111 protein-coding genes, 1 tRNA gene and 4 pseudogenes (1 of these 116 running past the window's edge) are annotated in these 111,581 nt (G+C 69.9%); 75 read left to right on the top strand and 41 right to left on the bottom strand.

Features of this window, described 5'->3' with window-relative positions:
- The 4 genes from ACWC5O_RS13590 to ACWC5O_RS13575 all read right to left on the bottom strand — a co-directional run.
- Positions 1 to 389, bottom strand: partial view of a hypothetical protein gene (locus tag ACWC5O_RS13590; RefSeq protein WP_450580848.1) — the 5' portion only. Its footprint begins 79 nt before the window's first position; the window shows 389 of its 468 coding nt (coding positions 1–389); it begins with the start codon at positions 387 to 389; its stop codon lies beyond the left edge, outside the window.
- Between the two features lie 74 nt (positions 390 to 463).
- Positions 464 to 1,408, bottom strand: a complete 945-nt coding sequence (locus ACWC5O_RS13585; RefSeq protein WP_450581095.1) for an ImmA/IrrE family metallo-endopeptidase — start codon at positions 1,406 to 1,408, stop codon at positions 464 to 466.
- An 844-nt stretch (positions 1,409 to 2,252) separates the two neighbouring features.
- On the bottom strand, positions 2,253 to 3,491 hold the full coding sequence (locus tag ACWC5O_RS13580; RefSeq protein ID WP_450580847.1) for a helix-turn-helix domain-containing protein: 1,239 nt from the start codon (positions 3,489 to 3,491) through the stop codon (positions 2,253 to 2,255).
- Positions 3,488 to 3,808, bottom strand: a complete 321-nt coding sequence (locus ACWC5O_RS13575) for a putative quinol monooxygenase (protein WP_450580846.1) — start codon at positions 3,806 to 3,808, stop codon at positions 3,488 to 3,490. Before ACWC5O_RS13575 ends, ACWC5O_RS13580 begins: the two co-directional genes overlap by 4 nt.
- Positions 3,809 to 3,998: 190 nt before the next feature.
- On the opposite strand from ACWC5O_RS13575, the gene ACWC5O_RS13570 reads away from it, so the two are divergent.
- From ACWC5O_RS13570 to ACWC5O_RS13510, 13 genes are all read left to right on the top strand, one after another.
- Entirely contained in the window at positions 3,999 to 4,355 is a 357-nt protein-coding gene (locus tag ACWC5O_RS13570; RefSeq protein ID WP_450580845.1) for an SCO3933 family regulatory protein, read from the top strand.
- 2 nt (positions 4,356 to 4,357) lie between these two features.
- Complete coding sequence (locus ACWC5O_RS13565; RefSeq protein ID WP_450580844.1) at positions 4,358 to 5,713, top strand: FtsK/SpoIIIE domain-containing protein; 1,356 nt, start codon at positions 4,358 to 4,360, stop codon at positions 5,711 to 5,713.
- Positions 5,714 to 5,796: 83 nt separating this feature from the next.
- Positions 5,797 to 6,003 (top strand): hypothetical protein, encoded by a 207-nt coding sequence (locus ACWC5O_RS13560; protein WP_450580843.1) that lies wholly within the window; start codon positions 5,797 to 5,799, stop codon positions 6,001 to 6,003.
- Complete coding sequence (locus tag ACWC5O_RS13555) at positions 6,000 to 6,191, top strand: hypothetical protein (protein ID WP_450580842.1); 192 nt, start codon at positions 6,000 to 6,002, stop codon at positions 6,189 to 6,191. Before ACWC5O_RS13560 ends, ACWC5O_RS13555 begins: the two co-directional genes overlap by 4 nt.
- Positions 6,192 to 6,266: 75 nt before the next feature.
- Positions 6,267 to 6,950: a DUF2637 domain-containing protein gene (locus ACWC5O_RS13550; protein WP_450580841.1), complete on the top strand. Its 684-nt coding sequence runs from the start codon at positions 6,267 to 6,269 to the stop codon at positions 6,948 to 6,950.
- Between the two features lie 18 nt (positions 6,951 to 6,968).
- Positions 6,969 to 7,160: a mobile element transfer protein gene (locus ACWC5O_RS13545; protein ID WP_030610028.1), complete on the top strand. Its 192-nt coding sequence runs from the start codon at positions 6,969 to 6,971 to the stop codon at positions 7,158 to 7,160.
- Positions 7,161 to 7,172: 12 nt separating this feature from the next.
- Positions 7,173 to 7,328: a hypothetical protein gene (locus tag ACWC5O_RS13540; protein ID WP_103838579.1), complete on the top strand. Its 156-nt coding sequence runs from the start codon at positions 7,173 to 7,175 to the stop codon at positions 7,326 to 7,328.
- A 23-nt stretch (positions 7,329 to 7,351) separates the two neighbouring features.
- Entirely contained in the window at positions 7,352 to 7,669 is a 318-nt protein-coding gene (locus ACWC5O_RS13535) for a SpdD-like protein (protein ID WP_450580840.1), read from the top strand.
- Positions 7,670 to 7,759: 90 nt separating this feature from the next.
- On the top strand, positions 7,760 to 7,939 hold the full coding sequence (locus ACWC5O_RS13530; protein ID WP_450580839.1) for a hypothetical protein: 180 nt from the start codon (positions 7,760 to 7,762) through the stop codon (positions 7,937 to 7,939).
- A 4-nt stretch (positions 7,940 to 7,943) separates the two neighbouring features.
- A complete protein-coding gene (gene repSA, locus ACWC5O_RS13525) occupies positions 7,944 to 9,341 on the top strand; it encodes a replication initiator protein RepSA (RefSeq protein ID WP_450580838.1) in 1,398 nt (465 codons plus the stop codon).
- A gap of 11 nt (positions 9,342 to 9,352) precedes the next feature.
- On the top strand, positions 9,353 to 9,526 hold the full coding sequence (locus ACWC5O_RS13520) for a helix-turn-helix transcriptional regulator (protein WP_161173248.1): 174 nt from the start codon (positions 9,353 to 9,355) through the stop codon (positions 9,524 to 9,526).
- Positions 9,523 to 10,896, top strand: coding sequence for a tyrosine-type recombinase/integrase (locus tag ACWC5O_RS13515; protein WP_450580837.1), 1,374 nt, complete (start codon positions 9,523 to 9,525; stop codon positions 10,894 to 10,896). The genes ACWC5O_RS13520 and ACWC5O_RS13515 overlap by 4 nt, the downstream gene beginning before the upstream one ends.
- A 191-nt stretch (positions 10,897 to 11,087) precedes the next feature.
- Positions 11,088 to 11,468: a DUF6083 domain-containing protein gene (locus tag ACWC5O_RS13510; protein WP_393469296.1), complete on the top strand. Its 381-nt coding sequence runs from the start codon at positions 11,088 to 11,090 to the stop codon at positions 11,466 to 11,468.
- A gap of 175 nt (positions 11,469 to 11,643) precedes the next feature.
- Here ACWC5O_RS13510 and ACWC5O_RS13505 read toward each other — a convergent pair.
- Positions 11,644 to 11,715: transfer RNA gene (locus ACWC5O_RS13505), tRNA-Arg, on the bottom strand.
- Positions 11,716 to 11,915: 200 nt separating this feature from the next.
- On the opposite strand from ACWC5O_RS13505, the gene ACWC5O_RS13500 reads away from it, so the two are divergent.
- From ACWC5O_RS13500 to ACWC5O_RS13425, 16 genes are all read left to right on the top strand, one after another.
- Positions 11,916 to 12,512: a response regulator gene (locus ACWC5O_RS13500; protein ID WP_450580836.1), complete on the top strand. Its 597-nt coding sequence runs from the start codon at positions 11,916 to 11,918 to the stop codon at positions 12,510 to 12,512.
- 307 nt (positions 12,513 to 12,819) lie between these two features.
- The gene (gene nrtL, locus ACWC5O_RS13495; protein ID WP_450580835.1) at positions 12,820 to 13,791 is read left to right on the top strand and encodes an ArgS-related anticodon-binding protein NrtL; all 972 of its coding nucleotides are present in this window, start codon (positions 12,820 to 12,822) and stop codon (positions 13,789 to 13,791) included.
- A gap of 60 nt (positions 13,792 to 13,851) precedes the next feature.
- Entirely contained in the window at positions 13,852 to 15,243 is a 1,392-nt protein-coding gene (lysA, locus tag ACWC5O_RS13490) for a diaminopimelate decarboxylase (protein ID WP_450580834.1), read from the top strand.
- A gap of 158 nt (positions 15,244 to 15,401) precedes the next feature.
- The gene (locus ACWC5O_RS13485; RefSeq protein ID WP_450580833.1) at positions 15,402 to 16,694 is read left to right on the top strand and encodes a homoserine dehydrogenase; all 1,293 of its coding nucleotides are present in this window, start codon (positions 15,402 to 15,404) and stop codon (positions 16,692 to 16,694) included.
- Between the two features lie 6 nt (positions 16,695 to 16,700).
- Complete coding sequence (gene thrC, locus ACWC5O_RS13480; protein ID WP_450580832.1) at positions 16,701 to 17,759, top strand: threonine synthase; 1,059 nt, start codon at positions 16,701 to 16,703, stop codon at positions 17,757 to 17,759.
- 282 nt (positions 17,760 to 18,041) lie between these two features.
- Complete coding sequence (thrB, locus tag ACWC5O_RS13475; protein ID WP_450580831.1) at positions 18,042 to 18,959, top strand: homoserine kinase; 918 nt, start codon at positions 18,042 to 18,044, stop codon at positions 18,957 to 18,959.
- A gap of 404 nt (positions 18,960 to 19,363) precedes the next feature.
- Complete coding sequence (gene rho, locus ACWC5O_RS13470) at positions 19,364 to 21,382, top strand: transcription termination factor Rho (protein ID WP_450580830.1); 2,019 nt, start codon at positions 19,364 to 19,366, stop codon at positions 21,380 to 21,382.
- 229 nt (positions 21,383 to 21,611) lie between these two features.
- Entirely contained in the window at positions 21,612 to 23,318 is a 1,707-nt protein-coding gene (locus ACWC5O_RS13465; protein ID WP_450581094.1) for a trypsin-like serine protease, read from the top strand.
- 197 nt (positions 23,319 to 23,515) lie between these two features.
- Positions 23,516 to 24,646, top strand: a complete 1,131-nt coding sequence (locus ACWC5O_RS13460; RefSeq protein ID WP_450580829.1) for an LCP family protein — start codon at positions 23,516 to 23,518, stop codon at positions 24,644 to 24,646.
- A gap of 146 nt (positions 24,647 to 24,792) precedes the next feature.
- Complete coding sequence (rpmE, locus tag ACWC5O_RS13455; protein ID WP_007499053.1) at positions 24,793 to 25,014, top strand: 50S ribosomal protein L31; 222 nt, start codon at positions 24,793 to 24,795, stop codon at positions 25,012 to 25,014.
- Between the two features lie 106 nt (positions 25,015 to 25,120).
- Complete coding sequence (gene prfA / locus ACWC5O_RS13450) at positions 25,121 to 26,188, top strand: peptide chain release factor 1 (RefSeq protein WP_450580828.1); 1,068 nt, start codon at positions 25,121 to 25,123, stop codon at positions 26,186 to 26,188.
- Between the two features lie 29 nt (positions 26,189 to 26,217).
- The gene (gene prmC, locus ACWC5O_RS13445; RefSeq protein WP_450580827.1) at positions 26,218 to 27,063 is read left to right on the top strand and encodes a peptide chain release factor N(5)-glutamine methyltransferase; all 846 of its coding nucleotides are present in this window, start codon (positions 26,218 to 26,220) and stop codon (positions 27,061 to 27,063) included.
- 61 nt (positions 27,064 to 27,124) lie between these two features.
- The gene (locus ACWC5O_RS13440; protein ID WP_097252410.1) at positions 27,125 to 27,772 is read left to right on the top strand and encodes an L-threonylcarbamoyladenylate synthase; all 648 of its coding nucleotides are present in this window, start codon (positions 27,125 to 27,127) and stop codon (positions 27,770 to 27,772) included.
- Positions 27,769 to 28,446 carry an arsenate reductase/protein-tyrosine-phosphatase family protein gene (locus tag ACWC5O_RS13435; RefSeq protein ID WP_450580826.1) on the top strand — a complete coding sequence of 226 codons (678 nt, stop codon included), beginning with the start codon at positions 27,769 to 27,771 and terminating at the stop codon, positions 28,444 to 28,446. The genes ACWC5O_RS13440 and ACWC5O_RS13435 overlap by 4 nt, the downstream gene beginning before the upstream one ends.
- Before the next feature lie 69 nt (positions 28,447 to 28,515).
- The gene (locus ACWC5O_RS13430) at positions 28,516 to 29,754 is read left to right on the top strand and encodes a serine hydroxymethyltransferase (RefSeq protein WP_450580825.1); all 1,239 of its coding nucleotides are present in this window, start codon (positions 28,516 to 28,518) and stop codon (positions 29,752 to 29,754) included.
- A gap of 151 nt (positions 29,755 to 29,905) precedes the next feature.
- Entirely contained in the window at positions 29,906 to 31,198 is a 1,293-nt protein-coding gene (locus ACWC5O_RS13425; RefSeq protein WP_450580824.1) for an MraY family glycosyltransferase, read from the top strand.
- 49 nt (positions 31,199 to 31,247) lie between these two features.
- Here ACWC5O_RS13425 and ACWC5O_RS13420 read toward each other — a convergent pair whose 3' ends face one another.
- Positions 31,248 to 31,472, bottom strand: coding sequence for a hypothetical protein (locus ACWC5O_RS13420; RefSeq protein ID WP_450580823.1), 225 nt, complete (start codon positions 31,470 to 31,472; stop codon positions 31,248 to 31,250).
- Between the two features lie 41 nt (positions 31,473 to 31,513).
- Between ACWC5O_RS13420 and ACWC5O_RS13415 the strand changes: the two are divergent.
- The 12 genes and pseudogenes from ACWC5O_RS13415 to ACWC5O_RS13360 form a co-directional block, all read left to right on the top strand.
- Positions 31,514 to 32,587, top strand: a pseudogene (locus tag ACWC5O_RS13415) (transketolase C-terminal domain-containing protein); the annotation flags it as partial.
- Positions 32,527 to 33,144 (top strand): annotated as a pseudogene (locus tag ACWC5O_RS13410) (flavodoxin-dependent (E)-4-hydroxy-3-methylbut-2-enyl-diphosphate synthase); the annotation flags it as partial. The pseudogenes ACWC5O_RS13415 and ACWC5O_RS13410, both read left to right, overlap by 61 nt.
- Before the next feature lie 280 nt (positions 33,145 to 33,424).
- Complete coding sequence (locus ACWC5O_RS13405) at positions 33,425 to 33,865, top strand: hypothetical protein (protein WP_450580822.1); 441 nt, start codon at positions 33,425 to 33,427, stop codon at positions 33,863 to 33,865.
- 210 nt (positions 33,866 to 34,075) lie between these two features.
- Positions 34,076 to 34,906: a F0F1 ATP synthase subunit A gene (gene atpB / locus ACWC5O_RS13400; RefSeq protein WP_450580821.1), complete on the top strand. Its 831-nt coding sequence runs from the start codon at positions 34,076 to 34,078 to the stop codon at positions 34,904 to 34,906.
- An 83-nt stretch (positions 34,907 to 34,989) separates the two neighbouring features.
- On the top strand, positions 34,990 to 35,232 hold the full coding sequence (gene atpE / locus ACWC5O_RS13395; protein ID WP_097252404.1) for an ATP synthase F0 subunit C: 243 nt from the start codon (positions 34,990 to 34,992) through the stop codon (positions 35,230 to 35,232).
- Positions 35,233 to 35,273: 41 nt separating this feature from the next.
- Complete coding sequence (locus ACWC5O_RS13390; protein WP_450580820.1) at positions 35,274 to 35,819, top strand: F0F1 ATP synthase subunit B; 546 nt, start codon at positions 35,274 to 35,276, stop codon at positions 35,817 to 35,819.
- Complete coding sequence (locus tag ACWC5O_RS13385) at positions 35,816 to 36,631, top strand: F0F1 ATP synthase subunit delta (RefSeq protein WP_450580819.1); 816 nt, start codon at positions 35,816 to 35,818, stop codon at positions 36,629 to 36,631. Before ACWC5O_RS13390 ends, ACWC5O_RS13385 begins: the two co-directional genes overlap by 4 nt.
- Positions 36,632 to 36,760: 129 nt before the next feature.
- Positions 36,761 to 38,353, top strand: coding sequence for a F0F1 ATP synthase subunit alpha (gene atpA / locus ACWC5O_RS13380; protein ID WP_386578990.1), 1,593 nt, complete (start codon positions 36,761 to 36,763; stop codon positions 38,351 to 38,353).
- A 21-nt stretch (positions 38,354 to 38,374) separates the two neighbouring features.
- On the top strand, positions 38,375 to 39,292 hold the full coding sequence (locus tag ACWC5O_RS13375; protein WP_450580818.1) for a F0F1 ATP synthase subunit gamma: 918 nt from the start codon (positions 38,375 to 38,377) through the stop codon (positions 39,290 to 39,292).
- Positions 39,292 to 40,728, top strand: a complete 1,437-nt coding sequence (gene atpD, locus ACWC5O_RS13370; protein WP_450580817.1) for a F0F1 ATP synthase subunit beta — start codon at positions 39,292 to 39,294, stop codon at positions 40,726 to 40,728. The genes ACWC5O_RS13375 and atpD overlap by 1 nt, the downstream gene beginning before the upstream one ends.
- A 129-nt stretch (positions 40,729 to 40,857) precedes the next feature.
- A complete protein-coding gene (locus ACWC5O_RS13365) occupies positions 40,858 to 41,235 on the top strand; it encodes a F0F1 ATP synthase subunit epsilon (protein ID WP_389181699.1) in 378 nt (125 codons plus the stop codon).
- Positions 41,236 to 41,373: 138 nt separating this feature from the next.
- Complete coding sequence (locus tag ACWC5O_RS13360) at positions 41,374 to 41,820, top strand: DUF2550 domain-containing protein (protein ID WP_450580816.1); 447 nt, start codon at positions 41,374 to 41,376, stop codon at positions 41,818 to 41,820.
- A gap of 5 nt (positions 41,821 to 41,825) precedes the next feature.
- Here ACWC5O_RS13360 and ACWC5O_RS13355 read toward each other — a convergent pair whose 3' ends face one another.
- The 3 genes from ACWC5O_RS13355 to ACWC5O_RS13345 form a co-directional block, all read right to left on the bottom strand.
- Entirely contained in the window at positions 41,826 to 43,655 is a 1,830-nt protein-coding gene (locus ACWC5O_RS13355; RefSeq protein ID WP_450580815.1) for a glycosyl hydrolase family 18 protein, read from the bottom strand.
- Between the two features lie 121 nt (positions 43,656 to 43,776).
- Positions 43,777 to 44,427 carry a response regulator gene (locus ACWC5O_RS13350; protein WP_450580814.1) on the bottom strand — a complete coding sequence of 217 codons (651 nt, stop codon included), beginning with the start codon at positions 44,425 to 44,427 and terminating at the stop codon, positions 43,777 to 43,779.
- Entirely contained in the window at positions 44,424 to 45,596 is a 1,173-nt protein-coding gene (locus ACWC5O_RS13345; protein ID WP_450580813.1) for a sensor histidine kinase, read from the bottom strand. The genes ACWC5O_RS13350 and ACWC5O_RS13345 overlap by 4 nt, the downstream gene beginning before the upstream one ends.
- On the opposite strand from ACWC5O_RS13345, the gene ACWC5O_RS13340 reads away from it, so the two are divergent.
- Together ACWC5O_RS13340 and ACWC5O_RS13335 are read left to right on the top strand one after the other, a co-directional pair.
- Positions 45,595 to 45,732 (top strand): hypothetical protein, encoded by a 138-nt coding sequence (locus ACWC5O_RS13340; RefSeq protein ID WP_450580812.1) that lies wholly within the window; start codon positions 45,595 to 45,597, stop codon positions 45,730 to 45,732. The genes ACWC5O_RS13345 and ACWC5O_RS13340 overlap by 2 nt on opposite strands.
- A gap of 16 nt (positions 45,733 to 45,748) precedes the next feature.
- Complete coding sequence (locus tag ACWC5O_RS13335) at positions 45,749 to 46,282, top strand: hypothetical protein (protein WP_450580811.1); 534 nt, start codon at positions 45,749 to 45,751, stop codon at positions 46,280 to 46,282.
- Here ACWC5O_RS13335 and ACWC5O_RS13330 read toward each other — a convergent pair.
- Genes ACWC5O_RS13330 through ACWC5O_RS13320 form a run of 3 tightly spaced genes read right to left on the bottom strand, consistent with a single transcriptional unit; the run spans position 46,279 to position 48,436 of the window.
- Positions 46,279 to 46,851, bottom strand: a complete 573-nt coding sequence (locus ACWC5O_RS13330) for a cob(I)yrinic acid a,c-diamide adenosyltransferase (RefSeq protein ID WP_450580810.1) — start codon at positions 46,849 to 46,851, stop codon at positions 46,279 to 46,281. The genes ACWC5O_RS13335 and ACWC5O_RS13330 overlap by 4 nt on opposite strands.
- 13 nt (positions 46,852 to 46,864) lie before the next feature.
- Positions 46,865 to 47,614: an ABC transporter permease gene (locus tag ACWC5O_RS13325; protein ID WP_450580809.1), complete on the bottom strand. Its 750-nt coding sequence runs from the start codon at positions 47,612 to 47,614 to the stop codon at positions 46,865 to 46,867.
- Positions 47,615 to 47,650: 36 nt separating this feature from the next.
- Entirely contained in the window at positions 47,651 to 48,436 is a 786-nt protein-coding gene (locus ACWC5O_RS13320) for an ABC transporter ATP-binding protein (RefSeq protein ID WP_450580808.1), read from the bottom strand.
- A gap of 79 nt (positions 48,437 to 48,515) precedes the next feature.
- Here ACWC5O_RS13320 and ACWC5O_RS13315 point away from each other — a divergent pair, with 79 nt between their 5' ends.
- From ACWC5O_RS13315 to ACWC5O_RS13300, 4 genes are all read left to right on the top strand, one after another.
- Positions 48,516 to 49,157: a TetR/AcrR family transcriptional regulator gene (locus tag ACWC5O_RS13315; RefSeq protein WP_450580807.1), complete on the top strand. Its 642-nt coding sequence runs from the start codon at positions 48,516 to 48,518 to the stop codon at positions 49,155 to 49,157.
- Between the two features lie 122 nt (positions 49,158 to 49,279).
- Positions 49,280 to 50,128, top strand: coding sequence for a 3-hydroxyacyl-CoA dehydrogenase family protein (locus tag ACWC5O_RS13310; RefSeq protein ID WP_450580806.1), 849 nt, complete (start codon positions 49,280 to 49,282; stop codon positions 50,126 to 50,128).
- Positions 50,129 to 50,298: 170 nt separating this feature from the next.
- Complete coding sequence (locus ACWC5O_RS13305; RefSeq protein ID WP_014675024.1) at positions 50,299 to 50,622, top strand: STAS domain-containing protein; 324 nt, start codon at positions 50,299 to 50,301, stop codon at positions 50,620 to 50,622.
- A 290-nt stretch (positions 50,623 to 50,912) separates the two neighbouring features.
- A complete protein-coding gene (locus ACWC5O_RS13300; RefSeq protein ID WP_450580805.1) occupies positions 50,913 to 53,492 on the top strand; it encodes an ATP-binding protein in 2,580 nt (859 codons plus the stop codon).
- A 70-nt stretch (positions 53,493 to 53,562) separates the two neighbouring features.
- On the opposite strand, the gene nucS is transcribed toward ACWC5O_RS13300, so the two are convergent.
- A complete protein-coding gene (gene nucS / locus ACWC5O_RS13295; RefSeq protein WP_450580804.1) occupies positions 53,563 to 54,234 on the bottom strand; it encodes an endonuclease NucS in 672 nt (223 codons plus the stop codon).
- A gap of 299 nt (positions 54,235 to 54,533) precedes the next feature.
- Here nucS and ACWC5O_RS13290 point away from each other — a divergent pair, with 299 nt between their 5' ends.
- Positions 54,534 to 54,926, top strand: a complete 393-nt coding sequence (locus ACWC5O_RS13290; RefSeq protein WP_031171880.1) for an SCO5389 family protein — start codon at positions 54,534 to 54,536, stop codon at positions 54,924 to 54,926.
- Between the two features lie 116 nt (positions 54,927 to 55,042).
- Here the strand turns inward: ACWC5O_RS13290 and ACWC5O_RS13285 are convergent, their stop codons facing one another.
- Positions 55,043 to 56,071: an LLM class flavin-dependent oxidoreductase gene (locus ACWC5O_RS13285; protein ID WP_450580803.1), complete on the bottom strand. Its 1,029-nt coding sequence runs from the start codon at positions 56,069 to 56,071 to the stop codon at positions 55,043 to 55,045.
- 221 nt (positions 56,072 to 56,292) lie between these two features.
- Between ACWC5O_RS13285 and ACWC5O_RS13280 the strand changes: the two genes are divergently transcribed.
- Positions 56,293 to 56,625, top strand: coding sequence for an ATP/GTP-binding protein (locus ACWC5O_RS13280; protein ID WP_450580802.1), 333 nt, complete (start codon positions 56,293 to 56,295; stop codon positions 56,623 to 56,625).
- Position 56,626: 1 nt separating this feature from the next.
- On the opposite strand, the gene ACWC5O_RS13275 is transcribed toward ACWC5O_RS13280, so the two are convergent.
- From ACWC5O_RS13275 to mce, 7 genes are all read right to left on the bottom strand, one after another.
- Entirely contained in the window at positions 56,627 to 57,520 is an 894-nt protein-coding gene (locus ACWC5O_RS13275) for an ABC transporter permease (RefSeq protein ID WP_450580801.1), read from the bottom strand.
- Positions 57,517 to 58,761 (bottom strand): ABC transporter ATP-binding protein, encoded by a 1,245-nt coding sequence (locus ACWC5O_RS13270; RefSeq protein ID WP_450580800.1) that lies wholly within the window; start codon positions 58,759 to 58,761, stop codon positions 57,517 to 57,519. Before ACWC5O_RS13270 ends, ACWC5O_RS13275 begins: the two co-directional genes overlap by 4 nt.
- 131 nt (positions 58,762 to 58,892) lie before the next feature.
- On the bottom strand, positions 58,893 to 59,666 hold the full coding sequence (locus tag ACWC5O_RS13265; RefSeq protein WP_450580799.1) for an ABC transporter permease subunit: 774 nt from the start codon (positions 59,664 to 59,666) through the stop codon (positions 58,893 to 58,895).
- Between the two features lie 5 nt (positions 59,667 to 59,671).
- On the bottom strand, positions 59,672 to 60,625 hold the full coding sequence (locus tag ACWC5O_RS13260; protein WP_450580798.1) for an ABC transporter ATP-binding protein: 954 nt from the start codon (positions 60,623 to 60,625) through the stop codon (positions 59,672 to 59,674).
- 264 nt (positions 60,626 to 60,889) lie between these two features.
- Positions 60,890 to 61,825 (bottom strand): coiled-coil domain-containing protein, encoded by a 936-nt coding sequence (locus ACWC5O_RS13255; protein ID WP_145883621.1) that lies wholly within the window; start codon positions 61,823 to 61,825, stop codon positions 60,890 to 60,892.
- A 183-nt stretch (positions 61,826 to 62,008) separates the two neighbouring features.
- Positions 62,009 to 65,857, bottom strand: coding sequence for a polarized growth protein Scy (gene scy / locus ACWC5O_RS13250; RefSeq protein WP_450580797.1), 3,849 nt, complete (start codon positions 65,855 to 65,857; stop codon positions 62,009 to 62,011).
- Between the two features lie 206 nt (positions 65,858 to 66,063).
- The gene (gene mce, locus ACWC5O_RS13245) at positions 66,064 to 66,504 is read right to left on the bottom strand and encodes a methylmalonyl-CoA epimerase (protein ID WP_145883619.1); all 441 of its coding nucleotides are present in this window, start codon (positions 66,502 to 66,504) and stop codon (positions 66,064 to 66,066) included.
- Positions 66,505 to 66,653: 149 nt separating this feature from the next.
- Here mce and ACWC5O_RS13240 point away from each other — a divergent pair, with 149 nt between their 5' ends.
- From ACWC5O_RS13240 to ACWC5O_RS13230, 3 genes are all read left to right on the top strand, one after another.
- Positions 66,654 to 67,853 (top strand): acetyl-CoA C-acetyltransferase, encoded by a 1,200-nt coding sequence (locus ACWC5O_RS13240; RefSeq protein WP_450580796.1) that lies wholly within the window; start codon positions 66,654 to 66,656, stop codon positions 67,851 to 67,853.
- A 37-nt stretch (positions 67,854 to 67,890) separates the two neighbouring features.
- Entirely contained in the window at positions 67,891 to 68,847 is a 957-nt protein-coding gene (gene meaB / locus ACWC5O_RS13235; RefSeq protein WP_386578951.1) for a methylmalonyl Co-A mutase-associated GTPase MeaB, read from the top strand.
- 171 nt (positions 68,848 to 69,018) lie between these two features.
- Positions 69,019 to 70,227, top strand: a complete 1,209-nt coding sequence (locus ACWC5O_RS13230) for an MFS transporter (RefSeq protein ID WP_450580795.1) — start codon at positions 69,019 to 69,021, stop codon at positions 70,225 to 70,227.
- 69 nt (positions 70,228 to 70,296) lie between these two features.
- On the opposite strand, the gene ACWC5O_RS13225 is transcribed toward ACWC5O_RS13230, so the two are convergent.
- The 4 genes from ACWC5O_RS13225 to ACWC5O_RS13210 all read right to left on the bottom strand — a co-directional run bounded on the left by ACWC5O_RS13225 (position 70,297) and on the right by ACWC5O_RS13210 (position 72,959).
- A complete protein-coding gene (locus tag ACWC5O_RS13225) occupies positions 70,297 to 70,773 on the bottom strand; it encodes a MarR family winged helix-turn-helix transcriptional regulator (RefSeq protein WP_094216056.1) in 477 nt (158 codons plus the stop codon).
- A gap of 92 nt (positions 70,774 to 70,865) precedes the next feature.
- On the bottom strand, positions 70,866 to 71,672 hold the full coding sequence (locus ACWC5O_RS13220; protein ID WP_450580794.1) for an AIM24 family protein: 807 nt from the start codon (positions 71,670 to 71,672) through the stop codon (positions 70,866 to 70,868).
- Positions 71,669 to 72,319, bottom strand: a complete 651-nt coding sequence (locus tag ACWC5O_RS13215; RefSeq protein WP_450580793.1) for an AIM24 family protein — start codon at positions 72,317 to 72,319, stop codon at positions 71,669 to 71,671. The genes ACWC5O_RS13220 and ACWC5O_RS13215 overlap by 4 nt, the downstream gene beginning before the upstream one ends.
- A 1-nt stretch (position 72,320) precedes the next feature.
- Positions 72,321 to 72,959 (bottom strand): AIM24 family protein, encoded by a 639-nt coding sequence (locus ACWC5O_RS13210; RefSeq protein WP_450580792.1) that lies wholly within the window; start codon positions 72,957 to 72,959, stop codon positions 72,321 to 72,323.
- 195 nt (positions 72,960 to 73,154) lie between these two features.
- On the opposite strand from ACWC5O_RS13210, the gene ACWC5O_RS13205 reads away from it, so the two are divergent.
- From ACWC5O_RS13205 to ACWC5O_RS13170, 8 genes and pseudogenes are all read left to right on the top strand, one after another.
- Positions 73,155 to 73,505 carry a DUF3817 domain-containing protein gene (locus ACWC5O_RS13205; protein WP_450580791.1) on the top strand — a complete coding sequence of 117 codons (351 nt, stop codon included), beginning with the start codon at positions 73,155 to 73,157 and terminating at the stop codon, positions 73,503 to 73,505.
- Positions 73,502 to 73,795: an MTH1187 family thiamine-binding protein gene (locus ACWC5O_RS13200; RefSeq protein WP_450580790.1), complete on the top strand. Its 294-nt coding sequence runs from the start codon at positions 73,502 to 73,504 to the stop codon at positions 73,793 to 73,795. The genes ACWC5O_RS13205 and ACWC5O_RS13200 overlap by 4 nt, the downstream gene beginning before the upstream one ends.
- A gap of 149 nt (positions 73,796 to 73,944) precedes the next feature.
- Complete coding sequence (locus ACWC5O_RS13195) at positions 73,945 to 74,703, top strand: hypothetical protein (protein WP_450580789.1); 759 nt, start codon at positions 73,945 to 73,947, stop codon at positions 74,701 to 74,703.
- Positions 74,704 to 74,762: 59 nt separating this feature from the next.
- Positions 74,763 to 74,909 (top strand): annotated as a pseudogene (locus ACWC5O_RS13190) (DUF4166 domain-containing protein); the annotation flags it as partial.
- Between the two features lie 20 nt (positions 74,910 to 74,929).
- Positions 74,930 to 75,580, top strand: a complete 651-nt coding sequence (locus ACWC5O_RS13185) for a TetR/AcrR family transcriptional regulator (protein WP_450580788.1) — start codon at positions 74,930 to 74,932, stop codon at positions 75,578 to 75,580.
- Between the two features lie 148 nt (positions 75,581 to 75,728).
- Positions 75,729 to 76,238: a MarR family winged helix-turn-helix transcriptional regulator gene (locus ACWC5O_RS13180; protein WP_450580787.1), complete on the top strand. Its 510-nt coding sequence runs from the start codon at positions 75,729 to 75,731 to the stop codon at positions 76,236 to 76,238.
- Positions 76,239 to 76,281: 43 nt separating this feature from the next.
- On the top strand, positions 76,282 to 76,620 hold the full coding sequence (locus tag ACWC5O_RS13175) for a DUF3817 domain-containing protein (RefSeq protein WP_450580786.1): 339 nt from the start codon (positions 76,282 to 76,284) through the stop codon (positions 76,618 to 76,620).
- A gap of 131 nt (positions 76,621 to 76,751) precedes the next feature.
- The gene (locus ACWC5O_RS13170; RefSeq protein WP_450580785.1) at positions 76,752 to 78,452 is read left to right on the top strand and encodes an acyl-CoA mutase large subunit family protein; all 1,701 of its coding nucleotides are present in this window, start codon (positions 76,752 to 76,754) and stop codon (positions 78,450 to 78,452) included.
- 37 nt (positions 78,453 to 78,489) lie between these two features.
- Here ACWC5O_RS13170 and ACWC5O_RS13165 read toward each other — a convergent pair whose 3' ends face one another.
- Positions 78,490 to 79,107 carry a TetR/AcrR family transcriptional regulator gene (locus tag ACWC5O_RS13165; protein WP_450580784.1) on the bottom strand — a complete coding sequence of 206 codons (618 nt, stop codon included), beginning with the start codon at positions 79,105 to 79,107 and terminating at the stop codon, positions 78,490 to 78,492.
- Between the two features lie 210 nt (positions 79,108 to 79,317).
- On the opposite strand from ACWC5O_RS13165, the gene ACWC5O_RS13160 reads away from it, so the two are divergent.
- From ACWC5O_RS13160 to ACWC5O_RS13135, 6 genes are all read left to right on the top strand, one after another.
- Entirely contained in the window at positions 79,318 to 80,289 is a 972-nt protein-coding gene (locus ACWC5O_RS13160; RefSeq protein ID WP_450580783.1) for a tetratricopeptide repeat protein, read from the top strand.
- A 623-nt stretch (positions 80,290 to 80,912) separates the two neighbouring features.
- The gene (locus tag ACWC5O_RS13155; RefSeq protein ID WP_450580782.1) at positions 80,913 to 81,548 is read left to right on the top strand and encodes a DUF6230 family protein; all 636 of its coding nucleotides are present in this window, start codon (positions 80,913 to 80,915) and stop codon (positions 81,546 to 81,548) included.
- Positions 81,549 to 81,678: 130 nt separating this feature from the next.
- A complete protein-coding gene (locus ACWC5O_RS13150) occupies positions 81,679 to 82,233 on the top strand; it encodes a DUF6114 domain-containing protein (protein WP_450580781.1) in 555 nt (184 codons plus the stop codon).
- On the top strand, positions 82,223 to 83,554 hold the full coding sequence (locus ACWC5O_RS13145; RefSeq protein WP_450580780.1) for a hypothetical protein: 1,332 nt from the start codon (positions 82,223 to 82,225) through the stop codon (positions 83,552 to 83,554). Before ACWC5O_RS13150 ends, ACWC5O_RS13145 begins: the two co-directional genes overlap by 11 nt.
- 374 nt (positions 83,555 to 83,928) lie before the next feature.
- Complete coding sequence (locus tag ACWC5O_RS13140) at positions 83,929 to 84,618, top strand: ALF repeat-containing protein (RefSeq protein ID WP_450580779.1); 690 nt, start codon at positions 83,929 to 83,931, stop codon at positions 84,616 to 84,618.
- Positions 84,615 to 85,079: a hypothetical protein gene (locus ACWC5O_RS13135; RefSeq protein WP_450580778.1), complete on the top strand. Its 465-nt coding sequence runs from the start codon at positions 84,615 to 84,617 to the stop codon at positions 85,077 to 85,079. The genes ACWC5O_RS13140 and ACWC5O_RS13135 overlap by 4 nt, the downstream gene beginning before the upstream one ends.
- Positions 85,080 to 85,177: 98 nt before the next feature.
- Here ACWC5O_RS13135 and pyk read toward each other — a convergent pair whose 3' ends face one another.
- The 3 genes from pyk to pta form a co-directional block, all read right to left on the bottom strand.
- Complete coding sequence (pyk, locus tag ACWC5O_RS13130; RefSeq protein ID WP_450580777.1) at positions 85,178 to 86,605, bottom strand: pyruvate kinase; 1,428 nt, start codon at positions 86,603 to 86,605, stop codon at positions 85,178 to 85,180.
- Positions 86,606 to 86,737: 132 nt separating this feature from the next.
- The gene (locus tag ACWC5O_RS13125; RefSeq protein ID WP_450581093.1) at positions 86,738 to 87,946 is read right to left on the bottom strand and encodes an acetate kinase; all 1,209 of its coding nucleotides are present in this window, start codon (positions 87,944 to 87,946) and stop codon (positions 86,738 to 86,740) included.
- A complete protein-coding gene (gene pta / locus ACWC5O_RS13120; RefSeq protein ID WP_450580776.1) occupies positions 87,946 to 90,036 on the bottom strand; it encodes a phosphate acetyltransferase in 2,091 nt (696 codons plus the stop codon). Before pta ends, ACWC5O_RS13125 begins: the two co-directional genes overlap by 1 nt.
- A gap of 210 nt (positions 90,037 to 90,246) precedes the next feature.
- On the opposite strand from pta, the gene ACWC5O_RS13115 reads away from it, so the two are divergent.
- Positions 90,247 to 91,272, top strand: a complete 1,026-nt coding sequence (locus ACWC5O_RS13115; RefSeq protein ID WP_450580775.1) for an ATP-dependent 6-phosphofructokinase — start codon at positions 90,247 to 90,249, stop codon at positions 91,270 to 91,272.
- Between the two features lie 15 nt (positions 91,273 to 91,287).
- Here the strand turns inward: ACWC5O_RS13115 and ACWC5O_RS13110 are convergent, their stop codons facing one another.
- Positions 91,288 to 91,995, bottom strand: coding sequence for a helix-turn-helix domain-containing protein (locus tag ACWC5O_RS13110; RefSeq protein ID WP_450580774.1), 708 nt, complete (start codon positions 91,993 to 91,995; stop codon positions 91,288 to 91,290).
- Between the two features lie 209 nt (positions 91,996 to 92,204).
- Here ACWC5O_RS13110 and ACWC5O_RS13105 point away from each other — a divergent pair.
- Positions 92,205 to 93,102: pseudogene (locus ACWC5O_RS13105) on the top strand (RNA-guided endonuclease InsQ/TnpB family protein); the annotation flags it as partial.
- A gap of 136 nt (positions 93,103 to 93,238) precedes the next feature.
- Here the strand turns inward: ACWC5O_RS13105 and ACWC5O_RS13100 are convergent.
- The 3 genes from ACWC5O_RS13100 to ACWC5O_RS13090 form a co-directional block, all read right to left on the bottom strand.
- A complete protein-coding gene (locus tag ACWC5O_RS13100; RefSeq protein WP_450580773.1) occupies positions 93,239 to 93,775 on the bottom strand; it encodes a hypothetical protein in 537 nt (178 codons plus the stop codon).
- Between the two features lie 186 nt (positions 93,776 to 93,961).
- Complete coding sequence (locus ACWC5O_RS13095) at positions 93,962 to 94,225, bottom strand: hypothetical protein (RefSeq protein ID WP_450580772.1); 264 nt, start codon at positions 94,223 to 94,225, stop codon at positions 93,962 to 93,964.
- A 535-nt stretch (positions 94,226 to 94,760) separates the two neighbouring features.
- Positions 94,761 to 95,603, bottom strand: coding sequence for a 5'-methylthioadenosine/S-adenosylhomocysteine nucleosidase (locus tag ACWC5O_RS13090; RefSeq protein WP_450580771.1), 843 nt, complete (start codon positions 95,601 to 95,603; stop codon positions 94,761 to 94,763).
- Positions 95,604 to 95,635: 32 nt separating this feature from the next.
- Between ACWC5O_RS13090 and ACWC5O_RS13085 the strand changes: the two genes are divergently transcribed.
- Complete coding sequence (locus tag ACWC5O_RS13085; protein ID WP_450580770.1) at positions 95,636 to 96,196, top strand: hypothetical protein; 561 nt, start codon at positions 95,636 to 95,638, stop codon at positions 96,194 to 96,196.
- Positions 96,197 to 96,321: 125 nt separating this feature from the next.
- On the opposite strand, the gene ACWC5O_RS13080 is transcribed toward ACWC5O_RS13085, so the two are convergent.
- Together ACWC5O_RS13080 and ACWC5O_RS13075 are read right to left on the bottom strand one after the other, a co-directional pair.
- Positions 96,322 to 97,029, bottom strand: coding sequence for a response regulator (locus ACWC5O_RS13080; RefSeq protein ID WP_450580769.1), 708 nt, complete (start codon positions 97,027 to 97,029; stop codon positions 96,322 to 96,324).
- A complete protein-coding gene (locus ACWC5O_RS13075; protein ID WP_450580768.1) occupies positions 97,026 to 98,654 on the bottom strand; it encodes an ATP-binding protein in 1,629 nt (542 codons plus the stop codon). Before ACWC5O_RS13075 ends, ACWC5O_RS13080 begins: the two co-directional genes overlap by 4 nt.
- Positions 98,655 to 98,805: 151 nt before the next feature.
- Between ACWC5O_RS13075 and ACWC5O_RS13070 the strand changes: the two genes are divergently transcribed.
- Positions 98,806 to 100,194: a cation:dicarboxylate symporter family transporter gene (locus ACWC5O_RS13070; protein ID WP_450580767.1), complete on the top strand. Its 1,389-nt coding sequence runs from the start codon at positions 98,806 to 98,808 to the stop codon at positions 100,192 to 100,194.
- Positions 100,195 to 100,531: 337 nt separating this feature from the next.
- A complete protein-coding gene (locus ACWC5O_RS13065; RefSeq protein ID WP_450580766.1) occupies positions 100,532 to 101,296 on the top strand; it encodes a DUF2127 domain-containing protein in 765 nt (254 codons plus the stop codon).
- A 29-nt stretch (positions 101,297 to 101,325) separates the two neighbouring features.
- Here ACWC5O_RS13065 and ACWC5O_RS13060 read toward each other — a convergent pair whose 3' ends face one another.
- From ACWC5O_RS13060 to ACWC5O_RS13050, 3 genes are all read right to left on the bottom strand, one after another.
- Positions 101,326 to 101,745 (bottom strand): hypothetical protein, encoded by a 420-nt coding sequence (locus ACWC5O_RS13060; RefSeq protein ID WP_450580765.1) that lies wholly within the window; start codon positions 101,743 to 101,745, stop codon positions 101,326 to 101,328.
- Positions 101,746 to 101,817: 72 nt separating this feature from the next.
- Positions 101,818 to 102,714, bottom strand: a complete 897-nt coding sequence (locus ACWC5O_RS13055) for an aldo/keto reductase (RefSeq protein WP_450580764.1) — start codon at positions 102,712 to 102,714, stop codon at positions 101,818 to 101,820.
- Position 102,715: 1 nt separating this feature from the next.
- Positions 102,716 to 103,627 (bottom strand): NAD-dependent epimerase/dehydratase family protein, encoded by a 912-nt coding sequence (locus tag ACWC5O_RS13050; RefSeq protein WP_450580763.1) that lies wholly within the window; start codon positions 103,625 to 103,627, stop codon positions 102,716 to 102,718.
- A 45-nt stretch (positions 103,628 to 103,672) separates the two neighbouring features.
- Here ACWC5O_RS13050 and ACWC5O_RS13045 point away from each other — a divergent pair, with 45 nt between their 5' ends.
- The 4 genes from ACWC5O_RS13045 to ACWC5O_RS13030 all read left to right on the top strand — a co-directional run bounded on the left by ACWC5O_RS13045 (position 103,673) and on the right by ACWC5O_RS13030 (position 107,475).
- Positions 103,673 to 104,194, top strand: coding sequence for an Lrp/AsnC family transcriptional regulator (locus ACWC5O_RS13045; protein WP_450580762.1), 522 nt, complete (start codon positions 103,673 to 103,675; stop codon positions 104,192 to 104,194).
- Positions 104,195 to 104,223: 29 nt separating this feature from the next.
- Positions 104,224 to 104,652 carry a MerR family transcriptional regulator gene (locus tag ACWC5O_RS13040; protein ID WP_450580761.1) on the top strand — a complete coding sequence of 143 codons (429 nt, stop codon included), beginning with the start codon at positions 104,224 to 104,226 and terminating at the stop codon, positions 104,650 to 104,652.
- Positions 104,653 to 104,666: 14 nt separating this feature from the next.
- Entirely contained in the window at positions 104,667 to 104,981 is a 315-nt protein-coding gene (trxA, locus tag ACWC5O_RS13035) for a thioredoxin (RefSeq protein ID WP_450780981.1), read from the top strand.
- A gap of 181 nt (positions 104,982 to 105,162) precedes the next feature.
- Positions 105,163 to 107,475 carry a HelD family protein gene (locus ACWC5O_RS13030; protein ID WP_450580759.1) on the top strand — a complete coding sequence of 771 codons (2,313 nt, stop codon included), beginning with the start codon at positions 105,163 to 105,165 and terminating at the stop codon, positions 107,473 to 107,475.
- 57 nt (positions 107,476 to 107,532) lie between these two features.
- Here the strand turns inward: ACWC5O_RS13030 and glgB are convergent, their stop codons facing one another.
- From glgB to ACWC5O_RS13015, 3 genes are all read right to left on the bottom strand, one after another.
- Complete coding sequence (gene glgB / locus ACWC5O_RS13025) at positions 107,533 to 109,953, bottom strand: 1,4-alpha-glucan branching enzyme (protein ID WP_450580758.1); 2,421 nt, start codon at positions 109,951 to 109,953, stop codon at positions 107,533 to 107,535.
- On the bottom strand, positions 109,950 to 111,374 hold the full coding sequence (locus ACWC5O_RS13020) for a maltokinase N-terminal cap-like domain-containing protein (RefSeq protein ID WP_450580757.1): 1,425 nt from the start codon (positions 111,372 to 111,374) through the stop codon (positions 109,950 to 109,952). The genes glgB and ACWC5O_RS13020 overlap by 4 nt, the downstream gene beginning before the upstream one ends.
- A 93-nt stretch (positions 111,375 to 111,467) precedes the next feature.
- On the bottom strand, positions 111,468 to 111,581 hold a 114-nt coding region (locus tag ACWC5O_RS13015), incomplete at its 5' end, for an alpha-glucosidase C-terminal domain-containing protein (RefSeq protein WP_450780979.1).

Raw genomic sequence — 111,581 nt, 5'->3', positions numbered from 1 at the left:
AGATCGCGGAATGCCCCCTTCCGACTGGGTCGGACACGTTCAACACATTCGACAAACTCGACCAGGTGCTCAGGCAGTTGCGAGGAATCGATGCTGCCGCAGCTGAACGTGCCGGCAGGACCATGGATGCTGTGGCCTCTGCGCACAAGCATGCCGGAGAGACACACAGCATTGTCTGTGCCGCGCGAATTGTAGAGCTCGGGGGTAAGACCGTGCTCCTTACGAATGACGGGGGCGCGATCACAGTCGCGGAGAGTCACGGTGTCCCCTGCAAGGATCTCGGACAGCTCCTGGCCGAGCTCGGGTGCGAAGCCGATCCGGTGGACGCTGCGGATCTGTTCAACAGCTTCAACGAGGTGACACGGACATTCGCTACTGTGCCTGCGCATCGCCAGCCGACTGACGCCAGCGCTTTCCGCTGCTTGAAGCGCGGCGATGCATGCAGACTCTGTGGTTGACCAAGTTATCCGATCACTCGCTGGTCCATATCCCACCCGGCCGCGCTCAGCTGCAAGCGAGCATCCTCGACAGAACCATCAGCGATGACGTCTGCAACAGCCTGCAAACTCACTAGTTGCTCAGCGAAAGCATCGAGGACCTGTTGGGATAGCCGTTCCGAAGGGAAGCTCTCTCCTCGGGTTGAATTCAACTCATCCCACGCGGCAGAATTTCCTGAAATGCGCATCAGTTCGCCGACCTGGGTTGTCCGGCAAAACTCTATGAGCGATGTTTCGATGTCATCTTCAGCAATCTCGCCAAGCGCAATCATCGTGGCGTCGCGACTTACTCCGTAAGTCAAAACAATGTCTGCGACTAGTGCAGCAGCTTGAGTCTTGGTGGAAATTGTTCCGTGCTGTTCTAGCCTGCCCAAAAGTGCTTCTTCTGGCAGTAGGAAGTTTCGCGCAAAGGAGTTTGCAATCCTTTCTGGGCGCAAGTCTTGCATTTTTGCGCGGTCCACGATCACCTGGCCGGGATCATTTTGCAGAACGTGACAGAGTTCGTGAGCCAAAGTGAAACGCTGTCTCGACCAAACGTCATTTGAGTTGATTACTACGACCCAAGAAACACGGTCTCCCCATTTTTCAGGGATTGAGATCCCGTGGACCTGGTCTGGTAGCTTCCTGTACTCGACAGGGACGCCGAGGCTCTCAACTAGACCTGTTAGGTCCTCTACTGGCTCAGTCTCACTGAAGTCTAGATAGGCCCTCAGACGCGCGGCAGTTCTCTCGCCGGCGTAGCGGTCATGCCAAAGTTTCGATGGGGCGAAGCTTGCCACGTCTATGACCGGTTGAGTGCAACCCCACTCGCGTGTCAGACGATCCGTAGCTAGCAATTGAGTAGCGTGAGAAACAACATCGCTAACGTCGTGAACTCCCTCAACGGTTCCAAGCCGGAGGCTTACTCCCATTGATGGTTCGTCGCCTTGAAGTAGCAAGCCGGGAGCGACTCTGAAAAAAGCGCTCAACAAAGTCGCTTCGTATGCGGAAGGAAGGCGGGAACCAGAAGTCAAAGCTGTGTATGATTCCTTGGACCCTAGTAGGTCAAGCAGGGTTTCCGGTGTTACGCCTTCACGCGCGACTAGCGTATTTAGGGTGTGCTTGAAACGCTCTTCGCGCGTGCTGGTTGCTGCCATCATCACCCCTTCCGCCGTGCCCTCAGCCGCAGCCGCCCCATCTACTACCCAGTGTGGCAGATGCCTTGTACTCGCACAGGCAGCTGCGCTGGTCTGCGGACTTGATACAGCTAAGACTAGTGCCCACCACTGACAGTGGCTCTGCCAGGGACGTGCTGTGACTGTATGGAAACTGCACGCTGGCAGCGGTATGAGCCGTCCTGACCCGTGCTGTGTGGGACGGGGCGTGATCGTGCCGCCGTATGTTGACCAGAGATGGCGTGCGCCGAGCAGCGCGGTTGGCGGAGCGGCTTTGGGCTGGAGCTGCTTTGGGGCGAGTGATCATGGCCCCTTAAGCTTCCGGCGAGTCGGGCAGTCTGTGGACCTGCCCGTTAAAGCACGACGTTGGGGCCATGATCTTAGAGGCTCGCCCCAAAGTGGCTGCCTAAAGCCGTGGAGCCGACCGCCCCAGCCACAGAGGGCGTCTCCCACTTCATGCCCGCAGCCGCCGAGCGCGCCGCCGGGCGCGGCCAGCCGGGGCGGAGACAGGAGGCAGGTCGCGCCGCAGAGGCGGCGCGCGCCCGCGCCGTGCGCGGGCCTTGATGATGTAGGGAAAGTTCCACCGCGAGGCTTTGGGCGCCTAGATGACAGCGCTCCGCTCGGCCAAGTTGCGCAGCGACTCGGGGATGCGTGGGTCTGAGAGTTGGATCAAATCGCGGATGACCTCGCGAGCCAAGTGGTGGTCGTGGATCTGCTCGGGTGCCAGGGCCTCGGCTTCCAGGAGTGCGGCTGTGGCCTCGCCGACGTGTCGCCGCTGCGCGTGTGCTCGCGCCACGTCAAGCAGGAAACGCGACTGCCGCTCAGGCGAGAGACCGGATGCGTCAACCTGCTGAGCCACCTCTAGGGCAAGCCCGGCGTCTCCCAACTCCACGGCCGTACTCACGGCGTGGATCTCCACGTTCGTCGGTCCGAACTCCGTATCGAAGTCGTTGCGGTCCCCGCCCAACCGCGCTGCGATTACTCGCGCGCGATCGATGTGTTCATGGGTCCGCGCTCGGTTGCCCTCCCTAGCGTTGATGACTGCGAGGACGAGGTTCATGGCACCGAACAGCGACAGCTCTTCCGGCGGGCACGCCGGGGCCTCCGTTCTCGGACCCATGACAGCTGCAGCAGATTGCGCTGCCTGCTCGGCCTGGTCCATGTGCTGTTGCCGCATGAAGGCGTGAGCCATTCGGAACAGACTCGCGACGACTTCCAACGGCTGCCCTGCAAGTTCGGCTGCCTGTAGCGCTCGGTCGGCTGCGATCCACGCCGCATCTGCCTGATCTTGCCGAGTGAAGCTGGCTGCGGCCACCTGGTAGGCCTTGGCGCGTAGGGCGTGGAGTTCTACACGTTCGGCCGCCGGCGCATGGCGAACTGCGGCTTCGATGCTCGGGAGAAGCTTGGCGAGATGATCACTCAGTGCTGCATAGCTCGATGCGTGCACGAGAGTCCACGCCTCTTCTACTTTCTCACGGAAGTCGGTGAGCGAAGGAGTCGGTTCGGCCGGCGGTTGCTGGAAGAGACTGCCCAACGCGGGATGACCGGTAAGGGCTACCCGTAGTCCGTCTAGGTCGTTGCTCTTCGTCTGCTCCTCTGGCTCAGCTTCCTCCGCTGGAGCGGCGGCATCCGGCCGTAGGTCGCGCACGGGCACGTTGAGCGCATCGGCGAGAGCTTGAAGGACCGACAGCCGTTCGACGGGTTGTACGCCTCTTTCGACCTGCGACACCCAGCTTTCGGAGCGACCCATCGCGGCGGCAAGGTCACTCTGTGACATGCCTTCGGCGCGGCGTAGCTCCTTGACCCTCTGTCCGACGGTCTTGCTGTCGGAAGTGGTCACTTCTCGGCTCCGTCGGGGTACTTGCCGGCGTACGGCTGGAGGCGGTCGACCTCAGTCTTCTCGACGTACTTGGAGCGCTCGGCCAGGAAGTGGCGCGTGTGAGGCTGACGCTCGTGCTCCTCGAAGGCGGCACGATCGGCGTACAGCTCGAAGAAGACCCGCTCATTGGGTGCGCCCTCGACTTCATGGCACGCATAGACGAGCGTGCCAGGTTCGTGCGCCTGGATCCCCGCGGCGGTCTCTCGGATCAGTGCGTCAAACGCTTCGCCTGCCCCGTCGCGCAGTGTGAAGCGGACAAACAGTCCATAGTTGGCCATTCCTGCCTCCTTCTCGTCGCACTCAGTGTCGCAGACTCGGAGTTCTCCTACTAGTCGCAGTTTTTCTGTTGACTCGCAGTTTTCCTGCGAGTAGCTTCGATGGTGTCGCAACAGCAAGCTGCCCCGGTCTGCGTGCCATCCGCCAAGATCACAACGCAGCCCGGGGCTCATCCCAAAGGGAGACTCCATCATGCGTCAGATTCCTGTCGACACGAACGGCGCGACCTTGATGGTCGCTCAGCCCCCGCAGACGAAGATGCGCGACAAGCGCAACGGCGTCATCGCCACCGACACCGACACCGGCCACACGCTCGTGACCGTGGACGTGCTGTTCGTGATGAACGGCAGTGCGGAGGTCATCACGGTGACCGTGGCAGAGCCGGACATCTCCGGTGAGCTGGCCATGGGTACCCCGATCGCCCTGACCGGGTTGGTCGCCCGGCCGTGGGAGAACGAGTTCAACGGCCAGAAGCGGCACGGGATCAGCTTCCGTGCGGTCGCCGTGACCTCGCTCGCCGCCGGCGCCTCGAAGCCGAAGGCAGCCTGACCATGGCCTGGTTAACGGTCGCCCTGGTGCTGGTCGTCGCCGCTGCGGGTCTCCTGCGGTGGCGGCGCCCCGCCTGGTACTGGCTCACCTTCGGCATCGCCCTGGCGACTCTCCGGGTCCTGTTCCGCTACGCGTCCGTGATGGACGCCTGCGGCCTGACGGTCCCGCCCTCGCGCTGGCGCCTTGCCCTGGCTCGGGCCACGAACCGACCGGTTCCCGGTCCCCGCGCCCCGCGCATCCTTCGCCTGCGACCCACCCGGACTGGCCTGGTGCTTCGGCTCCAGCTCCGTCCTGGTCAGGACGCCTTCGACGTGGCGGCCTCGTGTGACCGGCTGCGGCACTCGTTCGCCATGTTCGGTGTCACGTCGCGGGAACTGCGCTCCGGCGTGGTCGAGATGCGGATGACCGGCTATGACGTACTCAAACGGGTGCAGATGCCGGCCAAGACCGACGCCCGCCCGATGCGGGTCCCGGTCGCCCTACGAGAAGACGGAGCCGTGCACTACCGCGACTACCGCGCGGTTCCGCATGCGCTCACGCTCGGCGCCACCGAGTCCGGCAAGTCCGTCTATCAGCGCAACCTCGTGGCCGCTCTCGCCCCACACCGGGTCGCACTGGTCGGCATCGACTGCAAGCAGGGTGTGGAGCTGTTCCCGCTGGCCCGCCGGTTCTCCGCGCTGGCCGACAACCAGGACACCGCCGCCGAACTCCTCGACGCACTCGTGTCCCACATGCAGGACGTCTACCAGACCATCCGCGCCGAACAGCGGATCACCGCTGACGTGCCGGACGCTGAGATAGCCGCCGACATCTGGGACCTGCCGGAAGACCTCCGCCCGGTGCCCATCGTGGTTCTGGTCGACGAGGTCGCCGAACTCGCCCTGTTCGCCACCAAGGAGGAAGAGAAGCGGCGGGACCGGATCATCACCGCGCTCGCCCGGCTCGCCCAGCTCGGCCGTGCCGCCGGCATCTACCTGGAGATCTGCGGTCAGCGCTTCGGTTCCGAACTCGGCAAGGGCATCACCATGCTCCGCGCCCAGCTCACCGGCCGGACCGCCCACCGCGTCAACGACGAGTCCTCGGCGAACATGGCCTTCGGTGACATCGCCCCGGACGCCGTCCTCGCCGCGATCCAGATCCCCACCGATATGCCCGGCGTCGCCATCACGGGTGACTCGACCGGCGGCTGGGCCCGTATCCGCGCCCCGCACACCTCGCTGCGCCAGGCCGTGAACACCTGCAACCGGCACGCCGATCTGGCCCCGGACCTGCCTGCCCTGGCCCCCTTCCGGCCCCTGCTCGGTGTCCCGAATCCCGTTCACGCCCCGGCCGTCGAGTCCATCCCGGCCACGGCCTGATCCCTCCCGCTCCACGGTTGACGCGACCGCCTTCGCGTCAGGTCCCTACCCGAACCATGCCCGAAGAAGGGAGATCGCCTGCCATGTGCCCCGACTGCGAGGACTTCACCCGCACCGTGGTGATGCTCGGCGACCTGGCCCTGTACGCCGACAGGACCGGCGCTGACCAGGACTTCATCGACACCGTGGGCCCGTGCCTGGCGGCATCGCTGCCCGAGCCGCCGCCCGGCACCTTCCCGCCCGGCTACGACCCGAACGACGGCCCCGAGTACCCCGGCGAGGGGTGGTGACCGTGCCGACCGCGAAGAAGCCCGCCGCCCGCCGCAAGCCCCGGCCCAAGCCGTGCCCCGACTGCAACGGCACCGGCGAGATCACGGAAACCGTCCGGGTTGGCGCCCGTAAGGGCCGTGCCACCGACGACCGGCAGACCGGACTGTGCCTGACCTGCTGGGGATCCGGCGAAGCGACCACCGACTGAACCCCTGCCGGGGCTGGGCGGACGGACCTCGATCCCCGCCCCGCCCCGGCCCAACCCGCAAAGGGAGGTGACGACATGACCCGCTCGATCCGCCCGGACGCGGTCCTCGTACAGGCCGTGATCGCCGGCGCTCTGTCCTTCGCCCACCTTCACGACCTGGCCTCCGCCGCCGGGCAGTCCGGCTGGAAGGCATGGGCCTACCCGATCAGCGTCGACCTGCTCTTGGTCGCCGCCTGGCGTCGGCTGCGCAACAGCGGCCCGTCCCGGCTGGCCTGGTGCTGGTTCCTGATCGCCCTGTTCGCCTCGCTCGGCGCCAACGTCGCCACCGCTGGCTTCCTCGACCTGGCCAACCCGCCCGCGCTGCTCCGCCTCGGCATCGCCGGATGGCCCGCGCTCGCCTTCCTCGGCGGCACCCTGCTCGCCCACTCGACCGGCGACCCGACACCGGTAACGGCGCCTCCTGCCCCGGCCACCGAGCCGGCCCCCGAGCCCGACGCCGAACCGGAGTCCGCTCCGGAGGCGGTAGCCGCCGACGGTGACACCCGGGCGCTACCCGCCGCCGACCCGGCCCCCGCCCCCGCTTCGACTCCCGCTCCCGCCCCCGAGGTGGCGGTCCCGGCTCCGCTGGTCGCTCACGCGCGCAAGGTCGCCGCCGACCACGAGGCCCGTACCGGCTCCCCGATCGACACCGACACCCTGCGCGCCCGTCTCGGCGTCCCCGCACCCATGGCCGACGCCATCGCCGCCCAACTCGCCTGATCAGAAAGAGGTTCAGCAATGCCCATGCGCGACTTCTTCCACTCCGTGATGCAGATCGGCCCGGTGCAGATCGGTACCCATCGCGACCGCCACGGCCAGACCAAGCACGCCGCCGTTTGCACCTCCGACGACTGCGGCTGGTCCGCCGACTACTCCAGCCAGTCCGCCGCCCAGCTCGCCGCCCGCACCCACCGCTGCCGCGTCCGCTAGGAGTCCACCGCCATGCAGGTCCCGCTCTGGTTCGCGCTGCTCGTCGTCGGCTACCTCGGCGTCAAGCTCATCCGCCCGCCGGCCTGGCTCATCGCCGTGCTCCTGCTCGGCGGCTTCCTCCTCGCCGACAGCGTCCTGGCTCCCGCCATCAACGGCCTGATCAAGTAACCCCCTCGGAAGGGAGTTCCACCATGCTCCGCCCGAAGATCCCCACCATGCCCACCCCGACCGGGCACGTCACCCCGCCCGCCGTCATCGAGCCGACCGCCATCGTTCCCAGCGTCCAGACCCCGTCGGCCACCCCGACGGCCCCGGCACCGTCCCGCCCGGTGGTGCAGCTCACCCCCGGCACCGTGGTCGCCCTCGTCGGCGGCGGCACCGCAGTCGTCCTGGTTGTCGGCGCCGTCCTCGTCTCCATGCTCCTGGCGGTCGCCATCACCGGCGCCTCGGTCGCCGTCGTCGCCCTCGTCGTGCGCTCGTTGCTCGCCGCCGAGACCAAGCGGCGCTGACCGGCCCCCGGAGCGGCCTCGGTCGCCAAACTTCCGCCGCTCCGGGCGCCTCCCCTTCCCGATCCACGGACCAGAAAGGCACGGCCCATCATGCCCCAGAGCAACCCGAACATGCCGATCTGCCGCGACTGCGACGGCTTCGCCTCCGTCGCCATCGACGCCGGCTCCCGCCACACCGACGGCACCCGCGTCACCCTCCGCGTCGACTGCCCCACCTGCAAGGGCATCGGCCACACCCGCCCCGCCGCCCTCGTCCGCGCCGGGAGGTGACCGCGTGACCGACACCGCGATCTTCGCGGGCCTGGACTCGATCACCCTGGGGGACCTCCTCAGGGTGACCGGCCTCCCCGGCTTCCACCGCTGGCAAGACCAGATCAAACGCACCGGTGGCTGTGCCGACCCGATCCACCTGCGCGGCTGGGTTGTCCACAAGGACAAGGTCACCGGCGAGACTCTGCACCGCTACAGCACCGAGAGCGAGCCGGGTGGACGGCTCCGTGTGGCCTGTGGCAACCGCCGCGCTTCTCGCTGTCCCGCCTGCGCCTGGACCTACGCTGGCGACACGTACCACCTGGTCCGTGCCGGGCTCGCTGGTAACCCAGACAAGGACATCCCCGCCACCGTCCGCGACCACCCGCGGGTGTTCGCCACCTTCACCGCCCCCTCGTTCGGCCCGGTCCACAACCGGCCTGACCATGGCGTCTGCCGCTGCGGGACACGGCACGCCCCGGACGATTCGGCTCTCGGCACCCCGCTCGATCCGGCCTCGTACGACTACGCGGCTGCCGTGCTCTTCAACAACCACGCCGGGGAACTGTGGGTGCGCTTCGTCAACCGGCTCCGCCGTGAGATCGCCGCACGTGCCGGGCTCACACAGCGCGAACTCGCCGAGGTCTGTCGCGTTTCCTACGGCAAGGTCGCCGAGTTCCAGAAGCGTGGCGCCGTCCATTTCCATGCCGTGATCCGCCTTGACGGACCGGACGGATCCGACTCGCCGCCGCCGTCCTGGGCCAGCACTGACCTGCTCACTGATGCGATTCGGGCTGCTGCCGTGCACCCGTACACCACGATCACGGTGCCACCCAACGAAGAGGCTGGGTACGTCAACGGCTGGCGTCTGCGCTGGGGCCGACAGCTCGATGTCCGCCCGGTGAAGGCGTTCGGCGACGGCTCCGAGATCACCGAAGAAGCCGTGGCCTCTTACGTGGCCAAGTACGCCACCAAAGCGGCCGAGAACACCGGCACCCTCGACCGGCGCATCGGCGAACTCTCCGAACTCGACCGCCACGGCGTCCCCGACCACGCCCGCCGGCTGATCACCGCATGCCGGGACCTGGATGAGTGGTACCCCGACCGCCGGCTGTGGGCCTGGGCTCACATGCTCGGCTTCCGCGGCCACTTCTCGTCCAAGTCCCGGCGCTACTCGACCACGCTCGGAGCCCTCCGCCAGGCACGTGCCGACTTCCGCGCCGCACAGGAACGCGCCGCTCTCGGCATGGACGAACGCGAGCCGGACACCGTCCTCGTCCTCGCCGACTGGCAGTACGCCGGCCACGGCCACACCCCGGGCGAATCCGCCCTCGCCGCCACAATCCGCCGAGATCTCGAACTCAACCGTGAGACCGCCCGCGAAGCCCTCGCCGAACTGCGCCAGGAAGGAGCGTTGACGTGAAAGACGAAATGATGACCGTTCGGGAGGTCTGCACCGAACTCAAGGGCATCTCGCGCCGAACCTTCTACCGCTGGCGCGAGCTGGGCCAAGCGCCGCAAGCCTTCAAGCTGCCCAACGGAGAACTGCGCGTCTGGCGCAGCGACTTCAACGCGTGGCTGAACGCCCGAGAAAGGGCGACCGCGTGAAGTCACTCGATGCGAAGGTCTGGGGCGTTCGTAAGAGGAACACCAAGAAGCCGTCTTACGACGTCAGATGGACCGTTGCCGGGAACGTCTTCTCTGAGCAGTTCCGAACCAAGGGACTCGCAGACCACTACCGGTCCAAGCTCCTGCGTGCCGCCCATGCCGGCGAAGAGTTCGACACGGTCACTGGATTGCCCGATTCGATGATCGAGAGGGCACCCTCCGTCACCTGGTACGACTTCGCACTGAAGTACCTCGCCATGAAGTGGCCGCACGCCGCGCCGAACACGCGCGACGGAATCAACGAATCCCTGACGGCCGTGACGCTTGCCTTGCTCGATGAGCGCCCTGGTCGGCCAGCTGATGAGCTACTGCGGAAGGCGCTTCGTAGCTGGGCATTCGTGCTCCCTGGGCCAGCCGATCGAGAGTTGCCGACCGAGATCGCAAACGCTCTGCACTGGGTGGCCAAGGCGTCGCGGCCGCTTTCGGATCTTGCTGACGCCGCGGTGGCCAGGGCTGTCCTGGACTCGTTCAAGCTCAAACTCGATGGAACCGCGGCCGCGGCCGAAACCGTCCGGCGTAAGCGGCGCACACTCGTGAACGCGATGCATTACGCGGTGGATCTCGGCGAATTCAAAGAGAACCCGATCACAGTCATCCGCTGGAAGAAGCCGAAGGTCGTCAAGGAAGTCGATCCGCGCGTGGTGGCGAACCCTGAGCAAGCTCGCTCTCTGCTCGCAGCGGTCTCATACGCCGGCGGGTACAAGCGAGCGCGCGGCCGTCGGCTCGTCGGTCTGTTCGCCTGCATGTACTACGGCGCTCTGCGGCCGGCCGAAGCAGTCGGATTGACCGAGGCAGACCTGAAGCTCCCGGAAAGCGGCTGGGGAACCGCTCTGCTCAACCGGACTCGCCCCAGCGTGGGCAAGCGGTGGACCGACTCAGGAGAAACGCACGACGATCGCGGGCTCAAGAATCGGCCCGTGGAAGAGGTGCGCCTCGTACCGATCCCGCCTCAGCTGGTCGCCATCCTCCGCGAGCACCTGGCCACGTTCGGCACCGCGGCGGATGGGCGCCTGTTCACCAACGAACGTGGGGGAGTGGTCGGCTCGTCCACGTACTACCGCGTATGGCAGGAAGCGCGGATGCTCGCACTCCCGCCGGCTGTGGTTGCCTCTCCGCTCGCTGCCCGCCCGTACGACCTGCGGCATTCTGCGTTGTCGACGTGGTTGAACGCCGGAGTCGACCCGACCGAGGTTGCCGAACGTGCCGGCAACAGCGTCGAAGTCTTGCTGAGCCGCTACGCCAAGTGCATCGATGGTCGTCAGGAAATCGTCAATCGAAAGATCGAACAGCTCCTGCGTGAGTACGAGTAACTGGCCACCAGACCTTCGCCCCCAGCCTCTCGCGCTGGGGGCTTCGTCGTATCTCGGCCGCGCTTCTTTGGCCGGTGGTTGCTAGCTGCACCTGCCGCGTCCAATTCCATTTCATCAGCGCACGACTGCCCCAGGTGTCCCGTCTGGTTCGCGCTCTACGCACAGGCCGTCGAGGTGCCGACCCTCGCCCTATGGGGGCTTTAGAGAAGACGCCGCGTCGGCTCGGCAGCGGACAGTCGCGCTGCCCGTACTGCGGTTTACCGCAAGATCGGGTGGCGACGCTTGAGTATGACTGGGTGATGTTGGAACCGGACATGGCTCCACTGGCCCACACGGTGCCGGCGGAGCACCGGTGGATCGAGCTGTCTGATGGACGGGTGACCGTCTACGGGGTCTGCCCGCCGGATCAGTTCCAGCGGTGCCGTATCGAGCACCGCCTGGCCTGCCCGGCACAACCGCTGCCGGATCTGTGGCCGTGGCTGACGGCCCTGCGAGGGGAGAATGCGCGGCAGGCAGAACGGGACGAGCCGGAGCCGCCTCCGCCCCCTGAGCAATGGCCGGACGCTGGCTGACGGGCACTCGGAAAACGCCGGGGCTGAGCAGGGCGAATGCCCTAAGATCCTGTCCACAAATAGTCCACAGACCCCGTCATAGGGCCGCTCAGCGCTGCATACGCCTGCACAAACGCGAAGACCCCGGCCTCAGCGTTTCCGCTGGTGACGGGGTCTTTGGGCACCTCATACAGGGTGCCCCCGGCAGGATTCGAACCTGCGCACACGGCTCCGGAGGCCGTTGCTCTATCCCCTGAGCTACGGGGGCGTGTCGGGCGCTTGGCTTCTCGCTTGCGGCGACGGGTAGAACCCTAGCAGGTCTTGCGGGGTGATCAGGAACGGGTTTCCCGGGGTGGGTGTCCCGGTCGGGGCGGGGTGGGTTCAGGGCAGGGTGGTGCGGGTTCCTCGCAGGGGTTGGAAGTGGGGAAAACCCGGACGCGGTGGCCGGTCTGGACCTACTCTCGACTTGTGCCAGGCGCGTCGGGTCGGGTGCTTGTTGTGGACGACAACAAGGTCATCCGGCAGCTGATCAGGGTCAACCTCGAGCTGGAGGGGCTTGAGGTCGTGACCGCGGCCGATGGTGCCGAGTGTCTGGATGTGGTGCATCAGGTGCGGCCCGATGTCGTCACCCTCGATGTCGCCATGCCCCGGCTGGACGGGCTCCGGACCGCCGCTCGGCTTCGGGCCGATCCGCGCACGCATGATCTTCCCCTCGCCATCATCAGCGCCTGTACCCAGTACGAGGTCGAGACCGGCCTCGATGTCGGTGTCGACGCCTTCCTCGCCAAGCCCTTCGAACCCGCTGAACTCGTTCGCCTCGTCAAGCACCTGATCGAGCGGCGGCCCGGGGGCAGGAGCGGAGAACGAGGCGAAGGGGATGGGGAGAGCGAGGGTGAGGGTGAGGGTGAGGTCGACGGGGATGGTGAGGGTGATGGGGGGATTGGTGGAGGGGTTCCCGACGGGGTCGCGGGTGGCGTTGCCGGTGGAATAACCGGCGGCCTGACCGGCGGCCTCACTGGCGGTGTGGCCGGTGGCGTGGTCGATGGGGTCTTCTTCGGCGGATAGCTCCGGCGAAGCCCAGCGAGACAGCGAGCCTCGCCGAGACACAGCGAGGCCGGCGACGCCGGCGAGGCCCGTTGAGTCCCACCGAGTCCCGGCGCGTCCCAGCCAACCTCCCCCGAATCCCCCGTAGCTCGCCTCGCCCCCCGTAGCTCGCCTCGCCTCCCGCCCCTGCGCAAGCGCCCCCCCGCCCGTTCCCCACCCCGCCCGTTCCCCACCCCGCCCGTTCCCCACCCCGCCCGTTCCCCACCCCCACCCCACTCGGCATAAACCGGCTCGCATACCCACCCCCCACCTCCCCTACGCTTGTCCCGTGACCCCCGTCGAGCTCTCCCGCACCGTGCTGCACGCAGTGCGTCGTGCCGTCGAGCAGGGGGAGCTGCGGGTGTCCGTGCCTGAGCGGGTCGTGGTGACCGAGCCGGGGGCCGGGGGGTGTGGGGACTACGCCACCAATGTCGCGCTCCAGCTCGCTCGGTCGGCCCAGGAGACGCCGCTGCGGGTCGCCGAGATTCTGCGGCCGTATCTGGTCGGTGCGGAAGGGATCAGGGACGTCGTCGTCACCGGTCCCGGGTTTCTCAACATCAGCCTCGGTGAGGGCGCCGACCTCGCCGCGGGGGTCGTACGGGACATCCGTGAGTGTGGGGGCGGGTACGGGCACAGTGAGGCCCTGAAGGGGCAGGTCGTCGTCCTTCGGGTGCCGTACGACGTGCGCGCCGAAGTCGTCGCGGACGCGGTCGTGCGGATCGTCGGGACACAGGGCGGGCGGTGTGAGGTCGAGCACGGGGAGCCCGTGAATCTGCGGCCGGTTCCGGCGCCGGAGGATCCCGCGCCGCTCGGGGCCGACGCCGCGCAGTGGGCCCTGCTCCATCCCGCGCCGCACGACCGGCCCCGGATCACCGCCGACCATCTCGTGCAGCGGGAGAGCAATCCGCTGTTCCGGGTGCGGTACGCACATGCCCGGGTCCGGGCCGTCAGCCGTAACGCCAGGCGTCTCGGGTTCGGTGCCGAACCCGGTCCTGTCGACGCCCGTGAGATTCTCACCGCCCTCTCCGATTACCCGCGTATCCTCACCGCGGCCGCCACCCATCGCGGCCCGGACCGGCTTGCCCGGCATCTCGTCACCGTCGCTGATGCCGTCCTGCCCTTTCTGCCCACCGTGCTTCCGCGCGGCGAGGAGAAACCCTCGGCCGCCCACCGTGCCCGGCTCGCCCTCGCCGAAGCCGCCGGGACGGTGCTGGCCGGCGGCCTGTCCCTGCTCGGCATCGACGCACCCGAACACCTCTGAGGGCCTCAGAGCGACACGCATGAGCCCCGGAGCGAGACAGAGAGTCTGAGAGCCAACGTCATGAGCCGTTCCGCCCACCCTGCCGGGCCCCGCCACGCCGACGTCCTGCCTGACGGGCACTACTCCGCCCCGCCGGCCGACCTCAACGCCCTCGACCCCAAGGTGTGGGCCCAGACGGTCGGCCGGGACGAGGACGGTGTGCTCACCGTCGCCGGGATTCCCGCCACCCGGCTCGCCGAGGAGTTCGGCACCCCCGCCTACATCCTCGACGAGGCCGACTTCCGCGCCCGGGTGCGGGCCTGGCGCACCGCCTTCGGTTCGGACGCCGACGTGTTCTACGCGGGGAAGGCGTTCCTCTCGCGTACCGTCGTGCGGTGGCTGCACGAGGAGGGGCTCAACCTGGACGTGTGCTCGGGCGGGGAGCTGGCCACCGCCCTCTCCGGCGGCATGCCCGCCGAGCGCATCGCCTTCCACGGCAACAACAAGTCCGTCCGGGAGATCGAGCGGGCCGTAGAGGCCGGCGTCGGGCGGATCGTGCTCGACTCCTTCCAGGAGATCGTGCGCGTCGCCCACATCGCCCAGGCGCTCGGCAAGCGGCAGAAGGTGCAGATCCGGATCACCGTGGGTGTGGAGGCGCACACCCACGAGTTCATCGCCACCGCTCACGAGGACCAGAAGTTCGGCATTCCGCTCGCGGGCGGGCAGGCCGCCGAGGCCGTGCGGCGGGCCCTGCAGCTGGACGGGCTCGAGCTGATCGGCATTCACAGCCACATCGGCTCGCAGATCTTCGACATGTCCGGGTTCGAGGTGGCCGCCCACCGGGTGGTCGGGCTGCTGAAGGACATCCGGGACGAGCACGGGGTCGAGCTGCCCGAGATCGACCTCGGTGGCGGGCTCGGAATCGCCTACACGAGTGACGACGATCCGCGTGAGCCGCATGAGATCGCCAAGGCGCTCACCGAGATCGTCACGCGGGAGTGCGAGGCGGCCAGGCTGCGGACTCCGCGGATCTCCGTCGAGCCGGGGCGTGCCATCGTGGGCCCGACCGCGTTCACGCTGTACGAGGTCGGCACCGTCAAGCCGCTCGACGGGCTGCGGACGTACGTCTCCGTGGACGGCGGCATGTCCGACAACATCCGCACCGCGCTGTACGACGCCGAGTACAGCGTCGCCCTCGTCTCGCGCACCAGTGACGCCGAGCCCATGCTCGCCCGCGTCGTCGGCAAGCACTGCGAGAGCGGGGACATCGTGGTCAAGGACGCGTTCCTGCCCGCCGACCTGGCGCCGGGCGACCTGATCGCCGTACCCGCCACCGGTGCCTACTGCCGGTCCATGGCCAGCAACTACAACCACGTGCTCCGGCCGCCCGTCATCGCCGTGAAGGACGGGAAGGCCCGGGTCATCGTCCGGCGCGAGACGGAGGACGACCTCCTGCGTCTCGACGTCGGGTGAGAAAGAAACAGAGACAGGGGATGACGGGCCGGAGATTCTTCGGTCCTGGCGTCCCGGCAACATGAAATAGATGTCTCACGATCCGGACGAAGGGTAGAAACTGCCGTCCGGTGAGTGAGACTGGTCCAACCGTAGACGGTATGAGGAAACGAGGTCGGATGATGCGTACGCGTCCGCTGAAGGTGGCGCTGCTGGGCTGTGGAGTGGTCGGCTCAGAGGTGGCGCGCATCATGACGACGCACGCCGACGACCTCGCCGCCCGTATCGGGGCCCCCGTGGAGCTGGCGGGAGTCGCGGTACGGCGGCCCTCCAAGGTCCGTGAGGGCATTGCGCAGGAACTCGTCACCACCGACGCCACCGCCCTCGTCAAACGCGGTGACATTGATGTCGTGGTGGAGGTCATCGGCGGGATCGAGCCCGCCCGGAGCCTCATCATCACCGCCTTCGAGCACGGGGCGTCCGTCGTCTCCGCCAACAAGGCCCTGCTCGCCCAGGACGGCGCCGCGCTGCACGCAGCCGCCGAGGAGCACGGCAAGGACCTCTACTACGAGGCCGCCGTCGCCGGTGCCATCCCGCTGATCCGGCCGGTGCGCGAGTCCCTCGCCGGCGACAAGATCAACCGGGTGATGGGCATCGTCAACGGCACGACCAACTTCATCCTCGACAAGATGGACACCACGGGGGCGGGCTACCAGGAGGCCCTCGACGAGGCCACCGCCCTGGGTTACGCGGAGGCCGACCCCACCGCCGACGTCGAGGGGTTCGACGCCGCCGCCAAGGCCGCCATCCTCGCCGGCATCGCCTTCCACACCCGGGTGCGCCTGGACGACGTCTACCGTGAGGGCATGACCGAGGTCACCGCGGCCGACTTCCGCTCCGCCAAGGAGATGGGCTGCACCATCAAGCTGCTCGCCATCTGTGAGCGGTCCAAGGACGGGGCGTCCGTCACCGCGCGTGTGCACCCCGCCATGATTCCGCTGAGCCACCCGCTCGCCTCCGTGCGCGGCGCGTACAACGCCGTCTTCGTGGAGTCCGACGCGGCCGGCCAGCTCATGTTCTACGGCCCCGGCGCCGGCGGTTCCCCGACCGCCTCCGCCGTGCTCGGCGACCTCGTCGCCGTCTGCCGTAACCGGCTCAACGGCGCAACGGGGCCTGGTGAGTCGGCGTACGCGGCCCTGCCCGTCTCGCCCATGGGCGAGGTCGTCACCCGGTACCACATCAGCCTCGACGTCGCGGACAAACCGGGTGTTCTCGCCCAGGTCGCGACCGTCTTCGCCGAGCACGGGGTGTCGATCGATACGGTTCGGCAGCAGGGCAAGGACGGCGAGGCCTCCCTCGTCGTCGTCACCCACCGCGCGTCCGACGCCTCCCTCACCGGGACCGTCGAGGCGCTGCGCAAGCTCGACACCGTGCGGGGTGTCGCCAGCATCATGCGGGTTGAAGGAGAGTAACCAGCAATGACTCACCAGTGGCGCGGCATCATCGAGGAGTACCGGGACAGGCTGCCGGTCTCCGACACCACGCCGGTCGTGACGCTCCGCGAGGGCGGCACGCCACTCGTGCCCGCTCAGGTGCTCTCCGAGCGCACGGGCTGTGAGGTCCACCTCAAGGTGGAGGGGGTCAACCCCACCGGGTCCTTCAAGGACCGTGGCATGACCATGGCCATCTCCAAGGCCAAGGAGGAGGGGGCGAAGGCGGTCATCTGCGCCTCCACCGGCAACACCTCCGCCTCCGCGGCCGCCTACGCCGTCCGCGCGGGCATGGTGTGCGCCGTGCTCGTGCCGCAGGGCAAGATCGCGCTCGGCAAGATGGGCCAGGCCCTGGTGCACGGCGCGAAGATCCTCCAGGTCGACGGCAACTTCGACGACTGCCTCACGCTCGCCCGCGAGCTGAGCGACAACTACCCTGTGGCGCTGGTCAATTCGGTCAACCCGGTGCGCATCGAGGGCCAGAAGACGGCCGCCTTCGAGATCGTGGACATGCTGGGCGACGCCCCCGACATCCACGTCCTCCCGGTCGGCAACGCGGGCAACATCACCGCCTACTGGAAGGGCTACAAGGAGTACGCCGCCGACGGCATCGCCGCCAAGACCCCGCGCATGTGGGGCTTCCAGGCCTCCGGCAGTGCCCCGATCGTGCGCGGCGAGGTCGTCAAGGACCCCTCGACCATCGCCACCGCGATCCGCATCGGCAACCCCGCATCGTGGCAGTACGCCCTCGCCGCCCGGGACGAGTCGGGCGGCGCCATCGACGAGGTGACGGACCGTGAAATCCTGCGCGCCTACCGGCTGTTGGCCGCGCAGGAGGGCGTCTTCGTGGAGCCCGCCTCCGCCGCCTCCGTGGCCGGTCTGCTCAAGGCCGCCGAGCAGGGCAAGGTCGACCCGGGGCAGCGCATCGTATGCACCGTCACCGGCAACGGTCTGAAGGACCCCGACTGGGCCGTCGCCGGCGCCCCGCAGCCGGTCACCGTCCCGGTCGACGCGGCCACCGCGGCCGAGCGCCTCGGCCTGGCCTGAAACCGGCCTGAGCGGGGGTAACCCGCGTCAGGGTGCACAGGGGGCTTACGACACGCATCGTGCGCCTCCTGTGCGCCCTATGTCGCGGCAGAACCTTCCTTCGATAGGCTGTACTGAACCCGCCTACCGCATATGCCCCTGCGTGTGGGCACGGGGTCGCGCCGACACCGCGTCCCGACGGGTCTTCGTACGTCATCGAATGTCCATCGAATCCATCGGGTGACATTCGACTCCATCGGATGTCATTCGACAGTCACGCAGCTCAAGGAGAGTCTTCGAGCGATGGCCGGTCCAGCGTTCCGCGCCGCCGCCGTCCGGGTGCGCGTTCCCGCCACCAGCGCCAACCTCGGTCCAGGCTTCGACGCCCTGGGTCTCGCGCTGGGGCTGTACGACGACGTCGTCGTCCGGGTGGCCGACTCCGGGCTGCACATCGACATCGCGGGTGAGGGCAGCGAGACCCTGCCCCGGGACGAGAGTCACCTGCTCGTCCGTTCCCTGCGCACCGCCTTCGATCTGCTGGGCGGACAGCCGCGCGGCCTGGAAATCGTGTGCGCCAACCGCATTCCGCACGGCCGTGGCCTGGGCTCCTCCTCCGCCGCCATCTGCGCCGGCATCGTCGCCGCCCGCGCGGTGACCATAGGCGGCGAGGCCCGGCTCGACGACGCCGCGCTGCTGGAGCTGGCCACCGAGATCGAGGGCCACCCGGACAACGTCGCGGCCTGCCTGCTCGGCGGCTTCACCCTGTCCTGGATGGAGGCCGGCGCCGCGCGGGCGATCAGGATGGAGCCGAACGATTCCATCGTTCCGGTGGTTTTCGTGCCCGGGAAGCCGGTTCTGACCGAGACCGCGCGCGGCCTGCTCCCGCGCACCGTGCCGCATGTCGACGCCGCCACCAACGCGGGCCGTGCCGCCCTGCTCGTCGAGGCCCTCACCCGGCGCCCCGAGCTGCTGCTGCCCGCCACCGAGGACCGCCTCCACCAGGAGTACCGCGCCCCGGCCATGCCGGAGAGCGCCGCGCTGGTGGAGCGGCTGCGGGCCGACGGGATCCCGGCCGTCATCTCGGGCGCCGGGCCCACCGTCATGGCCCTGGCCGACGCCGGCACCGCCGACAAGGTGGAGGCCCTGGCCGGCGCCGACTGGGCCGCCAACCGGCTGAGCCTGGACCTCCAGGGAGCGAGCGTGCTGCCGCTTGCGACCTGACACACGGTTGCCGGATTTGGAGAGGGGGAATGTTTGTTGGATCCGGTAGTGTTAACCTCAAGTCTGCACCCGACCCCACCATGGCGAGGTGCTTCGTGTCCCCGTCCGGGACAGACCTTCTTCCGGGAGCCTCCCAAGCCACTCCGTGTTCCATGCGTCGTACCTGGGCAGTACGTCGTGTGCGGGCACTGAGCAGGCCGCAGGGCACGCTCCGGAATCGGTGCTACCACGCCACGTGACACTGGGTGCCACGGTTCGCGGAAGCGCCATCACCTGCAAATCTCTTTCCGCCGCGATGGCGGACCACCGCCCCGGCACGGTTCGCAGAGACAGGACCGTAGCCGGACAGCACAACCGGTCGCCGAGCCAGACAGGCCGACGTCCGCTCCAGGGAAGGACCCTTCGTGAGCGACACCACCGATCTGATGGGCGCACGTGTCGAGGAGACCGCTGCCGCGCCCGCCACGGACGCCTCCGCGCCTTCCACCGGTGCCGGCTCCCGGCGGCGCCGTGGTACCGGCCTCGAGGGCATGGTGCTGGCCGAGCTGCAGCAGGTCGCCTCGGGCCTCGGTATCAGGGGCACCGCGCGTATGCGCAAGAGCCAGCTGATCGAGGTCATCAAGGAGGCCCAGGCCGGTGGGGGCGCCGCTCCCAAGGCTGCGGCCTCCCCCGCCGGGGACGCCACCGAGACCAAGCCGAAGCGCCGGGCCACCTCGAAGGCCCGTACGGGCGAGGACGCCGCCGAGAAGAAGGCGGACAAGTCCCCCACGGAGGCCCCCGCCGAGAAGGCCGTGGCCCAGCAGCAGATCGAGATCCCCGGCCAGCCGGCCAGCGACGACGCCCCGACCGAGCGCCGTCGCCGTCGCGCCACCGCCGAGGCGGGTGCCCCGGCCGCGAGCAGCGCCGAGACGGTCGTCGCCGAGGCGAAGGCCGAGCCCAAGGCCGAGACGCCCGCGCAGCAGTCGCAGCAGGGCGAGGCCAAGGGTGACGCCGGTGAGGGCGAGGGCCGTGGCCGTCGCGACCGCCGTGAGCGTGGCCGGGACCGGGACCGGGACCGTCGGGGCAAGGGCGACGACCAGCAGGGCCAGGGCCAGGGCGGCCAGCGCCAGCAGCAGGGCCAGCAGCAGGGCGGCGGCGGTCGCCCGGAGCGCGGCCAGCAGCGGGCCGACGAGGACGGGGACGACTTCGAGGGTGGCCGCCGGGGACGTCGCGGCCGCTACCGCGACCGCCGTGGCCGCCGCGGCCGCGACGAGTTCGCGAACGAGCCGCAGCTCGCCGAGGACGACGTCCTGATCCCCGTCGCGGGCATCCTGGACATCCTCGACAACTACGCCTTCATCCGTACGTCGGGCTACCTGCCGGGTCCGAACGACGTGTACGTCTCCCTCGCCCAGGTCCGCAAGAACGGCCTGCGCAAGGGTGACCACGTCACCGGTGCGGTCCGTCAGCCCAAGGAGGGCGAGCGCCGCGAGAAGTTCAACGCGCTGGTCCGCCTCGACTCCGTCAACGGCATGGCGCCCGAACACGGCCGTGGCCGCCCGGAGTTCAACAAGCTGACCCCGCTGTACCCGCAGGACCGGCTCCGCCTGGAGACCGACCCGGGCGTGCTGACTACCCGCATCATCGACCTGGTGTCGCCGATCGGTAAGGGTCAGCGCGGTCTGATCGTGGCCCCGCCGAAGACCGGCAAGACCATGATCATGCAGGCGGTCGCCAACGCGATCACGCACAACAACCCCGAGTGCCACCTGATGGTCGTCCTCGTCGACGAGCGTCCGGAAGAGGTCACCGACATGCAGCGGTCGGTCAAGGGCGAGGTCATCTCCTCGACCTTCGACCGCCCGGCCGAGGACCACACCACGGTCGCCGAGCTGGCGATCGAGCGCGCCAAGCGTCTGGTGGAGCTGGGTCACGACGTCGTCGTGCTGCTCGACTCGATCACGCGTCTGGGCCGTGCGTACAACCTGGCCGCGCCCGCCTCCGGCCGCATCCTGTCCGGTGGTGTCGACTCGACGGCCCTGTACCCGCCGAAGCGCTTCTTCGGTGCGGCGCGGAACATCGAGGACGGCGGCTCGCTGACCATCCTCGCCACCGCCCTGGTGGACACCGGGTCCCGCATGGACGAGGTGATCTTCGAGGAGTTCAAGGGCACCGGCAACATGGAGCTCAAGCTCGACCGGAAGCTCGCCGACAAGCGCATCTTCCCGGCGGTGGACGTCGACGCGTCCGGTACCCGTAAGGAAGAGATCCTGCTCGGCAACGAGGAGCTCGCCGTCGTCTGGAAGCTGCGCCGGGTGCTGCACGCGCTCGACCAGCAGCAGGCGATCGAGCTGCTGCTCGACAAGATGAAGCAGACCAAGTCGAACGTCGAGTTCCTGATGCAGATTCAGAAGACGACGCCGACGCCGGGCAACGGTGACTGAGCGCCGTTGAGCCGACTGTCGTTGGTTTGAGGCCGCCCCCCGTCCAGAAGTGACGGGGGGCGGCCTTTTGGCGCTGAGAGGTATGGAGTGCACCACGCGCCCCTCCCTGCTCACCTCTCCCTGGGGGACTTCCTTGCCCACGCCCCTGTCCGGGCGGCACAGACGTCGTACACGCCTGGCCCTGCCCCTTGCCGCCGTCGGTGTCGCCGGTGCCGTGACCGCCGCGCTGATGACGGGGTCCGCCGGTGCGGCGACCTCGCTGCCCCAGCCGACTGCCCAGCCCGTCGTCAGCCAGCCCTCCCAGGCCACCCTGGAGAAGCGCATCGCGGGCGCCTCCGGTACCGACGCGTCGACCACGACCAGCAGTCCTTCCGCTGTTTCGCCGAAGATCATCGGTGGCACCGACACCACCATCTCCTCGGCGCCCTGGATGGCCCAGCTCTGGTACTACGACGACAAGGGCACCAGCGACACCAGCGACGACATCGGCTTCTTCTGCGGGGGCTCGGTCGTCTCGCCGACGAAGATCCTCACCGCCGCGCACTGCGTCCGGGACGAGAACAACAAGGCCTACGACTGGAAGGCGTACGGTGCCGTCGTCACCGGCACCGACCAGCTGGCCTCCGGTACCGACCTGCACGGCGGCCAGGCCACCGGTGTGCTGCGCCAGTGGAACGCGTCGTACAACCCGGCGACGTTCGACAACGACATCGCTGTGCTCACCCTGGCCGTCCCGGTCAGCGCGACGCCGATCCGCATGACCACGTCCGGGGACACCGCCTCCTACACCGGCGGTACCAGCGCCCAGGTCTACGGCTGGGGCCGCACCAGCTCCACCAGCGGCGACATCTCCCAGACGCTGAAGACGACCATGCTGACCATCCACTCCGACAGCACCTGCACCGGCGTCTACGGCAGCTTCTTCGTCGCGGGTCACATGGTCTGCGCGGGCACGCAGTCCGGCAGCGACACCGGTACCAAGGCCACCTGCAACGGCGACTCCGGCGGCCCGCTGACCGTGAAGGATTCGGCCGGCCACCCCCGGATCGTCGGCGTCGTCTCCTGGGGCGTGAAGGACTGCGTCGAGAACGGCTACTACAGCGTCTTCAGCAAGGTCTCCACGTACGTCGGCGCGGTCTACCCGCACATCGACGACAGCAACATGAGCTACTACGACAGCAAGGCCGACCTCTTCGTGCGCAGCTCCTCCACGAAGACCGGCTACGAGAAGGACTCCACGGGAAGCTCGTTCGGCTCCCGGATCTCCCTGGGCGACTGGAGCGGGGTGAACCTGGTCCTCCAGGCCGACCTCGACCGGGACGGATACCAGGACTTCGTCTACCGGGTCAGCTCCACCGGTGACGTGTACTGGGACCACATCGTGCTCAGCAGCGACCGCTCCCAGGGCACCTGGACCACGACGAAGATCTTCAGCGGCTGGACGACCCGCACCCGGATCATCGCGCCCGGCGACCTCACCGGCGACTACCTGCCCGACGTGCTGTCCGTCGACTCCGGCGGCACGCTCTGGCTCTACCCGGGCAAGGGCAACGGCACCTTCGGCTCGCGGGTGACCGTGGGCACGGGCTGGAACCAGTACAACATGGTGCGCGGCCACGGCGACTTCACCGGGGACGGCAAGGCCGACCTGCTCGCCCGGCAGTCCAGCACCGGCGACCTGTACCTGTACAAGGGCACCGGCAAGTCCGGCTCCGGCGCCTTCTCCGCCCGGATCAAGGTGCGCAGCGCCTGGACCGGCTACAACGCCTTCGACGCGGTGGGCGACGTGAGCGGGGACGGCAAGGCCGACTTCCTGGCCCGCACCTCCGGCGGCACGCTCTACCTGTACAAGGGCACCGGCAAGGCGACCAGCGAGATCTTTGCCACAAGGATCTCGGTCGGCACCGGTTTCCAGGCGTACGACCTGTTCGGCTGAAAACGCAGGTGAGCGGGGTTCATCCCCGTTCAGGCGGCTACACAGAGTGCCCATCGCCGTACGCGGTGGGCACTTTGCGTCGTGCAACCCTTTCCCGAGTTTCTCCGTCTGACCCGACGGGGTGACGATGGTGCGGTGACGACCGCACTCGACCCTGAAAGCAGGGGGTAACCGACCGGACGAGACCTAGGAGTGACGTGTCCGCCGAGAGCACGCCGGAACCCGGCATACCGGGGCTGGGTGAGACCGGATCCCGCCGTGGCAAGGGCAGCCGCCGCAAGACCCGCAGCGCCCGCCACAAGGCCCTGCTCGTCACGGCCTGGACGGCCGCGGGCGTGGTCGTGCTGGGCGGCACCGGCGCCGGGTACGTCTACTTCAAGCTCAACGGCAACCTCAAGAGCGTCGACATCGACCAGGCCCTCGGCGCCGACCGGCCCATGAAGATCGACAACGGCTCCGAGAACATCCTGGTCCTCGGCTCGGACTCCCGCTCCGGCACCAACAAGAAGCTGGGCGGCGGCACCGACGACGGCAGCGCCCGCTCCGACACGGCGATGATCGTCCACGTCTACAAGGGCCACGAGAAGGCCAGCGTGGTCTCCATCCCGCGCGACACCCTCATCGACCGCCCCGCGTGCACCGACACCGACGGCACCAGGCATCCGGCCGCGTCCGGCGTGATGTTCAACGAGGCGTACTCCACCGGCGGCGCGGCCTGCACCGTCAAGACCGTCGAGTCGCTCACGGGCATCCGCATGGACCACTACCTGGAGGTCGACTTCGTCGGCTTCCAGAAGCTCATCGACGACCTCGGCGGGGTCCCGGTCACCACGACCAAGCGGATCGACGACCCGCAGAGCCACCTGAAGCTCAAGGCCGGCACCCACACCCTCGACGGGGAGCAGGCCCTCGGCCTGGTCCGCACCCGGCACGGCGTCGGCGACGGCTCCGACCTGGGCCGCATCCAGCTCCAGCAGGCGTTCGTCAAGGCGCTGATGGACCAGGTCAAGCACGTCGGCGTGTTCAGCAACCCCAAGAAGCTGTACGACCTCGCCGACACCGCCACCAAGGCCGTCACCACCGACTCCGACCTCGGCTCGGTCAACGCCCTCGCGGACTTCGCGAACGGCCTGGGGGGCATCAGCTCGTCCCACACGAAGATGGTCACGATGCCCGTGCAGTACGACCCGGCCGACCTCAACCGGGTCGTGGAGGACAAGGCGAAGGCCCAGCTGGTCTGGGACGCCCTGAAGAACGACCGACCGATCCCGGCGTCGGCGACCAAGGGCACGGCCACGGGTGAGGCCAAGGGCGTGGTGACTCCCTGAGCCCGCCCACCCGCGGGGAATAGACAACGACGCCCCCCGGTTTTGGGGGATGGCGCCAGTCCTGGCAGACTGGTACGTCGGCTCCGGTTCACGCTTTCGCAGCCCGCGACAGCGACCCGGCGCCCTCCCGGAATCTAGGAGACACCTTGAAGCGCGACATCCACCCCGCGTACGTCGAGACGCAGGTCAGCTGCACCTGCGGCGCGTCGTTCACCACCCGTAGCACCATCGAGTCCGGTACCGTCCGGGCCGAGGTCTGCTCCGAGTGCCACCCGTTCTACACGGGCAAGCAGAAGATCCTCGACACCGGTGGCCGTGTGGCCCGCTTCGAGGCCCGCTTCGGCAAGGCCGCCGGCTCCAAGAAGTAGCGAGCCCCAATGCGCCGGTCCACGGTCGCGCCCCCACCGGGGTGTGCCCGGGACCGGCGTTTTTGGTCGCCCGCCACCCCTCCCCCCGCAGTACAGGAGCCGAAAGATGTTCGAGGCCGTCGAGGAACTCGTCGCCGAGCACGCCGATCTGGAGAAGAAGCTCGCCGATCCGTCGGTCCACTCCGACCAGGCGAACGCGCGCAAGCTGAACAAGCGCTACGCCGAGCTGACCCCGATCGTCGCCACGTACCGCTCCTGGAAGCAGACCGGCGACGACATGGAGACCGCGCGCGAGCTCGCCGCCGACGATCCTGACTTCGCCGCAGAGGTCAAGGAGCTGGACAAGCAGCGCGAGGAGCTGACCGAGAAGCTGCGCTTCCTGCTCATCCCGCGCGACCCGAGTGACGACAAGGACGTCATTCTGGAGATCAAGGCCGGCGCCGGCGGCGACGAGTCCGCGCTGTTCGCCGGTGATCTGCTGCGCATGTACCTGCGCTACGCCGAGCGCGTCGGCTGGAAGACCGAGGTCATCGACGCCACCGAGTCCGAGCTGGGCGGCTACAAGGACGTCCAGGTCGCCGTGAAGGCCCGTGGGCAGCTCGAGCCCGGCCAGGGCGTGTGGGCCCGGCTGAAGTACGAGGGCGGTGTGCACCGCGTGCAGCGCGTGCCGGCCACCGAGTCCCAGGGCCGTATCCACACCTCCGCCGCCGGTGTGCTCGTCACCCCCGAGGCCGAGGAGGTCGACGTCGAGATCAACCCGAACGACCTTCGGATCGACGTCTACCGGTCCTCCGGCCCCGGCGGCCAGTCCGTCAACACGACCGACTCCGCGGTGCGCATCACGCACATCCCGACCGGAGTCGTCGCCTCCTGCCAGAACGAGAAGAGCCAGCTCCAGAACAAGGAGCAGGCGCTGCGGATCCTGCGCTCCAGGCTGCTCGCCGCGGCGCAGGAGGAGGCCGAGCGGGAGGCCGCCGACGCCCGTCGCAGCCAGGTCCGCACCGTCGACCGCTCCGAGAAGATCCGCACCTACAACTTCCCGGAGAACCGCATCTCCGACCACCGTGTCGGCTTCAAGGCGTACAACCTGGACCAGGTCCTGGACGGCGACCTCGACGCGGTGATCCAGGCCTGCGTCGACGCCGACTCGGCGGCGAAGCTGGCAGCTGCATAAGGCACGTACGAGTTACCCGGAGGACTTGCGTGAACCTGCTGCTCGCGGAGGTGGCCCAGGCCGCCCAGCGGCTGGCCGACGCCGGCGTGCCCTCGCCGCGCAACGACGCGGAGGAGCTCGCCGCGTTCGTGCACGGCGTGAAGCGGGGAGCGCTGCACTCCGTGAAGGACTCCGACTTCGACGCCCGCTACTGGGAGGTCATCGCCCGGCGTGAGCAGCGCGAGCCGCTGCAGCACATCACCGGGCGGGCCTACTTCCGGTACCTGGAGCTCCAGGTCGGCCCGGGTGTCTTCGTGCCCCGGCCGGAGACCGAGTCCGTGGTGGGCTGGGCCATAGACGCCGTGCGCGCCATGGACGTCGTCGAGCCCTGCATCGTCGACCTGTGCACCGGCTCGGGCGCCATCGCGCTCGCCCTCGCCCAGGAGGTCCCGCGCTCGCGCGTGCACGCCGTGGAGCTGTCCGACGACGCCCTGGTGTGGACCCGCAAGAACATGGCCGGGTCCAGGGTCGACCTGCGCCAGGGCGACGCCCTGGACGCCTTCCGCGACCTCGACGGACAGGTCGACCTGGTCATCTCCAACCCGCCGTACATCCCGCTCACCGAGTGGGAGTACGTCGCCCCGGAGGCCCGTGACTACGACCCGGATCTGGCGTTGTTCTCCGGCGAGGACGGCCTGGACCTCATCCGGGGCCTCGAACGCACCGCGCACCGGCTGCTGCGCCCCGGTGGTGTCGTCGTGATCGAGCACGCCGACACCCAGGGCGGCCAGGTGCCGTGGATCTTCACCGAGGAGCGGGGCTGGGCCGACGCGGCCGACCACCCCGACCTCAACAACCGCCCCCGGTTCGCGACCGCCCGCAGGGCGCTGCCGTGACCACCCCGACGGCAGTGATTTCCGAAGTCCCGCATTACGTGTACGAGGAGGCCCGCTAGACATGGCACGGCGATACGACACCAACGACGCGACCGACCGCGTGACGGGTCTGCGTGAAGCCGCGTCCGCGGTCCGCCGGGGCGAGCTGGTGGTGCTCCCGACCGACACGGTGTACGGCATCGGCGCCGACGCGTTCTCCTCCGAGGCCGTCGCCGACCTGCTCGCCGCCAAGGGCCGGGGCCGCAACATGCCCACCCCTGTCCTCATCGGCTCCCCGAACACCCTGCACGGCCTGGTCACGGACTTCTCCGAGCTGGCCTGGGAACTGGTCGACGCGTTCTGGCCGGGCGCCCTCACGCTCGTCGCGCGGCACCAGCCGTCCCTGCAGTGGGACCTCGGTGACACCCGTGGCACGGTCGCCGTCCGCATGCCGCTGCACCCGGTCGCCATCGAGCTGCTCACCGAGGTCGGCCCCATGGCCGTGTCCTCCGCGAACCTCACCGGCCACCCGGCGCCGGAGGACTGCGACGCCGCCCAGAACATGCTCGGCGACTCCGTCTCCGTCTACCTCGACGGCGGCCCCACCCCGGGCAACGTGCCCTCGTCCATCGTGGACGTCACCGGCCCGGTGCCGGTGCTGCTGCGCGAGGGCGCGATCTCCCCGGACGAGCTGCGGAAGGTCGTACCCGACCTCGAGGTGGCGAATTGACGGCCCCTGAGGCGGGGCGTGGCATAGGCAACGGGGAACGTGAGGCGGAACACACGACGACGTTCGGGTTTCCGCGGGACACCTTCCGCATCCTCCACGTCAGCACAGGCAACGTATGCCGCTCGCCGATCACCGAGCGGCTGACCCGCCATTTCGTGGCGGAGCGGCTCGGCGTACTCGGCGGCGGGCTGATCGTGGAGAGCGCGGGCACCTGGGGCCATGAGGGCGCGCCCATGGAGGCCAACGCGGAGACCGTGCTGGCCGAGTTCGGCGCGGACGCCTCCGGTTTCGTCGGCAGGGAGCTGCTCGACGAGCACGTGATCATGTCCGACCTGGTGCTCACGGCCACGCGGGACCACCGGGCACAGGTGATCTCGATGGGGCACTCGGCGGGGCTGCGGACCTTCACGCTGAAGGAGTTCACGCGTCTGGTCCGGGCGATAGATCCGGCCACGCTGCCGCCGCTGGAGGACGGCGTGGTCGCGCGGGCGCGGGCGCTGGTCCGTGCGGCCGCGGCTCTACGCGGGTGGCTGCTGGCCCCCACCGCCGAGGCGGACGAGGTGTACGACCCGTACGGGGCGCCGCTGCCGTTCTTCCGGTCGATCGGGGACGAGATACATGAGGCGCTGGATCCTGTGGTGACTGCGCTGACGGGCGTAACCGCGAGGATGTGACACCGAGCATCCCCCCGGGCCCGGGCCTACATTGGACCTACGTCACCGTCGACCGCCCGGGAGCCCGCCATGTCGGTCACCCCTACCCTCGAGACCGATGTCCTGCGGCGGCAGGACCCGGAGCTGGCCGAGATCCTGCACGGGGAGCTGGTGCGGCAGTCGACGACGCTGCAGCTGATCGCCGCCGAGAACTTCACCTCGCCGGCCGTCCTCGCCGCCCTCGGCTCGGCGCTCGCCAACAAGTACGCCGAGGGCTATCCCGGCGCCCGGTACCACGGCGGCTGCGAACTGGTCGACGTCGCCGAACGCCTCGCGGTCGAGCGGGCCAAGGCGCTCTTCGGCGCCCAGCACGCCAATGTCCAGCCCCACTCCGGCTCCTCGGCCGTCCTGGCCGCCTACGCCGCCCTGCTGCGCCCCGGAGACACCGTTCTCGCCCTCGGGCTGCCCTACGGCGGCCATCTCACCCACGGCTCGCCCGCGAACTTCTCCGGCCGCTGGTTCGACTTCGTCGGGTACGGCGTCGACGCCGAGAGTGGGCTCATCGACCACGACCAGGTGCGCCACCTGGCCCGCAACCACCGGCCCAAGGCCATCGTGTGCGGCTCGATCGCCTACCCCCGCCATCTCGACTACGCCTTCTTCCGTGAGGTCGCCGACGAGGTCGGGGCGTATCTGATCGCGGACGCCGCGCACCCGATCGGCCTGGTCGCCGGGGGTGCGGCGCCCAACCCGGTGCCGTACGCCGACGTGGTGTGCGCCACCACCCACAAGGTGCTGCGCGGCCCGCGCGGCGGGATGATCCTGTGCGGCGGCGAACTGGCCGAGCGGGTCGACCGGGCGGTGTTCCCCTTCACCCAGGGCGGCGCGCAGATGCACACCATCGCCGCCAAGGCCGTCGCGTTCGGGGAGGCGGCAACACCGGCGTTCGGCGTGTACACCCATCAGGTGGTCGCCAATGCGAGGGTTCTCGCGGCTCAGCTGGCCGCCGAGGGGCTGGCGGTCACCACCGGCGGCACGGACACCCATCTGATCACCACCGACCCGGCCCCGCTCGGCGTGGACGGGCGCGCCGCGCGCGGCCGGCTGGCCGCCGCCGGGTTCGTCCTGGACTGCTGTGTGCTGCCGCACGGCGACGGCCGCGGGCTGCGCCTGGGGACGGCCGCGGTGACCACACAGGGCATGGGGGAGGCGGAGATGGCCAAGATCGCCGCGCTGCTGGCCTCGGTCCTGCGGGGCGATACGGAACCGGCCGGGGCACGGGAGGAGGTGCGCGAGCTGACCGGCAGATTCCCGCCGTATCCCGGCTGAGCGGGGGTAGGCGCACAGCCGTACACCCCGGTGTGCGCCGATGTGCACAGCCGGACGTGCAACCATCGTCGCTACCCGGAAGTCCTCATCCGTATGCGTCGCTCGCTAGGGTGGTGGGCTGTGATGGCCAGCGAGACCTGTGGGGAAGCCCGTGCGTGAATACCTGCTGACGCTCTGCATCACGGCCGCGGTGACGTATCTGCTGACAGGGCCGGTACGGAAGTTCGCGATCGTGGCCGGAGCCATGCCGGAGATCCGGGCACGTGACGTGCACCGGGAGCCCACTCCGCGCCTCGGCGGGATCGCCATGTTCTTCGGCCTGTGCGCGGGTCTGCTGGTCGCGGACCACCTCACGAACCTCAACGAGGTCTTCGCCAGATCCAACGAGCCACGGGCGCTGCTCTCCGGGGCCGCGCTGATCTGGCTCATCGGTGTCCTGGACGACAAGTTCGAGATCGACGCGCTGATCAAGCTGGGCGGCCAGATGATCGCCGCGGGCGTCATGGTCATGCAGGGTCTGACGATCCTGTGGCTGCCCATCCCGGGCGTCGGCAACGTGGCGCTGACCCAGTGGCAGGGCACGCTGCTCACGGTCGCCCTGGTCGTCATCACGATCAACGCGGTGAACTTCGTGGACGGCCTGGACGGCCTGGCCGCGGGCATGGTGTGCATCGCGGCGACGGCGTTCTTCCTGTACTCGTACCGGATCTGGTACTCGTACGGCATCGAGGCCGCCGCTCCGGCGACCCTGTTCGCGGCGATCCTGATGGGCATGTGCCTGGGCTTCCTACCGCACAACATGCACCCGGCGCGGATCTTCATGGGCGACTCGGGCTCGATGCTGATCGGGCTGGTGCTGGCCGCGGGTGCGATCTCCATCACGGGGCAGGTCGACCCGGACGCGCTGGCCCTCTTCACGGGCTCGGAGAAGGCGGCGGTGCACCAGACGGTGCCCGTCTACATCCCGCTGCTGCTCCCGCTGACGATCATCGCCGTGCCGGCGGCGGACCTGGTGCTGGCCATCGTGCGCCGCACCTGGCGCGGCCAGTCCCCGTTCGCGGCCGACCGGGGCCATCTGCACCACCGGCTGCTGGAGATCGGCCACTCGCACAGCCGGGCCGTGCTGATCATGTACTTCTGGTCGGCGTTGATCGCCTTCGGCGCGCTGGCGTACTCGGTGAACTCGGCGTCGATGTGGATCGTGCTGGGCGTGGTCTTCCTCAGTGCGGTCGGCCTGGTCCTGCTCCTGCTGCCCCGCTTCACCCCGCGTGCCCCCAGGTGGGCGGAGCGCTTCGTGCCGCCCCGGTACCGCAGGCGGCGGGCGGTGCCCGCACTCGACGCCGAGGTACCGGCGGACGGCACGGTGCGCGAGTGCCACGGCGCCACCGGGATCCGGGACCAGGCACTGGTGCCGGACCGGGGTCCCGAGGCCGACGTCCGGTAGCCCGGGCGGGGTCCGAACTGGAAGCGGCTGCGGGCGTCCAGCCTCGTCATCAGGGTGTTGGCGATCCGGCGTGCGGTGCGCGGAGAGATGCCGAGCCGCTTGGGATCGTCTCGTCGGTGTGGCCCTCGTAGAGGAACTTCAGGGCCTGGCTCTCCTGCGGTGTGAGCCCGCGCTCGTCGGGCTCGGGCAGGGCGCTCAGCGGGGTCGCGGTGGCCCAGACGCTCTCGAAGAGGGCGTACAGCGCGGTCAGGGTGCCCTCTCCGGTGATGACCACGGCTCCGTCGCTGGAACTCTCCGCGTTGGCGGAGATCGCGGGAGGCGCTGAACAACATCGCGGCGGCACCGCACCGCCCCGTCGTCATCGTGCTCAACGACAACGGCCGCAGTTACGCGCCGACCGTCGGTGGTATCGCCGAGCACCTCGCGGCCCGCCGGGCCGGCGACCGGGACCCCGGACCGCCCGGCCTGTTCGAGAACCTGGGGCTGGCCCAGCTGGGTCCCGTCGACGGTCATGACGTCGAGGCCCTGGAGGAGGCGCTTCGGTGGGCCGTCACGCTGGGCCGTCGCGCTGGGCCGGCCGGTGGTCGTGCACTGCGTGACCCAGAAGGGACGCGGACACGCGGTCGTGGCCGTCTACGCCACCTTCCTCAACCGGGGCTTCGACCAGCTGCTCTCATGGACGTCGCGCTGCACCGCGCCCCGGTCACCTTCGTCCTGTACCGGGCCGGGGCCACCGGCGACGACGGCCCGTCCCACAACGGCATGTGGGACCTGTCCCTGTTCCAGCTCGTGCCCGGACTGCGGGTGGCCGCCCCGCGCGACGCCGAGACCCTGCGCCGCGCGCTGCGGGAGGCCGTCGCGGTCGACGCCGCGCCCACCGCGCTGCGCTTCCCGAAGGGCGCGGCGGCCGACCCCGTACCCGCCCTCGACACGGTCGCCGGCCTGGACGTGCTGCACCCCTCCGGTACGGACCCCGACGTGCTGCTGGTGTCCGTCGGACCGCTCGCTCCCGTCTGCCTGGCCGCCGCGGAGCTGCTGCGCGAGCGAGGGGTGGGCGTCACCGTGGTGGACCCGCGCTGGATCCAGCCGGTCGCACCCGCCCTGATCGACCTGGGGCTCGCGCACCGGGCGGTGGTCAGCGTCGAGGACAGCGGCCGGTGCCGGGCCGCCCTGGCCCAGGCGCTCGCGGACGCCGGCGCCCGCCGCCCGGTCCAGGTCATGGGCCTGCCGCAGCGGTTACTGGCCCAGGGCCGGCGCGAGGACATCCTGGCCCGCGCCGGTCTCACGGCCGACGGGATCCTGCACAAGGCCCTGAGCGCACTGGACCGCTCCCAGAGTCCGCGCTGTGGGAGGCGTCCCTCTTCGCGGAGCACGACTTCCACGACCTGAAGATCTCCGTGAAGCACAACGACCCGCTGGTGATGATCCGCGCCTACGAACTGCTGGCCGAGGCGTGCGACTACCCCCTGCACCTCGGCGTGACCGAGGCCGGCCCCGCCTTCCAGGGCACGGTGAAGCCGGCCGTGGCCTTCGGGGCCCTGCTCCGGCAGGGCATCGGCGACACGATCAGGGTGTCGCTGTCGGCGCCGCCGGTGGAGGAGGTCAAGGTCGGCCTCCAGATCCTGCGGGCGCTCGAGCTGCGCCCGCGCAAGCTGGAGATCGTCTCCTGCCCGTCGTGCGGCCGGGCCCAGGTGGACGTCCACCGCCTGGCCGAAGGGGTGACCGCCGCGCTGGAGGGCATGGACGTCCCGCTGCGGGTCGCCGTAATGGGATGTGTGGTCAACGGCCCGGGGGAGGCCCGGGAGGCGGACCTGGGTGTGGCCTCCGGAAACGGCAAGGGACAGATCTTCGTGCGGGGCGGGGTCGTACGGACCGTGCCCGAATCGAAGATCGCGGAGACCCTGATCGAGGAGGCTCTCAAGCTGGTCGGCAAGGTAAGAATCTGACTAGAGCATTGCCAAGTCGTGGGGGAGCAAAAGGTCTCAATACCAGACAAGCCACCTCGGTTTTTGCACAGACGCGCGCTGTCACTCTCATGTGTGACAGCGCGCACACCTACCAGGTAAAGACCTCATCAAATAGTTTGTGATACGGTTCACGAGAACCCCGGATAGAGCCGAAGGACCGAAGTGCGTCGGTCCATTGGCGTGAGGTCTCGATCACTCAGCCCGGGACTACGCTCGTCCATGACGACACCCTGCCCCCTGTGAAAGCGGAGTTGCCGCCATGCCGTCCAATGACGCCCGGATCCTGGCCCAGGCCGCCGTACCCACGGCTGTCGTCGGCGCGCTCGCCGCCGTCGTCAGTGGAGTGGTCGCGGGCGGCAAGGGAGCGATCGGGGCTGTCGTCGCGACGGTGGTCGTGTGCCTCTTCATGGGGTCCGGTCTCTACGTTCTGCAGCGCATCGCCAAATCGCTTCCGCAGCTGTTCCAGGGCATGGGCCTGATGCTCTACACGGCTCAGTTGCTGTTGTTGGTCGTCTTCGTCGCCGTGTTCAAGGACACGTCGCTGTTCAATCCCCGCGTCTTCGCCGTCGTTCTCGTGGTCACCACTCTGGCGTGGATCGTCGCGCAGACCCGTGCCCACATGAAGGCCAAGATCCTCTACGTCGAACCTGATGCCTCGTCGAAGGGCGACAAGCCCGAGAAGACAGGGCACTCGCGGTGAGAGGTAGGGCCGGGATAAAGGCACGCCAGAGATGCTGCTATCGTCCGGTGCCAACTGCGGCATCGCGGGCGCGGGCATCTGAGCTGACGCCTGCTCAATCGCGAGGCGAGATGCCCCACAGCCGCCCCCACATCCGTAACACCAGTCCCGTGCCGAACCGCGGCCCCGCGTCGCGCCGACACAACGAGGTTGCCGTACCTATGCTGCACGATGAAGGAGCCCGCGGTGAGTGCTGACCCGACGCAGGTGCTCGCCTTCGAGTCCGACTGTCACATCTTCTCCGGATGTGGATTCCCGGCTCCCGGCCTGCATTCCTTTGTCTTCAAGCCGCTCTTCACTGTCGGCGGGTTCGAGTTCAACAAGCCGATGCTGCTCGCCCTGCTGGGCACGGTCGCGATCGTCGCTTTCTTCTGGGCCGCGTTCGCCAGGCCCAAGCTCGTGCCGGGCAAGGTCCAGATGATCGGTGAGGCCGGGTACGACTTCGTGCGCCGCGGCATCGTCTACGAGACGCTGGGCAAGCGCGAGGGCGAGAAGTACGTGCCCCTCATGGTGTCGCTGTTCTTCTTCATCTGGATCATGAACCTGTGGTCCGTCATCCCGCTGGCACAGTTCCCCGTGACGTCCATGATCGCCTTCCCCGCGGGTCTGGCGGCCATCGTCTACATCCTGTGGATGTTCCTGACGTTCAAGAAGCACGGGTTCGTCGGCGGCCTGAAGAACATCACCGGTTACGACAAGTCGCTCGGCGCCGTACTGCCGGTGATCGTGATCATCGACTTCTTCTCGAACGTGCTGATCCGGCCCTTCACCCACGCGGTGCGACTCTTCGCGAACATGTTCGCCGGCCACCTGCTGCTGCTGACCTTCACCATCGGCAGCTGGTACCTGCTGAACGGGATCGGCATCATCTACGCTGGCGCCTCGTTCGTGATGACCATCCTGCTCACGGCGTTCGAGCTCTTCATCCAGGCTGTTCAGGCGTACGTCTTCGTGCTCCTCGCCTGCAACTACGTTCAGGGCGCTCTCGCCGAGCACCACTGAGCCTCCTCGCCCTCCCTGTCCAACCTGACTGACCGGTGGCCAACCCCCACCGGTACGCGTAAAGAAGAGAAGGAAGAACCGGCATGTCCGCTCTCCAGACCCTCGCCGCTGACGGCCTCTCCGGCAACCTCGGTTCGGTCGGCTACGGCCTCGCTGCGATCGGCCCCGGCATCGGCGTCGGCATCATCTTCGGTAACGGCACCCAGGCCCTCGCCCGCCAGCCCGAGGCTGCCGGTCTGATCCGCGCCAACCAGATCATGGGTTTCGCCTTCTGTGAGGCCCTGGCGCTGATCGGTATCGTCATGGGCTTCCTCTTCCGTAGCTGAAGCGCGCTTCGACGCAACTCCCTTAGACGGAAGGCACTGATGTGAACGCCCTGGTAACGCTGGCGGCGACAGAGGAGCAGAATCCTCTGATCCCCGAGATCCCAGAGCTTGTCATCGGCCTGATTGCTTTCGCCATCGTCTTCATCTTCCTCGCCAAGAAGCTCCTCCCGACCATCAACAAGGTTCTGGAAGAGCGTCGCGAGGCCATCGAGGGCGGTATCGAGAAGGCCGAGGCCGCGCAGACCGAGGCCCAGAGCGTCCTCGAGCAGTACAAGGCCCAGCTCGCCGAGGCCCGGCACGAGGCCGCGCGCCTGCGCCAGGAGGCGCAGGAGCAGGGTGCCGCCCTCATCGCCGAGATGCGGGCCGAGGGCCAGCGGCAGCGCGAGGAGATCGTCACCGCCGGTCACGCCCAGATCGAGGCCGACCGCAAGGCCGCCGCGGGCGCCCTGCGCCAGGACGTCGGCAAGCTCGCCACCGAACTGGCCGGCAAGCTCGTCGGTGAGTCCCTCGAGGACCACGCCCGGCAGAGCCGTGTGATCGACCGCTTCCTCGACGAGCTCGAGGAGAAGGCCGAGGCGACTCGATGAACGGAGCGAGCCGCGAGGCCCTGGCAGCCGCACGTGAGCGTCTCGACGCGCTGACGGACTCCACGTCCGTGGACGCCGTCCAGCTCGCCGACGAGCTGGCGGCCGTCACCGCGCTGCTCGACCGCGAGCCCAGCCTGCGTCGGGTCCTCACCGACCCGGCGCAGCCCGGTGAGGCCAAGGCCGAGCTGGTCCGGCGCCTCGTCGGCGGTCAGGTCGGCGAGACCACGCTCGACGTGGTGTCCGGCATGGTCCGTTCCCGCTGGTCGCAGTCGCGTGACCTGGTGGACTCGCTGGAGGAGCTGGCGAACATCGCCGACCTCACGGCGGCGGAGAAGACGGACACGCTCGACGACGTCGAGGACGAGCTGTTCCGGTTCGGCCGGATCGTCGCCTCGAACACCGAGCTGCGTGCAGCGCTCACCGACCGCTCCGCGAGCACCTCGGCCAAGATCGAGCTGCTGCACCGGCTCCTCGGCGGCCGGGCCAAGCCCGCCACCGAGCGTCTGGTGACGCGCCTCGTGACCGCGCCGCGTGGACGTAGCCTGGAAGCGGGACTGGAGTTCCTGTCCAAGCTCGCCGCGGAGCGCCGGGACCGCATGGTCGCCGTCGTCACCTCGGCGGTGCCCCTGAGCGACGGGCAGAAGCAGCGCCTCGGCGCCGCCCTGACCAAGCTCTACGGCCGCCGGATGCACCTCAACCTGGACGTCGACCCCGAGGTCGTCGGCGGGATCCGGGTGCAGGTCGGTGACGAGGTCATCAACGGTTCCCTCGCGGACCGGCTGGAGGACGCGGCCCGCCGCATGGCGAGCTAGCAGCACCTCGGCATTCGAGAAAAGCAGTACGTACTTACGGCCCTGGTTGGGCCGTGCAGAGGATTCCTGGGGGTCGCCCCCAGACCCCCACGAAAACTTCGGGCCCAACAAGGAGAGCAGGGAACCCAGATGGCGGAGCTCACGATCCGGCCGGAGGAGATCCGGGACGCGCTGGAGAACTTTGTCCAGTCGTACAAGCCGGACGCGGCCTCGCGCGAGGAGGTCGGTACGGTCACCGTTGCCGGCGACGGCATCGCGAAGGTCGAGGGCCTGCCCTCGGCCATGGCCAACGAACTGCTGAAGTTCGAGGACGGCACCCTCGGCCTCGCCCTCAACCTCGAGGAGCGCGAGATCGGTGCCATCGTCCTCGGTGAGTTCAGCGGCATCGAGGAGGGTCAGCCGGTCACGCGTACCGGCGAGGTCCTTTCCGTCGCGGTCGGTGAGGGCTACCTCGGCCGTGTCGTCGACCCGCTCGGCAACCCGATCGACGGCCTCGGCGAGATCGAGACGTCCGGTCGCCGTGCCCTCGAGCTGCAGGCCCCCACGGTCATGCAGCGCAAGTCGGTGCACGAGCCGATGGAGACGGGCTACAAGGCCGTCGACGCCATGACCCCGATCGGCCGTGGTCAGCGTCAGCTGATCATCGGTGACCGCCAGACCGGCAAGACCGCCCTGGCCGTCGACACGATCATCAACCAGCGCGACAACTGGCGCTCGGGCGACCCGAAGAAGCAGGTCCGCTGCATCTACGTCGCCATCGGCCAGAAGGGCTCCACCATCGCCGGCGTGCGCCGCGCGCTGGAGGAGAACGGCGCCCTGGAGTACACGACCATCGTCGCCGCCCCGGCGTCCGACCCGGCCGGCTTCAAGTACCTGGCGCCGTACACCGGTTCGGCCATCGGCCAGCAGTGGATGTACGAGGGCAAGCACGTCCTCATCATCTTCGACGACCTGTCGAAGCAGGCCGACGCCTACCGCGCCGTGTCCCTGCTGCTGCGCCGCCCGCCGGGCCGTGAGGCCTACCCGGGTGACGTCTTCTACCTGCACTCCCGTCTGCTGGAGCGCTGCGCCAAGCTCTCCGACGACATGGGCGCCGGCTCGATGACCGGTCTGCCGATCGTCGAGACCAAGGCCAACGACGTCTCGGCGTTCATCCCGACCAACGTCATCTCCATCACCGACGGCCAGTGCTTCCTGGAGTCGGACCTGTTCAACGCCGGTCAGCGTCCCGCGCTGAACGTCGGTATCTCCGTCTCCCGAGTCGGTGGTTCCGCGCAGCACAAGGCGATGCGCCAGGTCTCCGGCCGTCTCCGTGTGGACCTCGCCCAGTTCCGTGAGCTGGAGGCGTTCGCCGCCTTCGGTTCCGACCTGGACGCGGCCTCCAAGGCCCAGCTGGAGCGCGGTCAGCGCATGGTCGAGCTGCTGAAGCAGGACCAGTACCAGCCGATGTCCACCGAGGACCAGGTCGTCTCCGTCTGGGCCGGCACCAACGGCCGTATGGACGACGTTCCGGTCGTCGACGTCCGCCGCTTCGAGAAGGAGCTGCTGGACTACCTGCACCGCAAGGAGTCGGGCCTGCTCACCTCGATCCGCGAGGGCGCCAAGATGTCGAACGACACGATCCAGGCGATCGACGACGCCGTCGCGGAGTTCAAGAAGCAGTTCGAGACCTCGGACGGCAAGCTGCTCGGCGAGGACGTTCCTGCCGCTGCCGCCAAGTGACGTAAGGAAGGGACCTGACTCATGGGAGCCCAGCTCCGGGTCTACAAGCGTCGCATCCGATCCGTCAGCGCGACCAAGAAGATCACGAAGGCGATGGAGATGATCGCCGCCTCGCGCGTCGTCAAGGCGCAGCGCAAGGTGGCGGCCTCCACGCCGTACGCGACCGAGCTGACGCGCGCGGTCACGGCGGTCGGTACGGGTTCGAACACCAAGCACCCGCTCACCACGGAGGCGGAGAACCCGACCCGTGCCGCGGTCCTGCTCCTCACGAGCGACCGCGGTCTGGCCGGCGCCTTCAACTCCAACGCCATCAAGGCGGCGGAGCAGCTGACCGAGCGCCTGGAGCGCGAGGGCAAGCAGGTGGACACGTACATCGTCGGCCGCCGTGGTGTCGCCCACTACAACTTCCGTGAGCGCAAGATCTCGGAGTCGTGGACGGGCTTCACCGACGAGCCGTCGTACGCGGACGCCAAGAAGGTGGCGGAGCCTCTGATCGAGGCCATCGAGAAGGACACGGCCGAGGGTGGTGTGGACGAGCTCCACATCGTCTACACCGAGTTCGTCTCGATGATGACGCAGACCGCGCTCGACGCCCGGCTGCTGCCGCTGCGTCTCGAAGAGGTGGCAGAGGAGGCCGTCCCCAAGGGCGAGATCCTCCCGCTGTACGACTTCGAGCCCTCGGCGGAGGACGTCCTCGACGCCCTGCTGCCGCGCTACGTGGAGAGCCGCATCTACAACGCGCTGCTCCAGTCGGCCGCTTCGAAGCACGCCGCCACGCGGCGCGCGATGAAGTCGGCCACCGACAACGCGGGCGAGCTGATCAACACGCTCTCCCGTCTTGCCAACGCGGCCCGCCAGGCCGAAATCACCCAGGAAATCAGCGAGATCGTCGGTGGCGCGAGCGCCCTGGCCGACGCGACCGCGGGGAGTGACCGATAATGACCACCACTGTTGAGACCGCGACGGCTACGGGCCGCGTCGCCCGGGTCATCGGCCCGGTCGTCGACGTGGAGTTCCCCGTCGACGCGATGCCGGAGATCTACAACGCCCTGCACGTCGAGGTCGCCGACCCGGCGAACGAGGGCGCGAAGAAGACGCTGACCCTGGAGGTCGCCCAGCACCTGGGTGACGGCCTGGTCCGCACCATCTCCATGCAGCCCACCGACGGTCTGGTCCGCCAGGCCCCGGTGACGGACACCGGCTCCGCCATCTCCGTCCCGGTCGGCGACTTCACCAAGGGCAAGGTGTTCAACACCCTCGGTGAGGTGCTGAACGTCGACGAGCAGTACGACGGTGAGCGCTGGCCGATCCACCGCAAGGCCCCGAACTTCGACGAGCTCGAGTCGAAGACCGAGATGTTCGAGACCGGCGTCAAGGTCATCGACCTGCTGACCCCGTACGTCAAGGGCGGCAAGATCGGTCTGTTCGGCGGCGCCGGCGTCGGCAAGACGGTGCTCATCCAGGAGATGATCTACCGTGTCGCCAACAACCACGACGGTGTCTCCGTGTTCGCCGGTGTCGGTGAGCGCACCCGTGAGGGCAACGACCTCATCGAGGAGATGACCGACTCGGGCGTCATCGACAAGACCGCGCTGGTCTTCGGTCAGATGGACGAGCCCCCGGGCACCCGTCTGCGCGTCGCGCTGGCCGGCCTCACCATGGCCGAGTACTTCCGTGACGTCCAGAAGCAGGACGTGCTGTTCTTCATCGACAACATCTTCCGCTTCACCCAGGCCGGTTCCGAGGTCTCCACGCTGCTCGGCCGTATGCCCTCCGCGGTGGGTTACCAGCCGAACCTGGCCGACGAGATGGGTCTCCTCCAGGAGCGCATCACCTCGACCCGTGGTCACTCGATCACCTCGATGCAGGCGATCTACGTCCCCGCGGACGACCTGACCGACCCGGCCCCGGCCACCACCTTCGCCCACCTCGACGCGACGACGGTTCTCTCCCGTCCGATCTCCGAGAAGGGCATCTACCCGGCCGTGGACCCGCTGGACTCCACGTCCCGGATCCTGGACCCGCGCTACATCGCTGCGGATCACTACAACGCGGCCATGCGCGTGAAGACGATCCTGCAGAAGTACAAGGACCTCCAGGACATCATCGCGATCCTCGGTATCGACGAGCTGGGCGAGGAGGACAAGCTCGTCGTCCACCGTGCCCGTCGTGTGGAGCGCTTCCTGTCCCAGAACACCCACGTCGCCAAGCAGTTCACCGGCGTGGACGGCTCGGACGTGCCGCTCGACGAGTCGATCGCCGCGTTCAACGCGATCTGCGACGGTGAGTACGACCACTTCCCCGAGCAGGCGTTCTTCATGTGCGGTGGCCTCGAGGACCTCAAGGCCAACGCCAAGGAGCTGGGCGTCTCCTGAGCCTCGTGCTCATCTGAGAGGGGCGGGGACGCACCCCTTCCGGGGTGTGTCCGGCCCCTCTCTCCACGCCTACTAGAATTGACCCCAACACCCGGCACTACCGCCGGGTGGTGACCCGAGGAGCCACCCTTGGCTGCTGAGCTGCACGTCGAGCTGGTCGCCGCCGACCGCCAGGTCTGGTCCGGCGAGGCCACCCTGGTCGTCGCGCGCACCACGTCCGGCGACATCGGCGTCATGCCCGGTCACCAGCCGCTGCTCGGTGTGCTGGAGTCGGGCCCGGTGACCATCCGTACGAGTGATGGTGGAACGGTCGTCGCCGCGGTGCACGGCGGTTTCATCTCGTTCGCCGACAACAAGCTGTCGCTGCTGGCCGAGATCGCCGAGCTGTCGGACGAGATCGATGTCCAGCGCGCGGAGCGCGAGCTCGAGCGCGCGAAGGCGGAGGACGACGCCGAGGCCGAGCGTCGTGCGGATGTCCGCCTGCGGGCGGCGACCGCGGCGCGCTGATCCAGCGCGCGGTATGACGTCACTCAGCCGCGGCCGGCCCGGAGCAATCCGGTGCCGGTCGCGGCTGAGGCAGATGTGGGTGTTTTTTCCTTTTCATTACCCAGTTTCATCGCCTAGGAGACGAGGAGGTCGGTGCCGATGGTCCTCGCTCTGACTGTGTGCGGAATCGTGATCGCGCTCGTGGTGGTGGGACTGTTCCTGTTCGGACTGCGCCGCAGACTGATCCAGCGCTCCGGCGGCACCTTCGACTGCTCGCTGCGCTGGGACGTGCCCGAGAAAACGGACACCAGCGGCAAGGGCTGGAGCTACGGCGTCGCCCGCTACAACGGCGACCGCATCGAGTGGTACCGCGTCTTCTCCTACGCACCCCGTCCGCGCCGCACCCTGGAGCGCGCCGCCATCGAGGTGGCCGGGCGCCGGCTGCCCGAGGGCGAGGAGGAGCTGGCGCTGCTCTCCGACGCGGTGGTCCTCGCCTGTACCCACCGGGGCACGCGCCTCGAACTCGCGATGAGCGAAGACGCGCTGACCGGTTTCCTCGCGTGGCTGGAGGCAGCCCCGCCCGGTCAGCGCGTCAATGTTGCCTGACGGTCTTACAGGTTGTTGCTGATGGCGCTCACCAGCTCGCCGTTGCTGGTGTCACCGCTGAACTCCCAGAAGAACGCGCCGCCGAGGCCCTGGTTCTTGGCCCACGCCATCTTCGTCGCGATGGTGGCGGGGGTGTCGTACGACCACCAGTTGCTGCCGCAGTGCGCGTACGCCGTACCCGCGACGGTGCCGGTCGCCGGGCAGGACGTCTTCAGCACCTTGTAGTCCTCGATGCCCTGCTCGTACGTGCCGGCCGCCGGGCCCGTGGCCGTGCCGCCCGGGGCGTCCTGCGTCACGCCGGTCCAGCCGCGGCCGTAGAAGCCGATGCCGATGAGCAGCTTGCTCGCGGGGACACCGATCGCCTTGTACTTGGCCATCGCGTCGGCGGTGGTGAAGCCCGCCTTCGGGATGCCGCTGTACGAGGTGAGCGGGGAGTGCGGGGCCGTCGGGCCCTGGGCGTCCCAGGCGCCGAAGAAGTCGTACGTCATCACGTTGTACCAGTCGACGTACTGGGCGGCGCCCGCGTAGTCGGCGGCCTCGATCTTGCCGCCGGAGGAACCGTCGGCGGTGACGGCCGAGGTGACCAGGTTGTTCGAGCCGAACTTGGCGCGGAGCGCGGCCATCAGGTTCTTGTAGGCCGCGGCCCCGCTGGTGTCGCAGCTCAGGCCGCAGGCGTTCGGGTACTCCCAGTCGATGTCGATGCCGTCGAAGACGTCGGCCCAGCGCGGGTCCTCGACCAGGTCGTAGCAGGACTGCGCGAACGCGGCCGGGTTCTTCGCGGCCTCACCGAAGCCGCCGGACCAGGTCCAGCCGCCGAACGACCACAGCACCTTGATGTTCGGGTACTTCGCCTTCAGCTCGCGCAGCTGGTTGAAGTTGCCGCGTAGCGGCTGGTCCCAGGTGTCCGCGGCGCCGCTGACCGACTGGTCGGCGGTGAACGCCTTGTCGTAGTCGGCGTAGGAGTCGCCGATCGCGCACTTGCCGCCGGTGACGTTGCCGAAGGCGTAGTTGATGTGCGTGATCTTCGACGCGGAACCGGACGTCACCAGGTTCTTGACGTTGTAGTTGCGGCCGTAGATGCCCCACTCGGTGAAGTAGCCGAGCTTGACCTTGTCGCCGGTGGGCGGGGGAGTGGTGCCGCCGCCGGTGGTGTGCACGGCGACCGCGCCGCTGACCGGACCGGTCTGGTCGGCGCTGTCGCGGGCCTGCACGGTGTAGGAGTAGTCGGTACCGGCGGTGAGGCCGGAGTCCGTGTACGACGTCGTCGTCACGGTGCCGACGACCTTGCCGTCGCGGAGCACGTCGTAGTTCTTGACGCCCTTGTCGTCGGTGGCCGCGCTCCAGCTGAGCTTCACCGAGGTGTCGGTGACCGAGGAGGCGGTCGGGGTGCCGGGCGCGGAGGGGGCCGCGTCGCCGGGGACCGTGGTGCCGTCACAACTGTCGCCGTTGAGCTTGCAGTTGGACGGGGAGCCGGAACCGGCGCCGTTGAAGCCGAAGGAGACGGAGGCACCGGGGGCCAGGGTGCCGTTGTACGACTTGTTCTTGGCGGTCCAGTGGGTACCGGAGTTGGTGACGTCGGCGTCCCACGCGGAGGTGACCGACGTACCGGAGGGGAAGTCCCACTCGACGGTCCACGAACTGATACTGCTGGTACCGGTGTTCTTGATGGTCCACTGACCGCCGAAGCCGGTTCCCCAGTCGCTGGTCTTGGCGTAGGTGGCGGTAGCCGACGAGGAATCTGCCGCGGCCTGGGCGGGGCTCGCGAGACCGGCCAGGCCGGCCAGGGGGAGCAACAGGGACGCGAACCCTGCCGCGGCTCTGTGTCTGAAGCGCATGCTGCGCCTCCCTCTCGGGGGTGTCAGGGGCATGACTGAGCCTTCACGCCCACGGTGCCGCGAGAATAGAAAGGTCTGGACCACAGGTCAATAGGTCTGGACCACTTGCCCGGCAGGCCCGCTAGATCCCCAACTCTTGTGCCAGTACGGCCGCTTGGACCCGGCTGCGCAGCGCCAGCTTCGCCAGCAGACGGCTGACGTGCGTCTTGACCGTGCCCTCCGCCATCTCCAGCCGCGCCGCGACCTCGGCGTTGGACAGCCCCTCGCCGATGCACGACAGCACCTCGCGCTCACGCCGGGTGAGACCGTCCAGCACGGATGGATCGGCCGTCGTCTCACGCACCGGCTTCGCCGCGAACTCGGCGATCAGCCGCCGGGTGACGGCCGGCGCGACGATCCCCTCGCCACGGGCCACCGTCCGCACGGCCTCCAGCAGAGCCCGCGCCTCGGTGTTCTTCAGCAGAAATCCGGCCGCCCCCGCCCGCAGCGCCCCGAACACGTACTCGTCGAGGTCGAAGGTGGTCAGCACCAGGACGTCCGCAGTCCCCTCCGTGACGATCTGCCGGGTCGCCGACACCCCGTCCAGAAGCGGCATCTGAACGTCCATCAGCACCACGTCCGGCCGCAGCTCCCGGGCCAGTTCGACCGCCCGCTGCCCGTCCGCCGCCTCCCCGGCCACCTCGATGTCGGGCGCGCTGCCCAGGATGAGGACCAGACCGGCGCGGACGGCGGACTGGTCCTCGGCGACGAGTACCCGGACGGCACGGTTCATGCGGGGTCTCCTTCGGTGAGCGGAAGAGCGGCGCGCACGGCCCAGCGGCCGCCCTCGGGCCCGGCCTCGAAGCTGCCGCCGAGCAGCGCGGCCCGCTCCCGCATCCCGGTGAGGCCGGAGCCTGAGCCGGGGGCGCGGGGGTGGTCTCCGGGCCGGTACGGGCTGGTCACCCGCACCTGAAGGGTGCCGTCCTCCTGCCGCAGGGCGACATGGACGCGCCCCTTCGCCGCGTGCTTCAGGGCGTTGGTCAGCGACTCCTGCACGATCCGGTAGACGGCCAGCTCGACCGGCACGGGCACGCTGTCGTGGCCGGCGTCCAGGGTCACCTCCAGACCGTTCGAGCGGGCACCGTCGACCAGGGCGCCGAGGCCGTCGAGTGTGGGCGACGCGGCGGGCTCCCGGTCACCGGAGCCGTCCCGCAGGATCCCGATCAGCCGTCGCATCTCGGCCAGACCGTCGACGCTGTTCTCCCGGATGACCGCCAGCGCGTCCATGGAGGTCTTCGGGTCGTCCAGGGAGAGCGCGGCGGTGGAGTGGATGGCGATCGCCGACAGGTGGTTGGCCACCATGTCGTGCAACTCCCGTGCGAACCGGGCCCGTTCGGCGGTGACCGCCTGGGTGCGGTCCATCTCGGCCAGCAGCGCGGTCTGTTCGGCGCGCAGCCGGGCCGCCTCGGCCGCGTCGCGGTGGTTGCGGACCACCCAGCCCGTGGAGGCGGGCGCGAACGTGACCACGCCGACGCCCACACCGATCAGCAGCCCCTGCGGGTCGCGCCAGAGGGCGGCGGGCACGACTGCGCCGAGGACCGTCAGCATCCCGGTGATCCAGGGGATCCGGCGGGCGGCGGCGGGGCTGCCGTACAGGACGGCCGCGTACACCAGGTCGGTGTACAGCACGATCGTGACGATGCTGCCGAGGGTCACCGTGTCCAGGGTCAGCGCGACGGTGCCGGCCAACAGGCCGGCGCGGGGCCGGATCCGGCGCAGCGGCTCACAGGCGGCGGTCAGCGCGAGCGGCACCAGCGGGGCCCAGGGTGCGCGCCACAGCACGAGGCTGTCCCCCGCCACACGCGGGTGGATCCCGAGCACCCACAGCAACACCCCGCCGAGCAGTCCGCCCACGGCGATGCGCAGGTCGTCGCGGTGCGGGCGGGGGAGTGCGAGGGGCATGAACACCATCCAACACGGCCCGGGGCCGCCGCGCCTGCCCCTCGGGAAGGGTCCCGAACTGCAACTTTCGATTACGGCGAGTTCGCCCGCGGCGACGATGAACGTCGGCTGGGCCGACGGCAGCCTGGAAGGGTGAGCGAAGGGGGAGAACCGTGATCGTCGGGTTGATCGTCGCCTGTGAGGTGGCCTTCTGGGTGCTGCTGGCCGCCGGGCTGGCCTTCCGCTACCTGTGGCGCATGCCCCGCACGGGCCTCGCGCTGCTGCTGTGCGAGCCGCTGCTGGAGGTGGTGCTGTTCGTGGTCACCGCCGTCGACCTCAAGAACGGCGCGGAACCCGACTGGCGGCACGGCCTCGCCGCCGTCTACATCGGCTTCACCGTCGGCCTCGGCCACTCCACGATCAGGTGGGCGGACGCCCGCGTCGCCCACCGCTTCGCCGGCGGCCCGCCGCCCGTGCAGCCCCCGAAGTACGGCACGGCCCGCGCCGTCCACGAGTGGAAGGTCGCGGGCCGCTGGATCCTGGCCGCGATCGTCGCCCTCGCCCTGCTGCAGGGCGCTGTCTGGTACGTCGGCGGCGACGGCGACACCGGCTCGCTGCGGGCGTGGCAGCTGAGGATGGTGTGGGTGATCGGGATCAACGTGGTGATCGCCGCGAGCTACACGCTGTTCCCCAAAGGGGAGCGCTAACGCTCCCCACCCGGCACCCACAGCACGTCCCCGGTCTCCTTGTTGGCGATCCGGGCCAGGATGAACAGCAGGTCGGACAGACGGTTGAGGTAGGTGGCCGTGAGCGGGTTCATGATCTCGCCGTGCACCTCCAGGGCCGCCCAGGTCGAGCGCTCGGCGCGGCGGACCACCGTGCACGCCTGGTGCAGCAGGGCCGCGCCGGGGGTGCCGCCGGGGAGGATGAAGGAGCGCAGCTTCTCCAGCCGCTCGTTGAAGCGGTCGCAGTCCGCCTCCAGCCGGTCGACGTAGAACTGCTCGACCCTGAGCGGCGGGAACTCCGGGTTCTCCGCCACCGGCGTCGACAGGTCCGCGCCCACGTCGAACAGGTCGTTCTGGACGCGGGTGAGGACCTTGACGACCTCCTCGTCCAGACCGCCCAGCGCGATCGCGGTGCCGATCACCGCGTTGGCCTCGTTGGCGTCGGCGTACGCCGAGATCCTGAGGTCGGTCTTGGCGACCCGGCTCATGTCACCGAGGGCGGTGGTGCCCTTGTCGCCGGTCCTGGTGTAGATGCGCGTCAGATTGACCATGTGACCAGCGTAGTTACGCACCCGCCGTCCGGAACACGCGTGTGCCCACTGTCACGGCGAGCCCCGCGAAGCCGACCGCGACGAGCACGCCGTACAGCATGTGCGCACTCGTGTACTGGCCGACGTACGCGTCGCGCACCGCGTCCACCAGATAGCGGAACGGGACGAAGTGCGAGAGCACGTCCAGCCAGGTGGGCGCGAGCGTCATCGGGAGCATCAGGCCGGACAGCAGCATCGACGGCATCGACAGCGCGTTGATCAGCGGACCGAACTCCTGCGGGGTGCGGACCCGCATGCCCAGCGCGTACGACAGCGAGGCCAGCGAGAGCGTGAGCAGGGCGACGAACCCGAAGCCGATGAGGATGCCCGGCAGGGGTGCGCGCAGGCCCATCACCACCGCGGCGAGCACCAGCAGCACCGCCTGGAAGACGAAGACCGTGGCGTCGCGCAGCACCCGGCCGAGGAGCAGGGCGAGCCGGCTGACGGGCGTCACACGCATCCGCTCGACCACGCCCTGGGCGTTCTCCAAGATGATCGTGAAGCCCGCGAACAGTGCCCCGAACAGCCCGAGTTGGAGGAGCAGCCCGGGCACGAGCACCTGCCAGGAGCTGCCCTTCCCGCCGAGCGGCAGTTCGGTGAGGAGCGGGCCGAAGAAGAGGAGATAGAGGAGCGGGGTCAGCACGCCGAAGAGCAGCGCGAAGCGGGAGCGCAGGGACTGGCGGAGGTAACGGCCGTAGACGAGGCCGGTGTCGTGAAGAAGCATCTCTCTGATTCCGATAGCGGTCCGACGTGAACGGTCCTATACGGCGACGGGGGTGGTGTCGGCCGGGACGGGCCCGCGGCCGGTGATGGCGAGGAAGGTGTCCTGGAGGGTGGCGTCGATCGAGCCGCCGTGCGCCAGCTTGAGCGCGCTCGGCGTGCCGTCGGCCGCGACGACGCCCCGGTCGACGACGACCAGCCGGTCGGCGAGGGCGTCGGCCTCGTCCAGGTAGTGGGTGGTCAGGAAGACCGTGGTGCCGTGCTCGTCGCGCAGCCGGCGGACCAGGTCCCACAGGTCGGCCCGGCTGCCCGGGTCGAGTCCGGTCGTCGGCTCGTCCAGGAACAGCACCTTCGGGCGGTGGGTGAGCGCCATCGCGATGTCGAGCCGGCGCCGCTGTCCGCCGGAGAGGGCGCCCGTCCTCCGGCCGAGCAGTCCGGTGAGGTCGAGCTCCCGGGCGAGTTCCGCGGTGCGCTCGACGGCCTCGGCCTTCGACAGGCGGTACATCCGGGCCTGGGTGACCAGCTCCTCCCGGACGGTGATCTGCGGGTCCACCCCGCCGGACTGGGCTACGTAGCCCGAGGCCCGGCGCACCCCGGCCGGGTCGGTCGCCAGGTCGCACCCGGCGACGGTGGCCGCGCCGCCGGTGGGCTTCAGCAGGGTGGTGAGCATCCGCAGGGTGGTCGTCTTGCCGGCGCCGTTGGGTCCGAGGAAGCCGAGGATCTCGCCTTCGCGGACGGTGAGGTCGACGCATCGCACGGCCTCCACGGGGCCGGATTTCGTCTGGAAGGTGCGGGCCAGTCCGGCCGCGCTGATGACTGCTGCCATGTCCACAGAAAAACAGAGTCCCTGAAATTTTGCAATGACTCCAAGTTTTCAGTGGACCCAGCAAAGTTAGGATGCGGACATGGCTGAGGGGCTCAGGGAGCGGAAGAAACGGCAGACCAGGCAGTACATCTCGGATGTCGCCACGGGTCTGTTCGTCGAGCGAGGCTTCGACGCGGTCACGGTCGCGGAGATCGCCGAGGCCGCGAACGTCTCCGTCAACACCGTCTACAACTACTTCCCGGCGAAGGAGGACCTCTTCTTCGACCGCTCCGCCGGCATGGTCGACCGGCTCGCCCGCTGGGTGCGGGGCCGCCCCGCCGGCGAGTCCGCGGCCGGCGCGGTCCTGCGCGAGCTGCGCGAGGAGGTCGAGGCGGTCTCGCCCCGGGTCGGTCTGATCCCCGGGTACGCGAGCTTCATGCGGGTCATCGAGGAGGCCCCCGTGCTGCGGTCCCGGCTGTGGGCCATCGCCCAGGAGGTCCAGGCCAACCTGGAACTGGCGCTGCGCGAGGAGACCGGCGCGGCCGACGACGACGAACTGCCCACCCTGATGGCGGGTCAGATCGGCTGGGTGCACAGTACGGTCATGTCGGTCATCTCGCGCGAGATGGTCAAGGGGCGCGAACCGTGCGAAGTGTCACGAGAGGCGCTCGTCCTCCTCGACGACATCGAGGACCTGTTGAGCGAAAAGGTCCTCAACTACGCCGTCCGTGGCCCGTCCTGACCCCTGCCGGTGTGATGTCCGTCAATTGAGACGTGACGCGCGTTACTTACCGGTCACACAGCGGCTCCGGAGCGCTATGGTCCGCCGAAGAGCCAGACGTCAACAGCGTTGAGGGAGTCGGAGTGGCACGGAAGCTCGCCGTCATCGGGGCCGGTCTCATGGGATCCGGCATCGCCCAGGTCGCCGCACAGGCGGGCTGGGACGTCGTCCTGCGCGACGTCACCGACGAGGCACTGAAGCGTGGCACCGACGGCATCAAGGCCTCGTACGACAAGTTCGTCGGCAAGGGCAAGCTGGAGGCGCGGGACGCCGAGGCCGCCCTCGCCCGCATCACCGCCACCACCGACCTGGACGCCGCCGCCGACGTGGACATCGTCGTGGAGGCCGTCTTCGAGAAGCTGGAGGTCAAGCACGAGATCTTCTGCGCGCTCGACAAGATCGTGCGCCCGGAGACCGTGCTCGCCTCCAACACCTCCGCCATCCCGATCACCAAGATCGCGGCGGCCACCGAGCACCCCGAGCGGGTCGTCGGTGTGCACTTCTTCTCGCCGGTGCCGATGATGCAGCTCGTCGAGCTCGTCCGCGGCTACAAGACCAGCGACGAAACCCTCGCCACCGCGCGGGAGTTCGCCGAGTCCGTCGGCAAGACCTGCATCGTCGTCAACCGCGATGTCGCCGGGTTCGTGACCACCCGGCTCATCTCCGCCCTCGTCGTCGAGGCGACCAAGCTCTACGAGTCCGGCGTCGCGACGGCCGAGGACATCGACCTCGCCTGCAAGCTGGGCTTCGGTCACGCCATGGGCCCGCTGGCCACCGCGGACCTGACCGGTGTGGACATCCTGCTGCACGCCACCAGCAACATCTACACCGAGTCCCAGGACGAGAAGTTCGCCCCGCCGGAGCTGATGCGCCGGATGGTGGACGCCGGTGACATCGGGCGCAAGAGCGGGCAGGGCTTCTACAAGTACTGACCCGTGCACGACCGGACGCACACCCCGGGAGCGTCACTCCCGGGGGTGAATTCGGTATCGGTTCGCTTACAAGCAGCAACCGCTCTGCCACCCAGGCAGTCAGACGTTGCACAGCACCAGCACCAACACCGTCACGGAGTACGCCACACCGCACTCAACGGGGAGCGCATATGCACATCAGGGGCGACCACGCCGAGCTGGTCGTCGGGGGCCGCCTCGACGTCCGCAGCGCGGCGGACGCCCGTACGGCCCTGCACTCGGCCGTCGACACCGGAGTCGGCGACCTGGTGCTCGACCTGTCCGAACTGGACTCCTGGGACGCCACCGGACTCGGGGTGATCATGGGTGCCCACCGGCGGGCCGGCCGCTGCGGGCGCCGTCTGGTGCTGCGCGGCGTCCCGCCGCAGATGCAGCGCCTGCTGGTGGCCACCCGGCTGCACCGCATCCTCGCCATCGAGGGCGGCATCGGGGTGGAGTCGCTGCCCCGCGTGTGACGCGCCCAGGGTGAACACCCCGATCGGGTGTGAACCGGGCGACGGGGGAGACCCGGACGCAGCTGCCGAAGCACGGCCGTCGAGGGCAATCCTCACCGGACTGTGATGCTTCGGACCGCGCGGCACCCCGCCCTGTCGTAGATACTGTGCGAAGGTTTAGGGTTCGGTCGCCCGCTGCCTCGCAACCCTCGATCGAGCGGGCCCGGACCAGAAGCGACAGCGCTGTGTGCAGCAAGGCCGGGAGGGGCCGATACGTCAGGGCACACGACGCTTTATGGGGGCTTGAACCTATGGACCCGATCACTCCGGGACCCGGGGAGCACGGCCAGGCTCCGAGCCGCCGCCCGCCCCGGGAATCCCTCACCTCCGACTTCGGCCAGAGCACGCCCGCGCTCGCCCGTACGGCGCAGCTGGTCTCCGGCGACTTCCTGCTGACGGTCAATCCGGTCGACGGCAGCGAGATAGAACCGTGCCCGCCGCACGAGCGGCCGGGCCGGCCGCGCAAGCGCACCGCCGCCGAGCGCGCCGAGACCGAGCGCGCCGCCCGGCCGCCCGTGCCGCCGGGTCCGGCGCAGCCCACGCTCGCCCTCCTCGAGCGCCAGGACGACCGCGAACGCCTGGTCCGCCTCCTGGCCCGCGGCCGCTCCGTGCGCCTCACCGGCCCCGCCGGCTCCGGCCGCACCGCCCTGCTCGACCTGGTCGCCGAGGACTGCCTGGACCTCGCCCCCGACGGCGTGATCCACCTCACCGGCTTCCACCGCACGGCCACCGACCTCCTGTACGACCTCTTCCACGCCGTCTACGACGCCCCCCTGTACCGGCCCGAACGGGGCCTGTTGCTCGAACTGGTCGCCGAGATCGGTGCGGTCGTGGTCGTGGACGACCTGGAGTTCGGCGGCGCCGCCCTGGACGAACTGCTCGCCGCCACCCCCGAGTGCGCCTTCCTGCTCGGCGCCACCCCGGACGTCCCCGCGCCCACCGCCGACTCCGACGTCGAGGAGGTCTTCCTCGCCGGCCTGGACCGCGCGGCCGGCGTGGAGATCCTGGAGCGCGCCGTCGGCCGGGTCCTCGCCGAGGAGGAGGCCAACTGGGCCGGCGACCTGTGGTTCGAGTCCGAGGGCCTGCCGCTGCGGTTCGTCCAGGCCGGCGCCCTGCTCCGGCAGCGCGACCAACTGCGCGCCAGCACCGGCGCGGTGGACGAGTACGGCGTCTTCGAGGACGTACGCATCCCCGTCGAGGCACCCCTGGACGCGGTGGAGACGGATGACGTCCCGCTGCCGTCCCTCGGCGAGGCCGCCGCGCCCGCGCCGCTGCTCGCCTCCCGGCTCAGCGCCTCCGCCCGCGCCACCCTCCGCTTCGCCGTCGCCCTCGGCGGCGAGGTGCCGCACCAGGCGCACCTGCCCGCGCTGGTCGGCGACACCCACGCGGACGCCGCGCTCGGTGAACTCGCGAGCTGCGGACTTGTCTCCCCGGTCGGCTCCCGCTACCGCCTCGCGGCCGGTGTGCCGGCCCAGCTGGAGGCCGCCGGCTACGCCGCCGACGCCCCCGCCCAGGCCCTCGCCGCCGCCGAGCACTACGCCTGGTGGGCCGGGCACCCCTCGGTCACGCCCGAGCGGGTGTCCGCCGAGGCCGACGCGCTCCTCGCCGCGCTCGCGGTCGTGGTGCCGGACACCGTGCCTCCGGTCGAGGGCGAGGAGAGCGTCGCGGTACGGCTCGCCCGTACGGCCGCGCCCGCCTTCGCCGCCGGGCTGCACTGGAGCGCCTGGGAACGGGCGCTGCGGTCCGGTGCCGAGGCCTCCCGGCTCTCCGGTGAGGTGTCCGAACAAGCCTGGTTCCACCACGAGTTGGGCATCCTCGCGCTCTGCGGCGGACAGCTCGACCGGGCCCGCGCCGAGCTGGAGTCCTCGGGCGGCCTGCGTGCGGCGCTCGCCGACAAGCGGGGCACCGTCGCCGGGCGCCGGGCCCTGGCCCTGGTCGCCGACCTCGCCGGCGACGTGCCCGGGCCGATGGCGGGCGAGGAGATACCGGACGCCCGCCACGAGGAGTCGGCGTCGCCTCCCGGCGGGGTCCCGGCGCCCTACCCGCCGCCGTACGGCCGCGCCGACGACGCCCTGGTCACCCACCAGCCCCCGGCCCTCAAGCCGCTGGGCGGCATCCGCCGGCTGGCCCGCCGCAACATGGTCGCGGCCGGCTCCGGCGCCCTGCTCGCCGCCGTCCTCGGCACGGTCGTCACGCTCGGCATGACGTCCCACGAGAGCGCGGACAAGAACCCGGCCGGTCAGGTCGGCGTCAATCCGTCCGCGAGCCAGGGACTGGACGACGGCGGCCTGGGTGCGGACCCGAAGAAGGACAGCGGCTCGACGGGCCACGCCGGCACGCCCGCCGGCACCCCGACGGACCCGGGCTCCGACGGCACGTACGGCACCTCGGACGGCCCGTCGTCGCCGTCGGCCACGCCGCGGCCCTCGGGCAGCGCCAAGCCGACCGGCGGCAAGACCTCGGGCACGCCGTCCAAGACGCCCAAGCCGTCGGGCTCGTCCAGCTCGCCGGGCGGCGGCACGACCGGCGGCAGCACCAGCGGCGGCACGACCACCGGTGGCACGACGACCGGTGGCACCGACAGCGGCGGCACCACCTCCGGTGGCACGACGACCGGTGGCACCGACAGCGGCGGCACCACTTCCGGTGGCACGACGACCGGTGGCACCGACACCGGCGGCACGACCACCGGTGGCACCGACAGCGGCGGCACGACCACCGGTGGCACGACGACCGGCACGACCGGAAGCACGACGACCGGTTCGTCGTCCCCCACCTCCAGCGACTCGGCGAGCGCCCCGGTGGGCAGCGGTCCGGCCGTCGTGATGTGACGTCCGGCAGGCACAGCGCAAGGGCGGGTCCGTCACGGACCCGCCCTTGCGCACGTACCCGGAGAGCCGTTCAGAACAGCCGGAGCTTGTCGTCCTCGATGCCCCGCAGGGCGTCGTAGTCAAGGACCTGGCAGTTGATGCCGCGGTCCGTGGCGAGGACCCGGGCCTGGAGCTTGATCTCCTGGGCCGCGAAGACGCCGCGGACCGGGGCGAGATGCGGGTCGCGGTTCAACAGCTCCAGGTAGCGCGTGAGTTGCTCGACGCCGTCGATCTCACCGCGGCGCTTGATCTCCACCGCGACCGTCTGCCCGTCCGCGTCCCGGCACAGGATGTCCACCGGGCCGATCGCGGTCATGTACTCGCGCCGGATGAGGGTGTAGCCCTCGCCCAGCGTCTCGATGCGGTCGGCGAGCAGCTCCTGCAGGTGCGCTTCCACGCCGTCCTTGATCAGACCGGGGTCCACACCGAGTTCGTGCGAGGAGTCGTGGAGGATCTCCTCCATCGTGATGATCAGTTTCTCGCCCGCCTTGTTGACGACGGTCCACACGCCCTCGTCCTCGCCCGTGCCCTCCTTCAGGGTGCAGGGCGGCGACATCCAGTTGAGGGGCTTGTAGGCCCGGTCGTCCGCGTGGATGGAGACGCTGCCGTCCGCCTTGACCAGGATCAGGCGGGGCGCCGAGGGCAGGTGGGCGGTGAGCCGGCCGGCGTAGTCGACCGAGCATCGGGCAATGACGAGACGCATGGTCGGCAACGCTACTCGACACCCACGGGTGGACGCGATTCGCCCTCCCCACCGCCCGCCTCCACCGTCAACCGGGACCCGGTGGGTCACCCCATTCATCCGGGAAACTCTTGTTCATCCCTGGCCGATTGTGTGCCTAAAGGGGCCGTTCCATATACGCATTCTGCTGGTGTGGTCACCTACCGTTGCCTACCGTAGTAAACGGGAGGTCGCGATCTGTGTACTGAGCGTGTTCGAAATCGCGAACTTCCTTATCTGTCAGGCAACCCCTGCTCGTCGGGGGTGCGAGAGGAGAACCCATGTCGCTCGACGTCTCACCGGCCCTACTCGAACAGGCCGAGCGAGGCGAGGTCGACGAAGCAGCATTCGTCGACTGCGTCCGGACCTCCCTGCCCTATGCGTGGGAGATGATCAGCTCCCTGGTGGCCCAGCTGAAGGTGGACGGCGGACCCTTCGCCGACAACCAGACGCCCCCGCCGGACGAGCAGGCACGCGGTCAGCTGCTGCGTGCGCTCGCGAGTGACGCCATACGCGGTGCGCTGCAGCGGCACTTCGGTGTGCGGCTGGCCTTCCAGAACTGCCATCGGGTGGCGGTGTTCCCCCTGGACGCCTCGGCGGACGAGACATTGGCCCGCTTCACCTCGGTGCGCAACCAGTTGCTGAACCAGTCGCCGGAGCTTCGGGACTGCTGACGCGCGGCTCCCGTGCTCCCGGCTCGGTGAGCCGCTTGCTTGCCGCTCCATCCGCGGGGAGGTGCGTTCGTACTGGGGCGGCAAGCGCTCTACGGCAGAAGGGAGTCGGCGGCCGGTCAGCGCAGCTGGGGCAGCACCTCGGCGCCCAGTCGCCGCAGGTTCTCCTCCGTCGCCGCGAGGTCGCCCGACCCCTCGACGAGCAGGGCGAACCGGGAGATCCCGGTGCGCTCCGAGGTGGCCGCGAGCCGGTCGGCGGCCAGCCGCGGGGTGCCCACCGGGTGCAGCCCGCAGAGCAGTTCGGTGTACGCGAGCGGATCGCGCATCGCACGCATCCGGCCATCGACCGTGACATGGGCGTCGAGGCCCTGTTTGAGCCACCCCGGCATCGCCTTCAGGAGTGCCTCCGCCGCGTCCGTGCGCCGGTCGGCGATCTGGCAGACGCCGGCCGAGACATGGGCGGCACCCGCGATCTCCTCGGCCGGCCGTCCCGCGGCCCGCGCGAACTGCCGCCACAGGGCGACCATCTCGGCCTTTTCCTCGTCCCCGATGTGCATGCCGAGCAGCATCGGCAGCCCGCGCTCGGCGGCCAGCCGCACGCTCGCCGGCGAGGTGCAGGCGACGACGACTTCGGGGCCGGGGGTCTCCGTCAGTGCTTCCGACGGGCGCGGTACGACGGGCACCTCACGGAAGGAGAACCGTTTACCCGAAGCCGACACCGACGGTTCGCGCAGCCAGCGCACCAGCAGATCGAGTGATTCCGGGAACCCGTGCTCGTACGCGTCGAGGCCCGTGCCGAACACCTCCAGGTCCACCCACGGCCCGCCGCGCCCCACGCCCAGCGTGAACCGTCCGCCGCTTGTCATATGCAGCAGCGCGGCCTGTTCGCCGAGTGCGACCGGGTGCGCGGTGGGCAGCACACTGACCGCCGTGCCGACCCGGATACGCTGGGTGCGGCCGAGCAGCAGCGCGGCCAGGGTGATCGCTGACGGGCATGTGCCGTACGGCACGAAGTGGTGCTCGGCCAGCCACACCGTGTCCAGCCCGGCCTCCTCGGAGACCTCCGCCGAGCGGACCGCCCGGTAAAGGGCCTCCCCCGGCCCCTGGCCCGGGAACTGGGCCGCCAGCACAAAACTTCCTACGTGCATCGCTCTTCCTGCTTCCTCGGCTCCGACCGGAGCTCCCCCAACCGGCATAACCGTCTGACACGTGCCTAGGACACGGCCTGGCGGGGAGATTTGCGGATTGTCTGCAGAATGGGCCGCCCTGGAGGGGGACTTGTACGGGTTGGCGCGCTACGGGTACCCCGGTCGGGGCCGCGTAGGCTGGATGCAGCCCGTGCTTCCTGTATAGCCCCGAGAGGTGTCCCGTGTCCCCGCGTCGCAACCGACCGAAGGCAGCCGGATCGTCCGGGCGCAGCGCCGAGGACGACTCGGCCGGCCGGTACGGCGGCTGGCAGTCCACGGAGAGCTGGCAGGGCGAGGAGTGGAGCGTGCGCCATGTCGCCGGGGCGAGCGCCGAGGGCAAGACCTACCGCTGCCCCGGCTGCGACCAGATGATCTCCTCCGGTGTCCCGCACGTGGTGGCCTGGCCGGAGCACGCGGGCGTCGACGACCGCCGCCACTGGCACAAGGCGTGCTGGAACGCGAAGGACCGCCGCACCATCCGGGTGCAGCGGTCCCGTAACGCGCCGAGGTTCTGAGCTACACGTCCCGGCTCTGCAGCAGCGCGTAGGCGCCGGCGTAGGCCGCGGCCGTCACGCCCAGGATGATCCACAGCGGGTCCCAGCCCGTCGGGCCGGACTGGCTCAGGGTGTTGTTGTAGAAGACGCCCATCTGGCTCGGGATCGAGTACTCGAGCAGTGCCTTCTGCACCTTCTCCAGCGACGACGCGTTCATGAACAGCGCGATCACCAGCGGGGCGAGCACCGCGCCGATCATGATCGTGATGGCGCCCGCGGAGTGCCGGATGATCGAGCCGACGAGCAGCGAGACCAGCCCGAGCAGAGCGATGTAGAGGCTGATGCCGACCGTGGCCTTCAGCCACTCCCCGGTGGACGGGGTGCTGGCGCCGTGGCCCTCCAGCATGGACGTGTGCACCATCGCCACGAACGACACGGTGACCAGCGTCACCACGAAGGCGATCGCGAAGAACACGATCGACTTGGCGGCCAGCACCCGGCCCCGGCTCGGGCACGCGGTCATCGTCGTACGGATCATGCCCGTTCCGTACTCGGAGGCCGTGGTCAGCACGCCGAGCGTGATGATGCACATCATGCCGATCAGCAGGCCGAAGAAGCCCAGGGTCAGCGGGCTCTGGCCGGACAGGTCGCCGGAGCCCCGCACCGCGATACCGGCCAGCAGGCCGATGCCGACCACGAGCAGGATGAAGACACCGAGCGTCCACATCGTCGAACGCACCGACTTGATCTTCGTCCACTCGGACGCCAGCGCGTGCCCGAGGTGCGTGCGCACCACCGGGATCGGCGAGTTGTAACCGGGGTACGGACCGCCGGGCGCCGATGGGGGTCCCCCCGGCCGAGCGGAGCCGAGAGCGGGGGAGGGTGCCTGCGGCATCGGGGGCTGGTGCGTGCTCATCGGGCGTCCTCGGACTTGGTCAGGTCGGCGGCCGGGGCCGCAGGAGCGGGCTGGGACGGTGCTGCGGCCGGGGCCGGGGGAGCGGCCGTCGGAGGCTGCCCCTGCGGGGCCGCGTACGGGTTGGGCGCACCCGCGCCCGCAGCGTCGTACGCGCCGGCGGGCGCACCGCCGTACGGCCCCGAGGGCGCCGTCGGCATCGCGAACGGCTGCCCGCCCTGCTGGGGCGGCGGCGGGGCGTACCAGCCCGGCTGGCCCTGGCCCGGCACCGGCATGGGCGGCTGGGCGCCGGGCGGCAGGGGCTGCTGCAGGCCCGCCTTCTGGTCGATGGTCGAGCGGTAGTCGACGGCGCCCTGCGTCATCCGCATGTACGCCTCCTCCAGCGAGGCCTGGTGCGGCGACAGCTCCCACAGCCGTACGTCCGCCTCGTGCGCGAGGTCGCTGATCCGGGGCAGCGGCAGCCCGGTCACGCGCAGCGCGCCGTCCTGCTCCGGGAGCACGTGGCCGCCCGCCTCGGTGAGCGCGGAGGACAGCTTCTCGCGCAGCTGCGGCTCGGTGTCCGGGGTGCGCACCCGCGCGAAGTCCGCGGAGTTGGCCGAGATGAAGTCCGTCACGCTCATGTCGGCGAGCAGCTGTCCGCGCCCGATCACGATGAGGTGGTCGGCGGTCAGCGCCATCTCGCTCATCAGGTGCGAGGAGACGAAGACCGTACGGCCCTCGGCCGCGAGGGCCTTCATCAGGTTGCGCACCCAGAGGATGCCCTCGGGGTCGAGGCCGTTGACCGGCTCGTCGAAGAGCAGCACCTGGGGGTCGCCGAGCAGCGCGGCCGCGATGCCGAGGCGCTGGCCCATGCCGAGCGAGAAGCCCTTGGAACGTTTCCTCGCCACCTCCTGGAGGCCGACGACCCCGAGCACCTCGTCCACCCGCCGGGCCGGGATGCCCGACAGCTGGGCGAGGCTCAGCAGGTGGTTGCGGGCGGCCCGGCCGCCGTGCACCGCCTTGGCGTCGAGCAGCGCGCCCACCTGGCGGGGGGCGTTGGGCAGCTTGCGGTACGGATAACCGCCGATGGTCACCGCGCCGGACGTGGGGTTGTCCAGCCCGAGGATCATCCGCATGGTCGTCGACTTGCCCGAGCCGTTGGGCCCGAGGAAGCCGGTCACGGCTCCCGGTCGCACCTGGAAGGAAAGGTTGTACACGGCGGTCTTGTCGCCGTAGCGCTTGGTAAGGCCTACAGCCTCGATCATGCTCCGCACCCATCGAAAGGTTCAGGACAGCGGGGCACACGCCCCCGTAAGGGTTAGGAGGATATCCGGGCGCTGACGGTTCCACCCAAGAGTAAGTAAAGACAAGCCATCACGGAGCGTGGACCGAAGGCCTACTGGGCGTCCCGGCGTTTCAGCAGGACGTAACCGCCCGCGACCGCCGCGATCACCCACAGCGCCATGATGCCCAGCCCGCCCCAGGGGCCGTAGGGCGTGTCGTCGCCGACTCTCGGCACCACCTGCATGATCCGGCTGCCGGCCTGGTCGGGCAGGAAGCGGCCGACCTTCTTCGTGGCGTCGACGTTGCCGAGGATGTTGGAGATCAGGAAGAAGAACGGCATCAGGATGCCGAGCGAGAGCATCGGGGAGCGCAGCATCGTGGCGACGCCCATGGAGAACATCGCGATGAGGGTCATGTAGAGCCCGCTGCCGATCACCGCGCGCAGCACGCCGGGGTCGCCGATCCGGGTGCCGAGGTCGCCGAGCATCGCCTGTCCGAGGAAGAAGGCGGCGAAGCCGGTGACCATGCCCACGGCCAGGGCGAGCGCGCCGGCCACGGCGATCTTGCTGAACAGGAAGGTGCCGCGCTGCGGCACGGCGGCCAGCGAGACGCGGATCATGCCGGTGCTGTACTCGTTGGAGACGACGAGCACCCCGAACACGATCAGGGCCAGCTGGCCGAGCGTCATGCCCGCGAAGCTGATGACCGTCGGGTCGAAGGAGAGCCGCTCCCGCAGCGGCATGTTCTCGTACTGGCTCTTCGACAGCGCGGAGATGAGCGTCCCCAGAGCGAGCGTGACCACCACGGCGAGGGACAGTGTCCACACCGTGGAGGCGACGGACCGGATCTTGGTCCATTCCGACCGGATGACCTGATGGGCTGCCATGGGCCTCAGACCCCCTTCCAGCCGGCGCCCCAGTCCTGCGGGACGGAATCGGGCGCGGCGTGCGCGTGGTACTCCACCGACTCCGCCGTCAGCTGCATGAACGCCTCCTCCAGCGAGGCCTGCCGCGGGCTCAGTTCGTGCAGCACGATCCCGTACCGCGTGGCCAGCTCCCCGATCCGCTCGGCCTTGCCGCCCGCCACCTCCAGCGCGTCGCCGCCCGCCTCCACGACGGTGATGCCGTCCTCGTGCAGCACGTCCAGGAGCCGTTCACGCTGCGGGGAGCGGATCCGTACATAACTGCGCGCGTTCTGCCGGATGAAGTCCGCCATGGAGGTGTCGGCGAGCAGCCGCCCCTGCCCGATGACCACCAGATGATCGGCGGTCAGCGCCATCTCGCTCATCAGATGACTGGAGACGAACACGGTCCGCCCCTGTGTGGCCAGCGACTTCATCAGGTTCCGGATCCAGTGGATGCCCTCGGGGTCGAGCCCGTTGACCGGCTCGTCGAACATCAGGATCCGCGGATCACCGAGCAGCGCGGCCGCGATCCCGAGCCGCTGGCCCATGCCGTACGAGAACCCCTTGGCCTTCTTCCGGGCCACGGCGGTGAGCCCGACGATGTCGAGCACTTCGGCCACCCGCCGCCTCGGGATCCCGTTGCTCTGTGCGAGGCACAGCAGATGGTTGAACGCGGTGCGCCCCCCGTGCACGGCCTTCGCGTCCAGCAGGGCCCCGATGTACGTCAGCGGGTCCTTCAGCTGGGCGTAGTGCAGTCCGTCGATCCGGACGTCCCCGGCGGTCGGCCGGTCCAGCCCGAGGATCATGCGCATGGTCGTGGACTTGCCGGCGCCGTTGGGCCCGAGAAACCCGGTGACGATGCCGGGCCTGACCGTGAAGGTGAGGCCGTCGACCGCCACCTTCTCGCCGTACCGCTTGGTCAGCCCCGTCAGCTCGATCATGCGGCCACGCTAAGACGGGTGTTGGGCGGCTGCCACTCGGGCGGTCGGAGGGAGTCCGTGCGCCCCTGCCGGCGGGAGCGGCGGCGACTCGACGCCCTGCCCGGAAGGCACCACACCCACTCTCATCCTCGCGTTCCTGCTGACCTTCGTCGGTGTCGGCGTCCTGGCCCGCGCGATCCAGTCCTGGGACTGCGCCAGGACATGCGCAAGGGGCGGCGGGACCGAGTCCCACCGCCCCTCACGGCGTCGTACGACTACCCGTGCCTACCGGGACTGCTGCGCCGGAACGCCCCGGGAGATCGGCTCGTCCTCGGCGGGGGAGCCGGCCGCGGCCACCGCGGCACCGGTCAGCGTGGCGAGCATCTCGCGGACGTTCGTCAGCTGGGCGTTGATGCTGTCGCGGCGGTTGGTGAGAGCGGCCAGCTCGCGCTCGGATTCCGAGCGGATGCGGTCGGCCTTGGCGTTGGCGTCGGCCACGATGTCCTCGGCCTGACGCTGGGCCGTCTCCACCGTCTGGCGGGCGCGGCGCTCGGCGTCCGTGCGCAGCTTCTCCGCCTCCAGACGGAGCTGCTCGGCGCGGTGCTCGATCTCGGCGAGGCGCTTCTCGGCCTTCTGCTGGCGGGAGGCCAGGTCGCGCTCGGACTGCTCGCGGCGCTTGGCGAGGTTCGTCTCGAAGTCGGCGGCGGCCTGCGCGGCCTTGGCGCGGGTCTCCTCGAAGAGGGCGTCCGCCTCCTCGCGCTTGGACTGCGCGTCCTTCTGCGCCTCGGAGCGCAGCTGGGCGGCGTCGCTCTTGGCCTTCTCGACGATCCGGACGCCCTCGTCCTCGGCCTTGGCCTTGCGCTCCGCAGCGAACGATTCTGCGTCGTTGCGCACCTGCTGGGCCGCCGACTCGGCCAGCTCGCGGTGCTGCTCGGCCGCGCGCCGGGCCTCTTCGCGCAGATCCTTGGCCTCTTCCTCGGCGAGGCGCAGGATCTTCTCGACACGCGCACCGAGACCGGCGTACGACGGCTCGGCGTCGGTCACCTGGGCCTGGGCGTTCTGCGTCTCGAGGTGGAGCTCCTCGATGCGCTTTTCCAGAGCGGTGATGCGGGCGAGAGCGCTGTCACGGTCGGAGACGAGCTTGGAGATGCGTTCGTCCACCTGAGCGCGGTCGTACCCACGCCGCACAAGCTCGAAGCCGTAGGGGGAAGTGTCGCTCATGGGGTTCCTGTCGAAAGAGACCGGTGAGGTGATAGGGGGAATCCTAGGGGCCGAAGCGGTGTGTCATCGAGCGGATACGTGTTTGATCTGGAGAATGACACCTCTTTTGAGTGGCTGACCGCGGGACGGCTTGCCAAAGACCGGGACAAAGCCCCCAGAAGACACCGGAATCCGTGCCGCCCGCTAGCCGTCCGACGACTTGCCACCCGATCGGGGGGCGCCCACGGTGGCGCCCGCCTTGACTCCACCGTCCTTGCCCGCCGACGGCGCCTCAAAGGACTCCAACGCCTCCAGCACGTCCTGGACACGGGAGATCTCGGCGTTGATGTCCTCGCGCCGGCGCACCAGGATCTCCAGTTCGCGCTTTCCTTCCTCGACCGTGCGCCGGGCCTCGCGGATCGCCTCGGCCTTCAGCGCCTCGGCCTCCTTGATCAGGGACGCCTTCTTCTGCTCGGCCTCCTTGAGCAGGCCCTCCGCCTTCCTGACGGCGGCGATCCGGACCTTGCCCGCCTCGGAGTTGGCCTCCGACACCAGCTCCTTGGCCTTCGCCTGGGCCTTGGCCAGCTGCTCCTCGGCCGCCTTGATCAGCGCGTCGCAACGGTCGCCGGTGGACTTCATCGTCTCGGCGGCCTCGCGGCGGGCCCGCTCGTGCAGCTCCTCGATCTCGGTGGTGATGCGGTCGCGCAGCTCCGCCGCGCGCTCCCTTATGGCGGTCGCGTCCCGGCGGGCGCCGACCAGCAGCTCGTCCGCGTCGGTACGGGACTTCTCGACCAGCGAGTTGCCCTCGACGGTCGCCTCGGAGACGAGCCGCTCGGCCTCGCTGCGGGCCGCGCCCACCATCGTGTCGGCCTGCGACTCCGCGTCCGCGGTGGTCTTCAGCGCCTGCTGCTGGGCCTCGGTGAGCAGCTTGTCCGCCTCGGCCGCGGTCTCCGTGATGAGTGTGTCGACCTGCTCGGCCGCCTCCGAGCGCCGCTTGTTGGCGTCCTTGCGGGCCTCGTCGAGGGTCCGCTCGGCCTCCTCGCGCGCGGAGTTGACCAGCCGCTCGGCCGCCGCCTCCGCGTCCGCCCGCAGCCGCTCCGCCTCGCCCCGCAGCCGCTCCGCGTGCTGCTGGGCCGAGCCGACCGTCTCGGCGGCCTCGGCCCGCAGCCGCTCCGCGTCGTCGGTGGCGTCCGCCATGAGCTGCTCGGCGCCCGCGACGGCCTCGGCACGGACCCGGTCCGCCTCGGCGACCGTCTCCGCCTGGAGCCGCTCCGCCTCGCTGCGCGCCTCGGTGATGAGCGTGTCCGCCTGCGTCGCCGCGTCCGAGCGGATGCGGTTGGCGTCCTCGCGGGCGTCCGCCCGGGTGCGCGCCGCGGCCTGGTCGGCCTCGGCGAGCGCGTCCGACGCCTCCGTGCGCACCCGCTGGGCGTGCGCGGCCGCGTCCGAGCGCAGCCGCTCGGACTCCGCGAGCGCGTCGGTGACCGTACGCTCGGCGAGCGCCTTGGCGGCCGCCGCCTCCTCGTTCGCCTCGCGCCGCACCCGCGACGCGTCCTCGCTCGCCCGCTCCCGCTCGGCGTAGGCGTCGGCGCGGACCCGGTCCGCCTCCTCCTCGGCCTCCCTGCGGGTACGGTCCGCCGCGTGCTCGGCGGCCGAACGCAGCCCGGTGATCTCCTCCTGCGCCTGCTCGTGCAGCCCGGCGACGGAGTCCCGTACCTGCTGCGCGTGCTGCTCGGCGGCGGACACCATCTCGGTGGCGCGCCGGTCGGCCTCCTCGACCAGCCGGGTCGCCTCGGTCTGCGCGTCCTCCACGCGCCTGCGCGCCGAGGCCAGCAGCTCCTCGCTCTGCTCCCGGGCCCGCTCGCGCTCCTGGTCGGCCTCGGACCGCGCGGCACCGAGCAGTTCCTCGGCCTCGCGGCGGCGCCGGGCGGCCTCCTCCTGCGCGGCGGCCAGCGTCTCGGACGCCTCCGTGCCGAGCCGCTCGGCGGCGGCCTGCGCCTCCGCACGGACCCGGTCGGCGGTGTCCTGGGCCTCCGCCTTCAGCCGCTCGGCCTCGGCCGCGGCCTCCGAACGCAGACGTACGGCGATGGCCTCGCCCTCGGCGCGCGAGGCGGACGCGTCGGACGCGGCCTCCGTGCGCAGCCGTTCGGCCTCGGCCTCGGCCTGCTGCTGGAGCGTACGGATCCGCTCGGCGGACTCGGCGCGCAGCCGCTCGGTCTCCTCGGCGGCCTCCCGGCGGATCCGGGCCGCCTCCTCGCGGGCGTCGGCGAGCGCCTGCTCGGCCGCCGCCAGCCGCTCCTGGGTCTCCGTCTGCAGCCGGGTCAGTTCCTCCGCGGCCTCGGCGCGACGGGCCTCGGCCGCGCGCTCGGTCTCCGCGCGCAGCTCACGCGCGGCCTGCTCGGCGTCCGACCGGACCGCCTCGGCCTGCTCACCGGCCTCCTCGCGGAGCCGCTCGGCCTCCTTGCGGGTGCGGTCCAGGGTCTCCTCGGCCTGCCGGCGCAGCGCGGTGGCCCGCTCGATCGCCTCGGTGCGGACCTTCTCGCTGTCCGTGGTCGCCTTCTGCCGCAGCTCGTCGGCGTCCGCCTTGGCCTTGGCCAGCAGCTCCTCGGCGGACTTGGCCGCCTCCTCGATCTGCACCACGGCCTCGCGGCGGGCCTCGGCGCGGATGGACTCGCCCTCGGCGACCGCGTCGGCGCGCAGCTGCTCGGCCTCACCGCGCAGCCGGCGGGCCTCCTCCTGCAGCTCGACCGTCTTGGCGCGGTACTCCTTGGTGTCGTCCTTCGCCGCGCCCTTGAGCTGCTCGGCGATGTCGTGCGCCTCGGCGCGCAGCCGGTCCGCCTCGGCCTCGGCCTCCGTGCGGATCCGCTCGGCCTCCTCGGCGGCGGCCTTGGTGGTGTTCTTGGCCTCCTCCGACGCCTTGTTGAGGACGTCCTCGGCGGTCTTGGCGGCCTTGGACAGCTGGGTCGCGCTCTCCTCGGCGGTGATCGTACGGGCCTTCTCGGAGGCCTCCGCGACGATCTTCTCGGCCTCGGCACGGGCGTCCGCGACCAGCTGCTCGGCGTCCGCCTTGGTGGTCTCGGCCTCCTTGGTGGCCTCGCTGACCAGCCGGGCGACCTGCTCCTTGGCCGTACGCGTACGCGTCTCGTTGGCGGCCTCGGCGCTCGACAGGGTCTTGGCGGCGGCCTGCTCGGCCTCCGTGACCAGCTTCTCGGCCTCGGCCTGCGCCTTGCGCAGCGCCTCCTCGGCCTGCGCCATGCGCTCCTCGGCGGCCCGGCTCAGCTCGGAGGCCTGCCGACGGGCTGCGTCCGACTCGCTGGCGGTGGAGTTGCGCAGCTGCTCGGCGTGGTCGGCGGCCTCCTGGGCCTGCGTGGAGGCCGCGTTCAGCAGCCGCTCGGCGTCCGCGCGGGCGCGGCGCAGGATCTGCTCGGCCTCCGCACGCGCCGCCTCGGCGTCGTTCTGCAGCCGCTGCCGGGCCTCACCCGTCAGCCGTTCGGCCTCGGCGCGGGCGGCGGCCATGGCCTGCTCGGCCTCGGCGCGGGACTCGTCGAGGAGCCGGCGGGCCTGCGACTCGCTGCGGGCGCGCAGCTGCTCGGCCCACGCCACGTTCTCGTTGACGTGCGACTCGACGGTCTGCCGGCGCTCGGCCAGTTCCTGGTCCAGCTGCTGCCGGCGGGTGACCGCCTCCTGGTGCAGCTCGGCCTGGAGCCGGGCGGCCTGCTCCGCGTGCTCCTGCAGGATGCGCTGGGTCTGCGCCCGGGCCTGGCTCAGCTCCCGCTCGGCGTCCTGGCGCAGCTGGTCGGCCTGGATCTGGGCATTACGGAGCAACTGCTCGGCCTGATAACCGATGTCACCGCCGTCGTAGGCGGGCCGGGTCATCAGGGTGCGTCGCGCCTCGTGCAGCTTGGCGCGCAGCACCTCGACCTGGTAGCCGAGGTCCTCGGCGTGCTGGATCGCCTTTTCCCGCTCGGTCTTCAGCCGCTTCATCTCGGCCTCGAACCGAGAGAGGTGGTCGACGTCAGCCGCCGGCTCTCGCTCCTGGCTCTCGTAGCCCCGCACTGCGCGGTCCCATCCGTCCCCTGGTCAGCTTCTCCAACGAGCTCCGTCCATCCGCCGAACGGGGCCCCCGGGGAATGGTGTCAGATCAACGGCGGAGCACGGGCTGCTGCCCCGACGCTCGTCCCCCGAAAACCCGGACCCCGGCATGCGGTCGTCCCGGTTGAGAGACGACCGCCCCCAACCCTACCGGCCCTTATGTACGGGGGTCAGTGCTCGGGCGACTCAACAGGGGCCGAAGTGACCAGTTCTGTCAGGACACCGTGGCAGTCCTTGGGGTGCAGGAAGGTGATCCGCGACCCCATGGAGCCGCGTCGTGGCTCGTCGTACAGAACGCGTACGCCCTTGCCGCGGATCTCCTCGGAGTCCCCGTCCACATCCGCCGTACCGAAAGCGATGTGGTGGACGCCCTCCCCGTTCTTCGCCAGCCACTTGCCGACCGCGGAGTCCTCGCGGGTCGGCTCCAGCAGCTGGAGGTAGGAGGCGCCGCCGTCGGACGTCTCGTTGATCTTGAGCATGGCCTCCCGCACGCCCTGCTCCTCGTTGACCTCGGTGTGGAACACCTCGAAGCCGTAGGTGGCCTTGTAGAACTCGACGGTCGCGTCGAGGTCGTGACAGGCGATCCCGATGTGGTCGATTCGCGTCAGCATGGATTCAGTGCAGCGCTACGGAGGTGGTTACGCAACGTGCGCGCGATCACACCGACGGGCCGATGACGGCACGGAGTGCCACTCAGTACATTCGAAGTAAACCCTCGTTCACTCCTCGGCTCCTTGTAGCTGGAAGGGGATCGCAGCTCATGTCTTCTGGAACGACCAGCTCGGTGATCGTCGCGGGCGCGCGTACGCCCATGGGGCGACTGCTGGGCTCGCTGAAGTCCTTCTCCGGAGCCGACCTCGGCGGCTTCGCGATCAAGGCCGCCCTCGACCGTGCGGGGATCGGCGGCGACCAGGTGCAGTACGTGATCATGGGCCAGGTGCTCCAGGCCGGGGCGGGGCAGATCCCGGCCCGCCAGGCCGCGGTCAAGGCCGGCATCCCGATGAGCGTCCCGGCGCTCACCGTCAACAAGGTGTGCCTCTCCGGCCTGGACGCGATCGCCCTCGCCGACCAGCTGATCCGCGCCGGCGAGTTCGACATCGTGGTCGCCGGCGGCCAGGAGTCCATGACCAACGCCCCCCACCTGCTGCCGAAGTCCCGCGAGGGCTTCAAGTACGGCGCGGTGGAGATGCTCGACGCGATGGCCTACGACGGCCTGACCGACTCCTTCGAGGGCGTCGCCATGGGCGAGTCGACGGAGAAGCACAACACGCGTCTCGGCATCCGGCGTCCCGAGCAGGACGAGATCGCCGCCCTGTCCCACCAGCGGGCCGCCGCCGCGCAGAAGAACGGCGTCTTCGAGGCCGAGATCACCCCGGTCGAGATCCCGCAGCGCAAGGGCGAGCCGGTCGTCTTCAGCAAGGACGAGGGCATCCGCGGCGACACGACCGTGGAGTCCCTGGGCAAGCTGCGCCCGGCCTTCGCCAAGGACGGCACGATCACCGCCGGCACCTCCTCGCAGATCTCGGACGGTGCGGCGGCCGTGGTCGTGATGAGCAAGGCCAAGGCCGAGGAGCTGGGCCTGGAGTGGCTCGCCGAGATCGGCGCCCACGGCAACGTGGCCGGGCCGGACAACTCGCTGCAGTCCCAGCCCTCCAACGCCATCCAGCACGCCCTGAAGAAGGAGGGCCTGGAGGTCTCCGACCTGGACCTCGTCGAGATCAACGAGGCGTTCGCCGCGGTCGCCGTGCAGTCAATGAAGGACCTCGGCGTATCCACGGAAAAGGTGAACGTCAACGGTGGCGCCATCGCGCTGGGCCACCCGATCGGTATGTCCGGCGCCCGTCTCGTGCTCCACTTGGCGCTGGAGCTCAAGCGCCGGGGCGGCGGCGTCGGCGCGGCCGCGCTGTGCGGTGGCGGCGGCCAGGGTGACGCACTGATCGTGCGGGTACCGAAGGCCTGAGTTTCAGTTACGTCTGTGAAGTGATCGGAGCTGTTTGATGCAGGACGTCTCCTCTCTGGTGGCCCAGGCCAGGGAAGGCCGGCCGCGGGCCGTGGCCCGGCTCATCTCCCTGGTGGAGGGGGCGTCCCCGCAGCTCAGGGAGGTCATGGCGGCGCTGGCCCCGCTGACCGGAAACGCCTACGTGGTCGGTCTGACGGGCTCGCCCGGCGTCGGCAAGTCCACCTCCACCTCCGCCCTCGTCACGGCGTACCGCAAGCAGGGCAAGCGGGTCGGCGTCCTGGCCGTCGACCCGTCGTCCCCGTTCTCCGGCGGCGCCCTGCTCGGCGACCGGGTGCGCATGTCGGACCATGCCTCCGACCCCGGCGTCTACATCCGCTCCATGGCCACGCGCGGCCACCTCGGCGGCCTCGCCTGGGCCGCGCCCCAGGCGATCCGTGTCCTGGACGCGGCGGGCTGCGACGTGATCCTGGTCGAGACGGTCGGCGTCGGCCAGTCGGAGGTGGAGATCGCCTCCCAGGCCGACACCTCCGTCGTCCTGCTGGCCCCCGGCATGGGCGACGGCATCCAGGCGGCCAAGGCCGGCATCCTCGAGATCGGCGACGTCTACGTCGTCAACAAGGCGGACCGGGACGGCGCCGACGCCACCGCCCGCGAGCTGAACCACATGCTGGGCCTGGGCGAGGCCCGCGGCCCCGGCGACTGGCGCCCGCCCATCGTCAAGACGGTCGCGGCCCGCGCCGAGGGCGTCGACGAGGTGGTCGAGGCCCTGGAGAAGCACCGCGCCTGGATGGAGGAGCACGGCGTCCTCGACGAGCGCCGCAAGGCCCGTGCGGCCCGCGAGGTGGAGACGATCGCGGTCACGGCCCTGCGTGAACGCATCGGCGACCTCCACGGCGACCGCCGCCTGAGCACCCTCGCGGAACGCATCGTGGCGGGCGAACTGGACCCGTACCGCGCGGCGGACGAACTGGTGACGGGGCTGACCGAGGGCTGAGCGGGCTCGGCGCCCTGGGCAATTCGCGGCCCGCGCTGCTAACTTGACCCGCATGTTCCTCTCCTTGGCGTAGAGCGCGCACCCGCGCTCGCGTACCGGCCGACGTATCACCGTCGGCCGGCGCGGTGCTCCGGTGTCCCCTCCTTCTGCCATCACGTGAGGAACCCACGCGTGTCCGCGCCCACCTCGTCGCGCCCTGCCCTGCCCGCGCGGCCCTCGTACGCCGCCGTCCTGCGTGTCCCGCACGCGCGCCGCACCTTCGGCGCCGCCCTCGTGGCACGCCTGTCCTACGGCACGGTCTCCCTGGCCGTCCTGCTCTCCGTCACCCGCGCCACCGGGTCCTACGCCGTCTCCGGTGCCGTGATGTGCCTGTTCGGCGGCGCGGCGGTCTTCCTGATGCCCCTGCGGGCGTCCCTGGTCGACCGGCACGGCCCGCGCCGCGCCCTGCTCCCGATGGCCACCCTCTACGGCACCTTCCTGTGCGCTCTGGCGGCCCTCACCTGGCGGCCCGGCGCACCGGCGCCCCTCATCGCCGCGGCCGCCGCCCTCGCGGGTGCCTGCGCGCCGCCACTGGGCCCCACCATGCGCGCCCTGTGGGCCGAACTGGTCACCGACCGAGGCCTGTTGCCGCGTGCCTACAGTCTCGACGGCGTCGCCGAGGAGCTGCTGTTCGTCTCCGGTCCGGCGCTGGTCGGCGTGCTGGTGGGATGCGCACCGCCGGCCTCCGGCATCCTGCTGAGTGCCCTGCTGAACACCGCCGGTACCTGCGCCTTCGTCACGTCCCCGGCGATGACCGGACCGCGTCCCGCACCCCGCGGGAAGGGCCCCGGCGGCGTCCGCGGCCTGCTGCCCCCGGTCGCCGTGGCCACCGGCGTCGGAGTGGCCCTCAGCGGCATCGAACTGCTGGTGCTGGCCTTCGCCGCCGCCCGGTCGTACGACACCGCCCTCGTGCCCTGGGTGCTGGGCGCGCTCTCGGCGGGCAGCGCGGTGGGCGGGCTGGTCAACGGGGCGGTGCGGTGGCGTACGCCCGCCCGGGTACGGCTGTGCCGCTTCGCCGCGGGTTTCGGCCTGACGATCGCCGCAGCGGGCCTCGCACCGAATCTGTGGACCCTCACGGCGGCCGTGGCCTGCGCCGGCGCGTTCGTCGCTCCGGCCCTGACGACGGCCTATCTCCTGGCCGACGAGACCGCGACGGAGGGCGCTCGCACCCGGGCCGGGGCATGGGTGAACACCGGAGTGAACGCGGGGAGCTCGGGGGGAGCGCTGGTGACAGGGGTGCTGATCGGCCGAATGCCGCTGGGCCTGTGCTTCCTGCTGGCCGGTGGCGTGGCTGTCATGGCGGCGGTCGTGGCGGTGCCCTGGCGGCGCCGGGCCGCATGACCCGGCCTGTCCGGGGCGGCAGCCCCCAGGGCTCGGGTCACCCCGATTCCCTGGAGGCTTCGGCCGACCTCAGGGGCGCCCCCGCTGCCCCCTCAGATGCTCAGCGATCGGCTTCAACCCCTTGTCCAGCTCTATCAACGCCTCCGGCGACAGCAGATCGATGAAGTGCTTCCGCACCGACGCCACGTGATGCGGCGCGACCTTCTTCATCGTCTCCATGCCGTGCTCCGTCAGCACGGCGTACAACCCCCGCCGGTCGGACTCACAGTTCTCGCGCCGCACCAGGTTCGCGTTCTCCATCCGCGTGATCTGGTGCGAGAGCCGGCTCTTGGACTGCAGCGTCGCGGAGGCCAGGTCGCTCATCCGCATCCGCACGTCGTCCGACTCGGACAGGTTCACGAGGATCTCATAGTCGTTCATAGTCAGGCCGAACGGCTGCAGATCCTTCTCGAGCTGGTACGTCAACAGCCTGTTGACCTCCAGGTGGGTGCGCCAGGCGCACTGCTCCGCATCGGTCAGCCAGCGCGTGGCCGTCTCGGTCTCCATGAATGAAGTCTACCTAAGAAGTTGAATGACGAACTACTTCGGGTGGTGTGACTGTGCGCACGCGTTCGACGTCACACTCCGCAGACTACCGCTCACAGCCCGAAGCGACGCTGGAGGTCCCCCAGCTGTCCGGGAAGGCGCGGTACGCCCGTCGATTGCGGACCGTGTCCGGACGGTGTCACTCCGCCACCGCCGGGCACCCCCGGTTCGGGCGGAACCGCCCCCGTGGTCTGCTCGGCCATAAGGGTCTCGCTCGACTGCAGCAGGACCGTCCCGGCTCCCGCGAACTCGAACTGATGCTCCTCGCCGGAGGCCCCGCCCAGGCCCGTCATCGCACGTAGACCGCCCATCAGGCCCGTCAGGTACCCGTGGTCGTAGTGATGACAGGGTGACGGGCAGTCGGCCCACCCGACCAGCGCCTGGGGGTCCACCCGGAGCGGAGGTTCCATGAACACCACCGGACCGTTAGATGCGGCCACGAACTTTCCGGTTCCGATAAGGGTCAGAAAACCCGGCACGATCGACTGTTTGAGCGCGAGACTTGGCTGAAAAGCGAGCAAGTTGCCAGCGCGAATGGTCAAGTTCCCGTCGTCCAGGTCGTACGAGTTGACGTCGAAGGCCCGGTCGGCCAGCAGCATCTTGCCCGAGCCCTGCGCCACGACCCAGTCGCTCGCGTGCAGTGGCGAATGAAACGACGTGCGGACAAGTCGGTCGAGTCGGCCGTGCCCGATGCCGTTGAACTCGATCGCCCCGTAGTAGGCGATCATCTTTCCCTTCTGCAGGAACCACTGCCCGCTCTTGAGCTCGACGCAGAAGGTGTACTTGTTCACGTTGTCGTCGACGGGCAGCGTCATCGGGTCGTACACCACCGGGCCGCCGGGGGGTCCGTACGCGCTCACAGCTTCTCCTCCGAGGCCTGGACGTACACCGTGCCGCTGCCGCTCAGCTCCAGCTGGAACGCCTCGCCGGAGCCGCGGCCCACCATGTCGCGCCAGCCGAGCGCGGTGGACAGCTTGTTGCGCACGTCGCCGTGGTGGGCGACGTAGGCCTGCGGGTCCACATGGACCGGGCGCTGGGGTGTGATCGGGATCTCGAAGACGCCGCCGTGTGCCATCACGGCCACCGACCCGTGTCCCTGGAGGGTGGTGGTGAACAGGCCCTGCCCGGTGACCTGGCCCCGGACCAGGCCCATGACCCCGCCCTGCGAGCCCATGAACATCGTGCCCTGCTGCAGCGTGCCCTCGAAGGCGAGCAGCCGGTCGGCCTCGACGTACAGGGTGTCGCCGGAGAGGTTGATGACGTGCACGTGGTGGCCGCCGTGCCCGAAGAAGACGGTGCCGCTGCCCTCGACGGTCATCAGCGGGGTCGCCTCGCCGGCCACCCGCCGCCCGAGCATCGACATCAGCCCGCCCTGGCCGCCCTGGAGGTTGGGCGTGAAGGACACGTCCCCCTTGTAGGCGAGCATCGCCCCGCGCTGACTGAACAGCCGATGGCCGGGCAGCACGGTCGCCTCGACCATCTTGGAGTTGATCTCCTGGAAGCTCATCTCACAGGTCCCCCGCGATCGTGTTCCGCTCGCTCGGCTGCACATAGACCAGCCCGTCGCCCTCGAAGCGGATCTGGAAGGCCTCGCCGCCGCCCTCCCCGAAGAGCGTGCGGAACGTCACACCGGACTGGAAGGACTGCCGTACGTTCCCCTGGTGGGCGATGTAGGCGCCCGGGTCGACGATCAGCGGGTACTGCGGGCTGACCCGGAGCACCACCGCCGGGCCGTCGGAGATGATCGCCGCCTGGCCGTGCCCCTCGACGGTCGTCGTGAACAGCCCGTTGCCCTGTGAGGCGCCGCGCAGCCCGGTGAACGTCGTGCCCGTCCTGAGCCCGGCGTCGGTCGCGAGCAGGTTGCTCGACTCGACGTAGAGCTTGTCCCCCTGGAGGCCGACCAGGCTGATCTCCGAGGCCCGGTCCGCGAACCAGCACGTCCCGTGGCCCCTCACCTCCATCACCGTCATCTGTTCGCCGGTGAGCCGCCGGGTCACCATCCCGCGCAGCCCCTCACCGCCACCGCTCAGCTTCTTGAAGGCCATCTGCCCGTCGTACGCGACCATCGAGCCGTTCTTCGCCTTCACGGCGTCCCCGGTCATGTCGACGGCGAGCACCTTGCTCCCTTGGAGTCGGAACGTCGCCACGCTGCGAAAGTAGCGGCGCCGCGGGTGGGCCGAACAGGGCCCGTGGGTGGAGAGCGACCCTGAGCGCACCCCTAGGGGCGCCGTTTGCCACAATGGGCGGACGCTTGTGCTTCCGTTCACAAAGCGGATCGCCAAGCCGATCAGCCGATCACCAAGCGAACGCGCCCTCAGCGACACTCCCACCGAAGGTGACCCGTGGACCTCAAGACAGCATCCGCCATCCGCCGCCTCCGTCTGATCTCCGTGCCGGAGGGCGTCTCCTGGATCATTCTCGCGACCTGCACGGTCATCAAGTACACGGTCGCCTCGGGCTTCGACGTCGCACCGGTGCTGGGCCCGATCCACGGCGTGCTGTTCGTCCTCTACGTGCTCTTCTGGGCGGACGCCTGGAACCGCGCCAAGTGGGCCAAGGGCAAGGCCGCCCTCTATTTCGCGTACTCGATCATCCCGGGCGGCGGCTTCATCATCGAGCGCGCGCTGCGCCGCGAGGCCGAGGACGCCGTCATCGCGGCCCGCGCCCGCAAGGAAGGGGTCGTGAACGTATGATCGTCGCCTTCTCCGTGACACCGCTGGGCGTCGGCGAGGACGTGGGGGAGTACGTCGCCGAGGCCGTCCGTGTCGTCCGCGAGTCGGGTCTGCCCAACCGCACCGACGCCATGTTCACCTCCGTCGAGGGGGCCTGGGACGAGGTCATGGACGTGATCAAGCGTGCCGTGGCCGCCGTCGAGGAGCGGGCCCCGCGCGTGTCGCTCGTCCTCAAGGCCGACATCCGGCCCGGCGTGAGCGACGGGCTCACCTCGAAGGTCGAGACCGTCGAGCGGCACCTGGCGTCGTAACGCCGGCCGGCTCGCGTGACAAAACCCCGGCCCTCAAGGGGCGGGGTTTTGTCAACCGCTTTCTTTGAGCGGTCGCTCAAAGAGGGGTACTTTCCCACGCAGACAGTTTGAGCAGTCGCTCAAACGCCACTCTGACGTGGGGGAACACCATGGGTCTCTACATAGAGACGCATATCCGCACCGACCTGGACGATCTCTGGGCGCGCACCCAGGACCCCGCTCAGCACCAGCGCTGGGACCTGCGGATCGCCGAGATCGACTACCTCCCGCGCACGGAGGGCGAACCGCGGCGCTTCCGGTACGCCGCGCGTGTGCTGCCGTTCCTCACGGTGTCCGGCACCGGAGTCGCCGCGGGCGAGAAGGAGCGCCCCGACGGCACCCGCACCTCCGCCCTGCGCTTCGCCTCCCCACACCCCCTGTCCCTGCCCGCCGAGGGCAGCGGCTACTGGCGCTACGTGCCCGACGCACAAGGCGTCCGCTTCCTCACCGGCTACGACTACCGCCCCCGCTGGGGCGCCTTCGGCGTGCTCGCCGACCGGCTGGTGTGCCGGCGGCTGATGGGCTGGGCAACCGCCTGGTCCTTCGACCGGCTGCGGCTGTGGCTGGAGCGGGGCATCACCCCCGAGCGGGCCCTGGTCAACTGGCTGACCGAGCTGGCCGTGCGCGCGCTGGTGCTCACGGTGTGCCTGACCGGTCTGGGGCTGGAGTCCGGCATCCGCTTCTTCGGCCCGTTCGCGGCCACCATGGCCTTCCTGTGCCCGCTGCTGCTGATGGTCGCGCTCTCGCTCGCCCTCCTGAAGGCGCCGCTCGCCTGCACCCCGGCCGCCCGCCGCTGCCTGCGCGCCCCGATCACCCAGGCACGCACCCCCCGCCTCCTGCGCACCCTGACCCTGGAGAAGCGCGGGTGATCCCGGCGCACCGCTCCTCGACGGGCCCGGCGAGCGGGGAGACCCGCACCTGCCGGGACATCCCCTACGTGATCGAGAATGTGCCGTACGCCGACACCTTCGGCCGTGAGACGGTGACCTTCGTGCGCACCTTCGACCTGCCCGGCCGCTCCCGCGGCTTCGACGCCCGGACAGTGCTCAGCCCCAAGGGCGACCGCAGCCTCGACGTGCGGGAGGAGACGCGCGCATGAGCCCGGAGACGGTGAAGGCCCAGGAGACGAAGACCCGACTCCTGGAGGGCGCGCTGCGCACGCTCACCGAGCAGGGCATCGCCAAGACGTCGGCCCGTACGGTGGCCTCGGCGGCCGGCGTCAACCAGGCGCTGGTCTTCTACCACTTCGGCTCGGTCGACGAGCTGCTCGCCGCCGCCTGCCGCTACGGCGCCGAGAAGTCCGTGGCGCGCCATCGCGCCCGGCTCGCCTCCGTGGCCTGCCTCTCCGAGCTGCTCGCCGTAGGCCGGGAGATACACGAGCAGGAACGGGCCTGCGGCCATGTCGCCCTCCTCGGCCAGCTCCTGGCGGGCGCCCAGACCCACGCCGCCCTCGGCCCGGCCACGGCCGCCGGCCTCGACCTGTGGATCGCCGAGATCGAGCAGGTGCTGCGCCGGGTGCTCGTCTCGACCCCGTTAGGCGGGTTCGCCGACCCGTCGGGCCTGGCCCGCGCCGTCGCCGCCTCCTTCGTCGGCATCGAGCTGTACGAGGGCGTGGACGAGACCGGCGCGCACGCGGCCCTGGAGGCACTCGAACAGCTGGGCGCGCTGGTCGCGGCCCTGGAGGAGCTGGGCCCGGTCGCCCAGCGCGCGGTCCGCCACCACCTGCGCCGCACCGGCCGCCGCTGACCGATGGAAGATTTCCGGCACTCTCCGTGAGAAAACATGACGTTTCGTCGCCGGATCGTCGCGACGGACATCGCCGGAGTGCCGGCCGGGAGACCGAAGACCGAGACAGGGCTGACCGGCATATGACCGGCCGGTAGGGTCTGATGACGTGCCGAAGCCTCTCAGCCTCCCCTTCGACCCCATCGCCCGTGCCGACGAGCTCTGGAAGCAGCGCTGGGGAAATGTGCCCTCGATGGCCGCGATCACCTCGATCATGCGGGCCCAGCAGATCCTGCTGGCCGAGGTCGACGCGGTGGTCAAGCCGTACGGACTGACCTTCGCGCGCTACGAGGCGCTGGTGCTGCTCACCTTCTCCAAGGCCGGCGAGCTGCCGATGTCCAAGATCGGCGAGCGGCTGATGGTGCACCCCACGTCCGTGACGAACACCGTGGACCGGCTGGTGAGGTCCGGCCTGGTGGCCAAGCGCCCCAACCCCAACGACGGCCGCGGCACGCTCGCCGTCATCACCGACAGGGGCCGAGAGGTGGTCGACGCGGCCACCCGGGACCTGATGGCGATGGACTTCGGCCTCGGGGTGTACGACGCCGAGGAGTGCGCGGAGATCTTCGCGATGCTGCGGCCGCTGCGGATCGCGGCACACGACTTCGAAGAGGAGTGACCCGGGGCAAGATCTCCCGGAACGGACGGTTACGCTCGACCGCATGAAGAAGAGCGTGCTGACCCGCTACCGCGTCCTGGCCTACGTCACCGGTGTGCTGCTGGTCCTGCTGTGCCTGAGCATGATCGCCAAGTACGGGATGGACGTCGACGGTGCCGCCGACTTCACCCGGGTCGTCGCCATCGCGCACGGCTGGCTGTACGTCGTCTACCTGGTCTTCGCCTTCGACCTGGGCTCCAAGGCGAAGTGGCCGGTCGGCAAGCAGCTGTGGGTGCTGCTGGCGGGGACGATCCCGACGGCCGCCTTCTTCGTCGAGCGGAAGATCAGCCGCGAGCTGGAGGTCAAGGCCGCCGAGCCGTCCCCGGCCGTCGCCAAGGCGTAGCTTCCACCGCGATCACATCGCGGTTCCGCTGCGGTTCCACCGCCGTACGACCCCGTACGGCGGGCAATCACATCAGCCGCTGGAGCGGCGGGCATCGACATTTACTAGGACGTCCAAGTAAATTCGATGCTATGGACGCTCACGCCATCGAGGAGGGCCGCCGACGCTGGCAGGCCCGATACGACGCCGCGCGCAAGCGCGACGCAGACTTCACCACGCTCTCCGGCGATCCCGTGGAGCCGGTGTACGGACCCCGGCCGGGGGACACGTACGAGGGATTCGATCGGATCGGCTGGCCCGGGGAGTACCCCTTCACGCGCGGGCTCCATCCGACCGGCTACCGCGGGCGCACCTGGACGATCCGCCAGTTCGCCGGCTTCGGCAACGCCGAGCAGACCAACGAGCGCTACAAGATGATCCTCGCCGCCGGTGGCGGGGGTCTGTCCGTGGCCTTCGACATGCCGACCCTGATGGGGCGCGACTCCGACGACCCGCGCTCGCTGGGCGAGGTCGGGCACTGCGGGGTGGCGATCGACTCGGCCGCCGACATGGAGGTCCTGTTCAAGGACATCCCGCTCGGTGACGTCACGACGTCGATGACGATCAGCGGGCCCGCCGTACCCGTCTTCTGCATGTACCTGGTCGCCGCCGAACGGCAGGGTGTGGATCCGGGGGTGCTCAACGGGACCCTCCAGACCGACATCTTCAAGGAGTACATCGCGCAGAAGGAGTGGCTCTTCCAGCCGGAGCCCCATCTGCGCCTCATCGGCGACCTCATGGAGTACTGCGCCGCCGGCATCCCCGCCTACAAGCCGCTGTCCGTCTCCGGCTACCACATCCGCGAGGCCGGGGCCACGGCCGCACAGGAGCTGGCGTACACGCTCGCCGACGGGTTCGGGTACGTGGAGCTGGGGCTCTCGCGCGGGCTCGACGTGGACGTGTTCGCACCGGGGCTCTCCTTCTTCTTCGACGCCCACGTCGACTTCTTCGAGGAGATCGCCAAGTTCCGTGCGGCCCGGCGCATCTGGGCCCGCTGGATGCGGGACGTGTACGGGGCGAAGAGCGAGAAGGCGCAGTGGCTGCGGTTCCACACGCAGACCGCTGGTGTGTCGCTGACCGCGCAGCAGCCGTACAACAACGTGGTGCGTACGGCCGTGGAGGCGCTGGCCGCCGTGCTCGGCGGGACCAACTCGCTGCACACCAACGCCCTGGACGAGACGCTCGCGCTGCCGAGCGAGCAGGCCGCGGAGATCGCGCTGCGCACCCAGCAGGTGCTGATGGAGGAGACCGGCGTCGCCAACGTGGCGGATCCGCTGGGTGGTTCGTGGTACGTCGAGCAGCTGACGGACCGGATCGAGGCGGACGCGGAGAAGATCTTCGAGCAGATCAGGGAGCGGGGGCTCAGGGCCCACCCGGACGGGCGGCACCCGATCGGGCCCATCACCTCCGGGATCCTGCGCGGGATCGAGGACGGCTGGTTCACCGGGGAGATCGCGGAGTCCGCGTTCCGGTACCAGCAGGCGCTGGAGAAGGGTGAGAAGAGGGTCGTGGGCGTCAACGTCCACACCGGGTCGGTGACCGGGGACCTGGAGATCCTGCGGGTCAGCCATGAGGTGGAGCGGGAGCAGGTCCGGGTGCTGGGCACCCGGAAGGCCGCGCGGGACGAGGCGGCGGTTCGGGGGGCGCTGGACGGGATGCTGGCCGCGGCTCGCTCCGGGGCGAACATGATCGAGCCGATGCTGGACGCGGTGCGGGCCGAGGCGACCCTCGGTGAGATCTGCGGGGTGCTGCGGGACGAGTGGGGGGTGTACACGGAGCCTGCGGGCTTCTAGTGCCGCTGCCCGGGGCGGGCCTCGGTCGCTCGGTGGATCACTGCTGAGACGCGAGGCCCGTCAGTAGTACTCGGGTGAAGCTTCGTACCCATTCCTCGTCCGCCGGCTTGCCGCTCACCAGGGTGCGGTGGACCACCGCGCCCGCGACCATGTCGAAGATGAGGTCACCCGTGCGGGCGGATTCCGCGGGGTCCGGCTCCGGGGGGAGTTCGCCGCGGCGCTGGGCGCGGGCGCGGCCCTCCAGGACCAGGCGCATCTGGCGGTCCACGATGGAGGCGCGGATGCGTTCGCGCAGGGCGTCGTCGCGGGTCGACTCCGCGACCACCGCCATCAGGCCGCTGCGGGCCTCCGGGCGGTCCAGGATCGCCGCGAACTGCAGGACCACGCCCTCGATGTCGGCGGCCAGGCTGCCGCGGTCGGGCAGTTCCAGTTCGTCGAAGAGTTCGGCGACCGCGTCGACCACCAGTTCGTGCTTGCCGGCCCAGCGGCGGTACAGCGTCGTCTTCGCAACCCCGGCCCGCGTCGCCACGTCTCCGAGGGTGAGCTTGGACCAGCCGAGTTCCACCAGCGCCGCACGGGTGGCAGCCAGGATCGCGGCGTCCGCGGCCGCGCTGCGCGGGCGTCCGGTACGGCTGGCGGGGGTGCGGCTCTGCATCCCACGACGATAACCGGCCGTTTCTGTGGGGCCGTGAGGGAGATCACCGGTGCGTGGTGTCGCGGGACCCCCGCATGCCATTACGCTACGACTCGTAGCGAAAGCTCGTGAGGGACGTACACGGGCGACGACCACCGGCGTGGGGTGGGGACCCCGGCGCCAACCACATCGCTTTTTCATTCATGCGCGGGAACGGGGGAGGATAGACGCATGCAGCCACGGAACATGTCCATGAGCGGCGTCGTCGACCTCGCCGCGGTGAAGGCGGCCCAGGAGGCCAAGACCAAGGCCGAGCAGGCGCGCGCCGAAGCCGCCCGGCAGGGCGGGGCGGGGGCCGTCTCCCCGGCCGATCTCGTCATCGATGTCGACGAAGCCGGCTTTGAGCGCGATGTCCTGCAGCGCTCCGCCGAAGTCCCGGTCGTCATCGACTTCTGGGCCGAGTGGTGTCAGCCCTGCAAGCAGCTGAGCCCGGTCCTGGAACGACTGGCCGTCGAGTACAACGGGCGCTTCCTGCTCGCCAAGATCGACGTCGACGCCAACCAGATGTTGATGCAGCAGTTCGGGGTTCAGGGGATCCCCGCCGTGTTCGCGGTCGTCGCCGGGCAGGCGCTGCCGCTCTTCCAGGGGGCCGCCGGGGAGCAGCAGATCCGGCAGACCCTGGACCAGCTGGTGCAGGTCGCCGAGCAGCGCTTCGGGCTGACCGGCCTGACCGTCGACCCGGACGCGCAGCCGGGCGCCGCCGCCGAGCGCGAGGTGCCGGCCGGCCCGTACGACGCCCTGCTGGAGGCCGCCGTACAGGCGCTGGACGCGGGCGACCTGGGTGGGGCCGTCCAGGCGTACAAGAACGTACTGACCGACGACCCGGCCAACACGGAGGCCGCTCTCGGTCTCGCGCAGGCGGAGTTGCTCCAGCGGGTGCAGGGTATGGACCCGCAGCAGGTGCGCAAGGAGGCCGCCGAGAAGCCGGGTGACGTGGACGCGCAGATCGCGGCCGCCGACCTCGACCTGGTGGGCGGTCATGTGGAGGACGCCTTCGGGCGGCTCATCGAGACCGTGCGGCGCACGGTGGGTGACGACCGGGACGCGGTGCGGCGTCGGCTGCTGGAGCTGTTCGAGGTCGTGGGTCCCGAGGATCCGCGGGTGATCGGGGCCCGCCGGGCCCTGGCCCGCGCCCTGTTCTGACCAGTTACTAAACGCCACGGCTTGTGATGCCGGGGTGAAAAATTTGCCGACGAGGCGTCAGGGCGGCCGCGCTTTACCAAATCTTGGTAATCGCGGCCGCTGTTACTCGCAGTAAATCAGGGCCCTTGAACTGTCTGGTTTCGTCCTGAAATAAAGGACTTTGCTCTCCCCCTGGATGCCACCGAGGGTTGCAGTTCGAGACCAGCGGGTCGTTGTTCGGTTATCCGGCCGTTACTAGCGAGTAACGAACCCCCTTGTGCCCGGCGCGAGAATGCACCACGATCGGCGACGCTCGGTCCAATCCCGTACCCCGGCAGCCGGTTGGGTCACGGGAGACTCTGGGTCCCCACCGAGCAGAGTCGGCGGCAGTGGCGCCGGCTCTGGGGCAGGGGGGTCTTCGCCGGAACGGCGGAGCCTGTCCAGCGGTTGTGCGTGATGTGTGTCAGGCGCGACCAGTGGTTGTCGCTCGGGGGTGATCGCCGGTGATTCGGGCGCGGTTCGCGCCTGAAGGGTACGGGCGCTCTCCTTCCCGAGGACGTAGCACTTCTCCCATCCCTGCCTGGCTGAGCCGCCGACTGGGGGCGAGTCCGGGCCAGGAGATGTACGTCCGAGAAGGAGGAAATATGGAGTCCCAGGTGCGTGGCGGGACCAGATGGAAGCGGTTCGCTGTGGTCATGGTGCCCAGCGTCGCCGCAACGGCGTGTGTCGGTGTGGCCCTCGCGCAGGGCGCGCTCGCCGCGTCGTTCAGTGTGTCGGGCCAGGAGTTCAAGGTCACCGCCTCGAAGCTCGAGGGTAAGGACTTCGTCCAGTACGGGGCCATCGACACCGGCTACAGCATGTCGGGCAAGAAGGACGCCGCCCACGCGGTCGCCGTGTCCGGCTTCAGCTCCGCGGACATCACGAACATGTGTCAGTCCGTGGTCACGCCGGACCTGCCGCTGGTGGGCACGGTCACCCTGAAGCTGACCGCCGGCAGTGAAACGCCGGTGCACGCGGAGAACCTCTACATCGACGTCAACGACCTCGATGCGAACGCCACCTTCAGCCACATCGACATCGGTGTTGCGGCGGGGGAGACCAGCAAGGGCATACACCCGGGTGACAAGGCGAACCCGGCCGGTTTCGCCCAGCAGGCCGATTCGGCGGTGCTGACCGACGTGAGCCAGCACGCGTGGGCCACCACGGCGGCGACCTTCAAGCTCAGCGGGCTGCACATGGCGCTGTCGAAGGGCGCCGACGAGTGCCAGATCGTGCACTGAGCACGGGGTGACGGGCGGGGGGCCGACGGACTCCCCGCCCGTTCCGCCTTCACCCGCTTCTTCACGCACCACCCACATCTCCGTCGCAAGTACCACCTCCACCACAGCAAGCCGCACCAGGGAGCTTTCCATGAGCGCCGAGACTCCTGCCGCACCCGGCCAGTTCACTCGCCGGAGGTTGCAGTTCCGCGTCTGGCGGGGCACCCGGCCGTTCTGGGCTGGCCTGTTCGTCATGCTCGGCGGCTTTCCGATCATTTACTTCCCGTACTACCACCTCAAGCTCGGTCATCTGACGCTTGCGATGTCCACCACCGCGGGAGCCGGGTCCCTGATCATCGGCGTGTTGCTCATCGTCCTGGGCTTCACACTCTGGTTCCAGAAGCACGTACGGACGTTCGCCGGCGTGGCCGCGATCCTGCTGGCGCTGGTGTCCCTCCCCGTGTCCAACTTCGGCGGCTTCATCGTGGGCTTCCTCTTCGCCCTCGTCGGCGGCGCGCTGGCCGTCGCCTGGGTGCCGGGCGTGCCGCCCGAGCCGGAGCCGCCGGCGGCGGACGCCCCGGTGGAGGGGGGTGCTCCCGACGCCGTATCGCTGCCGCACCAGGCCGTGGACGAGGTGAGCGAGTCGAAGGACCTGTCAGGAACGAGCCCGGTCAACGGGGCGAACGGGAGGCACAGTGCCGGCTGACGAGGTGACCCACGGGGCCGATGTGGACGCGTCCCGTGCGAGAACCGGGCCCCGCCACGCGGCCCCCAGGAAGCCGCTGTTCGTCAGGTTCCACATGCCGGCCGGCAAGGCGATAGCCTCCGTGGCGATGCCGACGGCGGTGCTGATGGGCCTGGGCTTCACGTCGTCGCTCGCCCTCGCGGACAGCGCCGGCACGTCCAACAGCCAGAAGGCCGCGGACTACAAGGACTGCGTCGCGGCGCTGGACGGCTCCAAGGACGCCTCGGCCTCGCCGTCGCCGTCCGCGAGCGAGTCCACCGCCACGGCCACGCCGACCCCCACGGCGTCCGCCGAGACCCAGGGCAGCAAGACGACGGGCAAGACCTCGTCGTCGGATTCGGGCTCCGGCGACCAGGCAACGCCCACGCCCACGCCGACGGCCACCTCCGGCTCGGGTTCGGACTCCGGCTCCTCGGGATCCGGTGGCGGCAGCACGGCCACGCCGACCCCGTCGGCGTCCCAGAGCAGCGGTGGCACCATCCTGGACACCATCGGCGACACGATCGGTGACATCGGTGACGTCCTCACCGGCGGCAAGACGGACTCCGGTACTTCCGCGAGCCCGACGCCGTCCGCGTCCGGGTCGTCGTCGCCGGCCACGTCGTCCTCGTCCGGCTCCTCGGACAAGGGCAGCGCCGCAGACACCGTCAAGGACACCGCGACCAAGGCCGCCAAGACGGTCACGGACACGGTGAAGAACACCACCGACACGGTCTCCAAGACCGCAGAGGGCACCACCCAGGCGGTCAAGGACGCGGCCGAGTCGGCCACGCCCAGCCCCTCCGCGAGCTCCTCGACGTCGACGGCCGACTGCCCCGCGGCCACCGACGCCGTCAGCGGCGTCGACAACAAGGTGGTGGTGGCGGACGATCCGTGGTACCTGAACGCCAGCTCGCTGCTGCTGAAGGGCGCCGACTACCAGGGCATCGTCGAGGTGAAGACGGCGGGCGGCACCACGAAGAAGGTGCTGAAGTACGTCATCTCCGGCGGGACCGACATCGGTGACCTGCACCAGACGGTCAACGACAAGCAGTCCGGCAAGGTCTACCACGTGCAGGCCGCCAAGGGTTCGACGTCCACCATCCGCAACGGCGACACCGTGATGTACACCCAGAGCATCTCGGGCAACCTGTTCGGCCTGATCCCGGTGACGTTCAGCCCCGACAGCCCGCCCCCGCTGAACATCCCGCTGATCTACTTCACCAACGTGAAGGTGACGCAGGCGGCCCAGTTCGGTGGCGACCTCCACGTGCCCGGCATGCACCTGTACACCACCGACTGAGCACCCCCGCAAACCCGTTCGGGAGCCGCAACACCGTGGCCCGGTCCTCCATCGTGGAAGGCCGGGCCACGATCTTCGGAGGCTCTTTACAGCTTTCGCGTGCGGCTTTGGCTCGAACTCAAGGGCGATTAAGGGTCTCGTAAAGATACGTCCACTGTCATGATGATCTCGTCCCATGGGGAGGGGCGCGGGGGGCGCGTGTTGACCGCACGCGGCACGGACGGGGACCTTTTCATTTCCTGGCTTTCTCGCCGACGCTTCGGCCTGCCTTCCTTCTGTGCGGACGAGACCGACCGTCCGGACTGACCATCCAGGTAGGCATCGACGTGCGAACGACACGAAGAAGACCACACAGACGAAGCCAAGTACGGGGCATGAAACGGGGGTTGGCGGCCGTCGCGCTCGTGACGGCGTCGGCCGTGCTCGGTGGACTCGTCTCAGCGGCCCCCGCGGCCGCCGACGAACCGGGGGACAATCCGGCCAACCCGTACGAACGCACCCTGCGCATCAGCCTCGGCGCTCAGCCCCGCAAGGATCGCTGCCAGGCAGGGCAGGCCGTGCATTTCGGCGGCCCCGAACTGAAGTCGGCCGCGGCGGCGAAGCTCACCGGTACGGACACCGCCCTGCGCGCGTTCGTGACTCCGGACGCCTCGCTCGGCGAGTGGGCGCAGGCCGCCCTCAAGGACAGGGACGCGGGCATCGCGGCTCTGAACGCCTTCCGGGACCGCCAGACGAAGCTGGACGACAGCAACAAGCCGTACCGTGCGGTGAACGACTCGCAGGGCCGCGACTTCTGGGCGCCCGAGTTCGGCCGGGACATCGTCGCCTTCACCCTCGGCACTCAGCAGCAGCTGTACAGCAGGGCTGCCGGGAATCCGACCCCTCACCCCGGCCAGGCATCCCTGGATCAGGCCAAGAAGGTGTTCGACGCCTTCGACACCGGCGACGACGCCTGGGCGAAGGCGTACAAGCCCGTCGCCGGCAACGAACTGTTCGACACCAGTGCCCTGGGCTGCTCCTCGGCCAACAAAGAACATCTGGTGAGGGAAAGGGAGGACAGATGATCGACTTCTCTTTCGAGCCGCGCGCTGACGACGAATCCTGGTCACCGCACTGGCGGCCGCAGGCCCCGGACCTGACGGCCTCGGACTTCTGCCTGAGGTATTTCAAGGCCGACCTGCGGCTCGTCGTCCACGGCGTGGACCTCGGCGTGCGGCTGTTGGGAGAGCCCGTGGTCGACATCGCCCTGCTGCTGGACCACGCGGTGCGAGAGCTGGAGACCCGTGGTGACGTCGCGGTCGAGGCCTCCCTCACCCAGCACGTCTACTCCTTCCGCCGCGAGGCGACGACCGTCAGCCTCACGACGGAGTGGCCGCCGGCCACGGCCGAGCTGACCTGGGAGGAGCTGCGTGGGCTCGCCGAGCGGGCGAAGGCCGAGGCCGTACGGCTGATCACCACCGCCCATCCGGAACTGGGCGGCAACGCGTGGCTTCGGGAGACGGTGGGAGCGCCGCCGACCGGGTGAGGCCACCGCCGCGGGGCCGACCGGCCCCGCCGCGGACCGAGGGCGCCCCCTGCCACAGGGGGCGCCCTCACTGTCGTACAAGGCCCTTGCGGGGAGCGTTACTTGCTCTCGCCGCCCACGTGGTGCACCCGGACCATGTTGGTGGTGCCGGGGACGCCGGGGGGCGAGCCGGCGGTGATGATGACCGTGTCGCCGGGGTTGAAACGGCCCAGCTTGGCCAGCTCCTGGTCGACCATGTCCACCATCTCGTCGGTGCTGTTGACGAAGGGGACGACGTGGGGCTCCACGCCCCAGCTGAGGGCCAGCTGGTTGCGGGTGCCCTCGTCGGTGGTGAAGGCGAGGATCGGCTGGGCCGCGCGGTAGCGGGACAGGCGGCGGGCGGTGTCGCCGGACTGGGTGAAGGCGATCAGCCCCTTGCCGCCGAGGAAGTCGGCGATCTCGCAGGCCGCACGGGCGACCGAACCGCCCTGGGTGCGCGGCTTCTTGCCGGGGACCAGGGGCTGCAGGCCCTTGGAGAGCAGCTCCTGCTCGGCCGCGGTGACGATCTTCGACATCGTCTTGACCGTCTCGACCGGGTAGGCGCCCACCGAGGACTCCGCCGACAGCATGACCGCGTCGGCACCGTCCAGGATCGCGTTGGCCACGTCGGAGGCCTCGGCGCGGGTCGGCCGGGAGTTGGTGATCATCGACTCCATCATCTGGGTCGCCACGATCACCGGCTTGGCGTTGCGCCGGCACATCTCCACCAGGCGCTTCTGCACCATCGGGACCTTCTCCAGCGGGTACTCGACGGCCAGGTCACCGCGGGCGACCATCACGCCGTCGAACGCCAGGACGACGTCCTCCATGTTGTCGACCGCCTGCGGCTTCTCCACCTTGGCGATCACCGGGACCCGGCGGCCCTCCTCGTCCATCACGCGGTGGACGTCGTTGACGTCCTTGGCGTCGCGGACGAAGGACAGGGCGACCATGTCGCAGCCCATGCGGAGGGCGAAGCGCAGGTCCTCGATGTCCTTCTCGGACAGCGCCGGGACGTTGACCGCCGCACCGGGCAGGTTGATGCCCTTGTGGTCGGAGACGACACCGCCCTCGATGACGATCGTCCGCACCCGCGGACCCTCGACGTCCAGGACCTTCAGCTCGACGTTGCCGTCGTTGATGAGGACCTGGTCGCCGCGCGAGACGTCGCCCGGCAGCCCCTTGTACGTCGTACCGCAGATGTGCTTGTCGCCCGGTACGTCCTCGGTCGTGATGACGAACTCGTCACCGCGCTCCAGCTCGACCGGACCCTCGGCGAAGGTCTCCAGGCGGATCTTCGGGCCCTGCAGGTCGGCGAGGACACCGATGGCCCGGCCGGTCTCCTTCGAGGCCGCACGGACGCGGTCGTACCGCGCCTGGTGCTCGGCGTGGGTGCCGTGGCTGAAGTTGAAGCGGGCCACATTCATACCCGCCTCGATCATGGCGACGAGCATCTCGTGGGAGTCGACCGCGGGGCCGAGAGTACAGACGATTTTCGAACGGCGCATGGGGCGATCCTATCGGTTTGTTTCGCTGCGGAATATTCCGTCTGGCGGAAGATACAAATGGGCGGACATGCGCTCAGGCGTGTTACTGCCGTGTATTACTCAGCTCCACTGCTCAGCTGTACTGCCTATTGCTCAATTGCTCTTTTCGACCAGTGCGTAGGTCTGCGTGGCGATCTCCAGTTCCTCGTCGGTCGGCACCACGGCGACCGCGACCCGCCCGGACTCGGGCGAGATCAGCCGCGGCTCGTCGCCGCGTACGGCGTTCAGCTCGCCGTCGACCGCCAGGCCCAGCCCCTCCAGGCCCGCGAGCGCAGCCTCCCGCACCGGCGCCGCGTTCTCGCCGACCCCGGCCGTGAACGCGACCGCGTCCACCCGGCCGAGCACCGCGTAATAGGCGCCGATGTACTTCTTGAGCCGGTGAATGTAAATGTCGAAGGCGAGCGCGGCCGCTTCGTCGCCCTCGTCGATCCGGCGGCGGATCTCCCGCATGTCATTGTCCCCGCACAGGCCGAACAGACCGCTCCTCTTGTTGAGAAGAGTGTCGATCTCGTCCATGGACATTCCGCCAACACGCGCCAAATGGAAGATGACGGCGGGATCCAGGTCGCCCGAGCGCGTACCCATCACGAGGCCCTCCAACGGCGTCAGCCCCATGGAGGTGTCCACGCACCGGCCCTTCTCCACCGCCGACGCCGAGGCGCCGTTGCCGAGATGCAGCACGATCAGGTTCACCTCCGACGGGTCCTTGCCCAGCAGCCGCGCGGTCTCCCGGGAGACGTACGCGTGCGAGGTGCCGTGGAAGCCGTAACGGCGGATGCGGTGCCGGTCCGCGATCTTCGGGTCGATCGCGTAGCGGGCCGCGGACTCCGGCATGGTGGTGTGGAACGCCGTGTCGAAGACGGCGACCTGCGGCAGGTCGGGGCGCAGCGCCCGCGCGGTGCGGATGCCGGTGAGGTTGGCCGGGTTGTGCAGCGGCGCGACGGGGATCAGCCGCTCGATCTCGGCGAGCACCTCGTCGTCGATGACGGTGGGCTCGGTGAAGAACATGCCGCCGTGCACCACCCGGTGCCCGATCGCGGCCAGCTCCGGCGAGTCCAGGCCCAGGCCGTCCCGGCCCAGCTCCTCGGCGACCGCCTTGAGGGCCGCGTCGTGGTCGGCGATCGGGCCGCTGTGCTCACGGGTCTCGCCCGTGGTGCGGCAGGTGTGCTTGAGCCGGGAGGTCTGCTCGCCGATCCGCTCGACCAGACCCACCGCCAGCCGGCTGCTGTCGCGCATGTCGAGCAGCTGGTACTTCACCGACGAGGAGCCGGAGTTGAGGACGAGGACTCGGGTCGGGGTGATCACTGCTCGGACGCCTTCTCGCTCGGGTTCTGGGCCTGGATCGCCGTGATGGCGACGGTGTTGACGATGTCCTGGACGAGCGCGCCGCGGGACAGGTCGTTGACCGGCTTGCGCAGGCCCTGCAGGACCGGCCCGACGGCGATCGCGCCGGCCGAGCGCTGCACGGCCTTGTAGGTGTTGTTGCCGGTGTTGAGGTCGGGGAAGATCAGCACGCTGGCCTGCCCGGCGACCTCGGACTCGGGCAGCTTGGTTGCGGCGACGGACGGCTCCACGGCCGCGTCGTACTGGATCGGCCCCTCGATCTTCAGGTCGGCCCGCCGCGAGCGCACCAGCTCGGTCGCCTCGCGCACCTTGTCGACGTCGGCGCCCGAGCCCGACGTACCGGTCGAGTACGAAAGCATCGCGATCCGCGGCTCCACGCCGAACTGCGCCGCCGTGGCCGCCGACTGGATGGCGATGTCCGCCAGCTGCTCGGCGTTCGGGTCGGGGTTGACCGCGCAGTCGCCGTAGACCAGCACCTTGTCGGCCAGGCACATGAAGAAGACGGACGACACGATCGAGGAGTCCGGCCGGGTCTTGATGATCTCGAAGGCGGGCCGGATGGTGGCCGCCGTGGAGTGCACCGAGCCCGACACCATGCCGTCGGCCAGCCCCTCCTGGACCATCAGGGTGCCGAAGTAGTTCGCGTCGGAGACGACGTCGTAGGCCAGCTCCACCGTCACGCCCCTGTGGGCGCGCAACCGGGCGTACTGCTCGGCGAAGCCGTCGCGCAGCTCGCTGGTGGCCGGGTCGATCAGCTGGGTGTCGCCGAGGTCGATGCCCAGGTCGGCGGCCTTCTTGCGGATCTTGTCGACCGGGCCGAGCAGGGTCAGGTCGCACACGCCTCGGCGCAGCAGAACCTCGGCCGCGTGCAGCACCCGCTCCTCGGTGCCCTCCGGCAGAACGACCCTTCGCTTGTCGGAGCGGGCCTGTTCGAGCAGCTTGTGCTCGAACATCATCGGGGTGACCCGGTCGCTGCTGGGCGCCGAGACCCGGCGGGCCAGCTCGGCGGTGTCGGCGTACCGCTCGAACAGGCCGAGCGCGGTCTCCGCCTTGCGCGGGGTGGCCGCGGTCATCTTCCCCTCCATGGCGAAGAGGTGCTCGGCGGTGGGGAAACTGGTGCCGGAGACCGAGATCACCGGGGTGCCCGGGGCGAGCCGGGCGGCCAGCGTGAGGATCTCCTCGCTCGGCACCTCGTTCAGGGTGAGCACCACGCCGGCTATCGGCGGGGTGCCGGCGCTGTGCGCGGCCAGCGCGCCCACGACCAGGTCGGCGCGGTCGCCCGGGGTCACGACCAGGCAGCCCGGGGTCAGGGCGCTCAGGAAGTTCGGCAGCATCGCACCGCCGAAGACGAAGCCCAGCGCGTCCCGGGCGAGCCCGGAGTCGTCGCCGAGCAGCACCTTGGCGCCGAGGGTCTGGGCGATCTGCGCGACGGTCGGCGCGGCCAGCGCGGGCTCGTCGGGCACCACGTAGCAGGGCACCGGCAGACGGTCCGCGAGCCGCTCGGCGATCGCGTCGCGGTCCTCACGGGCCACCCGGTTGGTGACCATGGCGAGGACGTCGCAGCCCAGCCCGTCGTACGCGCGGTAGGCGTTGACGGTCTCGGCGAGCACGGCCTCGGCCGTCTGCTTGCGGCCACCCACCACCGGGATCACGGAGGCGCCGAACTCGTTGGCGAGTCGGGCGTTCAAGGACAGCTCGTCCGGCAGCTGGGTGTCGGCGAAGTCGGTGCCGAGGACGAGGACCACGTCGTAGTCCCGGGCCACCAGGTGGAAGCGGTCGACCAGCGCGGAGACCAGCTCGTCCGTGCCCTGCTCGGCCTGGAGCGCGGACGCTTCGAGGTAGTCCATGCCGTAGACGGTCGCCGGGTCCTGGGAGAGGCGGTACCGCGACCGCAGCAGCTCGAACATCCGATCGGGTCGGTCGTGCACGAGCGGGCGGAACACACCCACCCGGTCGACCTGCCGGGTCAGCAGCTCCATGACCCCCAGTTCCACGACCTGGCGGCCGTCGCCGCGGTCGATCCCGGTGACGTACACGCTGCGCGTCACGTGTGCACTCCGTTTCCTGTGGCTGGTCGGTGTGTCTCGGCGGTGCTGTCTCGTCTACGGCATAAAAATCGCCCACCAAGGTGAGCAGAACCCTCTTGACAATACCCCCCGTGCCGGATAAGGCGCCCGCCAGGACTTCACCGCTCCGGCGGACGTGAAAGAATCGGCACTGGCTCACCGGCACCGAAAGCGAGCAGGAGACACAGCACGATGCGCATCGGAGTTCTCACCGCAGGCGGCGACTGCCCCGGCCTGAACGCCGTGATCCGTTCGGTCGTGCACCGGGCGGTGGCGCAGTACGGCGACGAGGTCATCGGCTTCGAGGACGGCTACCGGGGTCTGCTCGACCGCCACTACCGGTCCCTCGACCTGGACGCGGTCAGCGGCATCCTGGCCCGCGGCGGCACCATCCTCGGCTCCTCCCGCCTGGAGCGCGACCGGCTGCGCGAGGCCTGCGAGCGCGCCACCGACATGGTCGAGGAGTTCGGCATCGACGCGCTGATCCCGATCGGCGGCGAGGGCACGCTGACCGCGGCCCGCATGCTCTCCGACGCGGGCCTGCCGGTGGTCGGCGTCCCCAAGACCATCGACAACGACATCTCCTCCACGGACCGCACCTTCGGCTTCGACACCGCCGTCGGCGTCGCCACCGAGGCCATGGACCGCCTGAAGACCACGGCCGAGTCCCACCAGCGCGTGATGGTCGTCGAGGTCATGGGCCGGCACGCCGGCTGGATCGCCCTGGAGTCCGGCATGGCCGCCGGCGCCCACGGCATCTGCCTGCCCGAGCGCCCCTTCGACCCCGCCGACCTGGTCAAGATGGTCGAGGAGCGCTTCTCCCGCGGCAAGAAGTTCGCCGTCATCTGCGTCGCCGAGGGCGCCCACCCCGCCGACGGCACCATGGACTACGGCAAGGGCGAGATCGACCAGTACGGCCACGAGCGCTTCCAGGGCATCGGCACCGCGCTCGCCTTCGAGCTGGAGCGGCGCCTCGGCAAGGAGTCCAAGCCGGTCATCCTCGGCCACATCCAGCGCGGCGGCGTCCCGACCGCGTACGACCGCGTCCTCGCCACCCGCTTCGGCTGGCACGCCGTCGAGGCCGCACACCGCGGCGACTTCGGCAGGATGACCGCACTGCGCGGCAACGACATCATGATGGTGCCGCTCGCGGAGGCGGTCACCGAGCTGAAGACGGTCCCGAAGGACCGCATGGACGAGGCCGAGTCGGTCTTCTAGCCGTACCTGTTTCGACTAGCCGTTCCTGTTCTCGACGGCCGTCCAGAAGATCTCCACGATCCGGCCGAGGAAGTCCTGGCCGGACTGGCTCGCCTCGCTGCCGCCGCCGCCCCAGCTGAGGGTGGCGGCCATGTGCCCCTGGTAGTCCTGGTGCAGCTCCTGCAGTACGTCCTCCAGGACTCCCCGGTCCAGGGGCGCGACCTTCGCCACCGGGCGCACATAGGCCTGCCAGCGGGTGGTCACTGCGCTGTGCAGCAGCTCGGCGAGCTTCTTCTCGCGGCCCGTGACGGCCACGAAGTCGGGCAGGGGCAGCTCCAACACCTGGGCGAGCGCGGCCGACTGGCGCTCGTTGCCCCGCCACTCCCCGCTCTCCTCCATGCGCAGATACCCGGGCAGGTCCATGCCGAGGGCGTGGGCCACGTCCTCGGACGCGATCTCGCGGGCGATGCGGTGCTCGCGCAGAGTGCGGGGCCTGCCGATCAGTTCACCCGGAGAACACCACAGCACACCCGCGAGGGCGGTGAGTTCGGGATTGCCGGGAGAGGCGATCCCGCGTTCCCAGGCGACGACGAGGTCCGGGGTGACATACGGCATCCCGTACGACGCACGCATCCCGTAGGCGACGTGCTCGGGCCCCATGCCGAGGGCGGTACGGAGCCTGCGGGCGGCCGGGGCGTTGAACGGGGGAGCCGAAGGGTTCGGTTGGGCTGAGGGTTGGCGCACCTCGCAAAAGGTAGGGAGCTACCCGCGGGTTGACTACGGGCCGTTCCGACAGGATCACTGATTGTAGGAACGTACGGTTCCGGCCGTTCGGCACCTTCCGGCCGTTCGGTAGGTAACGGGCGGATCTCCCCTGCCCGCTATCCCTTGACCGCGCCACCGAGCGCGAATCCACCCCCCAGCCGCCGCGCCACGAGCACGTACACAAGGACCGCTTCAAGGGCGTCGGGCACTTCGACACCGTGGTGTTCCCGAAGGACGGCGACGGCTGCCGCTGGGACTCCACCCCGCGCGCCCCGCACACCCGCGTGCGTCTCCAGGGCGTCGGGCACGTCCGGGTGCACCAGCACCGGCTCGTGCAGGGCCGGGTGAAGACGATCAGCGTCAAGCGCGAGGGGAGCCGCTGGTACGTTGTCCTCTCCTGCGGCGACGTTCCCGCCGAGCCACTCCTGCCCACCGGCGCGGTGGTCGGCATCGACATGGGCACCACGCACTTCCTGACCACATCGGACGGCGAGCACGTCGCCAACCCCCGATTCCTCGACGCGGCAGCCGCCGAGCTGGCCGACGCGCAGCGGCACTTGGCGACCTTCCCCAGGCGCACCCAGCAGCGCACCAAGAAGCACCGCGCCGCGGCTCGTAAGGTCGCCAAGCTGCACGCCAAGATCCGCAGGCAACGCCTCGACTTCCACCACAAGACCGCGCTCGCCCTAGTCCGCGATCACGACGCGATCGGGCACGAGCGGCTGAACACGGCAGGCATGACCTGTGCACCCAAGCCCAAGCCCGACCCCGAGACGCCAGGCGTCTTCCTGTCGAACGGCGCCGCCGCGAAGGCCGGGGCTCAACCGCAGCATTCTCGACGCGGGTTGGGCGCAGTTCCTCGGAATCCTGGCGGACAAGGCTGAGAGCGCCGGTCGCCTCGTGGTTCCGGTGGATGCGCGCAACACCTCTCGCACGTGCCTTGCCTGCGGTTATGTTGCGAAGGAGAACCGTGCCACCCAGGCGAAGTTCGAATGCGTCACGTGCGGGTTCACAGCGAACGCGGACCGCGTAGGCGCGACGAACGTCCTCAATAGGGCCGGGCTGGTCCTCTGTGTCGTGGCCTAGCCACCGACTCAGGAAGCCCGCGACTTTGGTCGTGGGTGGAGTCACGAAGTTCTTCATCAGCCAGCCCTCGGGACAGACAGCTGCTGGGGGCGATGCGCACAGTGTCCTCTTGTTCCGTGGTGCTGGGGTCAGATGGTCAGACGCTTGCGAGCCAGAGTTCGAGCAGAGCTTCCCGCTCGCGTGACCGGAGGACCCTTTCCGGCCGGGTCTGTGCCCACCACTCGGTCATGACGGCGGGCGTGGCGGCGCCTTCGGTGAAGTGGCCGATCAACTGGTGGGAGAGATCGGCCTCGCGGGGGGAGTAGGCGACGGCGGCGCTGGAGTAGACAGGCGTCTGGAGCGTGTTGTCGGGCGTGGTGATGGAGACGGTCATCTCGGTGGGACTGCCCGGCACCCAGGCGTCCAGGGCTGCTGCGGCGAAGCTCGCGGCGTTGGTTGCCCATCGTTGCAGAGTGGAGCGGGTCGGGACTTCGGTGACCTCGAGGCCGACGATGTCGGACCATGACCACTCGCGTGGGTGCGGACCGGTGACGTGGAGCCCTGATGCCCGGAGAACCACGTTGGGGGCCGGTGCCGTTGCCGGCGCCCCCAGGTAGACGCTGTCTGCTGTGACCCAGAACAGTCCCACCGTGGTGCCGTCGTTGCCGGGTTGGAGTGCCGGGGTTGCTTCCATTTCCTGTCTGTCTCTCCTTGATCGGCTCGGTGAGCAGTGAGCTCGCACGGCGCCCGGCACCGATGCGCCGTTTCCGGCCAACGGTGTCGGGAAGGCTATGCGGACTCCTCTGCGAGGGCGCCTTCGCGGGCGTGGTCGTTCTGGTCTCCCTTGTGCCGGACTCGCCGGCTCAGCCGGGCCGCCCAGTCACTCACGACGGAGACGGCCTTGCCGAGTTCCTTGTCGAGGAACACGAGGTCGCAGGGCGATCATCGTCAGAGTAAAGCCGGTCAGGCCCATGAACAGTGCGATGGCGACGTGGAAGCTGATCGACATGGCGGCGGCCCAGGGACGCAGTGTCGGTACCAGCACGCCGACGGGGAAGTAGACGAGGAAGAAGACGGTCACGTACGACCCGGCCACGACCAGGGAGTCATGGTGGCAGATGAGGTTCGAGACGCCGGGGAGCATGAACTCCGGAGCACGTGGAACAGGGCTGTGCCGTCCTGCCCCATCTGTCCCTGCACCTTGTACAGCCCGCTGACCATGTACACCAGGCAATCTGGGAGGCGATGGCCACAACGCCGAGATTGTGCAGAGACGTTGCCAGTGAGCGCATGTCGTCGGCAGACGCCGGACGAGCCTGTCCGCGAGGCCGGAGCCGAAGGAGAACCGGTCGTAGCAGCGCGAGGCCAGGAGCATCGGGAGCACCAGGTAGGCGAGGTTGTCGCTGCCGTCCAGCAGGACCGGCTGACGCCCGTAGAGGGACCACAGGAAAACCCAGTGGCAAACAAGTCCGCCCCTGCCGCCACGTGGTCAGCATGCCGCCCTGTCAGTACCGAATGGCCGGTGCTTCAGCGACGCCCACGTCGGCTCGAATACTTGCGCAGCCGGGACCGATGTTTCTCGCCAGCAGCGATCTTGTGCGACCGAAAACGATCAACGGCGGTTGGTCGAAAATATGCGGTCGCGGCGGCAGGATCACGCTCGCAGCGGGACCGGGTGCTCACCGGCCTCCGGCCTGCTTCCCGACGACGGGCCCGTAGAAGGTCCCGCCCCGGAAGTCGATGTGTTCGCCCCTGTAGCCCCCTTGGGGCACCTCGTCGGAGCCGCCGGAGCTCCCGCCACGCGGTCGGTACTTGCGCAGCACCGCGAAGGCCACGGCCGCCGCCTGGGAAGCCGCGCGCTGCTGGGAACCTCCTGCGTCGGCCGCGGACTTCTCGACGTTCGCGTGGTCGCTGATGCCTCGGACGACAAGCGCGTCCCGCCCCTCCAGATGCGCCGCGTGCGCCGCCCCCGATCCCTCCATCTCGAACGCGATCGCGTCGTTGTAGTGCTCGCGGACGTGCCGGGCGATCTCGGACTCGGCGTCGGCCAGGACGACGTCCCCCGAGGCGATGGGCTTGAAGTGGGCCCGTACCTCCGGCATGTCCCGCACGGTGGAACGCGCCGCCTGCACCAGCGCGTTGGAGCCGAACCACGCCTCGGGACGCACCTGAAGGCCCTCGGGCGTGACCTTCCCGCCATGGATGCCGTACACCTTCGTGCCCACCACGACGTCGCCGAGCTCGATGTCCTCCTTGAGAGCGCCGGCGACTCCGACGAAGAGGACGGCCTGCGGTCGCAGCCAGCCGATGAGGGAGGAGGTGAGTGCCGCGGTGTTCCTGGCGCCCTCGCCCAGCTCGGCGGCGGCCACCTGCCATGACGTATCCCGCAGCCGACCCACCTCCACGAAGGTCCCGTTGTCCGGGTGGGCTCGTTCCTCCCGCTCCTCGATGTACTCCCGCACCGCCGCGTACTCCAACGCCAACGCGGTCAGGACCAGAACAGTGGGCTTCGTCTCCGGCACACTCTTAAGGTACTGCTGGGGAAGGGGGCCGAGTGGCCGAACGTGACGTGACCGTGGGGCAGTTGCTGCTCACCGAGTACCAGACGATCAAGGACGAGCAGAAGACGCGGATCGGGTTCCGGGACAATCTGCTGTACGTCACCCTCACCGTCGTGGCCGCCGTGATCGCCGCCGCCGCGCAGGCCAAGCAGGCCGCGATGTTGCTGGCGCTGCCGCCGGTGTGCGTCGTGCTCGGGTGGACGTATCTCGTCAATGACCAGAAGATCTCGGCTATCGGGGCGTATGTACGGGGGGAATTGGGGCCCCGGCTTGCCGAGATGGTCCAGGTGGAGGGGGCCGAGGTCTTCAAGTGGGAGGCGGCCCATCGGGGGGATGCACGACGGGTCTCACGGAAGGTCGCGCAGTGTGTGGTGGACCTGCTGGCCTTCTGCGTCGTGCCGTTGAGCGCGCTCGTCGTGTACTGGGTGGGGGATGACGTCTCGGCGGGGCTGGTGGTGCTGTCCTTGCTGGAGGCGGTCTCGGTGGTGGGGCTGGGAGTGTACATCGTCCAGTACGCCGTGCCGTTCGGGGTGGGGGCGACGCCGGGTGAGTGATCACATCGACTTCCAGGGCGGGGAGTTCGAGGACTGGTACGGAGCAGGCCAGACCCTCGAAGACTTGGCCTCCACCTGCCAAACCACCCACCGCACCGCCGAAGCCCGCACTCATGCCGGCATCCTCACCGCCCCCGCTCCACCCCCCTCACCCACCTATAAACCAACTCCGGCCTCCCCACCTGCCCATAAACCGGCTTCCGCTCAGCCCTCCCCGCCTCCACAAGGTGCTCCAGATACCGCCGAGCAGTGATCCGCGAGATCCCCACCGCCTCCGCAACCCCCGCCGCTGTAACCCCCTCCGACGCCTCCCGCAAAGCACTCGTGACCCGCTCCAGCGTCGGCCCGCTCAACCCCTTCGGCAGCGCCGCAGGCGAAGGCGCCCGCAACACCGCCAGCGCCCGGTCCACCTCGTCCTGCCCGCTCGCCTCGCCCACCGCCGCGTGGAACTCCGCGTACCGCACGAGCCGGTCCCGCAGCGTCGCGAACGTGAACGGCTTCAGGACGTACTGGACCACCCCCAGCGAAACCCCCTCCCGCACCACCGCGAGATCCCGCGCCGACGTGACCGCGATGACGTCCGCCTGATGCCCGGCCGCCCGCAGCGACCGCGCCAGCTGCAGCCCGTGCACATCCGGCAGGTGCAGGTCCAGCAGAAGCAGGTCCACGGCCGTACGGTCCAGGATCCGCCGCGCCTCCGCCCCCGTGTGCGCCTTCCCCACCGCCACGAACCCCGGCACCCGCCCGACGTACATCACATGCGCGTCCGCGGCCACCGGGTCGTCCTCGACGACGAGGACGCGGATGGGCTGGGGCTGCTGCTCGTTCGTCATCTGCCGCCACCCACCGATGTGCGCAACGGCAACCGCACCTCGAACACCGCTCCGCCCACCCCCTCCTCTTCGGACTCCGCCACCGTCAACGTCCCGTCGAGCCGGGTGACCGCCTGCCGGACCAGGGCCAGTCCCAGGCCTCGCCCGCCGGGTCCCGCCGGCTTCGTCGAGAACCCCCGTTGGAATACCAGGTCGGCATGGGCGGGGTCGACACCGGGCCCGGTGTCCGACACGCGCAGCACCAGTTCGGAGTCCGAGGCGTACGCCGTCACGGTGACCCTCGCACCCACACTGCCCTGCGCCGCGTCCACCGCGTTGTCGACCAGGTTGCCGAGGACCGTCACCAGGTCCCTGGCCGACAGCTCGGCGGGGAGCACGCCGTCGTCCAGCCGGCTGTCCGCCGACACCACCAGCTCGACGCCCCGCTCGTTCGCCTGGGCCGTCTTGCCCAGCAGCAGGGCGGCGAGCACCGGCTCGCTCACGGCGGCCACCACCTGGTCGGTGAGGGCCTGGGCCAGCTCCAGTTCCGCCGTCGCGAAGTCCACGGCCTCCTGCGCCCGGCCCAGCTCGATCAGCGAGACGACCGTGTGGAGGCGGTTCGCCGCCTCATGAGCCTGCGAGCGCAGGGCCTGGGTGAAGCCCCGCTCCGAGTCCAACTCGCCCATCAGGGACTGGAGTTCGGTGACATCCCTGAGCGTCGCCACCGTTCCGCGCCGCTCTCCCCCCGACACCGGTGAGGTGTTCACCACCAGCACCCGGGACGCCGTCAGGTGCACCTCGTCCACGCGCGGCTCCGACGACAGCAGCGCCCCGGTCAGCGGTGCGGGCAGGCCGAGGTCGGCCACCGACCTGCCGATCACGTCCTCCTCCTCGCCCACCCCGAGCAGCTCCCGGCCGCCGTCGTTGATCAGCGCCACCCTGTACTGACCGTCCAGCATCAGCAGCCCCTCGCGGACCGCGTGCAGCGCCGCCTGGTGGTAGTCGTGCATCCGGCTCAGCTCGGTCGCGTTCATGCCATGGGTGTGGCGGCGCAGGCGGGCGTTGACCACGTACGTGCCGACCGCGCCCAGCAGCAGTGCGCCGCCGGCCACCCCGAGCAGGGCCGTGACCTGGCCCCGGACCCGCGCGCTGATCGCCTCGACCTTGATGCCGGCGCTGACCAGGCCGATGACCCTGCCGTTCTCCTCCACCGGGGTGACCGCGCGGACGGAGGCGCCGAGGGTGCCGGTGTAGGTCTCGGTGAAGGTGCGGCCGTGCTGGGCGGGGCCGATGCGGCCGAGGAAGTGCTTGCCGATCTGCTTCTCGTCGGGGTGGGTCCAGCGGATCCCGGACGGGGTCATGATCGTCACGAAGTCGACGTTCGAGTCCCGCATGACCTGCATCGCGTAGGGCTGGAGCCGCTTGGTGGGATCGGGGGTGTGGATCGCCGAGCGGACCGAGGGGGAGTCCGCGATCGAGCGGGCCACGGCCGTCGCGTGCCGGGCGGCCGCGTCCTCGGCCTGCCGTTCGTCGCTGACGTAGGTGAACAGCGCGTACCCGGCCACGACCACCGCTATCAGCACGGCCTGCATGGCGAACAGCTGGCCGGCCAGGCTGCGGGGGCGGGGGAGGGACGGGAGGCGCATGTCAGCAGTGTGCCTCTCGGGTCAAGCATGAACTAAATGAACGGAAGGGTGACCGCCCTCACAGACCGGGAGATAGTCCAGGCATCCCCCACAACCCCCGGACGTGAGCCGCACGCCGGTGATGCCGACGAAGACGTCAAGGAGGGCAGCCGTGGCCGCCAGTTCCCCCGATACGGCACCTGCCGCACCCCGCGTGAAGCGGGACCGGACCCATTACCTGTACATCGCCGTCATTGTGGCGGTCGCGCTCGGTATCGCCGTGGGGCTCATCTGGCCCGATGCCGGAGTCGAGCTGAAGCCGCTGGGCACCGGCTTCGTGAACCTGATCAAGATGATGATCTCGCCGATCATCTTCTGCACGATCGTGCTCGGTATCGGTTCCGTACGGAAGGCCGCGAAGGTCGGTGCCGTCGGCGGTATCGCGCTCGGCTACTTCCTCGTGATGTCGCTGGTCGCCCTCGCCATCGGCCTCGTCGTCGGCAACGTCCTGCACCCGGGTGACGGGCTGCACATCACCAACGCCATCAAGGCGACCGGGCACGACCAGGTGTCCCCCGACGCGCTGCCGCCGGTCGACTTCGTCCTGTCGATCATCCCGGTCACCTTCGTGTCCGCGTTCACCGAGGGCCAGGTGCTGCAGACCCTGCTGGTCGCGTTGCTCGCCGGGTTCGCGCTGCAGGCCATGGGGCCGGTCGGGCAGCCGGTGCTGCGGGGCATCGAGCACATCCAGCGGCTGGTCTTCCGCATCCTGTCCATGGTCATGTGGGCCGCGCCGATCGGCGCCTTCGGTGCCATCGCCGCCGTCGTCGGCTCCGCGGGACTGGACGCGCTGAAGAGCCTCGCCGTGCTGATGCTCGGGTTCTACGTGACCTGCTTCCTGTTCGTCTTCATCGTGCTCGGCGCGCTGCTGCGGATCGTCGCGGGGCTGAACATCTTCACGCTCTTCAAGTACCTCGCCCGCGAGTTCCTGCTGATCCTGTCGACCTCCTCCTCCGAGTCCGCGCTGCCGCGGCTCATCGCGAAGATGGAACACCTGGGCATCAGCAAGCCGGTCGTCGGCATCACCGTGCCGACCGGTTACTCCTTCAACCTCGACGGCACCATGATCTACATGACCATGGCGTCGCTCTACATCGCCGACGCCCTGGGCACCCCGATGTCCATCGGCGAGCAGATCCCGCTGCTGCTCTTCCTGCTGCTGGCCTCCAAGGGCGCGGCGGGCGTCAGCGGCGCGGGTCTGGCCACCCTGGCCGGCGGTCTGCAGTCGCACAAGCCCGCGCTGGTCGACGGCGTCGGCCTGATCGTCGGCATCGACCGCTTCATGAGCGAGGCGCGTGCGCTGACGAACTTCGCGGGCAACGCGGTCGCCACCGTCCTGGTCGGCACCTGGACGAAGGAGATCGACAAGAGCCGGGTCAGGCAGGTCCTCGCCGGTGAGCTGCCGTTCGACGAGACGAGCCTGCTGGACGAGCACGAGGCCGCGGCCAAGGAGCTTCCCGAGCCCCGTGAGGACGGCGAGAAGGAGCTGGCCAAGGCCTGACCTCTGAGAAAGCTCCGGACGTCCGGCCCCGCCTGAACCCGGGCCGGGCGTCCGGTGACGGCCGCCGGGCGGCTGGGTCTCCCCCCGTTGGCCCAGCCGCCCGGCTTTCCCGTTTCGACGGTCAGCGGCGCTCCACCACAGCTGCCGGGCCGCGCGAGGCCGCCGTGCCGGACGAAGCCGCCGTACAGGAGCAGAAGGCCGAGGAGAGGGAACCGGTGGGGAGCGCAGCCGGCTGCCCCCTCACTGCGTCTTCTCACCCGCGTCGTCTAACGTGCCGTGCCAGAACCGGAACGGCACGTTCGCGCGTGGCGTCAATACGTACATGGAGGCACGGGGGATGAAGATCGACTGGGACCGGCGGACCTGCGCGCGGAAGGGGCATGTGACCTACGCGCCCGACGACCCGCGGCTGCGGGTACGGCTGCACGCGCAGACCGAGCTCGGTGACGTGTGGCGCTGCCTGCGCTGCGGGGACTTCGCGCTGGGTGAGCCGCACGGCTCGGGGCCGGCCGACGAGGCGCCGCTGGTGGCGCGCGGGAAGGTGCTGCGGGACCTGTTCATCCTGCGCTTCCTGGCGATCGAGCGGGCGGTGCGCGGGGTGTTCATCGTGCTGGTCGCGGTCGCGGTGTGGAAGTTCAGCAACAGCCAGGACGCGGTACGCCGGCTCTTCAACGAGAATCTGGACGTCTTCCGGCCGGTGTTCCGGCACTTCCACTACGACCTCGACCACTCACCCGTCGTCGGCTCCATCCAGAAGGCCTTCGGCTACAAGCACTCCACGCTGCTGCTGGTCGCGGCCCTGCTCCTCGCCTACGCGCTGATCGAACTGGTCGAGGCGGTCGGCCTCTGGTACGCCAAGCGCTGGGCGGAGTACCTGACGGTGGTGGCCACCGCCGCCTTCCTCCCGCTGGAGATCTACGAACTCACCGAGCACATCAGCTGGCTGAAGATCGCCACCCTCGTCCTCAACATCCTCGCGGTCCTCTACATCGCCCTGACCAAGCGCCTGTTCGGCCTGCGCGGCGGCCGCAGGAAGTTCGAGGAGGAGCGGCACAGCGCGTCCCTGATGGAGGTGGAGGAGTCGGCCGGGGTGGCCGTCTGACCGTCCGGGGTGCCGGGGCCCGGGCCGGATCAGGCCGTCAGGAGCCCGATTCCCAAGCTGACCACGCCTATGGCGAGCGCGCCGGCCCCGGCCCACACCAGCGCGAACATCCCGTTCGGGCGGTCGATGTCGCCGGGGCCCATGGAGGAGGCGAAGAAGCCGCCGGGCAGCAGGACCGCCGAGGCCGGGACCCCGAGGCGCGCGATCCAGCCGACCGGGCCGGACAGTCCGGCCGCGTCGGCGTACAGCAGACACACCAGGCTGAGGATGACCAGCACACCGGCGTGCGCGTGGCCCGCTCGGGCGAACGCCTTCTGGAACGGTGTCATCGGCACCATGCCGCGCACGATGCGGGTCATGAACCAGCCGCCGATCTCGATGGTCGGAACGGTGAGCAGGACGATGCCGGCGAGGATGCGGCCGGCGTCGGTGAGGTGCGGGGCGTCCATGGGAAACTCCTGGCTTCATGGGGCGGTGGTGGGGTGGTTCTTCGGACCGTGCCAATTCCCGCGGAGGGGGATTCACGGCGTCCGCGTGGTCCGCGTCAGCCGTGTCAGCTCTTCTTCGCTCAGCACCAGGTTCGCCGCACCGGCCGAGTCCTGGGCAGTCTCCGGACGGCTTGAGCCAGGGATCGGGATCACGGTCGGGGAGAGGGACAACAGCCAGGCGAGGCCGACCTGTTGGGGGCTCACCCCACGCTCCCGGGCCACCTGGTGGAACGTGGCGAACCGGTCCGCGGAGCCCGCGGGCCGTGACGGCCCGTCCAGTGAACTGCGCGAGATCCCGCCCAGCGGGCTCCAGGGCAGGAACGCCATTCCCAGCTCCGCGCACAGCCGCAACTCGGGTTCGCTGTCCCGGACTTCGGGGGAGTAGCGGTTCTGGACCGACGCCAGCCGGTCGCCGAGGATCGCGCGGGCGCGGTGGATCTGGTCCGTGGTGACGTTGGAGAGGCCCGCCAGGCGGATCTTGCCCTCGTCCAGCAGGTCGCGCAGCGCGCCGACGGAGTCCTCGAAGGGCACGGTCGGGTCGGGCTTGTGCAGCTGGTAGAGGCCGATCGCCTCTACGCCGAGCCGCTTCAGGGAGGCCTCGGCGGCCGCCTTGAGATGCCGGGGCGAGCCCGTCACCGTCCAGCTGCCGTCGGCCGGGCGGCCCCGGCCGCCCTTGGTGGCCACGAGTACGGCGTCGGTGCCGCCGCCGTAGGTGGCGAGGGCGCGGGCGAGGAGGAGCTCGTTGTGGCCGGGGTCCTGGCCCGGCAGGTGGTAGGAGTCGGCCGTGTCCAGCAGGGTCACGCCCGCGTCCAGGGCCGCGTGCACCGTGGCCAGGGCGCGTCCCTCATCGGGCCGGCCCTCGATCGACAGCGGCATGGCGCCGAGCCCGACCGTGCTCACCTTCAGTCCGCCAAGGGTGCGGTACCGCATGTCAGTCGTCCCTTCCGAGGGTCTCGGCGACGGCCTTCGGCAGCCACTGCCGTACGTCGCCGAAGGCGAAACCGAGCCGCGTGGCCCGGGAGTTGTCCATGCCGTAGCGGCGGCGGAAGGCGAAGGGGGAGACCTCGCCGGTCTCGGTCACCTCGAACACCGCCGCGCCGCCGCAGAGTTGTGCCGCCACCGCCGTACTCAGCTCGTCCAGTGCCAGCAGGCCGTGGGAGGCGGCGTTCACCGGGCCCGTGAAGTTTTCGCCGGCCGCCCAGAACAGGAAGTCGGCGATCTCCTCGACGTGGATGTACGTCGCCGGGTGCGTGACCGGCGGTACGGCGACGGGGGCGCCGGTGCGGATGCGGTCGGCGTAGTGCTGGAGGCGGCCCGTGAAGTCGTCGTCGCCGCCGAGCACGTGGGCCACCCGGACGGACGCGAACGGGAACGCGGGGTCCTTCGTGAACACCGCCTCCGCCTGCCGCTTGCCCTCGCCGTAATGGGACTCCAGGAACCCGGGGTCGTCCCATGGCAGTTCCAGGTCCACGGCGGCCGTCGCCGGGTCTACCGCGCTCTCCGGCACCAGCTCCTCGGAGTCCTCGTGCTCGTACACCTCCACCGTCGAGGTCATCACGTAGCGGCCGGTGCGTCCGGCGAAGACGCGGCGGGCGACGGCCGCCTGGCGCGGGGTGTAGCAGACCTGGTCCAGGACGACGTCGAACACCCGGGTGCCGACGGCCTCGGCCAGGGCCCTTTCGTCGTCGCGGTCGGCAATCAGATGCACCACACCCGGCGGCGGTGGGGACGAACCCCGATTCAGGACCGTGACCCGGTCGCCGGCCGCCACCAGACGGGCGATCAGCCGCTTGCCGAAATAGCGGTTGCCGCCCATGACCAGTACCTCTCGCGCCCTTTTCATGACCATAATTCTCCGGGCGTGACATCCGTTCCTGAAGGGGGAGACATGGGAGATACGGTCGCCGCACCGAAAGAACAACGGCATCTGCGGGCCATCACCAACGAAACACCAGTGGCCTTCGACGCGGTGGACCGGCAGCTCCTCGAACTGCTGCAGACCGACGGGCGGATCAAGCTCAGCGAGCTGGGTCGGCGGATCAGCCTGAGCCCGGCGGCCGTGGCCGAGCGGGTGCGCCGGCTGGAGGCGGCCGGGGTGGTCGAGGGATACGGCGCGCAGGTCGCGCCCGCTCGCCTCGGCTACGGCATCCAGGCCTTCATCCGGGTCAACCCGCACGGCGGCTACACGCTCAAGCACCCGAGGACCCTGGAGCTGCTCGACCGCCCGGAGATCACCGAGGTGCACCACGTCGTCGGGGAGGACTGCTGGATCCTCAAGGTCACCGTCACCGACACCGTGCACCTGGAGGACGTCCTGGAGCAGACCTCGGCGCTGGGCCGTACGACGACCTCGATCGTGCTGTCCTCACCGGTGCGCCGGAAGCCGCTGCTGCCACCCGTCTTGCCCTGACGCCGACGTCAACACCTACGGTCGTGTGCATGCGAATCGGCGAGCTGGCCGCACGGGCCGGGACCACCACCCGCACCCTGCGCTACTACGAGGCACGGGGGCTGCTGCCCGCCCGGCGCGACGACAAGGGACACCGCACGTACGACGAGGCCGACGTCAGGCTGCTCCGGCAGATCCGGACGCTGCAGGACTTCGGGTTCGACCTGGAGGAGACGCGGCCGTTCGTGGAGTGCCTGCGGGCCGGGCACCCGGAGGGCGACTCCTGCCCGGCCTCCCTCGTCGTCTACCGGCGCAAGCTGGACGAGCTGGACGCGCTCATCGGGCAGCTGACGGCGGTGCGGGAGCAGGTCGCGGGGCAGCTGCGGCGGGCCGAGGTGGCCCGGGACGAGCTGGCCGCCGAGGCGCAGGTTCCGGGGGGTCCGGAACCCGCATGCGAACTGGGAGGGCTGACGCTGTGAGTTTGGTGAGCGGACTGGCCGAGGTGACGGACGCGGACTTCGAGGCGGAGGTGATCGGTGCGGACCTTCCGGTGCTGGTGCAGTTCACCGCCGACTGGTGCGGGCCGTGCCGGCAGCTGGCGCCCGTGCTGAAGGACATCGCCTTCGAGGAGGGCGACCGGCTGAAAATCGTCCAGATCGACGTGGACCGCAATCCGTCCACGACGGTCGCCTACGGGGTGCTGTCCACGCCGACCCTCATGGTCTTCCGGGACGGTGAGCCGGTGCGGTCGATGGTGGGGGCCAGGCCCAAGCGCCGGCTGCTGGAGGAGCTGGCCGACGTGCTGTGACGCCGTGCGGTAAAGCGGGACCGCTCACGAAAAATCCCCCGAGCAATTGCGCTCGGGGGATTTCTGTGCGTATATTCAGTGGTTCGCGACTTCAATTCGGAGTAGTCGCGGAGAAGTTCAGTGAGCACAGTATATCCGGGCGGGAGCGGAATTGTCAAACACCGAATTTCCAGATGATGAATTGCGCCACGAGCAGGAATTCATCGACGGACTGTACGCGCGCGTGGACGTGCTGCGCGGGGAGGCCGAGACCTCGGTCGCGGGCGCGCTCGCCCAGGGCGACAAGCCCATGCAGGCCCGGCTGGAGCGGGACATCCTGGTCGCCGAGCGCTCGGGGCTGCTCGCCGCGCTGAACGCCGTCGACGGCTCGCTCTGCTTCGGTCGGATCGACCTTTCCCCCAAGCTCCCGACTTCGCTCGAGCAGGGGGGACCCCCATCCGCCGCGGTCCACCACATCGGCCGGATCGGGCTGCGCGAGGACGACGCCGAACGCACCCCCGTCCTCATCGACTGGCGCGCCGACGTCGCCCGCCCCTTCTACCTGGCCACCGGTCACACCCCGATGGGCCTGCGCCGCCGCCGGCACATCGCCACCGAGGGCCGGACGGTGACCTCGCTGCACGACGAGATCCTGGACCTCGGCGACGCCACCCGCACCGGTCACGAGGACCCGACCGGGGACGCCGTGCTGCTGGCCGCGCTCAACTCGGCGCGCACCGGCCGGATGAGCGACATCGTGCAGACCATCCAGGCCGACCAGGACCGCATCATCCGTGCGCCGCACCGCGGGGTGCTGGTCGTCGAGGGCGGCCCCGGCACCGGCAAGACGGCGGTGGCGCTGCACCGGGCGGCCTATCTCCTCTACGAACACCGGGAGCTGCTGGCGCGCCGTGCGGTCCTCATCGTCGGCCCCAACCCGGCCTTCCTCGGCTACATCGGCGAGGTACTGCCCTCCCTCGGCGAGACCGGCGTGCTGCTGGCCACGGTCGGCGAGCTGTTCCCCGGCGTGCAGGCGACGGCGACGGACGGCCGGGAGGCGGCCGCGGTGAAGGGCCGCGCCGACATGGCGGACGTGCTCGCCGAAGTCGTGCGGGACTGGCAGTCGCTGCCCGACCCGGTGATCGCGATCGAGCACGATCGCGAGATCCTGATGCTCGACGACGGCCTGGTGAAGGTCGCCCGCGAACGCACCCGCGCCGCCAAGCTGCCGCACAACGTGGCCCGGGAGCACTTCGAGGGCCACATCCTCAACACGCTCACCGAGCTGTACGCCGAGCGCGTGGGCACCGACCCGTACGACGGCAGCAGCCTGCTGGACGCCTCCGACATCACCCAGATCCGCGACGAGCTGGCCGAGAACCCCGAGGTCTGGGCGGCCATCGAACAGTTGTGGCCGCGCCTGACGCCGCAGCGCCTGGTCGCGGACTTCCTCGCCGACCCCGTGGGCTACGTCTGCGACGACGACGCGGCCGCCATCCGCCGACCGGTGACCCGGGAGTGGACCGTGGCGGACGTACCGCTGCTGGACGAGGCGGCCGAACTGCTCGGCGTGGACGAGCGGTGGGCGCGGGAGCGGGCGGAGCGGGAGCGGGAGACGCAGGTGGCCTACGCGCAGGGGGTGCTCGACGTCTCCTACGCCTCCCGCACCTACGAGTTCGAGGACAAGGAGGACGGCGACCCTGACGGCTCCGAGGTCCTGTCCGCGCACGACATCATCGACGCCGAGCGGTTCGCCGAGCGCCAGGAGGAGGCGGACCACCGCAGCGCCGCCGAGCGGGCGGCGGCCGACCGGACCTGGGCGTTCGGGCACATCATCGTCGACGAGGCGCAGGAGCTGTCCCCGATGGCGTGGCGGCTGCTCATGCGGCGCTGCCCGACCCGCTCGATGACCCTGGTCGGCGATCCGGCCCAGACGGCGGAGGCGGCGGGCGTCGGCTCCTGGTCGAAGATCCTTCAGCCGTACGTCGAGGACCGCTGGGAGCACACGCGCCTCGGCGTCAACTACCGCACGCCCGCGGAGATCATGGAACTCGCGGCAGCCGTCGTCCGCGCCGAGAACCCCGACTTCGAACCCCCGAGTTCGGTCCGTTCGACCGGTGTACGGCCCTGGGTGCGCGCCACCGACGACCTGCCCGGCGCCGTCGCCAAGGCCGTCGACGAGCTGACGCCTTCCCCCAAGCTCTCGGCTTCGCTCGAGCAGGGAGGTACTCCCAAGGGCCGGCTTGCGGTCATCGCCCCGCGTCACCTGCACCGCAAGCTGGCCGCACGGCTGGACGGAGTGACGGCGGACGCCGAGCCGGACCTGACCCGCAGCGTCGTCCTCCTCGACCCCCGCCAGTCCAAGGGCCTGGAGTTCGACTCGGTGCTGGTCGTCGAGCCGGGCCGGTACGGCACCAGCGACCTGTACGTGGCTCTGACCCGGGCGACCCAGCGGCTCGGCGTGCTGCACACGGGGCCGTTGCCGCGGGGCCTGGCCGAAGCGGTGGCGGACTGACGGTGCGGACGCCGGAGGGGCTGGACGCATCAGCCCCTCCGGCGTCCGGGCAGCGGACTAGGCCGGCCGCAGCCAGACCGTAGCCAGCGGAGGCAGGGTCAGCCGGATGCTCGCCGGACGCCCATGTGCGCCCTGCGGCTCCGGTTTGACCGGGTCGGGGTGGACCACGTCGCTGCCGCCGTAGCGGGCCGCGTCCGTGTTGAGCACCTCCAGCCAGGCCGGGACGTCCTCGGGGACGCCGATGCGGTAGTCGTGGCGGACCACGGGGGCCAGGTGGGAGACGGCCAGCAGCGGGGTGCCGTCGGCGGAGTGGCGCAGGAACGCGAAGACGTTGTCGTCCGCCGCGTCCCCCGTGATCCACTGGAAGCCCGCAGGGTCGGTGTCGCGCTGCCACAGGGCCGGGGCGGCGCGGTAGCCGGCGTTCAGGTCGCGGACCAGGTCCCGGACGCCACGGTGGTCCGCCTCCGCGCCGTACGACGGGTCGAGCAGCCACCAGTCCGGGCCGTGCGCCTCGGACCACTCGGCGCCCTGGGCGAACTCCTGCCCCATGAAGAGCAGTTGCTTGCCGGGATGGGCCCACATGAAGCCGAGGTAGGCGCGGTGGCCGGCCCGCTGCTGCCACCAGTCGCCCGGCATCTTGGAGACCAGGGACCGCTTGCCGTGCACGACCTCGTCGTGGGAGATCGGCAGCACGTAGTTCTCGCTGTACGCGTACACCATCGAGAAGGTCATCTCGTGGTGGTGGTACTTGCGGTGGACGGGGTCGTGACCCATGTACTGGAGCGAGTCGTGCATCCAGCCCATGTTCCACTTCAGGCCGAAGCCCAGACCGCCGAAGCCGCTGGGGCCCCGGTGGTGGGTGGGGCGGGTGACGCCGTCCCAGGCGGTGGACTCCTCCGCGATGGTCACCACCCCGGGGCAGCGGCGGTACACGGTGGCGTTCATCTCCTGCAGGAAGGCCACCGCGTCCAGGTTCTCCCGGCCGCCGTGCTCGTTCGGCGTCCACTGGCCGGGCTCGCGCGAGTAGTCGAGGTAGAGCATGGAGGCCACGGCGTCCACCCGCAGCCCGTCGATGTGGAACTCCTCGCACCAGTACACGGCGTTCGCCACCAGGAAGTTGCGCACCTCGCGGCGGCCGAAGTCGAACTCCAGGGTGCCCCAGTCGGGGTGCGCGGCCCGCAGCGGATCGTGGTGCTCGTACAGCGGACGCCCGTCGAACTCGGCCAGCGCCCAGTCGTCGCGCGGGAAGTGCGCCGGGACCCAGTCCATCAGCACGCCGATGCCCGCCTGGTGCAGCCGGTCCACCAGGTACTTGAAGTCGTCCGGGGTGCCGAGCCGGGCCGTCGGGGCGTAGAAGCCGGTGACCTGGTAGCCCCAGGAGCCGCCGAAGGGGTGCTCGGCGACCGGCATCAGCTCCACGTGCGTGAAGCCCATTTCCGACACATACGCGGGGAGTTGGTCGGCAAGCTGGCGGTAGGTCAAGCCGGGCCGCCAGGAGGGAAGATGGACCTCGTACACGGAGAACGGCGCCTCGTGCACGGGCGTGTCCGCGCGATGGGCCATCCACTCCGCGTCGCCCCACTCGTGGTGCGAGGCGTGCACGATCGACGAGGTGGCCGGCGGGACCTCGGTACGGCGGGCCAGCGGATCGGCGCGCAGGGTGCGCGAGCCGTCCGGGCGGGTGATCTCGAACTTGTACAGCTCGCCCTCGCCGATGCCCGGCACGAACAGCTCCCACACCCCCGAGGAGCCCAGCGAGCGCATCGCGTGTCCGCCGGCGTCCCAGAAGTTGAAGTTCCCCGCGACGCGCACGCCCCGCGCGTTCGGCGCCCACACCGAGAACCGGGTGCCGGTCACACCCCGGTGGGTGATGACGTGCGCGCCGAGCACCCGCCACAGCTGCTCGTGCCGGCCCTCGCCGATCAGGTGCAGGTCCAGTTCGCCGAGCGTGGGCAGGAAGCGGTAGGCGTCCTCGGTCTCGTGGACGGTGCCGTCGTACGTCACGAGCAGCCGGTAGGCGGGGACCTCGGTGAGCGGGAGCAGCCCCGAGAAGAAGCCGTCGCCGTCGTCGTGCAGGTCCGCACGCAGGTCGCCGGAGACCACGGTGACCGCCTGCGCGTAGGGACGGAAGGCGCGGAAGGCGACCCCGCCCGGGACCGGGTGGGCGCCGAGGACGGCGTGCGGGTCGTGGTGGGCGCCGTGCAGCAGCCGCTCGCGGTCACCGGCGTCGATCGCGGGGGAGACGGCGACCTCCTGAGGGCGCTCCCGGGCGGGCGGTTCGGGCTTGCGGGCGCTCGGGATCACGGCGGCACCGGTCTTCGCGGCAGAGCCGGTTTTCTCGGCAGCACCGGTCGTCTCGGCCGCGGCCTTCTTCCCGGCCTTGGTCTTCTGGGCCGTGCTCTGCTCTGCTCTGCTCTGCTCGGCCTTGCTCCTGCCGGACTTGTTGTTCTTCGAGGTGGCTGGCTTCTTGGACGTCACGGACGGGTCTCCCGGGCGAGGGTCGGGTCGGTCGCGGCGAGGCGGCGCACCGCGGCAAGGGGTACGGGCAGCCAGTCGGGGCGGTGGCGGGCCTCGTAGACGACTTCGTAGACGGCCTTGTCGGTCTCGTAGGCCCGCAGCAGTACTGGATCGGTGCGCGGATCGCGGTCGGTCACCTCCGCGTACCCGCAGCAGTACGCGGCCCGGCAGCGCTCGGCCCAGCCCGGCGCGGGCGGGCTCACCGAGCGGGCGGCGTAGTCGAAGGAGCGCAGCATCCCGGCGATGTCCCGCACCGGCGGCTGCGGCAGGCGCCGTTCGGCCAGCGGCCGGGCCGGCTCGCCCTCGAAGTCGATCAGCGACCAGGCGCCGGACGGCGAGCGCAGGCACTGGCCGAGATGCAGGTCGCCGTGGATGCGCTGGGCGGTCCAGGTACGCCCCTCGGCGGCCTGCTCGTCCAGTGCCGCATAGGCGGAGCGCAGCCCCTGCTCGTACGGCCCGAGCGCCGGCACCGCCTGGACGGCCGACGTCAGCCGCTCGGTCATGCCGTCCACCAGCAGCCGCAGCTGGGCATGGCCCAGGGTGACCGTCGGCAGTGCCTGGGCGAGGGCGGTGTGCACCTCGGCTGTGGCCCGGCCCAGCGCCCGGGCCTCGGCGACGAAGTCCTCGCCCTTGGCCAGCTCGCGCAGCGCCAGCTCCCAGCCGTCGGCGGCGCCGCTCACGAACGGCTGGAGCACGGCCAGGACGTACGACGCGTCGGCCTCGTCGGCGGGCTCGGCCCGCAGCCACGCCGTCGGCGCGGGCACCCGGGCGCAGCCCTCCCGGGCCAGGGCGCGCGGTAACTCCAGGTCGGGGTTGACACCGGGGACCACCCGGCGCAACAGCTTGAGGATGAACGTATCGCCGTAGACGATCGACGAGTTGGACTGTTCGCCGGTCATCGGACGAGCCACCAGTCCCTCCCGGATCTCCTGGTCCGGGTCCCGTTCGAACCGAAGCCCGCCGACGCGCGCCTGGGTGCGCAGGGCCTCCAGGAGAACGTCGGCGGGCCGGGGGTCGTACAGGGCCTCGTACACCGTGCGGCCGGCGAGCGGGCCCTCGGCCGCATGTCCGATGAGCGCGGGCGCCAGCCGGGGCGGCAGCGCCTCGCGCACGCCTATCAGCAACTGGTAGCAGTCACCGGGGTGCGGCGGTGCACCGAGCGCGGGTGGCTGGTGGACGCGCAGGAGCAGGTGGTAGAGCCCCAGCCGGCCGTCGGGGGGCAGCAGTTCGGTGGCCGCCACCTGGGTGAGCCCGGTGACCGGGCGGCCCTTGCCCGCGAACCAGCGCTGTCTGGGCAGCCACTCGCGCAACAGGGGTTCGAGTGAGGCGAGGAGGTGACCGGAAATGGGAGTGGTGCCGGAAGGGGTGACCGTATCCGCCATGGGCGTCATGTCCTTTCCCCGGGTCGTCGGGGTGTGACTGATGGGTGCCCCGGGTGGGACGGCGGAAACCGGCCGCCGTCCCACCCGGCCGGGCTATGCCAGGTCCCGGCGCAGCCGGAACCAGTAGAAGCCGTGGCCCGCGAGGGTCAGCAGGTAGGGCAGTTCACCGATGGCGGGGAAGCGCACGCCGCCGATCAGCTCGACGGG

The sequence above is a fragment of the Streptomyces sp. NPDC001450 genome (assembly GCF_053597295.1).
This window is presented reverse-complemented; position numbering and strand designations above follow the sequence as displayed.

What these genes read in the sequence shown, in the direction of transcription:
- ACWC5O_RS13585 (WP_450581095.1), bottom strand. Translation starts at nt 1,408, where the DNA reads ATGGGAGTAAGCCTCCGGCTTGGAACCGTTGAGGGAGTTCACGACGTT.
- ACWC5O_RS13575 (WP_450580846.1), bottom strand. Translation starts at nt 3,808, where the DNA reads ATGGCCAACTATGGACTGTTTGTCCGCTTCACACTGCGCGACGGGGCA.
- ACWC5O_RS13570 (WP_450580845.1), top strand. Translation starts at nt 3,999, where the DNA reads ATGCGTCAGATTCCTGTCGACACGAACGGCGCGACCTTGATGGTCGCT.
- ACWC5O_RS13565 (WP_450580844.1), top strand. Translation starts at nt 4,358, where the DNA reads ATGGCCTGGTTAACGGTCGCCCTGGTGCTGGTCGTCGCCGCTGCGGGT.
- ACWC5O_RS13560 (WP_450580843.1), top strand. Translation starts at nt 5,797, where the DNA reads ATGTGCCCCGACTGCGAGGACTTCACCCGCACCGTGGTGATGCTCGGC.
- ACWC5O_RS13550 (WP_450580841.1), top strand. Translation starts at nt 6,267, where the DNA reads ATGACCCGCTCGATCCGCCCGGACGCGGTCCTCGTACAGGCCGTGATC.
- ACWC5O_RS13545 (WP_030610028.1), top strand. Translation starts at nt 6,969, where the DNA reads ATGCCCATGCGCGACTTCTTCCACTCCGTGATGCAGATCGGCCCGGTG.
- ACWC5O_RS13540 (WP_103838579.1), top strand. Translation starts at nt 7,173, where the DNA reads ATGCAGGTCCCGCTCTGGTTCGCGCTGCTCGTCGTCGGCTACCTCGGC.
- ACWC5O_RS13535 (WP_450580840.1), top strand. Translation starts at nt 7,352, where the DNA reads ATGCTCCGCCCGAAGATCCCCACCATGCCCACCCCGACCGGGCACGTC.
- ACWC5O_RS13530 (WP_450580839.1), top strand. Translation starts at nt 7,760, where the DNA reads ATGCCCCAGAGCAACCCGAACATGCCGATCTGCCGCGACTGCGACGGC.
- ACWC5O_RS13520 (WP_161173248.1), top strand. Translation starts at nt 9,353, where the DNA reads ATGACCGTTCGGGAGGTCTGCACCGAACTCAAGGGCATCTCGCGCCGA.
- ACWC5O_RS13510 (WP_393469296.1), top strand. Translation starts at nt 11,088, where the DNA reads ATGGGGGCTTTAGAGAAGACGCCGCGTCGGCTCGGCAGCGGACAGTCG.
- lysA (WP_450580834.1), top strand. Translation starts at nt 13,852, where the DNA reads ATGAGCCGTTCCGCCCACCCTGCCGGGCCCCGCCACGCCGACGTCCTG.
- ACWC5O_RS13485 (WP_450580833.1), top strand. Translation starts at nt 15,402, where the DNA reads ATGATGCGTACGCGTCCGCTGAAGGTGGCGCTGCTGGGCTGTGGAGTG.
- thrC (WP_450580832.1), top strand. Translation starts at nt 16,701, where the DNA reads ATGACTCACCAGTGGCGCGGCATCATCGAGGAGTACCGGGACAGGCTG.
- thrB (WP_450580831.1), top strand. Translation starts at nt 18,042, where the DNA reads ATGGCCGGTCCAGCGTTCCGCGCCGCCGCCGTCCGGGTGCGCGTTCCC.
- ACWC5O_RS13465 (WP_450581094.1), top strand. Translation starts at nt 21,612, where the DNA reads ATGACGGGGTCCGCCGGTGCGGCGACCTCGCTGCCCCAGCCGACTGCC.
- prfA (WP_450580828.1), top strand. Translation starts at nt 25,121, where the DNA reads ATGTTCGAGGCCGTCGAGGAACTCGTCGCCGAGCACGCCGATCTGGAG.
- ACWC5O_RS13440 (WP_097252410.1), top strand. Translation starts at nt 27,125, where the DNA reads ATGGCACGGCGATACGACACCAACGACGCGACCGACCGCGTGACGGGT.
- ACWC5O_RS13430 (WP_450580825.1), top strand. Translation starts at nt 28,516, where the DNA reads ATGTCGGTCACCCCTACCCTCGAGACCGATGTCCTGCGGCGGCAGGAC.
- ACWC5O_RS13405 (WP_450580822.1), top strand. Translation starts at nt 33,425, where the DNA reads ATGCCGTCCAATGACGCCCGGATCCTGGCCCAGGCCGCCGTACCCACG.
- atpB (WP_450580821.1), top strand. Translation starts at nt 34,076, where the DNA reads ATGAAGGAGCCCGCGGTGAGTGCTGACCCGACGCAGGTGCTCGCCTTC.
- atpE (WP_097252404.1), top strand. Translation starts at nt 34,990, where the DNA reads ATGTCCGCTCTCCAGACCCTCGCCGCTGACGGCCTCTCCGGCAACCTC.
- ACWC5O_RS13385 (WP_450580819.1), top strand. Translation starts at nt 35,816, where the DNA reads ATGAACGGAGCGAGCCGCGAGGCCCTGGCAGCCGCACGTGAGCGTCTC.
- atpA (WP_386578990.1), top strand. Translation starts at nt 36,761, where the DNA reads ATGGCGGAGCTCACGATCCGGCCGGAGGAGATCCGGGACGCGCTGGAG.
- ACWC5O_RS13375 (WP_450580818.1), top strand. Translation starts at nt 38,375, where the DNA reads ATGGGAGCCCAGCTCCGGGTCTACAAGCGTCGCATCCGATCCGTCAGC.
- atpD (WP_450580817.1), top strand. Translation starts at nt 39,292, where the DNA reads ATGACCACCACTGTTGAGACCGCGACGGCTACGGGCCGCGTCGCCCGG.
- ACWC5O_RS13360 (WP_450580816.1), top strand. Translation starts at nt 41,374, where the DNA reads ATGGTCCTCGCTCTGACTGTGTGCGGAATCGTGATCGCGCTCGTGGTG.
- ACWC5O_RS13355 (WP_450580815.1), bottom strand. Translation starts at nt 43,655, where the DNA reads ATGCGCTTCAGACACAGAGCCGCGGCAGGGTTCGCGTCCCTGTTGCTC.
- ACWC5O_RS13350 (WP_450580814.1), bottom strand. Translation starts at nt 44,427, where the DNA reads ATGAACCGTGCCGTCCGGGTACTCGTCGCCGAGGACCAGTCCGCCGTC.
- ACWC5O_RS13340 (WP_450580812.1), top strand. Translation starts at nt 45,595, where the DNA reads ATGAACACCATCCAACACGGCCCGGGGCCGCCGCGCCTGCCCCTCGGG.
- ACWC5O_RS13345 (WP_450580813.1), bottom strand. Translation starts at nt 45,596, where the DNA reads ATGCCCCTCGCACTCCCCCGCCCGCACCGCGACGACCTGCGCATCGCC.
- ACWC5O_RS13330 (WP_450580810.1), bottom strand. Translation starts at nt 46,851, where the DNA reads ATGGTCAATCTGACGCGCATCTACACCAGGACCGGCGACAAGGGCACC.
- ACWC5O_RS13325 (WP_450580809.1), bottom strand. Translation starts at nt 47,614, where the DNA reads ATGCTTCTTCACGACACCGGCCTCGTCTACGGCCGTTACCTCCGCCAG.
- ACWC5O_RS13320 (WP_450580808.1), bottom strand. Translation starts at nt 48,436, where the DNA reads ATGGCAGCAGTCATCAGCGCGGCCGGACTGGCCCGCACCTTCCAGACG.
- ACWC5O_RS13315 (WP_450580807.1), top strand. Translation starts at nt 48,516, where the DNA reads ATGGCTGAGGGGCTCAGGGAGCGGAAGAAACGGCAGACCAGGCAGTAC.
- ACWC5O_RS13305 (WP_014675024.1), top strand. Translation starts at nt 50,299, where the DNA reads ATGCACATCAGGGGCGACCACGCCGAGCTGGTCGTCGGGGGCCGCCTC.
- ACWC5O_RS13300 (WP_450580805.1), top strand. Translation starts at nt 50,913, where the DNA reads ATGGACCCGATCACTCCGGGACCCGGGGAGCACGGCCAGGCTCCGAGC.
- nucS (WP_450580804.1), bottom strand. Translation starts at nt 54,234, where the DNA reads ATGCGTCTCGTCATTGCCCGATGCTCGGTCGACTACGCCGGCCGGCTC.
- ACWC5O_RS13290 (WP_031171880.1), top strand. Translation starts at nt 54,534, where the DNA reads ATGTCGCTCGACGTCTCACCGGCCCTACTCGAACAGGCCGAGCGAGGC.
- ACWC5O_RS13285 (WP_450580803.1), bottom strand. Translation starts at nt 56,071, where the DNA reads ATGCACGTAGGAAGTTTTGTGCTGGCGGCCCAGTTCCCGGGCCAGGGG.
- ACWC5O_RS13275 (WP_450580801.1), bottom strand. Translation starts at nt 57,520, where the DNA reads ATGAGCACGCACCAGCCCCCGATGCCGCAGGCACCCTCCCCCGCTCTC.
- ACWC5O_RS13270 (WP_450580800.1), bottom strand. Translation starts at nt 58,761, where the DNA reads ATGATCGAGGCTGTAGGCCTTACCAAGCGCTACGGCGACAAGACCGCC.
- ACWC5O_RS13265 (WP_450580799.1), bottom strand. Translation starts at nt 59,666, where the DNA reads ATGGCAGCCCATCAGGTCATCCGGTCGGAATGGACCAAGATCCGGTCC.
- ACWC5O_RS13260 (WP_450580798.1), bottom strand. Translation starts at nt 60,625, where the DNA reads ATGATCGAGCTGACGGGGCTGACCAAGCGGTACGGCGAGAAGGTGGCG.
- ACWC5O_RS13255 (WP_145883621.1), bottom strand. Translation starts at nt 61,825, where the DNA reads ATGAGCGACACTTCCCCCTACGGCTTCGAGCTTGTGCGGCGTGGGTAC.
- mce (WP_145883619.1), bottom strand. Translation starts at nt 66,504, where the DNA reads ATGCTGACGCGAATCGACCACATCGGGATCGCCTGTCACGACCTCGAC.
- ACWC5O_RS13240 (WP_450580796.1), top strand. Translation starts at nt 66,654, where the DNA reads ATGTCTTCTGGAACGACCAGCTCGGTGATCGTCGCGGGCGCGCGTACG.
- meaB (WP_386578951.1), top strand. Translation starts at nt 67,891, where the DNA reads ATGCAGGACGTCTCCTCTCTGGTGGCCCAGGCCAGGGAAGGCCGGCCG.
- ACWC5O_RS13225 (WP_094216056.1), bottom strand. Translation starts at nt 70,773, where the DNA reads ATGGAGACCGAGACGGCCACGCGCTGGCTGACCGATGCGGAGCAGTGC.
- ACWC5O_RS13215 (WP_450580793.1), bottom strand. Translation starts at nt 72,319, where the DNA reads ATGAGCTTCCAGGAGATCAACTCCAAGATGGTCGAGGCGACCGTGCTG.
- ACWC5O_RS13200 (WP_450580790.1), top strand. Translation starts at nt 73,502, where the DNA reads ATGATCGTCGCCTTCTCCGTGACACCGCTGGGCGTCGGCGAGGACGTG.
- ACWC5O_RS13195 (WP_450580789.1), top strand. Translation starts at nt 73,945, where the DNA reads ATGGGTCTCTACATAGAGACGCATATCCGCACCGACCTGGACGATCTC.
- ACWC5O_RS13185 (WP_450580788.1), top strand. Translation starts at nt 74,930, where the DNA reads ATGAGCCCGGAGACGGTGAAGGCCCAGGAGACGAAGACCCGACTCCTG.
- ACWC5O_RS13175 (WP_450580786.1), top strand. Translation starts at nt 76,282, where the DNA reads ATGAAGAAGAGCGTGCTGACCCGCTACCGCGTCCTGGCCTACGTCACC.
- ACWC5O_RS13170 (WP_450580785.1), top strand. Translation starts at nt 76,752, where the DNA reads ATGGACGCTCACGCCATCGAGGAGGGCCGCCGACGCTGGCAGGCCCGA.
- ACWC5O_RS13165 (WP_450580784.1), bottom strand. Translation starts at nt 79,107, where the DNA reads ATGCAGAGCCGCACCCCCGCCAGCCGTACCGGACGCCCGCGCAGCGCG.
- ACWC5O_RS13160 (WP_450580783.1), top strand. Translation starts at nt 79,318, where the DNA reads ATGCAGCCACGGAACATGTCCATGAGCGGCGTCGTCGACCTCGCCGCG.
- ACWC5O_RS13155 (WP_450580782.1), top strand. Translation starts at nt 80,913, where the DNA reads ATGGAGTCCCAGGTGCGTGGCGGGACCAGATGGAAGCGGTTCGCTGTG.
- ACWC5O_RS13150 (WP_450580781.1), top strand. Translation starts at nt 81,679, where the DNA reads ATGAGCGCCGAGACTCCTGCCGCACCCGGCCAGTTCACTCGCCGGAGG.
- ACWC5O_RS13140 (WP_450580779.1), top strand. Translation starts at nt 83,929, where the DNA reads ATGAAACGGGGGTTGGCGGCCGTCGCGCTCGTGACGGCGTCGGCCGTG.
- ACWC5O_RS13135 (WP_450580778.1), top strand. Translation starts at nt 84,615, where the DNA reads ATGATCGACTTCTCTTTCGAGCCGCGCGCTGACGACGAATCCTGGTCA.
- pyk (WP_450580777.1), bottom strand. Translation starts at nt 86,605, where the DNA reads ATGCGCCGTTCGAAAATCGTCTGTACTCTCGGCCCCGCGGTCGACTCC.
- ACWC5O_RS13115 (WP_450580775.1), top strand. Translation starts at nt 90,247, where the DNA reads ATGCGCATCGGAGTTCTCACCGCAGGCGGCGACTGCCCCGGCCTGAAC.
- ACWC5O_RS13100 (WP_450580773.1), bottom strand. Translation starts at nt 93,775, where the DNA reads ATGGAAGCAACCCCGGCACTCCAACCCGGCAACGACGGCACCACGGTG.
- ACWC5O_RS13095 (WP_450580772.1), bottom strand. Translation starts at nt 94,225, where the DNA reads ATGCTCCCCGGCGTCTCGAACCTCATCTGCCACCATGACTCCCTGGTC.
- ACWC5O_RS13080 (WP_450580769.1), bottom strand. Translation starts at nt 97,029, where the DNA reads ATGACGAACGAGCAGCAGCCCCAGCCCATCCGCGTCCTCGTCGTCGAG.
- ACWC5O_RS13075 (WP_450580768.1), bottom strand. Translation starts at nt 98,654, where the DNA reads ATGCGCCTCCCGTCCCTCCCCCGCCCCCGCAGCCTGGCCGGCCAGCTG.
- ACWC5O_RS13065 (WP_450580766.1), top strand. Translation starts at nt 100,532, where the DNA reads ATGAAGATCGACTGGGACCGGCGGACCTGCGCGCGGAAGGGGCATGTG.
- ACWC5O_RS13060 (WP_450580765.1), bottom strand. Translation starts at nt 101,745, where the DNA reads ATGGACGCCCCGCACCTCACCGACGCCGGCCGCATCCTCGCCGGCATC.
- ACWC5O_RS13055 (WP_450580764.1), bottom strand. Translation starts at nt 102,714, where the DNA reads ATGCGGTACCGCACCCTTGGCGGACTGAAGGTGAGCACGGTCGGGCTC.
- ACWC5O_RS13050 (WP_450580763.1), bottom strand. Translation starts at nt 103,627, where the DNA reads ATGAAAAGGGCGCGAGAGGTACTGGTCATGGGCGGCAACCGCTATTTC.
- ACWC5O_RS13045 (WP_450580762.1), top strand. Translation starts at nt 103,673, where the DNA reads ATGGGAGATACGGTCGCCGCACCGAAAGAACAACGGCATCTGCGGGCC.
- ACWC5O_RS13040 (WP_450580761.1), top strand. Translation starts at nt 104,224, where the DNA reads ATGCGAATCGGCGAGCTGGCCGCACGGGCCGGGACCACCACCCGCACC.
- ACWC5O_RS13020 (WP_450580757.1), bottom strand. Translation starts at nt 111,374, where the DNA reads ATGGCGGATACGGTCACCCCTTCCGGCACCACTCCCATTTCCGGTCAC.